Source organism: Burkholderia sp. AW33-5 (assembly GCF_053427615.1).
Genome location: NZ_JBSAXA010000001.1, coordinates 454,278 through 568,013, shown reverse-complemented (window position 1 = coordinate 568,013; position 113,736 = coordinate 454,278). Strand labels below are relative to the sequence as shown.

General features: G+C 67.1%; 103 protein-coding genes, 2 pseudogenes and 1 riboswitch (2 of these 106 running past the window's edge). Of the genes and pseudogenes, 36 read left to right on the top strand and 69 right to left on the bottom strand.

Annotated features, from left to right (window positions below; translation table 11 throughout):
• The 4 genes from ACV22V_RS02640 to ACV22V_RS02625 all read right to left on the bottom strand — a co-directional run.
• Positions 1-463, bottom strand: the 5' portion of a protein-coding gene (locus ACV22V_RS02640) for an SDR family oxidoreductase (protein ID WP_448012920.1). Its footprint begins 326 nt before the window's first position; 463 of the gene's 789 nt are visible here — the first part of the coding sequence; its start codon is at positions 461-463; the stop codon falls past the left edge of the window.
• Positions 464-888: 425 nt separating this feature from the next.
• On the bottom strand, positions 889-1,479 hold the full coding sequence (locus ACV22V_RS02635; protein WP_448012919.1) for a phosphatase PAP2 family protein: 591 nt from the start codon (positions 1,477-1,479) through the stop codon (positions 889-891).
• Positions 1,480-1,558: 79 nt separating this feature from the next.
• On the bottom strand, positions 1,559-2,875 hold the full coding sequence (locus ACV22V_RS02630; protein ID WP_448012918.1) for an Nramp family divalent metal transporter: 1,317 nt from the start codon (positions 2,873-2,875) through the stop codon (positions 1,559-1,561).
• Entirely contained in the window at positions 2,824-3,885 is a 1,062-nt protein-coding gene (locus ACV22V_RS02625; protein ID WP_175906582.1) for a helix-turn-helix domain-containing protein, read from the bottom strand. Before ACV22V_RS02625 ends, ACV22V_RS02630 begins: the two co-directional genes overlap by 52 nt.
• 467 nt (positions 3,886-4,352) lie before the next feature.
• Here ACV22V_RS02625 and ACV22V_RS02620 point away from each other — a divergent pair, with 467 nt between their 5' ends.
• Positions 4,353-5,273: a LysR family transcriptional regulator gene (locus ACV22V_RS02620; protein ID WP_448012917.1), complete on the top strand. Its 921-nt coding sequence runs from the start codon at positions 4,353-4,355 to the stop codon at positions 5,271-5,273.
• A gap of 119 nt (positions 5,274-5,392) precedes the next feature.
• Positions 5,393-5,794 carry an OsmC family protein gene (locus ACV22V_RS02615; RefSeq protein WP_448012916.1) on the top strand — a complete coding sequence of 134 codons (402 nt, stop codon included), beginning with the start codon at positions 5,393-5,395 and terminating at the stop codon, positions 5,792-5,794.
• A 100-nt stretch (positions 5,795-5,894) separates the two neighbouring features.
• On the opposite strand, the gene ACV22V_RS02610 is transcribed toward ACV22V_RS02615, so the two are convergent.
• The gene (locus tag ACV22V_RS02610; RefSeq protein ID WP_059531647.1) at positions 5,895-6,776 is read right to left on the bottom strand and encodes a Dyp-type peroxidase; all 882 of its coding nucleotides are present in this window, start codon (positions 6,774-6,776) and stop codon (positions 5,895-5,897) included.
• A gap of 487 nt (positions 6,777-7,263) precedes the next feature.
• On the opposite strand from ACV22V_RS02610, the gene ACV22V_RS02605 reads away from it, so the two are divergent.
• Together ACV22V_RS02605 and ACV22V_RS02600 are read left to right on the top strand one after the other, a co-directional pair.
• Positions 7,264-9,126, top strand: a complete 1,863-nt coding sequence (locus ACV22V_RS02605) for an ABC transporter ATP-binding protein (protein WP_448012915.1) — start codon at positions 7,264-7,266, stop codon at positions 9,124-9,126.
• Between the two features lie 115 nt (positions 9,127-9,241).
• Positions 9,242-9,955: a riboflavin synthase subunit alpha gene (locus ACV22V_RS02600; protein WP_448012914.1), complete on the top strand. Its 714-nt coding sequence runs from the start codon at positions 9,242-9,244 to the stop codon at positions 9,953-9,955.
• A gap of 88 nt (positions 9,956-10,043) precedes the next feature.
• On the opposite strand, the gene ACV22V_RS02595 is transcribed toward ACV22V_RS02600, so the two are convergent.
• From ACV22V_RS02595 to ACV22V_RS02540, 12 genes are all read right to left on the bottom strand, one after another.
• Positions 10,044-11,285, bottom strand: coding sequence for a voltage-gated chloride channel family protein (locus tag ACV22V_RS02595; RefSeq protein WP_448012913.1), 1,242 nt, complete (start codon positions 11,283-11,285; stop codon positions 10,044-10,046).
• A gap of 79 nt (positions 11,286-11,364) precedes the next feature.
• A riboswitch (Fluoride riboswitch) is annotated at positions 11,365-11,467 on the bottom strand.
• Between the two features lie 57 nt (positions 11,468-11,524).
• Positions 11,525-12,544 (bottom strand): chemotaxis response regulator protein-glutamate methylesterase, encoded by a 1,020-nt coding sequence (gene cheB / locus ACV22V_RS02590; protein WP_175906588.1) that lies wholly within the window; start codon positions 12,542-12,544, stop codon positions 11,525-11,527.
• Complete coding sequence (locus ACV22V_RS02585) at positions 12,541-14,862, bottom strand: response regulator (RefSeq protein WP_448012912.1); 2,322 nt, start codon at positions 14,860-14,862, stop codon at positions 12,541-12,543. Before ACV22V_RS02585 ends, cheB begins: the two co-directional genes overlap by 4 nt.
• The gene (locus ACV22V_RS02580; protein ID WP_059689506.1) at positions 14,859-15,563 is read right to left on the bottom strand and encodes a chemotaxis protein CheW; all 705 of its coding nucleotides are present in this window, start codon (positions 15,561-15,563) and stop codon (positions 14,859-14,861) included. The genes ACV22V_RS02585 and ACV22V_RS02580 overlap by 4 nt, the downstream gene beginning before the upstream one ends.
• A 45-nt stretch (positions 15,564-15,608) precedes the next feature.
• Positions 15,609-17,033 (bottom strand): CheR family methyltransferase, encoded by a 1,425-nt coding sequence (locus ACV22V_RS02575; RefSeq protein WP_448012911.1) that lies wholly within the window; start codon positions 17,031-17,033, stop codon positions 15,609-15,611.
• Entirely contained in the window at positions 17,030-17,542 is a 513-nt protein-coding gene (locus ACV22V_RS02570) for a chemotaxis protein CheW (RefSeq protein WP_059531672.1), read from the bottom strand. Before ACV22V_RS02570 ends, ACV22V_RS02575 begins: the two co-directional genes overlap by 4 nt.
• Positions 17,539-19,215 carry a methyl-accepting chemotaxis protein gene (locus ACV22V_RS02565; protein WP_448012910.1) on the bottom strand — a complete coding sequence of 559 codons (1,677 nt, stop codon included), beginning with the start codon at positions 19,213-19,215 and terminating at the stop codon, positions 17,539-17,541. Before ACV22V_RS02565 ends, ACV22V_RS02570 begins: the two co-directional genes overlap by 4 nt.
• Before the next feature lie 123 nt (positions 19,216-19,338).
• Positions 19,339-20,472 (bottom strand): hybrid sensor histidine kinase/response regulator, encoded by a 1,134-nt coding sequence (locus ACV22V_RS02560; protein WP_448012909.1) that lies wholly within the window; start codon positions 20,470-20,472, stop codon positions 19,339-19,341.
• A 256-nt stretch (positions 20,473-20,728) separates the two neighbouring features.
• Positions 20,729-20,944 carry a hypothetical protein gene (locus ACV22V_RS02555; RefSeq protein WP_448012908.1) on the bottom strand — a complete coding sequence of 72 codons (216 nt, stop codon included), beginning with the start codon at positions 20,942-20,944 and terminating at the stop codon, positions 20,729-20,731.
• A gap of 33 nt (positions 20,945-20,977) precedes the next feature.
• Positions 20,978-22,561, bottom strand: a complete 1,584-nt coding sequence (locus tag ACV22V_RS02550; protein ID WP_059531680.1) for a Na+/H+ antiporter — start codon at positions 22,559-22,561, stop codon at positions 20,978-20,980.
• A 227-nt stretch (positions 22,562-22,788) separates the two neighbouring features.
• Positions 22,789-24,222 (bottom strand): aldehyde dehydrogenase family protein, encoded by a 1,434-nt coding sequence (locus tag ACV22V_RS02545; RefSeq protein ID WP_059531683.1) that lies wholly within the window; start codon positions 24,220-24,222, stop codon positions 22,789-22,791.
• Between the two features lie 28 nt (positions 24,223-24,250).
• On the bottom strand, positions 24,251-25,891 hold the full coding sequence (locus ACV22V_RS02540; RefSeq protein WP_448012907.1) for an acetolactate synthase large subunit: 1,641 nt from the start codon (positions 25,889-25,891) through the stop codon (positions 24,251-24,253).
• 376 nt (positions 25,892-26,267) lie between these two features.
• On the opposite strand from ACV22V_RS02540, the gene ACV22V_RS02535 reads away from it, so the two are divergent.
• A complete protein-coding gene (locus tag ACV22V_RS02535; RefSeq protein ID WP_107938181.1) occupies positions 26,268-26,585 on the top strand; it encodes a type II toxin-antitoxin system RelE/ParE family toxin in 318 nt (105 codons plus the stop codon).
• A gap of 3 nt (positions 26,586-26,588) precedes the next feature.
• On the top strand, positions 26,589-26,888 hold the full coding sequence (locus tag ACV22V_RS02530) for an addiction module antidote protein (protein ID WP_006750245.1): 300 nt from the start codon (positions 26,589-26,591) through the stop codon (positions 26,886-26,888).
• A 75-nt stretch (positions 26,889-26,963) separates the two neighbouring features.
• On the opposite strand, the gene ACV22V_RS02525 is transcribed toward ACV22V_RS02530, so the two are convergent.
• The 5 genes from ACV22V_RS02525 to andAc all read right to left on the bottom strand — a co-directional run bounded on the left by ACV22V_RS02525 (position 26,964) and on the right by andAc (position 31,742).
• Positions 26,964-28,250: a DUF445 domain-containing protein gene (locus ACV22V_RS02525; protein ID WP_448012906.1), complete on the bottom strand. Its 1,287-nt coding sequence runs from the start codon at positions 28,248-28,250 to the stop codon at positions 26,964-26,966.
• Positions 28,251-28,414: 164 nt separating this feature from the next.
• Complete coding sequence (gene andAa, locus ACV22V_RS02520) at positions 28,415-29,635, bottom strand: anthranilate 1,2-dioxygenase system ferredoxin--NAD(+) reductase (RefSeq protein ID WP_448012905.1); 1,221 nt, start codon at positions 29,633-29,635, stop codon at positions 28,415-28,417.
• The gene (gene andAb, locus ACV22V_RS02515) at positions 29,625-29,951 is read right to left on the bottom strand and encodes an anthranilate 1,2-dioxygenase ferredoxin subunit AndAb (protein WP_039344765.1); all 327 of its coding nucleotides are present in this window, start codon (positions 29,949-29,951) and stop codon (positions 29,625-29,627) included. The genes andAa and andAb overlap by 11 nt, the downstream gene beginning before the upstream one ends.
• A gap of 16 nt (positions 29,952-29,967) precedes the next feature.
• Entirely contained in the window at positions 29,968-30,453 is a 486-nt protein-coding gene (gene andAd, locus ACV22V_RS02510; RefSeq protein WP_059531699.1) for an anthranilate 1,2-dioxygenase small subunit AndAd, read from the bottom strand.
• 17 nt (positions 30,454-30,470) lie between these two features.
• Complete coding sequence (gene andAc / locus ACV22V_RS02505; protein ID WP_448012904.1) at positions 30,471-31,742, bottom strand: anthranilate 1,2-dioxygenase large subunit AndAc; 1,272 nt, start codon at positions 31,740-31,742, stop codon at positions 30,471-30,473.
• Between the two features lie 212 nt (positions 31,743-31,954).
• Between andAc and andR the strand changes: the two genes are divergently transcribed.
• A complete protein-coding gene (gene andR, locus ACV22V_RS02500) occupies positions 31,955-32,911 on the top strand; it encodes an anthranilate 1,2-dioxygenase regulatory protein AndR (RefSeq protein WP_059531702.1) in 957 nt (318 codons plus the stop codon).
• Between the two features lie 175 nt (positions 32,912-33,086).
• On the opposite strand, the gene ACV22V_RS02495 is transcribed toward andR, so the two are convergent.
• Positions 33,087-33,977, bottom strand: coding sequence for a LysR family transcriptional regulator (locus ACV22V_RS02495; RefSeq protein WP_448012903.1), 891 nt, complete (start codon positions 33,975-33,977; stop codon positions 33,087-33,089).
• Positions 33,978-34,068: 91 nt separating this feature from the next.
• Here ACV22V_RS02495 and ACV22V_RS02490 point away from each other — a divergent pair, with 91 nt between their 5' ends.
• The 3 genes from ACV22V_RS02490 to catC are packed head-to-tail and all read left to right on the top strand — an operon-like array spanning position 34,069 to position 36,472.
• Entirely contained in the window at positions 34,069-35,202 is a 1,134-nt protein-coding gene (locus tag ACV22V_RS02490; protein WP_448012902.1) for a muconate/chloromuconate family cycloisomerase, read from the top strand.
• Positions 35,203-35,238: 36 nt separating this feature from the next.
• Entirely contained in the window at positions 35,239-36,141 is a 903-nt protein-coding gene (gene catA, locus ACV22V_RS02485; RefSeq protein WP_059531711.1) for a catechol 1,2-dioxygenase, read from the top strand.
• Positions 36,142-36,181: 40 nt separating this feature from the next.
• Positions 36,182-36,472, top strand: coding sequence for a muconolactone Delta-isomerase (gene catC, locus ACV22V_RS02480; protein WP_448012901.1), 291 nt, complete (start codon positions 36,182-36,184; stop codon positions 36,470-36,472).
• 139 nt (positions 36,473-36,611) lie between these two features.
• On the opposite strand, the gene ACV22V_RS02475 is transcribed toward catC, so the two are convergent.
• Complete coding sequence (locus ACV22V_RS02475; RefSeq protein ID WP_448012900.1) at positions 36,612-37,397, bottom strand: NAD(P)H-dependent oxidoreductase; 786 nt, start codon at positions 37,395-37,397, stop codon at positions 36,612-36,614.
• Positions 37,398-37,483: 86 nt separating this feature from the next.
• Between ACV22V_RS02475 and ACV22V_RS02470 the strand changes: the two genes are divergently transcribed.
• Both ACV22V_RS02470 and ACV22V_RS02465 read left to right on the top strand, forming a co-directional pair.
• Entirely contained in the window at positions 37,484-38,377 is an 894-nt protein-coding gene (locus tag ACV22V_RS02470) for a LysR family transcriptional regulator (protein WP_059699808.1), read from the top strand.
• 186 nt (positions 38,378-38,563) lie between these two features.
• On the top strand, positions 38,564-38,968 hold the full coding sequence (locus tag ACV22V_RS02465; protein WP_448012899.1) for a DUF2471 family protein: 405 nt from the start codon (positions 38,564-38,566) through the stop codon (positions 38,966-38,968).
• 125 nt (positions 38,969-39,093) lie between these two features.
• Here ACV22V_RS02465 and ACV22V_RS02460 read toward each other — a convergent pair whose 3' ends face one another.
• Positions 39,094-41,127: an oxidoreductase gene (locus ACV22V_RS02460; protein ID WP_448012898.1), complete on the bottom strand. Its 2,034-nt coding sequence runs from the start codon at positions 41,125-41,127 to the stop codon at positions 39,094-39,096.
• 76 nt (positions 41,128-41,203) lie between these two features.
• Here ACV22V_RS02460 and ACV22V_RS02455 point away from each other — a divergent pair, with 76 nt between their 5' ends.
• Positions 41,204-42,286 carry an AraC family transcriptional regulator gene (locus tag ACV22V_RS02455; protein ID WP_448012897.1) on the top strand — a complete coding sequence of 361 codons (1,083 nt, stop codon included), beginning with the start codon at positions 41,204-41,206 and terminating at the stop codon, positions 42,284-42,286.
• 124 nt (positions 42,287-42,410) lie between these two features.
• Here the strand turns inward: ACV22V_RS02455 and ACV22V_RS02450 are convergent, their stop codons facing one another.
• The 3 genes from ACV22V_RS02450 to ACV22V_RS02440 all read right to left on the bottom strand — a co-directional run bounded on the left by ACV22V_RS02450 (position 42,411) and on the right by ACV22V_RS02440 (position 44,596).
• The gene (locus ACV22V_RS02450; protein WP_059689495.1) at positions 42,411-42,860 is read right to left on the bottom strand and encodes an aconitase X swivel domain-containing protein; all 450 of its coding nucleotides are present in this window, start codon (positions 42,858-42,860) and stop codon (positions 42,411-42,413) included.
• Positions 42,853-44,100, bottom strand: a complete 1,248-nt coding sequence (locus tag ACV22V_RS02445; RefSeq protein ID WP_059531732.1) for an aconitase X — start codon at positions 44,098-44,100, stop codon at positions 42,853-42,855. The genes ACV22V_RS02450 and ACV22V_RS02445 overlap by 8 nt, the downstream gene beginning before the upstream one ends.
• Positions 44,101-44,167: 67 nt before the next feature.
• A complete protein-coding gene (locus tag ACV22V_RS02440) occupies positions 44,168-44,596 on the bottom strand; it encodes a MarR family winged helix-turn-helix transcriptional regulator (RefSeq protein WP_059689493.1) in 429 nt (142 codons plus the stop codon).
• Between the two features lie 110 nt (positions 44,597-44,706).
• Here ACV22V_RS02440 and ACV22V_RS02435 point away from each other — a divergent pair, with 110 nt between their 5' ends.
• From ACV22V_RS02435 to ACV22V_RS02415, 5 genes are all read left to right on the top strand, one after another.
• The gene (locus tag ACV22V_RS02435) at positions 44,707-45,627 is read left to right on the top strand and encodes a LysR family transcriptional regulator (RefSeq protein ID WP_059531738.1); all 921 of its coding nucleotides are present in this window, start codon (positions 44,707-44,709) and stop codon (positions 45,625-45,627) included.
• Positions 45,628-45,734: 107 nt separating this feature from the next.
• Positions 45,735-46,166, top strand: coding sequence for a MarR family winged helix-turn-helix transcriptional regulator (locus ACV22V_RS02430; protein WP_059531741.1), 432 nt, complete (start codon positions 45,735-45,737; stop codon positions 46,164-46,166).
• Positions 46,167-46,230: 64 nt separating this feature from the next.
• Positions 46,231-47,322, top strand: coding sequence for an HlyD family secretion protein (locus ACV22V_RS02425; RefSeq protein WP_448012896.1), 1,092 nt, complete (start codon positions 46,231-46,233; stop codon positions 47,320-47,322).
• Between the two features lie 13 nt (positions 47,323-47,335).
• Complete coding sequence (locus tag ACV22V_RS02420) at positions 47,336-48,910, top strand: DHA2 family efflux MFS transporter permease subunit (protein ID WP_448012895.1); 1,575 nt, start codon at positions 47,336-47,338, stop codon at positions 48,908-48,910.
• Positions 48,911-48,926: 16 nt separating this feature from the next.
• Positions 48,927-50,369 carry an efflux transporter outer membrane subunit gene (locus ACV22V_RS02415; protein WP_448012894.1) on the top strand — a complete coding sequence of 481 codons (1,443 nt, stop codon included), beginning with the start codon at positions 48,927-48,929 and terminating at the stop codon, positions 50,367-50,369.
• Positions 50,370-50,438: 69 nt separating this feature from the next.
• Here the strand turns inward: ACV22V_RS02415 and ACV22V_RS02410 are convergent, their stop codons facing one another.
• The 5 genes from ACV22V_RS02410 to ACV22V_RS02390 form a co-directional block, all read right to left on the bottom strand.
• On the bottom strand, positions 50,439-50,849 hold the full coding sequence (locus ACV22V_RS02410; protein WP_059532397.1) for a TIGR02594 family protein: 411 nt from the start codon (positions 50,847-50,849) through the stop codon (positions 50,439-50,441).
• Between the two features lie 390 nt (positions 50,850-51,239).
• Complete coding sequence (locus tag ACV22V_RS02405) at positions 51,240-53,687, bottom strand: heavy metal translocating P-type ATPase (RefSeq protein WP_448012893.1); 2,448 nt, start codon at positions 53,685-53,687, stop codon at positions 51,240-51,242.
• Between the two features lie 219 nt (positions 53,688-53,906).
• Positions 53,907-54,173 (bottom strand): DUF5676 family membrane protein, encoded by a 267-nt coding sequence (locus ACV22V_RS02400; protein ID WP_448012892.1) that lies wholly within the window; start codon positions 54,171-54,173, stop codon positions 53,907-53,909.
• 72 nt (positions 54,174-54,245) lie between these two features.
• Entirely contained in the window at positions 54,246-54,902 is a 657-nt protein-coding gene (locus ACV22V_RS02395) for a methyltransferase family protein (protein ID WP_448012891.1), read from the bottom strand.
• Entirely contained in the window at positions 54,886-55,140 is a 255-nt protein-coding gene (locus tag ACV22V_RS02390) for a DUF2933 domain-containing protein (RefSeq protein WP_448012890.1), read from the bottom strand. The genes ACV22V_RS02395 and ACV22V_RS02390 overlap by 17 nt, the downstream gene beginning before the upstream one ends.
• A gap of 487 nt (positions 55,141-55,627) precedes the next feature.
• Here ACV22V_RS02390 and ACV22V_RS02385 point away from each other — a divergent pair, with 487 nt between their 5' ends.
• Genes ACV22V_RS02385 through ACV22V_RS02375 form a run of 3 tightly spaced genes read left to right on the top strand, consistent with a single transcriptional unit; the run spans position 55,628 to position 57,641 of the window.
• On the top strand, positions 55,628-56,290 hold the full coding sequence (locus ACV22V_RS02385) for a LemA family protein (RefSeq protein ID WP_448012889.1): 663 nt from the start codon (positions 55,628-55,630) through the stop codon (positions 56,288-56,290).
• A 17-nt stretch (positions 56,291-56,307) separates the two neighbouring features.
• On the top strand, positions 56,308-57,141 hold the full coding sequence (locus ACV22V_RS02380) for a TPM domain-containing protein (RefSeq protein ID WP_448013013.1): 834 nt from the start codon (positions 56,308-56,310) through the stop codon (positions 57,139-57,141).
• A gap of 2 nt (positions 57,142-57,143) precedes the next feature.
• Positions 57,144-57,641: a TPM domain-containing protein gene (locus ACV22V_RS02375; protein WP_448012888.1), complete on the top strand. Its 498-nt coding sequence runs from the start codon at positions 57,144-57,146 to the stop codon at positions 57,639-57,641.
• 164 nt (positions 57,642-57,805) lie between these two features.
• On the opposite strand, the gene glmS is transcribed toward ACV22V_RS02375, so the two are convergent.
• From glmS to ACV22V_RS02340, 7 genes are all read right to left on the bottom strand, one after another.
• The gene (gene glmS / locus ACV22V_RS02370; protein ID WP_059531768.1) at positions 57,806-59,623 is read right to left on the bottom strand and encodes a glutamine--fructose-6-phosphate transaminase (isomerizing); all 1,818 of its coding nucleotides are present in this window, start codon (positions 59,621-59,623) and stop codon (positions 57,806-57,808) included.
• Between the two features lie 47 nt (positions 59,624-59,670).
• Positions 59,671-60,759: a hypothetical protein gene (locus ACV22V_RS02365; protein WP_448012887.1), complete on the bottom strand. Its 1,089-nt coding sequence runs from the start codon at positions 60,757-60,759 to the stop codon at positions 59,671-59,673.
• Between the two features lie 92 nt (positions 60,760-60,851).
• Positions 60,852-63,005 (bottom strand): polysaccharide deacetylase family protein, encoded by a 2,154-nt coding sequence (locus ACV22V_RS02360; protein WP_448012886.1) that lies wholly within the window; start codon positions 63,003-63,005, stop codon positions 60,852-60,854.
• Positions 63,006-63,302: 297 nt separating this feature from the next.
• Positions 63,303-64,073, bottom strand: a complete 771-nt coding sequence (locus tag ACV22V_RS02355; protein WP_059689481.1) for a hypothetical protein — start codon at positions 64,071-64,073, stop codon at positions 63,303-63,305.
• A 14-nt stretch (positions 64,074-64,087) separates the two neighbouring features.
• The gene (locus tag ACV22V_RS02350) at positions 64,088-65,104 is read right to left on the bottom strand and encodes a YaiO family outer membrane beta-barrel protein (RefSeq protein WP_448012885.1); all 1,017 of its coding nucleotides are present in this window, start codon (positions 65,102-65,104) and stop codon (positions 64,088-64,090) included.
• Between the two features lie 11 nt (positions 65,105-65,115).
• Complete coding sequence (locus ACV22V_RS02345) at positions 65,116-66,111, bottom strand: polymer-forming cytoskeletal protein (RefSeq protein ID WP_448012884.1); 996 nt, start codon at positions 66,109-66,111, stop codon at positions 65,116-65,118.
• Positions 66,112-66,114: 3 nt separating this feature from the next.
• Positions 66,115-67,650: a glycosyltransferase family 2 protein gene (locus ACV22V_RS02340; protein ID WP_448012883.1), complete on the bottom strand. Its 1,536-nt coding sequence runs from the start codon at positions 67,648-67,650 to the stop codon at positions 66,115-66,117.
• A 1,243-nt stretch (positions 67,651-68,893) separates the two neighbouring features.
• Here ACV22V_RS02340 and wecB point away from each other — a divergent pair.
• Positions 68,894-70,111 carry a non-hydrolyzing UDP-N-acetylglucosamine 2-epimerase gene (wecB, locus tag ACV22V_RS02335; protein WP_059531786.1) on the top strand — a complete coding sequence of 406 codons (1,218 nt, stop codon included), beginning with the start codon at positions 68,894-68,896 and terminating at the stop codon, positions 70,109-70,111.
• A 38-nt stretch (positions 70,112-70,149) separates the two neighbouring features.
• Here wecB and ACV22V_RS02330 read toward each other — a convergent pair whose 3' ends face one another.
• The 6 genes from ACV22V_RS02330 to ACV22V_RS02305 form a co-directional block, all read right to left on the bottom strand.
• Positions 70,150-70,938: a hypothetical protein gene (locus ACV22V_RS02330; protein ID WP_322039014.1), complete on the bottom strand. Its 789-nt coding sequence runs from the start codon at positions 70,936-70,938 to the stop codon at positions 70,150-70,152.
• Between the two features lie 101 nt (positions 70,939-71,039).
• On the bottom strand, positions 71,040-72,902 hold the full coding sequence (locus ACV22V_RS02325; RefSeq protein WP_223959507.1) for a methyl-accepting chemotaxis protein: 1,863 nt from the start codon (positions 72,900-72,902) through the stop codon (positions 71,040-71,042).
• Positions 72,903-73,051: 149 nt separating this feature from the next.
• A complete protein-coding gene (locus ACV22V_RS02320) occupies positions 73,052-73,729 on the bottom strand; it encodes an OmpA/MotB family protein (RefSeq protein ID WP_059689476.1) in 678 nt (225 codons plus the stop codon).
• 18 nt (positions 73,730-73,747) lie between these two features.
• The gene (locus tag ACV22V_RS02315) at positions 73,748-74,512 is read right to left on the bottom strand and encodes a flagellar motor protein (RefSeq protein ID WP_059448808.1); all 765 of its coding nucleotides are present in this window, start codon (positions 74,510-74,512) and stop codon (positions 73,748-73,750) included.
• Between the two features lie 23 nt (positions 74,513-74,535).
• Positions 74,536-75,783 (bottom strand): Crp/Fnr family transcriptional regulator, encoded by a 1,248-nt coding sequence (locus ACV22V_RS02310; RefSeq protein WP_223959503.1) that lies wholly within the window; start codon positions 75,781-75,783, stop codon positions 74,536-74,538.
• A gap of 235 nt (positions 75,784-76,018) precedes the next feature.
• A complete protein-coding gene (locus ACV22V_RS02305; RefSeq protein ID WP_448012882.1) occupies positions 76,019-76,681 on the bottom strand; it encodes a glutathione S-transferase family protein in 663 nt (220 codons plus the stop codon).
• A gap of 303 nt (positions 76,682-76,984) precedes the next feature.
• On the opposite strand from ACV22V_RS02305, the gene ACV22V_RS02300 reads away from it, so the two are divergent.
• Positions 76,985-78,343, top strand: coding sequence for a polyhydroxyalkanoate depolymerase (locus ACV22V_RS02300; RefSeq protein WP_448012881.1), 1,359 nt, complete (start codon positions 76,985-76,987; stop codon positions 78,341-78,343).
• 124 nt (positions 78,344-78,467) lie between these two features.
• Here ACV22V_RS02300 and ACV22V_RS02295 read toward each other — a convergent pair whose 3' ends face one another.
• The 7 genes from ACV22V_RS02295 to ACV22V_RS02265 form a co-directional block, all read right to left on the bottom strand.
• A complete protein-coding gene (locus tag ACV22V_RS02295; RefSeq protein WP_321848005.1) occupies positions 78,468-78,935 on the bottom strand; it encodes a hypothetical protein in 468 nt (155 codons plus the stop codon).
• 68 nt (positions 78,936-79,003) lie between these two features.
• A complete protein-coding gene (locus ACV22V_RS02290; protein ID WP_167359252.1) occupies positions 79,004-79,141 on the bottom strand; it encodes an HHHH-motif protein in 138 nt (45 codons plus the stop codon).
• A gap of 269 nt (positions 79,142-79,410) precedes the next feature.
• Entirely contained in the window at positions 79,411-79,845 is a 435-nt protein-coding gene (locus ACV22V_RS02285; RefSeq protein ID WP_448012880.1) for a cupin domain-containing protein, read from the bottom strand.
• 70 nt (positions 79,846-79,915) lie between these two features.
• Complete coding sequence (locus ACV22V_RS02280) at positions 79,916-80,683, bottom strand: ABC transporter ATP-binding protein (RefSeq protein WP_059511632.1); 768 nt, start codon at positions 80,681-80,683, stop codon at positions 79,916-79,918.
• A 33-nt stretch (positions 80,684-80,716) separates the two neighbouring features.
• The gene (locus ACV22V_RS02275) at positions 80,717-81,430 is read right to left on the bottom strand and encodes an ABC transporter permease (RefSeq protein ID WP_059466623.1); all 714 of its coding nucleotides are present in this window, start codon (positions 81,428-81,430) and stop codon (positions 80,717-80,719) included.
• The gene (locus tag ACV22V_RS02270; RefSeq protein ID WP_059531818.1) at positions 81,427-82,116 is read right to left on the bottom strand and encodes an ABC transporter permease; all 690 of its coding nucleotides are present in this window, start codon (positions 82,114-82,116) and stop codon (positions 81,427-81,429) included. The genes ACV22V_RS02275 and ACV22V_RS02270 overlap by 4 nt, the downstream gene beginning before the upstream one ends.
• Before the next feature lie 175 nt (positions 82,117-82,291).
• Complete coding sequence (locus tag ACV22V_RS02265; protein WP_059531821.1) at positions 82,292-83,065, bottom strand: ABC transporter substrate-binding protein; 774 nt, start codon at positions 83,063-83,065, stop codon at positions 82,292-82,294.
• A 495-nt stretch (positions 83,066-83,560) separates the two neighbouring features.
• Between ACV22V_RS02265 and hutC the strand changes: the two genes are divergently transcribed.
• Positions 83,561-84,256, top strand: a complete 696-nt coding sequence (gene hutC, locus ACV22V_RS02260) for a histidine utilization repressor (RefSeq protein WP_059466626.1) — start codon at positions 83,561-83,563, stop codon at positions 84,254-84,256.
• A 16-nt stretch (positions 84,257-84,272) separates the two neighbouring features.
• Here the strand turns inward: hutC and ACV22V_RS02255 are convergent, their stop codons facing one another.
• Positions 84,273-85,514 (bottom strand): glycosyltransferase, encoded by a 1,242-nt coding sequence (locus tag ACV22V_RS02255; protein ID WP_448012879.1) that lies wholly within the window; start codon positions 85,512-85,514, stop codon positions 84,273-84,275.
• Positions 85,515-85,608: 94 nt separating this feature from the next.
• Between ACV22V_RS02255 and ACV22V_RS02250 the strand changes: the two genes are divergently transcribed.
• Positions 85,609-86,229 carry a TetR/AcrR family transcriptional regulator gene (locus ACV22V_RS02250; RefSeq protein ID WP_448012878.1) on the top strand — a complete coding sequence of 207 codons (621 nt, stop codon included), beginning with the start codon at positions 85,609-85,611 and terminating at the stop codon, positions 86,227-86,229.
• 252 nt (positions 86,230-86,481) lie between these two features.
• Positions 86,482-86,835, top strand: a complete 354-nt coding sequence (locus tag ACV22V_RS02245) for a hypothetical protein (protein WP_059531827.1) — start codon at positions 86,482-86,484, stop codon at positions 86,833-86,835.
• Between the two features lie 51 nt (positions 86,836-86,886).
• Here the strand turns inward: ACV22V_RS02245 and ACV22V_RS02240 are convergent, their stop codons facing one another.
• The 4 genes from ACV22V_RS02240 to ACV22V_RS02225 all read right to left on the bottom strand — a co-directional run bounded on the left by ACV22V_RS02240 (position 86,887) and on the right by ACV22V_RS02225 (position 91,013).
• On the bottom strand, positions 86,887-87,699 hold the full coding sequence (locus ACV22V_RS02240) for an alpha/beta fold hydrolase (protein WP_448012877.1): 813 nt from the start codon (positions 87,697-87,699) through the stop codon (positions 86,887-86,889).
• A 112-nt stretch (positions 87,700-87,811) separates the two neighbouring features.
• The gene (locus ACV22V_RS02235; RefSeq protein WP_059448822.1) at positions 87,812-88,729 is read right to left on the bottom strand and encodes a LysR family transcriptional regulator; all 918 of its coding nucleotides are present in this window, start codon (positions 88,727-88,729) and stop codon (positions 87,812-87,814) included.
• Between the two features lie 239 nt (positions 88,730-88,968).
• Positions 88,969-89,214: a DUF3717 domain-containing protein gene (locus ACV22V_RS02230; RefSeq protein ID WP_006761486.1), complete on the bottom strand. Its 246-nt coding sequence runs from the start codon at positions 89,212-89,214 to the stop codon at positions 88,969-88,971.
• 263 nt (positions 89,215-89,477) lie between these two features.
• Positions 89,478-91,013 carry an amino acid permease gene (locus ACV22V_RS02225; protein WP_059531830.1) on the bottom strand — a complete coding sequence of 512 codons (1,536 nt, stop codon included), beginning with the start codon at positions 91,011-91,013 and terminating at the stop codon, positions 89,478-89,480.
• Positions 91,014-91,611: 598 nt separating this feature from the next.
• Here ACV22V_RS02225 and ACV22V_RS02220 point away from each other — a divergent pair.
• From ACV22V_RS02220 to ACV22V_RS02205, 4 genes are all read left to right on the top strand, one after another.
• A complete protein-coding gene (locus tag ACV22V_RS02220; protein ID WP_448012876.1) occupies positions 91,612-93,144 on the top strand; it encodes a diguanylate cyclase in 1,533 nt (510 codons plus the stop codon).
• A 150-nt stretch (positions 93,145-93,294) separates the two neighbouring features.
• On the top strand, positions 93,295-94,365 hold the full coding sequence (locus ACV22V_RS02215; protein ID WP_448012875.1) for an FUSC family protein: 1,071 nt from the start codon (positions 93,295-93,297) through the stop codon (positions 94,363-94,365).
• Positions 94,366-94,694: 329 nt separating this feature from the next.
• The gene (gene argG / locus ACV22V_RS02210) at positions 94,695-96,032 is read left to right on the top strand and encodes an argininosuccinate synthase (protein WP_059531840.1); all 1,338 of its coding nucleotides are present in this window, start codon (positions 94,695-94,697) and stop codon (positions 96,030-96,032) included.
• Between the two features lie 213 nt (positions 96,033-96,245).
• A complete protein-coding gene (locus tag ACV22V_RS02205) occupies positions 96,246-96,743 on the top strand; it encodes a hypothetical protein (RefSeq protein WP_059531843.1) in 498 nt (165 codons plus the stop codon).
• A gap of 57 nt (positions 96,744-96,800) precedes the next feature.
• Here ACV22V_RS02205 and ACV22V_RS02200 read toward each other — a convergent pair.
• Positions 96,801-97,017: pseudogene (locus tag ACV22V_RS02200) on the bottom strand (MFS transporter); the annotation flags it as partial.
• Between the two features lie 146 nt (positions 97,018-97,163).
• Between ACV22V_RS02200 and ACV22V_RS02195 the strand changes: the two are divergent.
• Genes ACV22V_RS02195 through ACV22V_RS02185 form a run of 3 tightly spaced genes read left to right on the top strand, consistent with a single transcriptional unit; the run spans position 97,164 to position 99,840 of the window.
• A complete protein-coding gene (locus ACV22V_RS02195; protein ID WP_448012874.1) occupies positions 97,164-97,790 on the top strand; it encodes a LysE family translocator in 627 nt (208 codons plus the stop codon).
• Between the two features lie 14 nt (positions 97,791-97,804).
• Positions 97,805-98,566 carry a class I SAM-dependent methyltransferase gene (locus ACV22V_RS02190; RefSeq protein ID WP_448012873.1) on the top strand — a complete coding sequence of 254 codons (762 nt, stop codon included), beginning with the start codon at positions 97,805-97,807 and terminating at the stop codon, positions 98,564-98,566.
• A 50-nt stretch (positions 98,567-98,616) separates the two neighbouring features.
• Positions 98,617-99,840, top strand: a complete 1,224-nt coding sequence (locus tag ACV22V_RS02185) for an RtcB family protein (RefSeq protein ID WP_448012872.1) — start codon at positions 98,617-98,619, stop codon at positions 99,838-99,840.
• A gap of 44 nt (positions 99,841-99,884) precedes the next feature.
• Here the strand turns inward: ACV22V_RS02185 and ACV22V_RS02180 are convergent.
• Positions 99,885-100,019, bottom strand: a pseudogene (locus ACV22V_RS02180) (methyltransferase); the annotation flags it as partial.
• Between the two features lie 91 nt (positions 100,020-100,110).
• On the opposite strand from ACV22V_RS02180, the gene ACV22V_RS02175 reads away from it, so the two are divergent.
• Positions 100,111-101,406, top strand: a complete 1,296-nt coding sequence (locus tag ACV22V_RS02175) for an O-acetylhomoserine aminocarboxypropyltransferase/cysteine synthase family protein (RefSeq protein ID WP_448012871.1) — start codon at positions 100,111-100,113, stop codon at positions 101,404-101,406.
• A 161-nt stretch (positions 101,407-101,567) separates the two neighbouring features.
• On the opposite strand, the gene ACV22V_RS02170 is transcribed toward ACV22V_RS02175, so the two are convergent.
• Both ACV22V_RS02170 and ACV22V_RS02165 read right to left on the bottom strand, forming a co-directional pair.
• Positions 101,568-102,065, bottom strand: coding sequence for a hypothetical protein (locus ACV22V_RS02170; protein ID WP_448012870.1), 498 nt, complete (start codon positions 102,063-102,065; stop codon positions 101,568-101,570).
• Between the two features lie 33 nt (positions 102,066-102,098).
• On the bottom strand, positions 102,099-102,443 hold the full coding sequence (locus tag ACV22V_RS02165; protein WP_236873266.1) for a DUF4148 domain-containing protein: 345 nt from the start codon (positions 102,441-102,443) through the stop codon (positions 102,099-102,101).
• 246 nt (positions 102,444-102,689) lie between these two features.
• On the opposite strand from ACV22V_RS02165, the gene ACV22V_RS02160 reads away from it, so the two are divergent.
• Positions 102,690-103,850, top strand: a complete 1,161-nt coding sequence (locus ACV22V_RS02160; RefSeq protein WP_448012869.1) for a porin — start codon at positions 102,690-102,692, stop codon at positions 103,848-103,850.
• Positions 103,851-104,054: 204 nt separating this feature from the next.
• On the opposite strand, the gene ACV22V_RS02155 is transcribed toward ACV22V_RS02160, so the two are convergent.
• Positions 104,055-104,498 (bottom strand): hypothetical protein, encoded by a 444-nt coding sequence (locus ACV22V_RS02155; protein WP_448012868.1) that lies wholly within the window; start codon positions 104,496-104,498, stop codon positions 104,055-104,057.
• Between the two features lie 99 nt (positions 104,499-104,597).
• Between ACV22V_RS02155 and ACV22V_RS02150 the strand changes: the two genes are divergently transcribed.
• Positions 104,598-104,888, top strand: a complete 291-nt coding sequence (locus ACV22V_RS02150; protein ID WP_059531872.1) for a DUF4148 domain-containing protein — start codon at positions 104,598-104,600, stop codon at positions 104,886-104,888.
• A 94-nt stretch (positions 104,889-104,982) separates the two neighbouring features.
• Here the strand turns inward: ACV22V_RS02150 and ACV22V_RS02145 are convergent, their stop codons facing one another.
• The 6 genes from ACV22V_RS02145 to ACV22V_RS02120 all read right to left on the bottom strand — a co-directional run.
• Complete coding sequence (locus ACV22V_RS02145) at positions 104,983-106,410, bottom strand: heavy metal sensor histidine kinase (protein ID WP_448012867.1); 1,428 nt, start codon at positions 106,408-106,410, stop codon at positions 104,983-104,985.
• Entirely contained in the window at positions 106,407-107,090 is a 684-nt protein-coding gene (gene irlR, locus ACV22V_RS02140) for a heavy metal response regulator transcription factor IrlR (RefSeq protein WP_059466657.1), read from the bottom strand. Before irlR ends, ACV22V_RS02145 begins: the two co-directional genes overlap by 4 nt.
• Positions 107,090-110,302, bottom strand: a complete 3,213-nt coding sequence (locus ACV22V_RS02135; RefSeq protein WP_448012866.1) for an efflux RND transporter permease subunit — start codon at positions 110,300-110,302, stop codon at positions 107,090-107,092. The genes irlR and ACV22V_RS02135 overlap by 1 nt, the downstream gene beginning before the upstream one ends.
• A 56-nt stretch (positions 110,303-110,358) precedes the next feature.
• Positions 110,359-111,828, bottom strand: a complete 1,470-nt coding sequence (locus ACV22V_RS02130; RefSeq protein ID WP_448012865.1) for an efflux RND transporter periplasmic adaptor subunit — start codon at positions 111,826-111,828, stop codon at positions 110,359-110,361.
• A 26-nt stretch (positions 111,829-111,854) separates the two neighbouring features.
• The gene (locus ACV22V_RS02125; RefSeq protein WP_448012864.1) at positions 111,855-113,159 is read right to left on the bottom strand and encodes a TolC family protein; all 1,305 of its coding nucleotides are present in this window, start codon (positions 113,157-113,159) and stop codon (positions 111,855-111,857) included.
• Between the two features lie 228 nt (positions 113,160-113,387).
• Positions 113,388-113,736 carry the end of a phosphotransferase enzyme family protein gene (locus ACV22V_RS02120; RefSeq protein WP_448012863.1) on the bottom strand. It continues 860 nt past the right edge of the window, so the window shows 349 of its 1,209 coding nt (coding positions 861-1,209); the start codon falls outside the window, past its right edge — the gene reads right to left on this strand; the stop codon is at positions 113,388-113,390.

The following is a 113,736-nucleotide window of genomic DNA, read 5'->3' as shown; positions in this document are numbered from 1 at the left end:
CCTTGAACGCGGCCACCGACGAGATGTTGATGATCGACGCCGGATGGCTCGCGCTCAGGTAGGGCAGCGCATGCTTGCAGCCGAGCACGATGCTCTCGACGTTGATCGCCATCACGCGCCGCCATTCGTCGAGCTCGATCTGCGCGGGCGCGCCGATCGACCCGACGCCGGCATTGTTGACGAGCACCGACAACCCGCCCATCGCTTCGTTCGCCTGCGCGAGCAGCGCCTGCCAGCGCGCCTCGTCGCGCACGTCCTGCGTGGCCGCGAACGCGACCGGCGCCGCGTGTCCCGCATTGAGTTCCTGCGCGAACGCGTCGAGCACCGCCGCGTCGGCGATGTCGGTCAGGAACACGCGCGCGCCCTGCTCGACCATCCGGCGCGCGATCGCGCGGCCGAGGCCGCCGGCGGCGCCCGTGATGTACGCGCACTTGCCTGCGAGGCGCGGGGAAACGACTGTCATGGGACCTGCTCCTATCGTGAATCGTCGTGGCGGACCGGTGCCGCGACGGCGGTTGCCGTGCGCCGGCCGACGGCCGCGCGGTTTGCGCGAGTATAGCGAGCCGGCCGCACCGCGTCGGACAAATCGGGCGGGCCGCCGCTGCCGGCCACGATCGAACGAACGCCAGCGTACGCGATTGCCGCCGATCGATGAAATGAATATTCGTAATGCCCGGTCATAGACCCGGCTCATGACCTTCGCCTCTCCGGGCGACGGGACGGAGCCTGCCCAGCGCGCCGGATCACCGCGAACATCGATTCAATGAACGCGGAACGCCGGATTTTGACAATGAAGAAGAAAGAATTGGATGTGACTCGGCGGGGCCGCCGCCGCGGGCGACAACATCACCTGAGACCGGGACACCGACGCCCCGGGAAAAACGCCCTTCAGAACCCGTTGCCGGACGACGTGCGCATGAAGGCACAGAACTGCGGGGAATGCGTATCGATCATCTGCTGGAACGGTGCACGATTCCCGTACGCGATGCCGGACACGAGCAGCAGGCAGACGGCCGCGATGCGCGGCGAGAACGAGCGCTTGTGCGCCCGTTCGTAGGTCCGCAGGAACACCAGCGCGACCAGCGCGCCGAGCAGCCAGCCGACAATGACTTCGGGAATCGTGTGCGAATGGTCGAACACGCGCGCGACGGCCGTCACCGCCCCGACGGCGAGGCCCGCCGCCACGCCCGGCACCTTGCCCGCACGGAAGGCCTGCCACAGCATCGACAGCGCGACGGTCCACACGGACGTCGACAGCATCGTATGGCCGCTGATCACGCGGAAGTCGAACTGCGGGATCTCGACACCGCAGCCCGCATAGAGAATCTTGGTCGCCCCGACCAGGCTCATGCCGGCCGCGAGCAGCACGATCCAGCGCACCGCGAGCCGCCAGTCGGACAGCGCGAGCCAGACCGCGCAGGTCAGCGCGACCGGCAGGGTCAGCGCGGCGTCGCCGATGTTGCTGATTTCACTCCACATAACGGACGTCGAACAGCTGGAAAACGCGCAGTTTAACGCACGCGCGCCACGCGCCTGTTTCAGCCTGTGACAGGCTGTATCAGCCCGCGACACCCGTAATCAGCAGCAGGTTCGTGCCGGTGATGACGGCGAACAGCGTCCATGCGGCGACCTGCATCCTGCGGCCGATCGCATGCTCGCCCATCACGTCGCGATCGCTGACCGACCGGATCAGCGGCCACATCGCGAACGGCAGTTGCAGGCTCAGCAGCACCTGGCTCCAGACGAGCAGTCGCCCGACCGAGTTCTCGCCGAGCCACAGCACGCCGATCAGCGCAGGCGCCAGCGCGAGCCCGCGCGTGATCAGCCGGCGCTGGTAGCACGGAATCTTCGTGTGCAGGAAGCCGTCCATGATCACCTGGCCGGCGATCGTGCCGGTCAGCGTCGAGCTTTGCCCCGAAGCGAGCAGCGCGATGCCGAACAGCAGCGCGGCCGCGCCGCCCGCGATCGGCGTGATCAGCCGGTACGCCTGTTCGATGTCGGTCACGTCGTGCTGGCCGGTCGCATGGAACGCCGCGCCCGCGACGACCAGGATCGCCGCATTGACGAGCATCGCGACGAACAGCGACACGCAGGTGTCGATCCGCACCAGCGCGAGCGTGTCGCGGATCAGGCCGCGCGCGCCGCCGACGACATGGCGCGTCTGCACGACCGACGAATGCAGATACAGGTTGTGCGGCATGATCGTCGCGCCGACGATGCCGAGCGCGAGCACGATCGCATCCTTGCGGTCATGGCCCGGATCGCCCGGCACGAGCCCCGAAGCGACCGCATGCCAGTCGGGCGGCGTGATCGCGACCTGCGCGACGAAGCAGAACGCCATCGTCGCGATCAACCCGAGCACGATCGCCTCGATCTGCCGGACGCCCTTGCCCTGCAGCCCGAGGACGATCACGGTGTCGAGCGCGGTGAGCACGATCCCCCACGCGAGCGGCACGCCGAGCAACAGCTTGAACGCCAGCGCGCAGCCGAGCACTTCGGCGATGTCGCACGCGATGATCGACACCTCGGCGGTCACCCACTGCACGATGCGGCCGAAGCGGCCATAGCGGTCGTAGCTGGCCTGCGCGAGATCCTTGCCCGCGACGAGGCCGAGCCGCGCGGCGAGCATCTGCAGGAAGATCGCGGCGAGGCTCGAGAACGCGACGACCCACAGCAGCGAATAGCCGAACTGCGAGCCGGCCTGGATGTCGGTGGCCCAGTTGCCGGGATCCATGTAGCCGATCGCGACCAGCAGGCCCGGGCCGAAGAAGCGCTTGAGCTTCATCCAGCGCGACGCGCCGGCGTCGATCGTAATGCTGCCCTTTACTTCCGACGGGCAGAAGGGGGCTGTGGCGGTAGTGGGGAGCAAGGACATGGAAACCGGGGATCGTGATCGCGACACGGTGATTTTACGGTTATCCGGCCCGTTTTCTCCCGCGCATCGGCGCGCGCGCCCCGGCTCGCCCGCTCGCCGCCGGATTTCGCGGGCCGCGGCACGAGTTGCGGATCGGCCGCGCCGGCGCCGTTCGTCAGGATCCGCTCGCGCTCGGCGACGCGAAATTCGGTCGGCGACACCCGCAGGCGCTGGCGAAACAGCTTCGCCAGACGCTCGCCGCTGCCGAAGCCCGTGCGCCGCGCGACCTTGTCGGCCGGCAGCGTCGTGTGGATCAACATGTGGCACGCGCGCTCGAGCCGCACGTGCTGCACGAACTCGGTCGGCGTCACGCCGATTTCCTTCTTGAAGCGCCGCAGGAAATTGCGCTCGCTCATCGCGGCCGTCTGCGCGACTTCCGCGATCGAAATGCGGTTCGCGCTCTGCGCGCGCAGCCGTTGCGCCGACATCCTGATCGACGGGCTCGCGCTCAGCTCGCGAAACGCCCACATCGACTGTGCATAGCGCTGCTCGACCGGCCGCATCAGGTTGCTGGCGATCTCCTGCGCGGCGCTGTCGCCGAGATCGGCGCGGAACATGTCGAGCACGGCCGAGAACACGTCGGCCTCGCCGGCCTGCAGTTCGACCGTGGCCGCCGTCCGGCGCGCGCGATCGGTTCGCGCGTGACTTCCATCCGTCTGCCGCTGCGACGCCGCGAGCGTCGACAGGTCCATCGCGTCGACGATCCATCGCGCATGCCGGCGGATGTCGCTGAGCCGACGCCGCAATGCATCGTTCCAGTTGACCGACGCGCGGTCACCATGAAGATGAAAGAACGCGAGCGCACGATGGCCGTGCTCGTCGCCGAGCGGATCGGCGGCGATCTGCACGCCCGACGACGACTGCAGCAATCCCCCGCTTTCCGATACGTACTTCAGCTGGTAATCCGCACTGAACGCGTGCAGGCGATTCGCCAGATTGAAGGCCTCGCCAAGGCGCGCGGCCTGCGCCAAGGAAAACCCCGTACTCAAATAGATTACGACCCACCTCTGATCTGCTGCTTCCACTGCCAAGCCCCCGGACTGTTTCGACTTCTTGTAATACCGTCGAACTGTCAGGCTTATATTTGGTTTGAACGCGTGCGACAGGGACGGCTATCTCGAAATATGAAGCGACGGCATCTTAGCCGAACGGGTCGTGTCTTTGGCATGAAATGGCTGACCGGGACAGTATGATGGCGGATTTCTACAGGCTGTCACCGAACGCTGGTGCTACCGCATGGAAATGCGCCTGCCGACGGGCAGGCTCGCATCGTGCGCACGATCCGCATCGCGCGTCGGATGCGCACGCTCGCATATCGGGTCGATCGTCATCGACACGCATCGAACGGCATCGATCGTCTCTCTAACGCACGCACCCGCATGCCGTTGTTCGCGCATCCATTAGAATCGCCCCACCGTCCACCACGCCGACTTCGTCCGTGCCCGCCGATCATCGTCTCGACCTGAACCTGTTCCGCGTGCTCGACGCCGTCTACGTGCACGGCGGCATCGGCGCGGCCGCCCGTGCGCTGCACCTGACGCAGCCGGCCGTCACGCATGCGCTCAACCGGCTGCGCGCGCATTTCGACGACCCGCTGTTCGTCCGCCAGGGCAACCGCGTCGTGCCGACCGAGCGCACGCGCACGATCATCGCGGACGTGCAGCTTCACCTCGCCGGCCTGCAACGCGCCGCGCGCGACCCGTCGGCATTCGACCCGGCGACGCTCGACCTGAGCATCGCGGTCGGCATTCGCGACGTGCTCGAATCGATCGCGCTGCCGCAGATCGTCGCCGCGTTCGCCGACGAAGCGCCGGGCCTGCGATTCGTGAGCCGCCGCATCGCGGTGCACGACATCGAACGCGAACTCGCGTCGGGCAATCTCGATCTGGCCGTCGATCGACGCGTGCAGACCGGCCCGCGCATCGCGACCGAACATCTGCTCGACGATTCGCTCGTCGTCGCGATGCGGCACGATCATCCGTTGACTGACGGCCCACTGCGGCGCGGCGACTATTTCGCCGCACGGCATGTCGCGGTGTCGTCGCTCGGCGAACCGCAATCGCTCGACGTGCTGCTCGGCAACGACGGGCGCTTCCGTCACATCCAGCTCGTGTGCCAGCATTACTTCGCCGCCTGCCAGATCGCCGCGGCGGGCGACCTGCTGCTGACGCTGCCGCGCACGTATGCGCTGCGCATGGCGGCGCTGCTGCCGATCGCCGTGCAGCCGCTGCCGCTGCGGCTCAAGCCGTTTCCGCTGCTCGCGTACTGGCACGAGTCGCGCGAGACCGACCGCGCGCACCAGTGGGTGCGCGAACGCATCGCCACGCTCGTGCGCCGGAGCGCCGGCGTCGCCGGCTGATTCTGGCGAGCCACGTCGACGCACGCAGCGCCCGCGATTTTCGTCGAGACGGTATGCTGACGGCTCGCACGCCGCGCATCGTCGCGGCCGCCTCTTTCCCCGCTTACCGGAGTCTTGCCATGCCGCTCATCCATGCTGCCGCCACCCTCGCCGCCGACGCGCCCGACTATGTCGTCCAGCTGCAGGCCGGCACGCACGCGCTGACCGGCGACGAAGCGCCGCGCGAAGGTGGACAGGGCCTCGGACCGGCGCCGTTCGAGTTCGTGCTGGCCGGCCTCGCGCAATGCACGGCCGCGACGCTGCGCATGTACATGCAGCGCAAGACGTGGCCGGTCGTGCGCATCGACGTACGCACCGAACTGCACGCCGATCGCGAAGGACAGCAATACGTGCGCCGCGTCGTGATGCTCGACGGCCCGCTCGACGATGCGCAGCGCCAGCGGCTCGCGGAAATCTGCGAGAAGACGCCGGTGACGCTGTTCATCAAGCGCGGCACGCGCATCGAAACGACGCTGAACTGACGGGCGGCGCAGCGCGCCGCACACGATCGCTCCGCAACAAGCAAAACGGGCGGGCCGCGCACGATGCGCGACCCGCCCGTTTGCGGATGTCGTCCGGCGCTCAGAGTCCGAGCGCGGACAGGTCCAGCTTGCCGTCCTTCACCGGCGGGCACCAGAAATACGCGCCCGTCAGCGGTCGCGTGAAACGGAACAGGCCGTCGACGATGCCGTCGTCCGCGCCGCTCATCCGGCGCATCTGCACGTCGAACGCGCGGAACGAACAGCCGAACGCGACGAAGTAGAGGCCCGCGCGACGCGCGTCGGACCACGGCGACGACCGGCGCAGCATGAACGCCTCCGGCTCGAAGCTCTCCTGCGCTGTGCGCTTCACGTGCGCGAACTCGGGCGCGTCGTCGAGTTCCTCGTTGTCCGAGCGGCGGCGGCCGACGATGTGATCCATGTCGCCGGACGCAATGCGCTCCATCTGGTCGAAGTCGTGCAGCCATTGCTGAACCGCGACGAAGCTCGAACCGTCGAGACCCGCGCCCTGCCCCGTGACGATCGCCGCGGCCAGCGCGTCGTCGCCGGTCGGGTTCTCGGTGCCGTCCTCGTAACCCGACAGGTCGCGATCGTTCGAATAGCGGAATCCGTCGACCGCGTCCTGCAGCGCGAACGCCGGCGCAAGCGCCCGCTCGATCGCCCGCGCACGCAGCACGAGCTCGCCGCGATCGTCGCCGCGCAGCCAGACCCAGATGTCGGCCGGCGTGATCGGCAGCGTGCGGTCGTTCACCGCGAACGCCGGATATTCGGTGAGGCCCGGGACCGGACGCCCGAGGTGTGCGGCCAGCGCGTGTCCGAAGCCCGCGACCGTGTCGCGCCCGTCAACGAGCTCGCGCAACGCCGTCAGCGCCGCTGCCACGTTGCCGTTGTTCGAAATCGTGAAAGTGAGGTATCGGGCCGCCGTGTCGATCGGAGCCAGGATGCCTTGCTGAACGTCGCTCATCGTTTCCTCAGGAATGTATCGGGGGGTGAATCCGCGCGGCCTCGGCGGCCGGCGCGCAACGGCAAAGTGTAATCGATGCGGCCCGCCGACCCGTGCGGCACCGCACCGCGGCACCCGCGCGAAAAAGGGCCGAAACCCCGAATACTAACCGTATCGACGCTGCAACGCCGCATTCGTCAGACGTTGCGGCGACTCCGGCACTGCTGATAAAATCCCTTCACGTCTTTTCGGCGTCCTTTCAACCGTTCACTTCAGGGAGGTGCAGATGTTCCGAATGCCAGCAGCCTTCCCGAACGTGGTCCCACGGCGCGGCTGATCCAGCCCGTCGTCCGCGCCGGCTCCCGAGTGCTCCGCTAACTCGCCGGCCCGCGCATTTTTCCGACAGTCCGTTTCGTTTCGCCCGCGCCATCCGCGCGGCCGGGCTGTTGCGTTTTCGACGTTCTCCGAACCGGAAAGTCCCGTCGCGCGATGCGCCGGGCAACGATACATGACCAGAAAAACCACCCATCTGGGCGGCCAGGCATTCCAGGCCGTCTTCGGCTTCACGTTCCGCTACTGGCGCAAGCAGCCGGTGCGCATCGCGACGATCACGACCCTGGCGCTGCTCGGCGCGCTTGCCGACGTGCTCACGCCGCTGTTCGCCGGACGCCTCGTCGATGCGCTGTCGACCGGCCTGACCGACCGCGCCGCCGCGTGGCATTCGGCCATCGTCGCGTTCGGCACGCTGGCCGCGCTCGGCATCGGCGCGACGCTGCTGCGGCAGGGCGTCTACCTGAACATCATCACGCTCACGCTGAAGATGATGAGCGAGATCGCCGCTGCGTCGTTCCATCGCGTGCAGCGGTTCTCGACCGACTGGCACGCGAACAGCTTCGCGGGATCGACCGTGCGCAAGATCACGCGCGGAATCTGGGCGCTCGACCTGTTGAACGACACCGTGCTGATCGCACTGCTGCCGTCGGTCACGATGCTCGTCGGGGCGACGGTGCTGCTCGGCACGCACTGGCCTGTCATGGGGCTCGTCGTCGGCGTGGGTTCGCTGCTGTACATCTCGGTGACGGTCGCCGTGTCGCTCGGCATCGTCGCGCCGGCCGCGCGGCTCGGCAACATGTGGGACACGCGCATGGGCGGCGCACTCGCCGACGCGGTGAGCTGCAACGCGGTCGTCAAGGCGTTCGGCGCGGAAACGCGCGAGGAAGCGCGGCTCGCGCGCGTGATCGGCAAATGGCGCCAGCGCACGCGCCGCACGTGGGTACGCGGCACGCTCAACGGCGGGCTGCAGGGTGCGATGCTCGTCGCGATGCAGGCGGCGATGATCGGCGTCGCGCTGCGGCTGTGGGCGAACGACGAAGCGAGCGTCGGCGACATCGCGTTCTCGCTGACGATGTTCTTCATGCTGCAGGGCTACCTGCGCGACGTCGGCATGCACATCCGCAACCTGCAGCGTTCGGTCAACGACATGGAAGAGCTCGTCGCGCTCGAGCGCCAGCCGCTCGGCATCGACGATCGTCCCGGCGCGCCGGCGATCCGGATCGGGCAAGGCGAGATCCGCTTCGAGCACGTGACGTTCCGCTACGGCAACCATCCGGTGCCGCTGTACGACGACTTCTCGATGCGCATCGCGCCCGGCGAGCGTGTCGGCCTCGTCGGCCATTCCGGGTCGGGCAAGACGACGTTCATCAAGCTGATCCAGCGTTTGTACGACGTGTCGGGCGGCCGCATCACGATCGACGGCCAGGATATCGCGCAGGTGCGGCAGGATTCGCTGCGCAGCCAGATCGCGATCGTCCAGCAGGAACCCGTGCTGTTCCACCGCACGCTGGCGGAGAACATCGCGTATGCGCGTCCCGACGCGAGCCGTGCGGAGATCGAGCGCGCCGCGCGTCTCGCCAGCGCGCACGACTTCATCGCCGCGCTGCCGGACGGCTATGACACGCTCGTCGGCGAGCGCGGGATCAAGCTGTCGGGCGGCGAACGCCAGCGCGTCGCGATCGCGCGCGCGTTCCTCGCGGATGCGCCGATTCTGATCCTCGACGAAGCGACGTCGAGCCTCGACAGCGAAAGCGAGGTGCTGATCCAGCAGGCGATGGAGCGGCTGATGGTCGGCCGCACGACGCTCGTCGTCGCGCACCGGCTGTCGACGGTGCGCTCGCTCGACCGACTGCTCGTGCTCGATCGCGGCAAGGTGATCGAGGAAGGCAACCACGACGCGCTGATCCGCATCGACGGCGGGATTTATCGCCGGCTGTTCGAGCGGCAGGCGCTGGAGCTGGCGAAGGGCCTGATCGATTCGCCGCGGCGCACGGTCAGCGGCGATGCCGGCCCGCGGGGAGAGCCGGCGGAGGCTTGACGGCAACCCGGTCGGGGCCGGACGTGCGGCAACTGCCGCCGCGCGTCCGGCCCCGACGACGCCCGCCGCGATCACTTATCATACCGGCCAGGCAATTTGCGACGAAAGGCGGATCATGTTTACAGGCATTGTTCAGGGTGTTGGCGTCATCAAGGCCATCAAGGATCACGGCGAACTGAGAACGTTCAGCATCGAATTCCCCGAGCGGTTCACCACCGACATCGAGATCGGCGCGAGCGTCTCGGTCGACGGCGTCTGCCTGACGGTGACGACCATCCACTCGCCGCTGCTGATCGACTTCGACGTGATGTTGCCGAGCCTCAGGATCACCACGCTGGCCGACCTCACGACCGGCGCCCGCATCAACGTGGAACGGGCCGCGAAGGACGGCGCGGAAATCGGCGGGCATCCGCTGTCCGGTCACGTCGACTTCATGGGGACCATCCTGCAAATCGCGTCGTCCGAACACAACCGGATGATCCGCATCGGCGTGCCGGCCGATTTCAAACGTTACGTGTTCGCGAAGGGTTATATCGCGATCAACGGCTGCAGCCTCACCGTGTCGGACGTCGATCGCGACGCAGGCTGGTTCGACGTCTGGCTGATTCCCGAAACGCGACGCGCGACCACCTTCGACGCCAAAGGCGTCGACGACAAGGTCAACATCGAGATCGAGCGCAGCACCCAGGTCGTCGTGGATACGATCCGCGAGTCGGTCAAGGAAACGCTCGGGGAGCTGACCGGCGTCGTGACGGCCTTGCTCGCGGAGAAAGGCATCGACATCGAGGAACTGCTCGCGCGCAACGTCGCGAAACTGCCGAAGGCGTAACGGACGCCCCCCGGTCCCGGTGATCGGCGCGATCACCGGGTCTCGGTTTCGGTCGACACACCGCGGTCGGCCGCCCCGCGCGCCGCCGTCACTCCGCCTCCACCCGCGCCCCCTTCCCCACCGCCACCCGCTGCGATCGATAAATTCCGGCGTGCCCGGAAAACAGATAGGCGACCACGCAGGCGACGATCGCATAGACGCCGACATCCGCGCCGAACAGTTCGATCGCCATGATCGTCGACGCGATCGGCGTGTTGGCCGCGCCCGCGAACACCGCGACGAAGCCGAGTCCCGCGAGCACCGGCACCGGCAGCGCGAGCACCTGGCCGAGCGCGTTGCCGAGCGTCGCGCCGATGTAGAACAGCGGCGTCACTTCGCCGCCCTTGAATCCCGACGCGAGCGTGACGACGGTAAACGCGAACTTGCCCGCGAAATCGTAAGCCGGCAGCGGCCCGTGAAACGCAGCCTCGATCGTCGGAATCCCGAGCCCGAGATACTGCGGCACGTTCAGCGCGGTGGCGGCGACCGCCACCAGCGCGCCGCCGAGCACCGGCTGCAGCGGCGCGTAGCGCACGACGCGGCGGAACCATGCGGTCAGCGCATGCGTCGTGAACGCGAACAGCCGGCCGACGACGCCGAACGCGACACCCGCGACGACCGTCGCGGCCAGCCCCGTCGCCGACACGGCCGGCACGAACGGAATCGCATACACGGTGTGATGCACGCCCCACGCGCGGCACACGACGTCCGCGACGATCGCCGACGCGACGCAGGTCAGCAGCGCGTCGTACCGTACGCGGCCGATCGCGAGCACCTCGAGCCCGAACACGGCGCCCGCGAGCGGCGTGCCGAACACCGACGAGAAGCCGGCCGCGATGCCGCCCATCAGCAGCACGCGCCGATGCTCGCGATCGAGCCGGAACAGGTGCGTGACGCGATCGGCGAGCGCGCCGCCCATCTGCACGGCCGTGCCTTCGCGGCCGGCCGACCCGCCAAACAGGTGCGTGACGACGGTCGCGACGAGCACGAGCGGCGCCATCCGCTTCGGCACGAGCGCCTTCGGGTCGTGAATTTCGTCGATCAGCAGGTTGTTGCCGCGCGCGACCGACTGGCCGAACCGGTGGTAGACCCAGCCGGTCGCGAAACCGGCGGCCGGCAGTCCCCACAACAGCCACGGATGCGCGACGCGCGTGCCGGTCGCCCAGTCGAGCGCGATCAGGAACAACGCGGAAGCCGTTCCGGCCAGCGCGCCGAGCAAGGCAGAAAGCGCGAGCCAGCGGCACACGTAGCGCACGGTCGCGAAAAAATCGGCAGAAGTCGAGAAAAACATGATTTCCAGATTCGACGGAACATCAAAACCTGGGCGGCAGAATACCGCATGGACGGCCTGCGACCTCCTGACGACCCAGGAACACGCAGGCATCATCAGCCGGGCAACCGGCGGTTGAGGGCCGAACCGCGTGCGACGCACCGGGATCGACCGCAGGGAGGCATGCCATCTCCGCAGGCGGCAATTGTACGCGACGCCGCGCGGCGCCTGCAACGCGGCCCCGCCGGGGCCGCGCGCCGTCAGTCGAGCGGCATGCGCGTCACGCGCGAGATCAGTTGCGGCGCGATCCGCTCGAGCGGCAGGATCGCCGACGCGGCGCCGATCGCCGCGGCCGCCTTCGGCATCCCGTAGACGGCGCTCGTCGCCTCATCCTGCGCGATCGTGTAGCAACCCTTTGCGCGCATCGCCTTCAGCCCCAGCGCCCCGTCGCGCCCCATTCCGGTCAGCAGCACGCCGAGCGCGTCGCCCTGCCAGCCGTCGGCGACGCTGTTGAAGAACACGTCGATCGACGGCCGGTACGGCGTCTCGGCCGGATGCCGCGTATAGCCGAGCACGCCGCGCGGCGACATGTACAAATGATCGTTGGTCGCCGCGAGCAGCACCTCGCCCGCCTGCGGCACGCTGCCCTCCCGCGCGACACGCACGGGCAGCCGCGTATAGCCGTCGAGCCACTCCGCCATGCCGACCGCGAACGCCTGGTCGACGTGCTGCACGATCACGAGCGCAGCCGGAAAATCCGCCGGCAGCGCGCGCAGCAGCGCGGTGAGCGCGGTCGGCCCGCCCGCCGACGCGCCGATCGCGATCAGCGTCGGCAGGCCGCGCGCGAGGGCTGGCCCGGGCGGCACGAGCGTCACGGTCCGGCTTTCGAGCAGCCGGCCGATCTGGTCGATCTTCGCGAGCAGCGGCTGCGGCCCCGCATCCGACGGCAGGCCGAGCGCGAGCGTCGGCGTGTCGACCGCGTCGAGCGCGCCGGCGCCCATCGCCTCGTAGACCGACGACGTGTTCGCGCTGACGCTCGCGGTCACGACCAGGATCGCGCATGGCGCGCGCGCCATGATCTGCCGCGTCGCGGCCACGCCGTCGAGCTTCGGCATCACGAGATCCATCAGCACGAGGTCGGGCGGATGCGCGACGCAGAAATCCACCGCCTCGTCGCCGTCGGTCGCCACCCACAGCACGCGATGATCGGTGCGCAGCGCGATCACGCGGCGCAGCGCCTCGACCGCGAGCGGCAGATCGTTGACGATGCCGATGTTCATCCGCGTGCGTCCCCGATCAGGTCGTGCACCGCATCGAGCAGCGCCTCGTCGTGGAAACTGCTCTTCGCGAGGTAGTAGTCGGCGCCTGCGTCGAGCCCGCGCCGGCGATCCTCGTCGCGATCCTTGTACGACACGATCATCACCGGCACGCGCTTGAGCATCGGATCGCCCTTGATCAGCGTGACGAGTTCGATCCCGTCCATGCGCGGCATGTCGACGTCGGTGACGACCAGATCGAACGCGTCGCTGCGCACCGCGTTCCAGCCGTCCATCCCGTCGACCGCCACGGTCACGTCGTAGCCGCGCTTTTCCAGCAGCTTGCGTTCGAGCTCGCGCACCGTCAGCGAATCGTCGACGACGAGCACGCGGCGGCGCCGGTCGGCGAGCGCGAGCTGCGGATCGCGCTTGAGCTTCGCGAGCTGTCCGCCGCGCACGAGCTTGTCGACGGAGCGGATCAGGTCCTCGACATCGACGATCAGCACCGGGTCGCCGTTCTCGAGCAATGCACCGGCCGCGATGTTCTGGATCTTGTTCAGGCGGCTGTCGAGCGGCTGCACGACGAGCATCCGTTCGCCGAGGAAGCGGTCCACGGCGACACCGTAGAGTTCGGGCTCGCCGCCGACGACCACGACCGCCGTGCTCGCGCGCGCGACGTTGGGTTCGCCCGCATCGAGCAGCTGATGCGCGCCGACGAGGCCCGCGCGCCGGCCGTCGAACGGAAAATGCGGCTGCCCTTCGAGCACGTCGATGTCGTCGTGGGACAGCTCGAGCGTGCGGCGCACGTGCGCGAGCGGGAACGCGTACGGCTCGCCGCCGACCTCGACCAGCAGGCTGCGGATCACCGACAGCGTGAGCGGCAGTTGCAGCACGAAGCGCATGCCCGCGCCGGGCTCGTTGAAGATGCGCACCGCGCCGCGCACGCCGCGCACCATTTCCTGCACGGCGTCGAGGCCGACGCCGCGCCCCGACACGTCGGTCACCGCATCGCGCATCGAGAAGCCCGGCAGCAGCAGGAATTCGAGCAGTTCGGGATCGGACAGCCGCGCGGCCGTCTCGTCGTCGGTCAGGCGCTGGCGCACGACCGCCGCGCGCAATGCGTCCATGTCCACGCCCGGCCCGTCGTCGATCACGCTGACGAGCAGCGAGCCGGCGCTGTGGCGCGCCTCCAGCGTGACGCTCGCCTCGGCCGGCTTGCCGCGTGCGCGACGCGCGTCGGGCGCGTCGACGCCGTGATCGATCGCGTTGCGCAGCAGATGGCCGAGCGGCGCGTCGAGCAGGTCGAGGATGTCGCGGTCGACCTGCGTGCCTTCGCCGACGATCGAGAAGCGCACCTGCTTGCCGAGCGAGCGCGCGAGATCGCGGACGATGCGCGGATACGCGCGCGTCGCGTCGCCGAACGGCCGCATCCGGCACTGCAGCGCCTCGTCGTACAGCTGCTCGGCGATGTGCGTGCTGCGCCGCTCGAAGCGGTCGAATTCGTCCATGCGCTCGGCGAGCGAGCGCTGCAGGTCGTTGAGCATGTGCCGCACTTCGTTCACCGACGCGAGCACGCCCGTGTCGAGATCGTCGGCAAACTGTTCGTACAACAGATCGAGCGAACGGGCCGCATCGCGCTGCGCACGCTTCACGCGCAGCATCGACTCCGCGAACGGCTTGAGCCAGCGCGATTCGACGAGCGACTCGCCGGACAGGCTCAGCAGCCGGTTCAGCGTATCGGCCCGCACGCGGCGCATCGCGCCCGCGCCGGCCGCGCGGCCGGCCTGGACCGGATCGGGCACGGCCGCCGACACCGCGAGCGGCGGCACCGCGGCGCCGGCCCCCACGGATTCGTTCGCGGCGCCGTCGTGCTCGCGATGCGGCACGACGGACGGCGGCGCCGGCGGCGGCGCGAAGGCCGAGGCCGAGGCCGAGACCGGCATCGCGTGCGCGCCGTCGGCGCCCGTCAGCGCCAGCGCGAACGCCTCGATCTCCGTCGACGACACGGGCTGCGCCTGCGGATCGGCGACGCGCACCAGCAGGTCGACGCCGGCGAGCAGCACGTCGACGTGCGTGGCCGTCAGCGCGATCGTGCCGGCCTGCGCGGCGACGAAGCATTCTTCCATGCGCCCCGCGATGTCGACGCCGAGCGGCACGCCGACGATGCGTGCGGCGCCCTTCAGCGAATGCGCGGCGCGCATGCACGCCTCGAGCGCGACGGAGTCGGGCTCGCCCGATTCGAGCGCGAGCAGGCGTTCGGACAGCGCCTGGGTCTGCGTGCGCGTCTCCTCGCGATACAGCTCGAGCAGGGACAGGTGGCTCAGATCGTCATCGCCGCTCATCGCATGCTCCGTGTCACGGCGTCGAACAGCCGATCGTCGTCGAGCAGGCCCACCGACTTGCCGCGCCACGACAGCACGCCGCGCGACAGGCCGGCGCTCGCGCGCCCGACCGTCGCCGGCACGGGCACCCATTCGGATGCGCTGAAGCGCAACACGCCCTCGACTTCGTCGACCGGAAACACGACCGGCTCGCCCTGGTGCGCGGCGACCAGCAGCCGCGTGAAACGGCCGTCCGCGCCGCCGTTGCCGCCCTTGCCCGCGTCGAGGCCGAGCAGCGCGCCGATCGAGATCGCGATGCGCAGCGTGCCGCGAATGTTGACCACGCCGCGCACGGCCGAATGACGGCGATACGGCAGCGAATGGATCGGACGCGTGCCGGCGATCTCGCGCAGCACGCCGATCGGCAGCGCGAGCCATTCGTCGGCGACGCGAAACGCCAGCGCCGCCTGGCGCGTATCGTCGTCGCCATGCGCGCGGGTCGCGTCGAACGCGCTGATCCGCTGCGTGGCGTCGGCCATCTCGGCGACGCCTAGCGGGCGCTCGAGCAGCTTCGCCGCGTGATACGCGTAGACCGGACAGTTCAGGCAGCGCAGGCACTCGGCCAGCCGCTCGCACGAGCGGTCGCCGTGCGTGCCGATCCGGTTCCAGCAATCGTCGACGCCGAGCGTCGTGTCGTCGGTGGCAACGGCGTCGCGGTTCATTCTTTCCTCGGTCATCCCGATGTCGGCTCCCAACCCGTATTCCCGTTATCCGGCCGAGCGTCGCGCACGCTCGAGCAGCCATCGCGCGCCGGCGCCGTCGCCGCCGACGTCGAGCAAGGTCGCGAGATGCGTCAGCGCTTCGTGATGCGTCGGCCGCAGATACAGCGCCTTCCGGTAGAAGTCGCCCGCTTCCGCGACGCGTCCGCGCGCATCCGCGATCAGCCCGTTCAGGTAGAACGCGTCGGCGTGCGGCCCGGCGTGCGCGGAGAATTGCGCGAGCACGCGCTCTGCCTCGTCGAACGCGCCCGCGTTGGCCAGCGCCTGCGCTTCCTCGAGCGTCGGTGCGGCGCTGCCGGCGACCGGTGTCGCCGGTGCGGGCGTGTCGGGCACGTTGGTCACGTTGGCCACCCGGGCCGGCGAGTCGGCGTGCAGGTCGGCCCGCGGCTCGAGCGCCGTCGGGCGCTCGGCCGGCGCGAACGCGGCGCGCGCCGACGCGGCATCGCTCCACGTCGGCGGCACGACGGCCAGCAGCGGGCGCGTCGCGGCGGGCGGCGCCACCGTGAAGCGCTCGGCGCGACGGTACGGCGCGATCGCGGGCATCGGTGCCGCGTGGCCGTCCGCCGCGGCGCCGCCGCGCACGCGATGAAACGCGAACGCCAGCGGCACGCGCGCCGAGCGCATCCCGTGCCGCATCGCGACGCCCGTTTCGGCGGGACCGACGAACAGCATCCCGTCGTCGGCGAGCGAGTTTTCCAGCGAATCGATCACGCGATCCTGTGCGTCGCGGTCGAAATAGATCAGCACGTTGCGGCAGAATACGAAGTCGTAGCGGATGCCCGTGTCGGGGCCCGGTTCGACCAGGTTCGCCTGGCGAAACTGCACGCACGCGCGCACGCGCTCGTCGAGCAGCCAGCCGTCGGCGACCGGCGTGAAGTAGCGGCCGCGGAACTCGGTCGACGTGCCGCGAAACGCATTGCGCCCGTAGCAGCCGAGCCGCGCCTGTTCGATCGCGCGCGCGCTCAGGTCGATCGCGTCGATCGTGAAGCTCGCCGGATCGAGCCCGGCGTCGAGCAGCGCCATCGCCGCCGAATACGGTTCCTCGCCGGTCGAGCACGGCGCGCTCAGCACGCGGATCACGCGCCCGGGCATCGCGGCAAGCCGCTCGGCCGCGAGCCGCGCGAGCGTGGCGAACGCCTCGCGATCGCGGAAGAACCACGTTTCCGGTACGACGAACAGTTCGATCAGCGCGCGCCGCTCGTCAGCCGACGCGTTGAGCTGCTGCCAGTAGGCGTCGAGCGCTTCCGGCGTGACGGGCGGCCGCGCCGCCGACGGCAGCCGCTCGCCGTCGCCCTGCAGCGCCTGCACGCGCTCCGTCAGCGCGCGGCTCAGGAAATCGTTGCCGAGCGAATCGGGGTCGATGCCGGTCTCGCGCAGCAGCCAGCCACGAAATCGCGAATCGGATTCTTTCATGCGGACTCCCCTCCGTGGCCCGGCAGGCCGTCGAACAGATACAGGCGCGCAACGTCGTCGATCAGGTCGGACACCGAGACCTGCTGCACGATCCCGTCCGGCGTGTTCGCGACGCGCCCGAGCCAGCGCGTGCGCGCGGTCGACACGCCGCTGGCGCGGAACGCGGTGCGGTCGATTCGCAGCGTCTGCGTCGCGCGCTCGACGATCAGGCCGACCACGCGATCGCGGTCGGGCTGCCCGACGCGATAGCGCGCCATCACCAGCCGCGTCGACCGCAGCGCATGCGCGCGCCGCCCGAGCGCCAGCATCGGCACGTCGATCACGGGCACGGGCTGACCGCCGCGCATCAGCAGCCCGGCAATCCATTCGGGCGCGCCGGGCACGGCCTTGGCGGTCGCAAGCGGCAGCACCTCGTCGATGTCGGCCGCGTCGAGCGCATAGCGCTCGCCGTCGAGCTCGAACATCAGGAACAGCGCGTGCGCGCCGCCGTGCGACTCGGCGCGCGTCACGCGTCGACCTTGAAGCGCGACACGCTGGTGCGCAACTGGTTCGCGACGAGCGTCAGGTCGTCGATCGCCTGCGACGACTGGCGCAGCGATTCGGCCGTCTGCTGCGCGGCCTCCGACAGTTGCGACAGCGCCTGCGTGATCTGCTCGGCGCCGTTCGCCTGGGTCTGCATCCCTTCGTTGACCATCTGGAAGCGCGGCGCGAGCGTCTGCACCTCGGCGATGATCTGCGACAGCTGTCCGCCGACCTGCTGCACGTCGAGCATCCCGCGGCGCACTTCCTCCGAGAACTTGTCCATCCCCATCACGCCCGCCGACACGGCCGACTGGATCTCCTTCACCGTCTGCTCGATGTCGTACGTCGCCACCGCCGTCTGGTCGGCGAGGCGGCGGATCTCGGTCGCGACGACCGCGAAGCCGCGGCCGTATTCGCCGGCCTTCTCGGCCTCGATCGCCGCGTTCAGCGACAGCAGGTTGGTCTGGTCGGCCACCTTGGTGATCGTCGCGACGACCTGGTTGATGTTCAGCGCCTTCTCGTTGAGGATCGCGAGCTTCGCGTTCACCGAACCGGCCGCGTCCATCACGCTGCGCATCGTCTCGCCCATCCGCGTGAGGCCGCTCTGGCTCACGCCGGCGAGCGTCGCCGACTGCTCGGCCACGCCGGCCACCTCGTTCATCGTGCGCAGCAGGTCGCGCGACGTCGCGAAGATCTCGCGCGAGGTCGCGCCGATCTCGGTCGTGGTCGCCGCGGTCTCGTTCGCGGTCGCCTGCTGCTCGCGCGACGTCGCCGCGATTTCGGCGACCGACGTCGTCACCTGCAGCGACGACTGCTGCGCGCGCGCGACCAGCTCGGTCAGCTCGTCGGCCATCCGGTTGAAGCCCGTCTCGAGCGTGCCGAACTCGTCGCGGCGGCGCAGGTCGAGGCGGCGCGTCAGGTTGCCGGTGCGCATCACGTCGTGCACCTCGACGAGCCGCGCCATCGGCACGGTGACGGAACGGTACAGCCCGTAGCCCAGCCCCAGCGCGGACAGCAGCACGATCGCCAGCGCGGTCGCGAGGACGATCTCGGTGTCCTGCACGGATTCGCGGATCAATTTCGCGGACTGGTCGGCGAACTTGCGGTTTTCCTGCACCAGGATATTCGCGTTGCGCACGACCTCGGCCCACGCAGGCTGCACCTTCGCATAAGCGGCGACGGCTTCCTCGCGCGACGCGCGGCTCTTCTGCACCGCGTCGTTCAGCAGCGGCAGGTAGCGGTCGAAGGCGCCGCGAAACGCCGCGAAGCGCTGACGGTCGTCATCGCGGAACGTCGTGTTCTGGTAGTCGATCGACAACGACTCGATCTCCTTGAGCGTCTCGCCGATCTTCGCGAAATCACGCTGCACGAGTTCGGGATCGGTGTCGACGAACGTCGCCTGCTGCAGCGTCGCGAACGATTCGTTGACCGCCCCGCGCAGCGACGCCGCCAGATACACGCCCGGCAGCGAATCGCGTTCGATGCTGACGGCCTCGGTGTTGATCGCACGCAGGCGCTCGTAGGACACGCCGGCCGTCACCAGCATCAGCACGAACAACACGCCGAAGCTGAACAGGATACGGTTGCCGAGCGTCAGCCGGGCGGTGCCGATCGTCGGGTGCAGGCTTTCATTGGTCGCGCGAGGCGTCACGGTGGCCATGTTCGTTATGGGCTTTCTAAAATCAGCGTTGAAAAAAACCGCGCCCGCCCGCGCGCCGGACGGCGCGCCACGAGCGCATCGGGGTCTGCGGGCGGCGCGGCACCGGCCGGCCGCGCCGCGAAATCATCGCTCCGCTTGCGCCGGCAGCCGAAGCGCGACCATGAAGCCGCGCGGCGTATTGCGCATCAGGATCTGGCCGCGATGCCGCGCGGCCGTCGCGCGGACGAACGCAAGCCCGAGGCCGAAGCCGCTGCGCGCCGCGCCATGCGCGGATTCGAGCCGCACGAACGACTCGGTCGCGGCCGTGCGCTGCTCGGGCGCGATGCCGGAGCCGGCGTCCTCGACGCCGATCAGCCACGCACCGCCGTCGTCGCTAAGCGTGCAGTGCACGTCCGTGCCGGCCGGGCCGTACTTCAGCGCGTTGTCGATCAGGTTCGCGACCGCGCGCGTGAGCATCATGCGGTCGCCCATCGTCACGCACTCGGTGCCGGGCACGTGGGCAAATACCCGGCTGCCGAATCCGGCCGCCTTCTCCCACAGCTGGTCGACGGCGTCGAGCACGATCTCGTTGAGACTCAGGACCTCGTGCGCGCGGCGTTCCGACTGCGCGCGGGTCAGGTGGATGAAGCCGTCGGCGAGCGCGAGCGCGCGCCGTGCGTGGCCGGCAATGCGCTCCATGATCGGCGGCATGTCGCCGTGCTCGGTCCGGTAGACCTCGAGCAGCGCGAGGATCGACGTCTGCGGCGAACGCATGTCGTGCGACAGGAAATCCAGCGCTTCGTCGCGCTGGCGCGACATCAGGTACGAATTCGAGTGATAGCGGATGCGCGCGGTCAGCTCCATCGCGTCCGGGAGCTTCACGAGGTAGTCGTTCGCGCCGGCGATGAACGCTTCGCGCTTGACGATCGGCTCCTCCTTCGCCGACAGCACGATGATCGGCACGCGTGCGGTGTCGGTGTCCGCGCGCCACGCGCGAACAAGGTCGAGGCCGTCGATTTCCGGCATCACGAGATCCTGCAGGATGACCGTCGGCTTCACGTCGCGCGCGACCGCCATCGCCCGATGTGCGTCCGTGCACACATGCAGGTCGATATCGTGCTCGCTGCGCAATGCGCGGCGGATCACCTCGCCGACGAACGGCTGATCGTCGACGAGGAGAACCGATAGCCCCGACTCCAGACAATCCGGCGCATTTTCACCGCTGGATTCTTTCATAAATACCGTTTCAAACGCCAAATCTCCAATTGATTCTTTCATAGGAGTTGTTTATCCGACTTGGACGCCATCTTAAAACTGGCGGCGGAGAAATCCGCCAATTGTTGCCGATCTGGCCTGTCGGCATTGCCTCGCGGGGATCCGAGCGCCGAATTCACCCCGACGACGGTCGCATTACCTCCGCGCGCTTTCTCTCAATAAAGATAACCGGCTGATTCTAAATGAAATTAGAACACAGCATCTATCTCCTTCCGGTTTAGTTTTGCCAAATATGGTGAAAGAGCGGGATTCAGATAAATCAGATCATTTCCGGATGCGAAAGACGATAACGTTTGCGAAGCCGGCACCGCGAGGTTTGCATGCGCTGCAAGGCCGTCGTGTCGAGCGCTTTGGGGCCGGATTCCGATGCGGCGGAATCGGGAGAGATGGAAGGGGGAAAATCGTGCGCCGCGCCTGGATCGGCGCGACGCGAAGGCTCGCGGCACCGCGCGACGAACACGATCGGCGCGGCCACGCGGCCGCGCGTTCATGGCGTGCGCGCCGCCCGCTACCCGCGCGCGTGCTGCGCGGACACTTCCTGCAGGTCGAGATCGCGCTCGAGCATGTGCAGCATCTCGTCGTGGATGCGGCCCGAACGATGCAGACGCAACAATTCCGCACGCCCGGCCTTGATCGCGGCCAGCACGACATCGTAGTGCGCGGTGCGTACCTCCGCCGGATAAGCAGGCTCGTTCTTCGCCCGCTCGGTCAGTTCCGCGCGATACGTGTATTGCTCCAGCAGGCGCGGGTGAATCACCTTGCCGCTCTCGTCGCGCACCAGCGGCTGGATCGCCGCGAGCTGCGCGGCCTCGATGTGCGCCCACGCCTGCGGCTCGGTCAGGTGATGCGCGGCGCGCTCCTCGCGCTGAGGCAGGCGCAGCAGCCGAATCAGCGGTCCGATCGTCGTGCCCTGCATGAGCACGGTGACGAGGATCACCGCGAACGACGCGACCAGGATCACGTCGCGGCCCGGCATCGCCTCCGGCAACGACAGCGCGATCGCCAGCGTCACGACCCCGCGCATCCCGGCCCAGCTCATGATCGTCGCGGCCTTCCAGTCGGGTGCGGCACCGCGCCGAATGATCCCGCGCACCGGCACCTTCAGCGCCTCGACCGCGTAGATCCAGACGAAGCGCGACACGATCACCGCCACCAGCACCGCGAGCACCGGCGGGACCATCGTCGCGAGCACCTGCTCGAAACCGCCGAGCCGGTGGATCGCGCCGCGCAGCGACAGCCCGATCAGCACGAACACCAGCGCTTCGAGCAGGAACACGATGACCTGCCAGAACGCGGTGCCGCGCGTGCGCACGGCCGCCGAGAACACCTCGTGCTGATGCCAGCCGACGATCATGCCGGCCGTGACCGTCGCGATCACGCCCGACACCTCGACCATCTCGCCCGCGATGTACGCGATCCAGCCGGCGATCACCGCGACGGTGATCACCAGATAGTCGTCATCGAGCAGCTTCAGGAACCACACGACGAGCTTGCCGACCAGGAAACCGACCACGACACCGCCGAGCCCGAGTTCCGCGAAGCGCACGACCGCGTGCTCGAGGCTGAACGCGCCCGTCAGCGCGGCGGCGACCGCGAAGCGGAACAGCACCAGGCCCGCCGCGTCGTTCAACAGGCTTTCCCCTTCGAGCAGCACCATCAGCCGGCGCGGCAGCGCGACGCGTTCGAGCACCGCCTTCGCGGCCACCGCGTCGGGCGGCGACACGATCGCGCCGAGCGCGAAGCACGCGGCCCACGGCAGCGACGGCACGACCCAGTGCACGGCGAAACCGACCGCGAACGTCGTGAACACCACCGCGCCGATCGCGAGCATCATGATGCCGCCGACGTTGCGCTTGAACTCCTCCCACACCGAGAAATACGCGCCGTCCATCAGCAGCGGCGGCAGGAACACGAGCAGCACGAGTTCCGGATCGAGATTGATCGGCGGCAGGCCGGGAATGAACGCGATGCCGATGCCGCCGATCAGCAGCGCGGCCGCGGGCGGCAATCGCAACCGCTTGGCGATGTATTCGAGCGCGACGATCGCGAGGAATGACAACAGAATCAGCTTGAATGCCGAGACGGGGGACATGAATCGACCTCGTGAGGAATGAATGCGCACGCCAGCCGGTGTCGTACCCCGGTTGGCCAATTCGCGCGATTACATCACGATGCGATGCAGGCAGTCGAGCGCGTTCGGCAAGCATGGCGCGCGGTGCCGCCACGATGACGCAATGGCGGGCATCGCCGCGCCCGTCGGCGTGCGCCGAGACGAAAACGGCACGCGTGCCGTCAGCCGTCAAGCCGCCGCCCGTCGCGCTAGCGGCGCCGCACGACCATCAGGCGCGGCTCGGTCATGTCCTCGATCGCGTAGCGGATCCCTTCGCGGCCGAGCCCCGAATCCTTCACGCCGCCATACGGCATGTTGTCGACGCGGAACGACGGCACGTCGTTGATCACGACACCGCCCACCTCCAACTCGTCCCACGCGCGCTGCGCATGCGCGAGCGAATCGGTGAACACGCCGGCCTGCAACCCGAAGTCGCTGTCGTTGACGCGCGCGAGCGCATCGTCGAAGCGCTCGAACTTTTCGAGGATCGCGACGGGACCGAATGCCTCCTTGCGGTACAGGTCCTGTTCGCGACCGACGTTTTCCAGCAACGTCGCCTCGAACATCGCGCCGTCGACCTTGCCACCCGCGACGATCTTCGCGCCCGCCGCGACGGCCGCGTCCATCCAGCCGGACAGCCGGCGCGATTCGGATTCGGAGATCATCGGGCCGACGAACGTCGACGGATCTTTCGGATCGCCCATCTTCAGCGAACGCGTCTTCGCGATCAGCTTGTCGCGCAGCGCGTCGTACAGATCCGCATGCACGAGGATCCGCTGCACGCCGATGCAGCTCTGGCCCGACTGGTAATACGCGCCGAACGCGAGACGCTCGACCACGTAGTCGAGCTGCTCGCGCTGGTCCGCGTCGACGATCGCCGCCGCGTTGCCGCCGAGCTCCAGCACGACCTTCTTCTTCCCGGCCTTCTCCTTGAGCGCCCAGCCCACGGCCGGCGAACCGGTGAACGACAGCAGCCTGAAGCGCTCGTCGGTCGTGAACAGGTCCGCGCCGTCGCGATGCGCGGGCAGCACCGAGAATGCCCCCTTCGGCAGGTCGGTTTCGGCGAGCACCTCGCCGATGATCAGCGCGCCGATCGGCGTGCGGCTCGCGGGTTTCAGCACGAACGGACAGCCCGCGGCCAACGCGGGTGCGACCTTGTGCGCGGCGAGGTTCAGCGGGAAGTTGAACGGCGAGATGAACGAGCACGGGCCGATCGGCACGCGCCGCGTATAGCCGGTGTAGCCTTGCGCGCGTGCCGAGATCTCGAGGTTGATCACCTCGCCGTCGATGCGCACCGACTCCTCGGACGCGACGCGGAACGTATCGATCAGCCGCGTCACTTCGCCCTTCGAATCGTTGATCGGCTTGCCGGCCTCGATGCACAACGCCTCGGCCAGCTCGTCGAATCGCTCGCGAAAGCGCGCGACGCAGTGGTCGAGCACCGCCTGACGCTTGTACGCCGGCAACTCGCGCATCGGCTTCGCGGCGTCGACCGCCGCGCCGATGGCCGCATCGATCGCCTTCGCGTCGGCCAGCGCGACGCGGGTCGCGACCTTGCCGCTGAACTTGTCGGTCACTTCCAGATCGGTGTTCGCGTAGACGGCCTCGTTGGCCAGATAGTACGGATAGGTATCCTTCAGCATGGAACGCTCCTTCCGGTGAACTGCGGATTCAGAGTTGCGCCGACAGGCGCTTGATTTCGCGGTTGAGCACGCGTTCGTTGTCCGAATAGTCGATCGGCACGTCGATCACGTGCACGCCCGGCGTCGCGAAGCAGTCGCGCAGCAGCGGCTCGAGATCGTCGGCCGCTTCGACGCGATGCCCGTGCGCGCCGTAGCTCTGCGCATACGACACGAAATCGGGGTTCTTCAACGTCATCGCGAAATCGGGGAAGTTCATGTTCTCCTGCTTCCAGCGGATCATTCCGAACGCGTCGTCGCGCAGGATCATCACGACGATGTCGAGCTTCAGCCGCACGGCCGTTTCGAGTTCCTGCGAATTCATCATGAAGCCGCCGTCGCCGCACACGGCGATCACCTTGCGCTGCGGATGCACGATCTTCGTCGCGATCGCCGACGGCAGGCCCGCGCCCATCGACGCGAGCGCGTTGTCGAGCAGCAGCGAGTTCGGTTCATGCGCACGCCAGTAGCGCGCGAACCAGATCTTGTACATCCCGTTGTCGAGACAGACGATCCCGTCGGTCGGCAGCGCGCTGTACAGGTCGTTCACGATCCGCACCGGGTACATCGGGAAGCGCGGGTCGTGCTGGCCTTTCTGCAGGTGCGCGTCGAAGTGCTCCTTGATCATCGCGAAGCGCGCGAAATCCCAATGCGGCTGCGGCGCGATCGCCTCCTTCATCTGCCACACCGCGTTCGCGATGTCGCCGACCACCTCGATCTGCGGGAAGTAGACGGGATCGACCTGCGCGCCGAGGAAGTTCACGTGGATCACGGTCTTGTCGTCCGTGCGCATGAAGAACGGCGGCTTCTCGATCACGTCGTGGCCGACGTTGATGATGCAGTCCGCATGCTCGATCGCGCGGTGCACGAAGTCGCCGTCGGACAGCGTCGCGTTGCCGAGCCACAGCGGATGCGTTTCGTCGATCACGCCCTTGCCCATCTGGGTCGTGAAGAACGGGATGCCCGTCTTGTCGACGAATTCGTGCAGCATCTTGCAGGTCGTCTTGCGATTGCCGCCCGCGCCGATCATCAACAGCGGGTGGCGCGCGGCCTGGATCGCGTCGACCGCATGCGCGACCGCCTTCTCCTCGGCCACCGGCCGCCGGCTGTAGCTGCGCGGAATCGACTTGCCGTCGCCCTCCTCGTGCGCGATGTCCTCCGGGAGCTCGAGATGCGCGGCGCCGGGGCGCTCCTCCTCCGCGCGACGGAACGCCTCGCGCACCGCCGACGGGATGTTCCCGATCGACACGATCTGTCGCGTGAACTTCGTGAGCGGCTGCATCATGCCGACGACGTCGACGATCTGGAAGTGCCCCTGCTTGCTGGACTTGATCGGCTTCTGCCCGGTGATCATCAGCATCGGCATGCCGCCGAGCTGCGCATACGCGGCAGCCGTCACGAAGTTGGTCGCGCCCGGCCCGAGCGTCGCGAGACACACGCCGGTGCGGCCCGTCAGCCGGCCGTAGGTGGCGGCCATGAATCCGGCCGCCTGCTCGTGCCGGGTCAGCACGAGCTTGATCTTCGATCGCCGCAGCGATTCGAGCAGATCGAGGTTTTCCTCGCCGGGGATGCCGAACACGTACTCGACGCCTTCGGCTTCCAGCGCCTTCACGAACAGATCCGATGCTTTCATGGGGGACTCTCGGTTGATGCCGCCTGCCCGGCTTACGAGCGCGCGACGTTCAGAACGCGCGCCGGCCTACGGCACGCGGACGCTTTACCTACTGGTGACCACGGCACTGCCCGCCGCGCAACGCACGGCGGTGCCTCCCTGTGCAGGAGGACAAACGGATCCGCCCGCGCGCGGCAAGCACGCACGGGCGGCAAGGACGTTTTTGATTGTAGACGGATTCGCGGAATTCCGACTTCGGCCGAATGGCCGGGTCCGGCGCGCGAAAGGATCGGCCTGACGGCCAATTCGCCCTCAAACGGCGCGCGCGGCCCTATTGTTGGACGCACCCCGATTCCATTCACCAAACCTGTGAACCATGGTTGACATACCGCGATCCATGTCCTACAGTGCGCCTACGTTCAGTATTCGGACTACCGACGTCTTCGACGCGTGGTTTGCCCGCCTGCAGGATCGCGTCGCCCGGCGGCGCATCCAGGCGCGCATCGACCGTCTGTCGATGGGCAACCCGGGCGACTGGAAATCCGCCGGCTCACCCGTCGTCGAAATGCGTGTCGACCACGGCCCCGGCTATCGCGTCTATTACGTCAGACGCGGAACGATATGGGTGATCCTGCTCTGCGGCGGCGACAAGTCGACGCAACAGGCGGACATCCGCGCCGCGCACGCGATGCTCGAGCGGCTCGACCTGGAGTGATCGATGGACAAGATCAAGACCCGGCCGTGGGATTCGGCCGAACACCTGAAAACCGACGACGACATGGCCGACTACTTCGAGGCCTGTCTGCAGGAAGCCGGCGACGACCCGGCCTTCATCGCGCATGCGCTCGGCGTGATCGCCCGCGCGCGCGGCATGTCGCAGGTCGCGCGCGATGCGGGCCTGTCGCGCGAAGGTCTGTACAAGGCGCTGTCGCACGACGGCAATCCGAGCTTCGGCACGATCCTGAAAGTGATCAAGGCCCTCGGCCTGCAACTGCACGGCGCGAAGGCACACGCTTGATTCAGCGGCGTACGGCGGCGCGCCACGTGCGCGACGGGCGCGACGGGCGCGACGGGCGCGACGGCCGCGCCCGCATCAATGCAACCACTCGGCCGCCCAGCGCGGCACCAGCGAGACCAGATACAGCCCGAGCCCGATCAGCCCGCCGACCAGCGTGCCGTTGATGCGGATGTACTGCAGGTCCTTGCCGATGTTCAACTCGATCTGCCGCGACATCTCGCGCGCATCCCAGTTGCGCACCGTATCGCGGATGTGACGCATCAGGAAATCCGCGAAATCCGGCGCCATCTCGTGCACGGCCTTCTCGACGTGCTCGTTCAGCGACGCACGCAGCGCCGGGCTCTCCGCGAGCCGCGCGCCGAGCCAGCCGCCGAGCGTCGCGGCCTGCCGGTGCAGCGTCGAATCGGGCCGCGCGAGATCGGCCTTCAGCCATGCGCGCAACTGGTCCCACAGATCGCGTACATAGTCGTTGAACGCGTCGCCGTCGCGGATGTAGCGCTTGATTTCGTCGCCCTTCGCGATGAACACCGGGTCATGCTTCAGCCGCTCGGTGAGCCGCACGACCGTGCGGTCGAAGCGCTGTCGCAATTCGTGCTCCGGATCGGCCGCCACGCCCTCGAGCACGCGGCTCACCGCGCTCGCCAGCATGCGCGCGCCGTTCTCGCCGAACCACTGCGTCGGCATGATCTTCTCGACCTTCGGGTATTGCGTCTTCAGCCATTCGACGATGAAGCCCGCGATCACCTCGCGGTTCTCTTCCTTGTCGAGCACGTCGACCACCTGCCCGATCGCGTCGTCGAGCAACGCCTGGTGACGGCCGTCCTTCGTCAGCGTGTCGAGGATCGCGCCCATCGACTGCGACAGGTCGATCCGGTCGATCACCGCGCGGAACGCGTCGTGGACGAACGACTGGATCCGCGCATCGTCGGTCATGTCGAGCGCGAAGCTCATCAGCTTCGTCACGTAGCCGCCGAGCGCGTCGGTGTTCGCGGGCTCGCCGAGCCATGCGCCGAGTTTCCGTGCGGGATCGTGCTGGCGAATCTGCGCGACGAGTGCGTCGGGGCCGAGGAATTTCTCGCGCACGAACACCGCGAGGTTGTCGGCGATCTTGTCCTTGTTCTTCGGGATGATTTCGGTGTGGCGCGACACGAACGGGATCGGCACGCGGCGGAACAGCGCGACGACCGCGAACCAGTCGGCGAGCGCGCCGACCATCGCGGCCTCGGCCACCGCCTTGAAACCGTCGACCCACGGGCCGCGCGGCAGCAGGATCATCGTGACGAATACCGCGACCGCGGCCAGCAGCAGCCATAGCGCGCGGCGCTTGCTGCGTTTCAGTTCGAGGGCTTTGTCTGGCGTCATGGGCGACCGGTGAAACGGCAATGCCGCTAATATGCACCGATCGCCGGCCCGCGACAAACCCGCGCGCGTGGCGCGAGCCGGAAAGGTTGCCCGGAACAGGTTTCCCTCGACGTTTCAGCGACCCGACGCGAGCACGGCCGCGCCGGCCGCGTTCGCGCACTGCCTCAGAGAAACGTCTTCAGGTTCACCGCCGGATCGGCGAGCTTCGCCGGATCGGGCACGGCGCCTGCCGCGATCAGGCGCCGCGATGCACCGATGTCGCGCCCCAGATTCGCCGCGGCCACCGCGGCGATCTTCCCGTCGCCGTCGAGCCCGAACACCGTGAACGGCCCGCTCGCGGGATCGCCACGCACGACGGTCGTTCGCTCGCCGCCGAACAGCCCGAGCATTTGCAGGTTGCAGTCGTACTGATCGGACCACAGCCACGGCAGCTCGGCATAGATTTCGTCCGCACCCAGCAGGTTCGCGGCCGCGACCGCCGGCTGATTCTCCGCGACCTGCCACGACTCGATCCGCACGTGACGCCCGAGCAGCGGATTGAAGTGCATCGTCACCTCGCCCGCCGCGAAGATCGCGCGATCGGCCGTCCGGCATCCCGCATCGACACGGATGCCGTTGTCGACCGCGAGGCCGGCTGCCTGCGCAAGTTCGACGTTGGGCACGACGCCGATGCCGATCACGACGACATCGGCCGACACGTCGCCGCGATCGGTCTCGACGATCGCGCCGCCGCCCGGTGCGTGGCGAATCGCGCGCGGCAGCGTCGCCATCTGGAAGATCACGCCGCGGGCGTCATGCAGTTGCCGCGCATACGCGCCGACGACTTCCGGCAACGCACGCTGCAGCAAGCGTTGAGCCGGGTCGATCACCGTCACGTCGCAACCGAGCTGGCGTGCCGCGGCCGCCACTTCGAGGCCGATGAAGCCGCCGCCTAGCACCGCCACGCGACGCCCCGGCGCGAGCTGCGCGCGCAACGCACGCGCGTCGGCAACGGTGCGCACGTAATGCGGGACGACGCCGTCGTCGACCGGCCCGCCGAACGCGCGCACGCGCGAACCCGTCGCGAGCACGAGCCGGGCGTACGGCAACGTCGCGCCGTCGTCGAGCCGCACGCGCTGCGCATCGCGCTCGATCGCGTCGACGCGCGTGCCGAGCCGCAGCTCGATGCGCTGCGCGTCGTACCAGGCCGCATCGCGGATGAACGCACGCTGCTCGCCGCCGTCGCCCAGCAGCGCGTCCTTCGACAGCGCGGGCCGATCGTACGGCAGCTCGCGCTCCGCGCCGATCATCACGATGCGTGCGTCGGCGTCGCGCGCGCGCAGCGCCTCGGCCGTGCGCCGCGCCGCGTGGCCGGCGCCGACGATCACGAACGGGTCAGCCGACATTGACTTCCACCTGACCGTCGACGATCCGGATCGGATACGTCCGTACCGGCTCGGTGATCGGCGCGCATTTCGGCGCACCGGTGCGAATGTCGATCAGCCCCTGGTGCAGCGGGCATTCGACGCAGCCGTCTTCCACATAGCCTTCGGACAGCCGCGCGTGACCATGCGAACAGAGGTCGTGCATCGCGAACAGTTCGTCGCCGATCCGGAACACCGCGATCGGCTTCTGGCCGGCGACGCGCGCGGCCGGTTCGTCTTCGGAGAATTCGTCGAATGCGCCCAGCGGATGCCATTCGGCGAGCGTTGCTTCGGTCATGTCGTTTCCTTCGCAGTCAGATCGGGGTGGCGAGCAGCGTCTGCACGCGCGACGTGTCGTAGATCACGCGCTTGGTCTTGTAGCGCAGCCCGTCGGGCGTGCGCACGACCGTGTCGTAGTACTTGCCGGCCTGGTACACGTTCGATTCGCCGTTGCTGCGCGTCTGCACGACCACATAGTTGCTCTCGGTGTCGATCTCGCCGTCGCGCTCCGCGACGATCGTGAGGCCCGACGTCATGTGCCGGTACGTGTGCTCTTCGAAGATGTTCGCGTGCCGCAGCGACACCACGCGGTCGCGCAGCATCCGCTGGTTCGTGCAGTGGACGATCCCGACCGGCAGCCCGAGATCCGCGTTCTCCTTCGGCACGATTTCGTACGTGCAGTCCTCGGTGAACATTTCCGGCCAGTGTTCGAGCCGGTCGTTGTCGAGGTGGCCGATGTAGCGGTTCTGGAGCATGTAAATCTCGAACCACGTCTTCATGTCTTCCGTCAGGTTTTCCATCGTTCCGCGCTCCCGCTTCAATAGCCCATCAGCTTCTGATAACCGACCCAGAACTTGCGGATCAGGCTTTCGGTGATCACCGTGTCCTGCTGGTCCGGGTTGCCGCGCGACATCTCGATCACCGACGTCGCATCCGCATCTCGCACCGTGCCGCGCTGCACCAGTTCGGTCGCCTCGGTATCCTCCATCGAGATGTAGCCGGCCGGCCCGACCAGGTTCGCCTGCTTGATGCGCAGCGCGCGCAGTTCGGGCGTGTCGTCCGCGTAGCCGAAGAAGTGGAAGATCAGTTCGAAGTTGTCCGGCCCCTTCGGCAGGATCTGGCGCGCGACCAGCGTGTTGTGGATCTGCTGGATCACGAGTTGCGGAAAGATCGGCTGGATATGGTTCGTGCAGTCCTCGTCGTATTCCGACACGAGATCGAGGATCGATTCGTCTTCCAGATGGAAGCCCTCGTCGAACGAGCGGATGTTCTGCTGCTTGTAGGCGGCCGACGTGTCGTCGCCCGTCTTCGTCACGGTGATGATGCTGTGCAGCCCGTGGTTCGCATCCGGAATCGAGCGCGCCTTCATCCCGACGCGGAAGATGTTGAAGGTCGTATGGAACAGGTGCAGCATGCTCGCGTGATACGGATCCTTCACGTTCTCCATGTACAGCTTCCAGTTCGACTTCGAATACTGGCGCGTGCAGCCGAGATACTCGATCGGCTTGTGGAAGATGCGGTCGATCCACGGACGCATCTGCTCGCCGAGATAGTCGGGCAGCGGCGCCACGTCATCGCTGAAGGTCGCGAACACGAGCCCGCGATAGCTGTCGACACGCAGCTTGCGCAGCCCGTGCTGCTTCGGGTCGAAGTCGGCCGGCATCCCGGTCATCCCCTTCTGGCCGCGCCGGAACGGCACGCCGAGCAGGTTGCCCTGGTTGTCGAAGCTCCACTGGTGGTACACGCACGTGTGCGAGCTCGCGTTGCCGCGCGACTTGCGGCACACCTGCGCGCCGCGGTGCGCGCAGCGGTTCACCCATGCGGACAGCGTGCCGTCCTCGGTGCGCGTGACGACGACCGGCGTGTCGCCGACGAACGTGCTCTTGAAGTCGCCGACGTTCGGGATTTCCGCTTCCAGCGCGACGAAGTTCCAGGTCGGCCCGCGGAAGATGCGTTCCTGCTCGCGATCGTAGACCGCGCGCGAGCTGAACACCTTGTACGGCACGCGCGAGCCGTCGTCGTGCGGAAAGCGCACATCGGACGCGTCGTCGCGCGCGGCGAATACGACGGGCGATTCTGTCTGCTCCATGTCGGACTCCTTCTGGTTCCGTTTCGTTGATTGCATGGAGCCGATTTTTGAAAAGCTAATATTCGGCGTCTATCCGGAAAGTGCGATTGCGGCGGCGCAATATCCACTTTCGGCGGATTTCTGCGCTAGCATGGCGACACACGCGACCCGCGCACGATCGCGACCCATTCGTCGGATCGAAGCGCCCGTCGTTCATACCAAGGCCGATGCCCATGTCCCCAACGTCGTTCGAGCCGCTTGCGCTGCGTGCGCACCGGCTGTTCGAATCCCGCGATCTCGACGAGACGCGCGAGCGGATCTCGCGCGTGATGCAGCCGCATGCGCTGCTGCCGAGCGGCCGCGTGCAAGGCGCGTCGCATATGGATTTCGTGCGGCTCGGCGGGCTCGGGATCGGCACCATCGCGTTCGGCGACGCGATGCGCGTGCAGGTCGACGCCGTCGACGGCTATTACCTGCTGATGTTCTGCCTGTCCGGGCAGGCGGAAGTCCACGCGATGGGGCGCCGGCTCGGCGTCGACGGGCAGACCGGCGTGCTGTGCGCGCCCGGCGAGCGCTTCGACGCGGTGCTGTCGGCCGATTGCGAGCAGTTCGTGCTGCGCATCGATGCCGCGACCGTCGGCTCGCTGACCGGCGACCCGCGCGCGATGCTCGACCCCGTGCTGCACATCAGCGATGCCGCGCTCACCGCGTGGCGCCAGCAGTTGATGCTCGTCGCCCGCTCGCCGGCGCTGCTCGAACGGGCGAACGCGAACCCGCGCGTCGCGTCGCAGCTCGAGCATCTGCTGATCGATTTGCTGATCGAAGGCCACCCGCCGTCGGCGCCGAGCGCGCGCCAGGATCCCGCGCCGGGCTTCGTGCGGCGCGCGCAGGAGTTCGTGAACGCGCACTACGCGCAACCGCTGCAGCTCGCCGATATCGTCCAGGCCGCCAACGTGCCGGAGCGGACGCTGCGCGACGCCTTCCTGCAGTTCCGCGGGATGAGCCCGATGCAATACCTGCGCGCGACGCGGCTCGAGCATGCGCGAGAGTTGCTGCGCGGGTCGGTGTCCGAGCGACGGATCGCCGATATCGCGCTCGATTGCGGGTTCACGCACCTCGGGCGATTCGCGATCGCGTATCGGGAGAAGTTCGGCGAATCGCCTTCGGAGACGCTCGACGGGAAGCGGTAGACGGTAGGCGGGCGCGGGTTCCCCGCCTTGCCGATTGCCGACCGGCGCGGCTTGCCGGCTTGCTGCCCGCCTGCATCAGCAGGCATATGACATCTGCATCACGATACCGGCTCCGTATTCGGCCTGGCCCGCCGAATTTGACCGTTAGTTGCGGTCAATACGGAAACGACCGTCGCTACATCGCCGGCGCGATCATCTCCCGCGCGATCGCGCAGAACGCGGTCGTCGCGGCGCTTTCGCCGTGCAGCCGGCGGCTCATGATGATCGGCGAGGTCGCCGTGGGTTCCGGCAGCCGCCGATAGACGACGCCCTTCACGCGCACGCCTTCCACGCTTTCCGGCACCAGCGACACGCCCACCTGCGCGGCGACGAGCCCGAGCGCCGTCTGCAGTTCGCGCACCTCGTGCACGGCCGCCGGCACGAGCGCGCCGTCGCGCAGCGCGGACAGTTGCTGGTCCGCGAAGCTCGGCCGCGGCGTGCTCGGATAGACGATCAGCGTCTCGTTCGCGATGTCCGCGAGCGTCAGCGGCCGGTCCGGATCGGCGAGCGGATGCCCGACCGGCAGCGCCGCGATGAGCTTCTCCTCGATCAGCGCCTCGCGCACGAGCTGATCGTCGTCGAAACGCAGGCGGCCGAACCCGACGTCGATCCGCCCGCCCTTCAGCGCGCCGAGCTGCTCGAGCGTGAACATTTCGATCAGCGACAGCTCGACGCCCGGATGCGCCTCGCGAAACGCGCGGATCACGTCCGGCAGCGCACCGTAGAGCGTCGACGGCACGAAGCCGATCACGATCCGCTCCGACAACTGCGCGAGCCGCCGCGTCAGCGGGCCGAGCTCGTCGGCCTGTTCGACGACGCGCGTCGCCTGCGCATAGAACACGCGGCCCGCGTCGGTCAGTTTCAGCGGCCGCGCGCCGCGCTCGAACAGCGGCAGCCCGACCTCGTCCTCGATCGCCTGAAGCTGGCGGCTCAGCGGCGGCTGCGTCATGTGCAGCCGCTCCGCGGCCCGCGTGATGTTCATTTCCTCCGCGACGGCGATGAAGTACCGAAGCTGGCGCAATTCCATTTCATGCCTCGAAGGTATGGAAGTAGTCGGAAAGAGTGTTGGACGCCGCCGGGCGGGAATTCCTACCATGTGCACCAACAGGAGGAATCGCATGATAGCAACTACCGCCACCATCGAACGCATCGAGACGCTGCTCGTCGACGTGCCGACGATCAGGCCCCACAAGCTCTCGGTCGCCACGATGAATTGCCAGACCCTCGTGCTGGTCCGCGTTCGATGCACGGACGGTATCGAAGGCGTCGGCGAGGCGACCACGATCGGCGGTCTCGCGTATGGCGAGGAAAGCCCCGAGAGCATCAAGGTCAACATCGACACCTACTTCGCGCCGCTCCTGCAGGGCATGGACGCGACGCGCCCGGGCGCCGCGATGGCGCGTGCGCGCAAGCTGTTCCAGGGCAACCGGTTCGCGAAGTGCGCGATCGAGACCGCGCTGTTCGACGCGCAGGCGCGCCGCCTCGGCGTGCCGCTGTCCGAGCTGTTCGGCGGCCGCACCACCGATGCGGTCGATGTCGCGTGGACGCTCGCGAGCGGCGACACGCAGCGCGACATCGCGGAAGCCGAGGCGATGCTCGACGCGCGCCGCCATCGCGCATTCAAGCTGAAGATCGGATCGAACGCGGTCGACGACGACGTCGCGCACGTGATCGCGATCAAGCGCGCGCTCGGCGACCGTGGCGACGTCCGCGTCGACGTGAACCAGGCATGGACCGAAACCGACGCGATCCGGGCCGGCGCACGCCTCGCGGAGGCCGGCGTGAGCCTCGTCGAGCAGCCGATCGCCGCGACCAATCGCGCGGGGCTCAAACGCCTCACGCAGCTCGCGCAGATTCCGATCATGGCCGACGAGGCGCTGCACGGCCCCGTCGATGCGTTCGCACTCGCGCAGGACCGCGCGGCCGACGTGTTCGCGGTGAAGATCGCGCAATCGGGCGGCCTGCTCGGTGCGGCGAGCGTCGCATCGATCGCGTCGGCGGCCGGCATCGACCTGTACGGCGGCACGATGCTCGAAGGCGCGGCCGGCACGATGGCGTCCGCGCAACTGTTCAGCACGTTCGGCTCGCTGAAATGGGGCACCGAGCTGTTCGGCCCGCTGCTGCTCACCGAGGAAATCCTCGTCGAGCCGCTGCGTTACCAGGATTTCAAGCTGCACCTGCCGGCGACGCCCGGCCTCGGCATCGCCTTCGACTGGGCCCGCATCGAACGGATGCGACGCAACGCCCGCTGATCCCGCATGACACGACAACCGAAACCGGAGACACAGATGAACAAGCAAGCCATCGACGCCCTGCTGAAAACCTTCGACGACGCCGCGGAAAAGCCCGGCAACCCGCGCGTGCGCGCGATCGTCAACCGGATCGTGAAGGACATCTGCTACACGATCGAGGACTTCGACGTGCAGCCGAGCGAGTTCTGGACCGCGCTCAACTACCTGAACGAAGCCGGCCGTGAATTCGGGCTGATCGCCGCGGGCCTCGGCCTCGAGCGCTTCCTCGACGTGCGGATGGACGAGGCCGAGGAGAAGGCCGGCTTCCACGGCGGCACGCCGCGCACGATCGAAGGGCCGCTGTACGTCGCGGGCGCGCCGGAATCGGTCGGCCATGCGCGTCTCGACGACGGCACCGATCCGGGCCAGACGCTGATCATGCGCGGTCAGGTGCTCGGTCAGGACGGCGCGCCGATCGCGAATGCGCTCGTCGAGGTGTGGCACGCGAACCATCTGGGCAACTATTCGTACTTCGACCAGTCGCAGCCGGCGTTCAACCTGCGCCGCTCGATCCGCACCGATGCCGAGGGCCGCTACAGCTTCCGCAGCGTGCTGCCGGTCGGCTACAGCGTGCCGCCGGGCAGCAAGACCGAGCAACTGCTCGACCAGCTCGGCCGTCACGGCCATCGTCCGGCGCACATCCACTTCTTCGTTTCCGCGGACGGATATCGTAAGCTGACGACGCAGATCAACATCGAAGGCGATCCGCACATCTGGGACGACTTCGCATTCGCGACCCGCGAGGGGCTGATCCCGAAGATCAAGCAGGCCGAGGGCGCGGAAGGCAAGCCGTATGGCGTCGACGGGCAGTTCGCGCTGATCGACTTCGATTTCTCGCTGCTCAAGGACAAGCAGGACGTGCCGGCGAGCGAAGTCGAGCGGGCGCGTGCACAGGCCTGAGCGGCCCCGTTCGACGAATCGACAACGCAAGGAGCGCAGGATGCTGTTTCATGTGGAAATGACCGTCCGTCTGCCGGCGGACATGGATCCGGTCAAGGCGGCCACGCTGAAGGCCGAAGAGAAGGCGATGTGCCAGCGGCTGATGACCGAAGGGACCTGGCGGCATCTGTGGCGGATCGCGGGGCAGTATGCGAACGTCAGTATTTTCGACGTCGAAAGCGTGCAGCAACTGCATGACGTGTTGAGTCAGCTGCCGCTGTTTCCGTATATGGAGATGGAAGTGCGGGCGCTGTGCCGGCATCCTTCTTCGGTGCGGGAGGATGATCGGTAAGCGAACGCGACGCGCGGCGTGACTGAACGGCCGCGAAGAGTACGGCTCGGGCGGCCGGCGATTTTCTCGCCGGTCGCCCGTGTCGTTTTGCAGCCGTCACGTCCAGGTATCGCCCCGCATCACGACGATGCGGCGACGATCACCGCTCCTGCGCCAGATGCGCCGCGAACCCCACCGTCCCCGGCGCGATCTCCGCCTTCAGCGTCAGCGCCGGAATATCGTAGTCGCCCGCGTTCTGCCGCCGGAACGGAATCGGCTGCGCGGTCCACAGTTCGTCGAGACGCTTGCCGAGCGCAGCACGCGTTTCGTCGAAACGCGCGTCATCCATCCGGTGCGTCTGGTAGATCACGAACGGCGGCAGCACGTCGAAGCCGGGGTAATAGAGAATCCCGTGCTGGATCGGAAACAGCACGTCGTCGATCGGCCCGTTGATGCCGCGTGCGCTGTAATGCGACTCCCAGCCGCCCGTCGTGACGACGATCATCGCCCGCTTGCCCGCAAGCGACCCTTCGCCGTAACGGTCGCCCCAGTGCAGGTCGGAGTGTTCGCCGACGCCGTATGCAAAACCATACGCATACACGCGCTCGACCCAGCCCTTCATGATCGCCGGCATCGAAAACCACCACAGCGGAAACTGCAGGATCACCGCGTCGGCCCACTTCAATTTTTCCTGTTCGCGCGCGATGTCTTCACTTTGCGTGCCCGTCGCGAACGCGTGCTTCGAGTCGAGCGACGGATCGAAACGCGCGTCGGGCATGCGATCCGTCACGTCGTTCGCGTCGAACGCGGCCTTCCAGTTCATCGCATACAGGTCCGTCACCTGCACGCTATGCCCCGCCGCTTCGAGCCGCTCGACGGCAAAGTCGCGCAGCGCGCCGTTCAGCGAACGCGGTTCCGGATGGGCATAAACGATCAGCACATTCATGTTCGTCACTCCGTTGATTGAATGACTGCAGGATGCCGTCGCCGAAGGTATATTGGAAATGAATTCCCGATATTCCAGGTATAGCCATGAACAATCTCAGACGACTGGATCTGAACCTGCTGATCACGCTCGACGTGCTGCTCGCCGAGCACAACGTCACGCGTGCAGCCGAAAAACTGAACATGTCGCAGCCGTCGGTCAGCGTGCAGTTGCAGAAACTGCGCGATTTCTTCGGCGATCCGCTGTTGCTGCCCGGACCGCGCGGCATGCGGCCGACCGCACGCGCGGAAACGCTGCGCGAGCCGCTGCGGGACGCGCTCGACGCGGTCGAACGCGCGGTGCTGACGGCCACGCCGTTCGATCCGGCAACCGCGACGAACACGTGGCGCGTGGCCGCGACCGACTACGGCGAATCGACGATCGTCCTGCCCGCGCTGAACACGCTGCGGTCGGCCGCCCCCGCGACGCGCGTCGCCGTCGTCGAGCTCGTGCCGCCGCGCATCGAGCAGGACGCGGAGCGAAACGGCATCGACCTGGCCTTCCACACGACGGAAGGTTCACCGGAAGGGATGCGGCGCCTGCCGCTGTTCGTCGAGCGCTACGTGCTCGTCGGCCGCGCCGGTCATCCGAAGCTGAAGCGGCGCCCGACGCTCGCCCAGTTCGGCGCGCTGGAACACGTGATCGTGTCGCCCGACGGCGGCGGCTTCTTCGGCGTGACCGATGAAACGCTCGCGAAAGCGGGCGCCGCGCGGCGTGTCGTGCTGTCCGTTCCGCATTTCCTGTTCGTGATGTCGGCCGTCGCCAGCACGGATCTCGTCGCGATGCTGCCCGAGCGTCTGGTGCGCGACGTGCCCGCGCTGCGCGTGGTGGAAGCGCCCGTTCACGTTCCCGGCTATGAAATGTCGATGTTGTGGCACGAGCGCGTGCACCGCGATCCCGCGCATCGGTGGTTGCGCGAGACGATCGCCGCGTCGGTGTAAGTCGTTCGCGAAGGCCGCTCGGTGCGCGCGCCGGCCACCGTCGCCACCGCGCTCGACCCGGTGCCGGCAAACGGACATGCATTCAGGACTTGAAACCGCCTCGGACACTGTATATATTTACAGTGCTTTTGCACCATTTGACCCGAATTCCGTCACCCATGACGGACGGACTTTTGTGAGGCGACCATGTTCCAGTCATCCGCATTCGATCCCGAGCAACCCGGCTTCAACCCCGCCCACTTCGAACGCGCCGCGCAGCGGGCGGTCGTCGACCTGCAGCGTGTCGTCGGCGGCCCCGCCCAACGCGCGCTCGGCCTGCGACGCCGCACCCATCCGGCCGCCGTCCGCACGATGAGCTGGCAGGCGCTGCTGAACGTCGAGGAACTCGCGTTCTCGAATACCGGTTTCCTGAGCCGCAACGATCCGACGGTCATCGACGCGTTCATCCGCCTGCGCGGCAGCCGGCTGGTCGCGGCGGATGTCGAGGAACCGGTCGACTGGCGTCGCGACGACGACGACCTGCCGGCCGTCTACCTGATCGTCAAGGCGATGCTGGAAGCGGAAGAGGAAGAGCGGGCCGAAGCGGCCTGACGCACGCCGGCCGGTCGCGAGTGGCGTTCTGCCGGAATCGCGTCGCCACGTTGCATGGCGACGCGGGAAGTCGCCAGCGCGTCGCGCGACGCTCGCCGCCGTTTCCCAACCCGGAACGACGCCCGTTACAGCCGCGCCGCGAGTCGCGATCCCTGATCGATCGCACGCTTCGCATCGAGCTCGGCCGCCAGTTCCGCGCCGCCGATCAGATGCACCGAGCGTCCGGCCGCCTGCAACGGCGCGAGCAGCGCGCGCTGCGGCTCCTGCCCCGTGCACAGCACGATCGTGTCGGCTTCGATCAGTTCATGATCGGTCCGCTGCTCGCCGTACGACACGTGCAGCCCGCGCGCGTCGATCCGTTCGTAGTTCACGCCGCCGATCATCTTCACCTGCTTCATCTTCAGCGTCGCGCGGTGAATCCAGCCGGTCGTCTTGCCGAGCCCCTTGCCGAGCGGCGCGGCCTTGCGCTGCAACAGCGTCACTTCGCGAGCCGGCGCCCCGACCTGCGCGCGCGTCACGCCGCCGCGCGTCGCGGCCGGATCGGTCACGCCCCACTCCGCTTTCCACTCTTCCAGATCGAGCGTCGGCGACTCGCCGCCCTGCACCAGATATTCGGCGACGTCGAAGCCGATGCCGCCGGCGCCGACCACCGCGACCCGCCGGCCGACCGGCTGCCCGCCGGCCAGCACGTCGATGTAGCTGAGCACGTTCGGCCCGTCCTGGCCGGGAATCTTCGGGTCGCGCGGCGCCACACCGGTCGCGAGCACGATTTCGTCGTAGCCGCCCGCGATCAGGTCGCTCGCATCGATGCGGCGGTTCAGGTGCAGGTTCACGCCGGTCAGCTCGACCTGACGGCCGAAATAACGCAGCGCTTCGTCGAACTCCTCCTTGCCCGGAATCCGCTTCGCCATGTTGAACTGACCGCCGATCTCCGCCGCCGCGTCGAACAGATCGACGTGGTGGCCGCGCTGCGCGAGCACGGTCGAGCACGCGAGCCCGGCCGGCCCCGCGCCGACCACCGCGATGCGCTTCGGCTGCTGCACGCGCGTGTAAATCAGCTCGGTCTCGTGGCATGCGCGCGGATTCAGCAGGCATGACGCGATCTGGTTCTTGAACGCGTGGTCGAGACACGCCTGGTTGCAACCGATGCAGGTGTTGATCTCGTCTGCCCGGCCCTGCGCGGCCTTGACGACGAACTCGGCATCCGCGAGCAGCGGGCGCGCCATCGACACCATGTCCGCGCAGCCGTCCGCGAGAATCTGCTCGGCCACCTCGGGCCGGTTGATCCGGTTGGTCGTCACGAGCGGGATGCCGACCTCGCCCTTCATCTTTTTCGTCACCCACGCGAACGCGCCGCGCGGCACCGACGTCGCGATCGTCGGCACGCGCGCCTCGTGCCAGCCGATCCCCGTATTGATGATGGTCGCGCCCGCGCGCTCGACGGCCTTCGCGAGCTGCACGGTCTCGCTCCAGTCGCTGCCGTCCGGAATCAGGTCGAGCATCGACAGCCGGTAGATCAGGATGAAGTCGCGCCCGACCGCCTCGCGCGTGCGCGCGACGATCTCGATCGGCAGCCGGATCCGGTTCTCGTACGAACCGCCCCACTGGTCGCCGCGCTTGTTCGTATGCATCGAGATGAACTGGTTGATCAGGTAGCCCTCGGAGCCCATGATCTCGACGCCGTCGTAGCCGGCCTCGCGCGCAAGCTGCGCGCAACGGACGAACGCGCGGATCTGCCGCTCGACGCCGCGCGCGCTGAGTTCGTGCGGCGCGAACGGCGAGATCGGCGACTTGATCTTCGACGGCGCGACCGCGAACGGGTGGTAGCCGTAGCGGCCGGTATGCAGGATCTGCAGCGCGATCTTGCCGTCGTCCGCATGCACGGCGTCGGTGATCACGCGATGGCGCCGCGCGCCGGCCGACGTCATCAGCGTGCCGCCGAACGGCTTGGTCCAGCCGGCCACGTTCGGCGCGAAGCCGCCGGTCACGATCAGGCCGACGCCGCCGCGCGCGCGTTCGGCGAAATAGTCGGCGAGCCGCGGCAGCGTCTTGCGGCTGTCCTCGAGGCCCGTGTGCATCGAGCCCATCAGCACGCGGTTCTTCAGCGTGGTGAAGCCGAGATCGAGCGGCGCGAGCAGGTGGGGAAAGGAAGTCGTCATGGTGAGTCTGCCGATAAGCGATACGTGCCATCGTAGGCTGCGCGCCGCCTTGAACGTGAGGGGGCAAACAGCCATAATGCTTGTCATTTCCGGCCAAATCGACATGACCTCCCCGTCACGCAAGGACCACCTCGGGCTACGCCGGCCGACGATTCCGGTCGCCTACACGCGCCTGCTGCTGCAGGCGCTGGCCGCGCGCGGCGTCGATCCGGCCGCCGTGCGCGCGGGCACCGGGCTGCGCGATGCAGTATTGGCCGAACCGGACGCGCGCGTCGCGCCGTCGCAATGGGGCCGGCTCGTGCTCAACGCGATCGAGATCGGCGGCGATCCGGGCATCGGGCTCGCGTTCGGGCTGCTGCTGAAGCCGACCGTGCACGGCTTCCTCGGTTATGCGACGCTGACCGCGCGGGACATCCGCGAAGCACTGATCGTCACGCAGCGCTACTTCCGGATGCGCAACCGCCAATATCGGCTGACCTACGCGGAGGACGACGACGGCGCGACGCTCGAACTGCACGGCGTGCAGGCGAGCCCGGTGCTGCAGCATCACGTGATGTTCGAGTTCGTGCTGACGGGGCTCGCGCAGAACATCTCGCAGTGGTCCGGGCGCGCGTCGCCGCCGATCGCGCTGCGCTTCGCATGGCCGGAGCCCGATTACTTCGCACGCTATCGCGACCAGTTGCCGCCGGTCGAATTCGGCTGCGCGGCGAACGCGCTGTGGATCGCGCACGACGTGCTGGACTGGCCGCTGCCGCTCGCCGACGAAGTCGCGCACCGGCAAGCGCTCGTGCAGGTCGAGCGCGAGTATGCGCAGGTGCGTCAGGAGGAAGGCGATCTGGTCGAGCGCGTGCGCGCGGAACTGGCGCGAACCGCCGGCAACTATTCCAGTCCGGAGGCGCTCGCCGACGCGCTGCTCGTGTCGACGCGCACGTTGCGGCGCCGGCTCGAGGAAGCGGGGTCGAGCTATCGGCAACTGCTCGACGAAGCGCGCTTTCGCGATGCGAAGCTATTGCTGTCGGCGTCGGATCTCGACCTGAAGACGATCGCCGAGCGGCTGCAGTTCACCGACCCGGCGAATTTCACGCGCGCATTCCGGCGCTGGGCCGGGCAGACGCCGAGCGCCTATCGGGAAGCGGCCGCCGGAGCCACGCACGAATGACCGGAGAACGCGGGCGGCGCCACGCGCCCCGTTGATATTTCATCGTTCGGTCGAACGGCGATCGGCCGCTTCGTGCAAGTACGCCGCACACCCGCTTCCTCCGAGCCGGCGAGCGCGTGACGCGTCAGCCGCCGACGTCGATCCGCGCGCCGCCGTCGCCCTCGCCTGCGTCGATTCGCACGTCGCCCGTCGCGGCGACGATCGCGTCGTACACCGCATCGGTCACGCACACCACCGGCACCGCAATCGCATACAGCTCGGCGGCGACGATCGCGCCGATCGAGATGATCAGGTCGCGCTCCTTCAGCACGATCCCGACCGGCCCCGTGCCGTTGCGCACCGCTTCCGCGAGCACGCTGCTGCTCGAACTCGAGCCCTTCGCATGCGGCATCACCATGATCCGGCCGGCCAGGCTCGCGCCCGCCTGCGGATGCCCGCGATCGACGATCCGCCCCGCGCCCGAGTCGTAGCCGCCCCAGAAGCTGAGCGGCTTGTCGAGCACGATCGTCGTCGCGCATGCGCTGCCCGGCACGAGCGTGTCGCCCGTCAGTTTCCGAATGCTTGCTTCAGTCATCGAATCGCACCTTTCCTTCGAACGCGGAACGCACGCACTCGCGCATGCTGCCGTACGCGACCGTGACGCCGATGTTCGCGGGCGCATACGACGCCCATTTCCCCGAGTTCGTCATCACCAGGCCCGACAGCTGTTTCATCACCGGCGTGATGTACGTGCAGGTGTCGACGACGATCTGGATGCCGCGCGCGTCGAACTTGCCGGCAAGCCCGAGCTCGCCCAGTTCCCACAGGATGAAGCGGCTCGTGTTCACGTAGAAATCGCACTTCGGCTTGCCGTCGAACTGGTCGAGCAGCGCGTCGAGCGTGCGGAATTCGGCCAGCGAGAAGTGCGGCGTGCCGAGCGCGACCGCGACGAGCGCATCGCCGGCCGCGCCGTGGTTCAGCGTGCGGCGGATCTCGTCGAGATCGGCCATCGCGACATCGACCGTTCGCTGCGCCGCCTGCCCGTGCAGCGCGGCGTCGAGCGTCGGCGCCTCGGGCGTGACGCCCACCGCATGGAACAGCGCGACCGCGCCGCTCGATGCGGCGGCCGCGCCGAGCGCCTTGAGTTCATCCTCGGTGGTGTCCGCCGGCAGCCCGACGATCGCCGGCACGGTCGCGCCGGCGATCCGGCCGATCAGCAAGCCGAGCGCCGCGAAATAGATGTCGCGCGACGGCCGGTGGCCGAAGTCCGGGGCGTTGAACACGATCCGCGCCGCGCGATTCGATTCGACGTGCAGCCCCGCGTACGGTGCGCGTCCGGTGATCGCGGCGGCCAGATCGAGAAAGTCGCCATAGCGGCTGGTGCGTGCGCCGAGCACCGAGTTGGCGAACACGATCGCATTGGATTCGGCCCACGCGATCTGCTCGCCCAGGCGCGGACGATTCTTCAGCTGATACGGCGCGCACGTGAAGCTCGACTCGCAGCCGAGCTGGAGATGCGCGTCCATCAGGCGTTGCGCGTCGCGCTGGATCGTGCGGTCGCCGCGATACAGCTCGGGATGGATCAGGTCGAGCGACCCGACGTTCAGCGTGGTCGGCACCGCGACCTGCGCGCCGGTGTCGACGAAATATTCGACGAAGTCGAGGCTGGTCTGGCCGTGGTAAAGACAGCCGTCGATATGCGCGGACGTGATGTCGATCAGGCGCGGCGCCGACATGACCTCGGCCGTGCGCGCGACGATCCGCATCGCGCGCGCGACGCCGTCGCCGAATGCGCCGCGCAACATCGCGTCGTCGCGCTCGCTCAACTGCAGCATGGGGGGCTCCTCTTGTCTCGTCCGGTGGATCCGGATCGCTTTTGTAATACTACCGCGCGCGTCGCGCCTATCGCTGCGCCGTCAGGCTGAACAGCTCGTCGCGCAGCGCCTTGGCGCGGCCGCGGCCGAACTGCGTCTCGAACTCGTCCTGCGCGGCCTGCCACGCGACTTTCGCCTGCGCGTAGGTGCGTTCGCCGAGCTTCGTCAGGCTGAGCGCATGCGCGCGCGCGTCATGCTCGGACGCGGCCGCGGCGACGAAGCCGTCGCGCTGCAGCGGCTTCAGCGCGCGCAACAGCGTCGTGCGATCCATCACCAGCGTGTCGGCGAGTTCGCTCATCACCAGGCCGGGCCGGTGCGACAGGTTCACCATGATCGAGAACTGCGCGGGCGTGACACCGACCGGGGCCAGATGCCGCTCGTAAAGTTGCGTGACGAAGCGCGCCGCCTGACGCAGCGCGAGGCAATTACACGCGTGGGCCATCTGGATATCGTTCATGACCGGCAATTTATATGTGCATATGCATAAAGTCAATGTACACTCCGCCGTAACATGGCCGGGCCGGCCGCGTGCATCAGGCGCCCCGCCATCGCCTCGAGGAGACGGACATGGACTACATCGACAAGCTGCGGATTTTCCGGTCGGTGGTGGAAATGCGCAGCTTCACGCGCGCCGCCGACATGCACGGCCTCGCGCGGCCGGTCGTGTCGCGGGCGGTCGCGGATCTGGAGGCGCGCTTCGGCAGCCGCCTGCTGCACCGGACCACGCGCCAGGTCTCGCTGACCGAAACCGCCGAGCGCATCTACGAACGCTGCGCGGCCGTGCTCGACGAACTCGACTCGCTGGAAGCGCAAGCGCAGTCGCACACGCGCGAGCCCGAGGGGCTGCTGCGCCTCGTCGCGCACACGACGGCCGCGCTGAACCGGCTCGTGCCGCTGATCGCCGGCTTCAAGGCCGCGCATCCGAAGGTGCGCCTCGACGTCACGCTGACCGAGCGCCCGGTCGACCTCGTCGGCGAAGGCTACGACATCGGCATCGTCGTGCCGTACATGCTGACGAGCGAGACGACCATCGTGCGGCTGGTCGAACGCATTCCGGTGGTGATCGTCGCGACGCCCGCGTATCTGCGCACGCATCCGCGTCCCGAAACGCCGGCCGACCTCGCCGGTCATGCGTTCGTGCCGCTGTCGCCGTCGCTGCGCCGGCCCGCGCTGTCGTTCCGCGTCGACGGCGACACGCTGACCGTGCCGTTGAGCTTCGACATCTCGTCGAACAGCCCCGTCTTCAACCGCGAAATGGTGATGCACGACTTCGGCATCGGCGTCGTGCCGAAAACGCTCGTCGAAGCCGAGCTCGCGTCGGGCGCGCTCGTGCAGTTGCTCGACGGCGCCGACCTCGTCGACGCGTTCGTCGAAATCAAGCTCGCGTACGCGAATCGCGCGCTGCTGCCGGCGAAGGTCAAGGCGTTCATCGACTACACGGCCGCGTACTGCGACCGCGAAGGCGGGATTGTTCCGGCCGCCGCCTGATCCGGCACGAAAACGCGCCGTTCCACCGTCGATTGGTACAGCCACGGCACCAATCTGATCCTGGCTCGCCGCTCGCTTCAGGCCGCCGCGCCACCTAACATGTGCACATGCACAAGTCCACGCTTACCGATGACGATTGCTTCGCGGTCCGGCAAGCCGCCCGGCGGATCTCGCAGTTCTACGAGCGCTACCTGTCGCAGGCGGGCGTCACGCCGTCGCAGTACAGCATTCTCGCGCTGCTGCGGGAGCGCCCGGGCCTGACGATGGCGACGCTGTCGGCGGTACTGGTGATCGAACGCACGGCGCTGCTGCGCGCGCTCAAGCCGCTGATCGGCGCGACGCTGGTCGCGGGCCGGATCGAGCCGCGTTGCCGCCGCCAGACGTTCGCGCTGACCGCGCACGGCGAAACGAAGATCGCCGACGCGCAGGTGCACTGGCTCGCCGCGCAGGAGGCGTTCGAGCAGCGGTTCGGGTCGGCGCAAGCTGCCCGCCTCAGAGACGAATTGTTCCGGATCACGCACAACCTCCCGGAACGCTGACCCCTTCCCCGATCGGCGACGCGTCGTCGGTCGTTTCAATTAGTGCATATACATAGGTGAATCGATGGACACGACCCAAGCCGCTGCCTCCCGCGAGGCAGCCACAACCGACCGGCCGGCAAGGCAGCAACGCCGCGTGCCGTGGATGCGGATCGCGGTGGCCGCCGTCGTCGTCGCGGTCGCGGCCGCGGCGCTCGACTGGCTGTTCGTGCTGCGCTTCCAGGAAAGCACCGACGATGCGTATGTCGGCGGCGACGTCACGGTGCTCGCGCCGAAGGTGAACGGTTTCGTCGACAAGATACTCGTGACCGACAACCAGCGCGTGAAGGCCGGCGACGTGCTCGTGCGGCTCGATGCGCGCGACTACGACGCGAAGCTCGCGCAGGCGACCGCCGAAGTCGACAGCGCGCGCGCCGCGGTGACCGAACTCGAGGCGAAGCAGCAGCTTCAATACGCGGTGATCGGCCAGCATGCGGCGGACAGGAATGCGTCGTCGGCCGAGCTCACGCGTGCGTCGTCCGACCGCGTACGCTACCGCGAGCTCGTGAAATCCGATGCGGTGTCGAACCAGATCGTCGAACGCGCGGACGCCGATTATTCGAAGGCGGATGCGGCCGTCGCGCGCAGCGACGCCGCGCTGCTCGCATCGAAGCGGCAGCTCGACGTGCTCGGCGCGCAGCTCGCCGATGCGCGGGCCCGCGTGAATACCGCGCTCGCCGCGCAACGCGTCGCGGCGCTCAACGTCGAGTACACGACGATCCGCTCGCCGGTCGACGGTTACATCGGCAACCGCACGGGCCGCGTCGGGATGCTCGCGAACGTCGGCGTGCCGCTGCTGACGGTCGTGCCCGTGTCCGGGCTGTGGATCGACGCGAACTTCAAGGAAGACCAGCTGCGCAAGATGCGCCCGGGCGATCGCGTCGACGTCGCGCTCGATGCGTCGAGCACGCGCCTGCACGGCCGCGTCGACAGCCTGGCGCCCGCGACCGGTGCGACCTTCAGCGTGCTGCCGCCCGAGAACGCGACCGGCAACTTCACGAAGATCGTCCAGCGCGTGCCGGTGCGCGTGCATCTCGATCCGCAGCCGGGCATCGAGCATGTGCTGCGTCCCGGCCTCTCCGCGGTCGTGACCGTGCATACCGACCACACGAACTGAACGGGAGCCTGCGATGACCACCGCGTTTCCCGGCGACCCCGCGTCGCAACCGACGAAGCAGCGCGTGTTCGCGTTCGCGCTGATGTGCGTCGGCTTCTTCATGGCGACGCTCGACATCCAGATCGTCGCGTCGTCGCTGCGCGACATCGGCGGCGGCCTGTCCGCGAGCCAGGACGAGTTGTCCTGGGTGCAGACGGCCTACCTGATCGCCGAGATCATCGTGATCCCGATGTCGGGCTGGCTGTCGAGGGTGATGTCGACACGCTGGCTGTTCGTCGCGTCGGCCGTCGGCTTCACGATCACGAGCATGCTGTGCGGGCTCGCGTGGGACATCAACTCGATGATCCTGTTCCGCGGGCTGCAGGGCGCGCTCGGCGCCGCGATGATTCCGACGGTGTTCACGACCGCGTTCGTGCTGTTTCCGGGCAAGCAGCGGCTGATTGCGTCGACGACGATCGGTGCGCTCGCGTCGCTCGCGCCGGCGATCGGGCCGGTGATCGGCGGCTGGATCACCGATCAATGGTCGTGGCACTGGCTGTTCTACCTGAACCTCCTGCCGGGCATCGCGGTGGCCGCGCTGGTGCCGCGCTACGTGCATATCGACGCACCCGATCTCAGCCTCATCAAGCGCGGCGACTATCGCGGCATCGCGCTGATGTCGGGCTTCCTCGGCTGCCTCGAATACGTGCTGGAAGAAGGCCCGCGCAAGAACTGGTTCAGCGACGATGCGATCGTCATCTGTGCGTGGATCTCCGGCATCTGCGGCTTCCTGTTCATCGTGCACGCACTGACCGCGGAAGACCCGATCGTCGATCTGCGCGCGCTCGCCGTGCGCAACTTCGGGATCGGCAGCCTGCTGTCGTTCGTCACGGGCATCGGGATCTTCGTGACCGTGTTCCTGACGCCGCTGTTCCTCGCGCAGGTGCGTGCGTTCAGTTCGCTGCAGATCGGCATCGCGCTGCTGTCGGTCGGTGTGTTCCAGCTGCTCGCGCTCTGCGCGTATGCGTTCGCCACACGCTACTTCAGCATGCGCACGCTGCTGGTGTTCGGGCTCGTCTGCTTCGGCCTCGGCTGCTACATGTATACGCCGATCACGCACGACTGGGGCTGGCGGGAACTGCTGCTGCCGCAGGCGCTGCGCGGCATCGGCCAGCAGTTCAGCGTGCCGCCGATCGTGACGATGGCACTGGGTTCGCTGCCGCAGTCGCGGCTGAAATCGGCGAGCGGCCTGTTCAACCTGATGCGCAACCTCGGCGGCGCGATCGGCATCGCGGTGAGCGCGACGATGCTCAACGACCGGCTCAACTTCCACTACCTGCGCCTGAACGAACACGTGAGCGCCGGCGAGCCGCAGGTCGCGTCGCTGCTCGATCGCCAGGCCGCGTACTGGACCTCGGTGGCCGGCAACACGCTCGATACCGCGCAGGCGGGCCTCGCGAACCTGCACCGCCTGATCTATCGCGAAGCGCTGACGCTCACCTACGCCGATGCGTACTACGCGCTGTCGCTGTGCTTCGTGGTCGCGCTGCTTGCCGTCGCGTTTTCCCGTCCCATCACCCTGAACGCGCCGCCGCCGGACGCGCACTGAAGCCAAGGTCGTCATCATGAAAAAGCTACTCGTCGCGCTGGCCGTCAGCGCCTTCGCCGCAGGGTGTGCGGTGCAGCCCGCGCAGCATCCCGCGCTGCACGATTCCGTTCAATCCCTCGCGCCCGCCGCATGGGACACCGACGTGCCGCGCGCGGACATCGACGCCGCCGCGTGGTGGGCGCAGTTCAACGACCCCGTGCTCGACCGGCTGATCGCGACCGTGCTCGACGGCAACCTCGATCTGCAGGCCGCCGCCGAACGCGTGAAGCAGGCGCAGGCGCTGACCGTGCAGAAGCGCGCGGTGCTGCTGCCCGAACTCGACGCGACCGCACGTGCGTCCGACGCGCGCCAGAACACGCCGCCGCCGCTCGGCTACGTGCGGCAGGCCGGCGCGGGACTCGCGCTGAGCTGGTCGCCGGACGTGTTCGGCGGCGAACGGCTCGACCTGCTGGCCGCGCAGGCCGAGCTGGTCGGGCAAAAGCACGCGGAAGACGCGATGCGGCTCGCGCTCGCGGCCGATGCGGCCTCGGCCTATGTGGATCTGCGCTGGGCGCAGCAGGAACTGAAGATCCTGCAGGACAACGCGGCGATCCGCCGGCATGCGCTCGAACTCACGCGCAAGCGGCAGGCGTTCGGGTTGTCGACGGAGCTCGACGTCACGCGCGCGCTGAACCAGCTCGATGCGCTCGAAGCGCGGATTCCGCCAACGCAGGCGCAGATCGCGCATCAGCTCAATCTGATCGCCGTGTATTCGGGCCGCACGCCCGAGTCGGTCGACCGGCTCGTGCTCGCGCAGGCCGGCGCGATTCCGGCGCCGCCTGCCGGGTCGCCCGCCACGCTGCCGTCGCAGGCGCTGCTGCGCCGGCCGGACGTGCTCACCGCGTACGCCCAGGTCGAGCGGCGCGCGGCGCAGGTCGGCGTCGCGAAGGCCGAGCGGTATCCGAAGTTCTCGCTGAACCTGACCGACGGGATTCTGGCCGCGTCGTATCTCGGGTTGCCGACGCTGACCGACAACCTGTTCAGCGCGGCGCTGAGCGCGACGAGCCCGATCTTCAACGCGGGGCGAATCACCGCCGACATCACGCAAAGCGAAAGCCGGATGCGCGAGTCGGAACTCGGGTTGCGGCAGACGATGCTGCAGGCGCTGCGGGAAGTCGAGGACGCGCGTGCGAACCTCGTCAGCAGCGATGAAGCGACGCGGCGCCTCGATAGCGCGCTGTCGGCGTCGGACAAGGCGCTCGGGCTGGCGAACCAGCTCTACAAGGGCGGCGCGACGGATTTTCTGGACGTGCTGTCGGCGCAGGAGGTGTATCTGCGGGATTCGGATGCACTCAATCAGGTCAGGCGCGAGCATGCGCTGGCGGCGGTCACGTTGTATCGGTCGCTCGGCGGCGGGTGGAGCCGGAACGATGCGGCGGGTGAAGCGCAGGCCGTGGCCGCCACCGCCGCGCAGGATTGACCGCGGCCGCCATGCGACGCCGGCGCCCGCGCCGTCGTCCGTGCACGGGAGGCCGGGCGTGCGGCGCGGTCAGCCAGCGTCCGGCCACCGGTATCCGATCACCTCGCTCACCGGATACGCAAGCTCGCGCACTTCCTCCAGCTGATTGCCGCCGAACAGGTGCACACGCTCGTCGTCGTGACGCAGGTAGAACCCGACGTGCCCCTTCCAGCTCACGGGGTCGTCGCGCGTCAGGATCGCGATGCAGCCGTACACCGGACGCTCCAGCGGCCGCCCCCATTCGAGCCACGAACGCGCGAGCGCCGACCCTGTGCCGCGGATGCCCGCATGCGTCATGCACCAGTTGACGAACGACGAGCACCACGAAATCTTGTCGTCGTAGCCGACGAGATTCGTGTGGTTGTTGTATTCGACGATGCGCGGATTGATGCTGCCGGGCGGGAAGCGGCGAATGCCCAGCTCGGCCAGTGCGACGGCCATCCACGGCGGATGGCCGGCTGGCGGGTTGCCCTCGGGGTTCGATCGGATCACGACGGTCTCGATGGAATGCGGGTGGAGTGTCGCTCGATCTTCGCATGAATGCGGCGGTATGGTGGTGTCGATTCGGCCGCCTCGGGTGAACCGGTCGAGCATTCGGGTTCCGCCGTTACAACTGATGCCGTCGTCTTTCCGGATTGCCGACACAGAAGAAAACAATCGGCCGGATTCTTTTGCCTTCGTGCGGAGAACCCTGACTCCGGTGCGAGCCGTTCCACCAGATTACGCGCCACCCGAGGTTCTGGTCACGCCAGAGCCTTCCCGGCCGTCAATGACTCGTCTGGCCGGCCCCACGACGTCAAATCGTACGGACGTTTGCGTGCCGATCGCTGCTCAAATTCTGGCGTTACGCAACCTTAGCGCGTTCGAAATGACCGAAGCGGAGCTTAGACTCATTGCAAGTGCCGCAATCATCGGCGAGAGCAGCAAACCGGTGAATGGATAAAGTACCCCTGCCGCCAGCGGAACGCCAAGCGCGTTGTAGATGAACGCGAAGCCGAGATTCTGCTTCATGTTCGCAACGGTTGCCTCGGACAGCACTCGAGCACGCGCGATACCGCGCAAGTCGCCCTTGACGAGCGTCACCTGAGCGCTACTCATTGCCACATCCGTGCCTGTTCCCATGGCCACGCCGACATCGGCCTTGGCAAGCGCGGGGGCGTCGTTTATCCCGTCTCCAGCCATCGCGACGACATGCCGGGCTTGCTGAAGCCGTGATACCAGATTGAGCTTATCGGCAGGCTTCACCTCGCCATGGAATTCGTCGATGCCGAGCTTCTCGGCCACCGCCTTCGCGGTGACCACACCATCACCGGTCGCCATTACGACTCGAATACCGTTCTCCCTCAATGTCGAAAGCGCTTCCGGCGTCGTCGCCTTTATCGGGTCGGCGACCGCAAGCAGCCCGGCCAAACCGCCATCGGCAGCCAGGTACATGACGCTGGCGCCTTGCCCACGCAGGCCGTTCGCCTCCTTGGCCAGCGATTCGACGGATATGGCGTCAGCCTGCATCAGCGCGGTGTTGCCAAGCGCAAGTCTCCTGCCGGCGACCCTTCCTCTCACGCCGATGCCCGTCGCGGATTCGAAATTTTCCGTGCGTTCCAAAGTCAACTTCTTCTCACGGGCTGCCGCAACGATGGCTGCTGCAAGCGGATGCTCGCTACCCTGGTCGAGGCTCGCCGCCAGACGAAGCACTTCGTCGGCCGTGTATCCGGTTGTGCCCACGGCTTGCTCGAATGCTGGACGCCCCTCGGTCAGCGTCCCGGTCTTGTCGACGATGAGCACGTCGACCTTCCGAAAATTCTCAATCGCAGCCGCATCGCGAAAGAGGATCCCCGTTGTGGCTCCTTTTCCGCTCGCGACCATGATGGACATTGGCGTCGCGAGGCCCAGCGCGCAGGGACATGCAATGATGAGCACCGCCACCGCATTGATGAGACCGAACACCCAGCTGGGCTCGGGGCCAACGATGCCCCACACGAAGAACGTCAGAAGAGCGACGCTGACGACCCCGACGACAAACACGCCGGCCACCTTGTCAGCCATACGTTGCATGGGGGCACGGGACCGCTGCGCCTGCGCGACCATCTGCACGATTTGCGACAGGACGGTTTGGGAGCCGACCTTTTCCGAGCGGATGACGAGACTGCCCGTCGCGTTCATCGTTGCGCCAATGACGTGGTCGCCAACACGCTTCGTGACGGGAATGGGCTCGCCGGTAATCATGGACTCGTCGAGCGAACTCGTGCCGTCCGTCACTACGCCATCCACGGGAACTTTCTCGCCCGGCCGCACGCGAAGCAGGTCTCCCCCATGTACATGGGATAACTGAATATCTTCTTCGGTGCCATCCGGGTTGATGCGTCGCGCAGTCTTGGGTGCGAGCCCGAGTAGTGCCTTGATGGCGGCGGACGTTTGCGAGCGCGCCTTCAGTTCGAGCATCTGCCCGAGAAGCGTCAGCGAAATGATGACTGCCGCCGCCTCGAAATACACGCTGACTCGGCCGTGCGCGCTGTACGTTTCCGGAAACACGCCGGGGAAGATGGTCGCGATGACACTGTAGATGTAAGCGGCGCCTGTCCCAAGCCCAATGAGGGTCCACATGTTGGGACTGCGATTCATGAATGAGCGCACGCATCGCGCGAAAAACGGCAGGCCTGCCCACAGGACGACCGGCGTAGAGATAATGAACTCGACCCAGCTCTCCGTGTCGACGTCCACCGATCCGAAGCGATGGCCGAACATCGCAAGGACGAAGACCACGACGGTCAGTGGCAACGTCCACCAGAATCGGCGCTGGAAATCGACCAGTTCCGGGTTATCGCCTTCGTCAACGCCGGGCAGAATCGGTTCCAGGGTCATGCCGCACTTCGGACATTGTCCAGGATGGTCCTGGCGAATTTCCGGGTGCATCGGACACGTGTAGATGGTGCCCTCGGGCACGGCTTGTGGCTGCTCGCTGGTCGGGAGCTCAACGTACTTGGACGGCGCAGCCTGGAATTTCGTCAAGCAAGCCTGGCTGCAGAACGCATACCACTTGCCATTGTGTTCGCCGTGGAAGCGGGACTCATCGGGCACCGTCATTCCGCAGACGGGGTCGCGAAGCGAATCCGTGGAACGAACGTGCTCGGCCCGGCCCTCACGATGATGCGCATGCGCGTCGTGTCCGTGCCCGGCGGAAGGCGCGTGCTTGTCCGCCTCACGAGCGTGATGTTCGCCCGATGACACCTGCCCGGAAATCCGTTGATGATGAAGCTTGTCTTCGCCGGGTCGGCCGCTCATTTGACGCTCCCTTGTTCACCCGTTCCGCTTCCATTGAGGCTCGTCGCCCTGCGCATCAGAGGGCGCCACCGACGACGTGTCGGTGTGTCGAGCGCTAGCACAGGAGCAACGATCATTCCGTGCTTTCCCGTTCAACCCGTTATCTCACTCTCCTGATTTCCGGAGACGGACACGGGCAACGTGTGGTCCGGGAGAGAGGTACGGGCGTACGGAATTGCGTCAGTTCGGTCCACTCAGGCGGTTGTGCAACCACGCGAAGAAGGCGCCAGCTGCAAAGAACCAGACCGCGAACACACCTGCCGGGTAGACGACGAACCACCACGACAGTGACTCGCCCGTCTGAAGGCGCCGAAAATCGAGTCCGTGAAAAAGCGTGTTCATGAAGTTCATGAACGGTTCAGGAAGTGCCATCCACACGAGCGTGCACAGGACATAGAAGAGCACAACCGTGGCTGAAAGCGTCACGCCAGTCTTGAAGGGCTTCATGGCAGCCTCCTCATCCCGGAAGATTGCGATTGAGTTCGGCAGCAGTGCCAGCTATCGGTGAGCCGCCTGAAATCAATGTATTTGGGCCGGGCGTTTTCCAAAAACGTTGGGTACAAAGCGCGGCGTATGTGCCGCGTATTCACGCCACGCCGCGCCGAACTGCGCCTCCGAATCGCGTTCCTCTTGTATCGCTAGTCGAACGTACATGAAAACCAGAATGGGAAACATTTCCAAGGTCACCAGCGTGGGCCATTGAAGCAGGAAACCCAGCATGATGACGACGAACCCGACGTACTGAGGATGTCGGATTTTCGCGTAGGGTCCGGTGGTGGCCAACTCCTTGCTACGCTGAGCTTCATACAGTACGTGCCACGCCGTGGACAGCAAGTAGAAGCCGCCCAATATCAAGAAGAAGCTGAGAAGATGCGGAAGTCCGCCATGCGGGTCGCCGTGCCTGCCGGTCAAGGTCCACCACAGGTGCCCTGCATCGTGCGACAGCAGATTTGTTTGCGGAAAGCGCGCCTGCAACCAACCCGACAGCAAATAGATGGTGAGCGGAAACCCGTACATTTCTGCGAATAGCGCGACGATGAAGGCAGAGAATCCACCGAACGTTCGCCAGTCCCGCTTTGTCGCCGGCTTGAAGAAGCTGAACGCGAAGATGATGAAGACAAGTGAATTGATCGCTGCGAGGCTCCATAACCCGTAACCGTCATCGATGCTGGTCATGACCCTCTCCCGAATCAGGACGCCCCTCGGTCGATTTCGCTCCATGGTTCACGTGCCCATGGTGCATGAACAGATGCATCAGCGGGCACGAGAGCAACAGCAGATAGGGCAACACCCCAAGGAAGTGGGCTCGGTGTTCGGAAAGCAGGAGAAACAGTGCTATTGCAGCGAACGCGACGAGTGCAATGGCCGACCGTGATTTCCAGAACGGCCGAGCACCATGTGAGTTGTCATTCACCGCTGCCTCCCATTTCGTACCGTTTCACTTCCCGGCCGGATGCTGCCGCGCAGTTTGCCTTGCTCGGCGCTTTTGCGGTCGCCGTATTGGGATGATGGCGATCGCGAGCTGCATTGTCGGTGGCCGCCCGCGGACCGGCGATTGCAGCGCCATGACCATGCCGAGCGCCGCAACTGCGATTGCCGGTTTTTTCGGCAATGCCATCGCGTTCTACGCGAGCATGGCTCCGGATAGCCGGTCGAGCCCTGAAATCACTCTATGCTGACACCCCTTCGATGGCTTGACGTGGCTCAACGAATCGCGAATCGAACGCTTCATACGTAGCACAGCCGCGGGGCGGACAAGCGACCGGGACGGGGTATCGCTCCGGGCACGCTCGACAATGCAGCATTGACATGAATCAACTCTGCGACCGCGCTGCCACTTACGATAAGCAATGCACACGCGAGCGGCGGAATGCCGAGGAATATCGGACAGAGGCGCGTCCATGTCGACAAATCCTGCAGCAATCTCTGCGCGGCGCAGTCTGGCCCGCGCACTTCTGATAGCCGCATCGGCGGCGAGTCTGCTTGCTCTCTCCGGGTGCGGTTATAACGCCATCCAGAGCGAAGACGAGCAGGTAAAGGCCAGTTGGTCAGAAGTTCTAAATCAGTATCAACGGCGTGCCGACCTCGTTCCCAACCTCGTCAACACAGTGAAGGGGTACGCGAACCAGGAAAAGGAAGTGCTCGTCCGCGTGACTGAGGCCCGGGCGCAAGTCGGCTCGATTCGCGCCACGCCCGAACTCATTGCCGACCCGCAGGCGTTCGCAAAGTTCGAAGCGGCGCAGGGACAGCTCACGTCGTCTCTGTCACGCCTGCTCGTGGTATCGGAGAACTATCCGCAATTGAAGTCGGACGCGAACTTCCGGGACCTGCAGGCGCAGCTCGAAGGCACGGAAAATCGCATTGCCGTAGCCCGCAACCGATACATTCGCTCCGTCCAGACGTACAACACGACGATACGTTCGTTCCCGAACAATTTGACTGCGAAGGCATTCGGCTATCGGGAGCGCCCGAACTTCTCGGTGAGCAACGAGGCCGAAATTTCCAAACCGCCTCGGGTCGACTTCGGCTCGACGCCGGCATCTGCAGGCAAGGCCTCCAATTGAACACGTTCCGACTGGCGATGGTCGTCGTCTTTGCCTTCTTTGTCCTGGGGGTAGCACACGCGCGCGCGGACGCCGCCATCCCGCCACTGACGTCCAGAGTGACCGATGAGACCGGAACCCTGACCAGCGACCAGACGGCCAGCCTTGAGAAGACGTTGAGAGAGTTTGAGGCGAAACGAGGAACGCAGCTTTCGGTTCTCATTGTCCCGACCACGGAGCCCGAAACCATCGAACAGTATTCGATGCGAGTCGTCGAGCAATGGAAGCTTGGGCGCAAGAATGTCGACGACGGCGCGCTCCTGGTCGTCGCCAAAAACGACCGGGCACTTCGAATCGAGGTCGGGTACGGCCTCGAAGGTGTGCTCACCGACGCAACGAGCAATCGCATCATCAACGAAGCGATAGTCCCGCGATTCCGAAACGGGGACTTCTACGGCGGCATCACCGCCGGCCTCGACGGCATCATGCGCGTCACCAGCGGCGAGCCGTTACCTCCGCCGCAGCGACCACCTCGGGCCAGCGACGGCGCCGGACGGTTGCTTCCCGTTCTTTTCCTCCTGACGGTCATGGCCGGCGGGCTGCTGCGCGCCATGTTCGGGCGTCTGCCAGGAGCCGTCGTTACCGGCGGCGTCGTTGGGGTACTCGCGTGGATTTTATCGCAGGCGCTTTTCGTCGCCATCGCGGCGGGAATGATGGCGCTGCTCTTCACATTGCTGGGTGGCGGGATGCGAGCCGCTGGCGGGCGCTTCATTGGCGGTAGCGACGCACGTTTCGGTCGTGATTCGAATCGCGACATCTTTCGCGGAGGCGGTGGGGGCTTCGGCGGCGGTGGCGCATCGGGACGGTGGTGAGCATGGACCTGAAACGCCTCTTCCGGCATCTTTTCACGACCCACTGGCAGGTCAACAGCGTATTTTCACGGCGGGCGCTTGACGCTATCGACGAGGCTGTACGTACTAGTCATCGCGCGCACGTGGGTCAAGTCAGGTTTGCTGTGGAGGGGGCGCTGCACATTGGCGCCCTGCTGAAGGGCACGACTGCGAGGGATCGTGCCATCGAGGTGTTCTCGGACCTCAGGGTTTGGGACACGGAGCAAAACAACGGCATTCTCATCTATCTTCTTCTTGCGGACCGCGACGTCGAAATCGTTGCGGACCGAGGCATACACGCCAAGGTGGACAGCCGCGAATGGGAGGCGATTTGCCAGGCCATGGAGGCTCATTTCCGGCAAGGCGATTATCGGTCCGGTGTCCTGCGAGGTGTCGAGCAAGTGACCGAACTGTTGCAAAAACACTTTCCGGTTCACGGTCCGCAGCGCGATGACCTTTCGAGTTCGTCCATCGTGATATGAGCTCCGGAGCTTGAGAGCGATCCTCTCCGCGGGCGGCAAGCCGCCGATTCGTTACAGGAGATCGTCTGGACGAGACCGCGGACGGTTACTTCGTCGGCAAAGCGAGCGTCAGCAAGAAAAGGGAGGGGAGCTAAAAAAGCTTTAGCCCCCCTTCGCACCTCCCGTCACTCCACCGTCACCGATTTCGCGAGGTTCCTCGGCTTGTCGATATCCGCGCCGCGCAGGCAAGCCGCGTGATACGCGAGCAGCTGAAGCGGCACGACGTGCAGGATCGGCGACAGCAGCCCGTAGTAATCCGGCATGCGCAGCACCGACACGCCTTCGCCGTTGTCGATCCGCGTATCGGCATCGGCGAACACGTAAAGCTGCCCGCCCCGCGCCCGCACTTCCTGCATGTTCGACTTGAGCTTTTCGAGCAACGCGTCGTTCGGCGCAATCGTCGCGACCGGCATCGCGTGCGTCACGAGCGCAAGCGGCCCGTGCTTCAGTTCGCCGGCCGGATACGCTTCCGCGTGGATATACGAAATCTCCTTCAGCTTCAGCGCCCCTTCGAGCGCGATCGGGTAATGCAGCCCGCGCCCGAGGAACAGCGCGTTCTCGTGCCGCGAGAATTCCGCGGCCCAGCGCTCGATCTGCTGTTCGAGCGCGAGCACGTCCTCGAGCGCGTTCGGCAGCCGTCGCAACTGCGTCGTATAACGCGCGAGCTGCGCATCGTCGACGTAGCCGCGCAGCCGGCCGAGCGTCACCGCGAGTATGAACAGCGCGACGAGCTGCGTCGTGAACGCCTTGGTCGACGCGACGCCGATTTCCGGGCCGGCGCGCGTCAGGAACCGCAAGCCGGTCTGGCGCATCATCGCGCTGGTCGGCACGTTGCAGATCGCCAGCGTATCGATGTGGCCGAGCGCCTGCGCATACTTGAGCGCGGCGAGCGTATCGGCGGTCTCGCCGGATTGCGACACGCTGACCACCAGCGTATTCGGCAGCGCGAGCGCGTCGCTGTAACGGTATTCGCTCGCGATCTCGACCTGCGCGGGCAGGCGCGCGATCGTCTCGAGCCAGCGGCGCGCGGTGAGGCCGGAATAGTGACTCGTGCCGCACGCGAGAATCAGCACGTTGTCGATCTGTTCGAACGCGCGTGCGGCATCCGGGCCGAATATCGCCGGATCGAACAGCCCCGCATCGGGAATCGTCGCGGCGACGGCCTGCGGCTGCTCGAAAATTTCCTTCTGCATGAAATGCCGATACGGCCCGAGCTCGACCGCGGCCTGCGCCGACGAGACGGTCTGGATCGGGCGATCGACCGGCGTGCCGCCACGCTCGAGGATTCGCACGCCGCCCGGCGTCAATTCGACGATGTCGCCTTCCTCGAGAAAGATGAAGCGATCGGTGATGCCGGCGAGCGCGAGCGCGTCGGATGCGAGAAAACATTCGTCGTCCTTCAGGCCGACGACGAGCGGCGATCCGACCCGTGCGCCGATCAGCCGCTGCGGCTCATGCTTGCTGAACACCGCGATCGCGTATGCGCCGTGCAGTTGCGACGTCGCATCGCGCACGGCGGCGAGCAGATCGCCGCGATACTTGCTGTGAATCAGATGGGCGACGACCTCGGTGTCGGTCTGGCCATCGAACTGGTAGTGCTCGTCAGACAGTTGCCTGCGCAACGTTTCATGATTCTCGATGATGCCGTTGTGCACGAGCGCGATTTCGTCTCGCGAGAAGATCGGATGCGCATTGCAGGTTGCGGGCGCGCCATGCGTCGCCCATCGCGTATGCGCGATGCCGGTGCTGCCGGACAGCCCGGCGCTGCGCACGTGCGCGTCGAGATCGGCGACCCGCGACACACTGCGCTCTCGTCGCGCCTGGCCGTCGACGACGGTCGCCACGCCGCATGAATCGTAGCCGCGATATTCGAGGCGGCGCAAACCTTCAATCAGAATCGGAACGATGTTCCGTTGCGCGACCGCGCCGACGATGCCACACATGACACGTCTCCTTCCCTGTTTCCGTTCATCGACCGTGCGCCGTCGTGTCAGCGCGATCCGGTCACCGTTATCTCCGCCGTCGTGAACCCGCATTTGGCGGGCGCGAGCGGGTCGGCCATCCGGCTTTCGAATGCCAGATACAGCGCCTCCTCCAGTACGTTCCAGTGCGAGCCATGACGGTACGGGCCCGAGCGCGCATACCAGCAGGCGACGGTGCTCCAGTCGTTCATCTTGAATGCGACCAGCGCGATCAGCCCCCACGGAAAATCGGAGCCGGCCAGTTGCATCCAGGTCTTGCCGTACTTCTGCATCCACTGCGCATAGATCGTCTCGTTCGACTGGTCGGGCACCTGGATGCCGGACAGGATCGGGAAGATCTGCGCGACTTTCGCCGGATAGAAGCTCGTGTCGCTGATCTTCTGCGTGCTCGCTCGAAAGCCGGATTGCGTGCCGCGCCAGAACACCTTCACGATCGCCGACGACAGCCGGTCGGCACGCTGGCTCCACGGCCCCGCGTGCGCGTAGTCGGCGCGGCGCACGTAATACGCGGCGAGCGCCTGGAACGCGCTGTGCACCTCGACGTTATCCATCAGCAGCGCGACATGCAGCGACGACGAGATCTGATAGACGCCGCTCGCCTTGTCGAGCAGCGTGTCCAGGTGCGCGCCCGCGCGGTTCAGGCTGAGTTCCCAGGCAGCCGGCATCCCGTCGGGAGGCGCAAAGCGCGCGAGCAGTTCGATCCAGGTCGCCATCATCGCGTCGTCCGCGTCGGCTTCCGCGCACGGGCCGACCTGTCCGCTCTTCACGCAGAAGCGGTCGAATCCGCCGTCCAGCCGCTGGCGCGGCAACACCCACGCGATCCACGCGAGTGCGGCCTGATGGGCATCCATATGGGTGTCGGCGGCGGCGAGCAGCGCCTTCGCCGCGAAATAAGGATCGATGCCGGCGCCGTTCAGGCGCACGGTGATCGCGCCGTCCGGGCGTTGATACAGCCCGTTCAGCTGAAGTTCGGCGGCGCCCGCGTGCAGCACGGAGCAGCACGCGGCGACGCAACAGGCAACGCGCCACGCATGGCACGGCCTGACAAGGGCCGCCACGCACGCGCGTGCGGCCGGGAAAAGCGCGGGCCGTTTCATGATCGGGGGCTCCTGCGCGGTAGTTCTGCGCAATTCGCGCCGGGCGCGGCGTTGGCCGCGTCGCGCGCCGGCGGGTATATCGACGTTGCGGCTCAGTGCACCTTGGCGCTGGTGAACTGGAGACTGGTGCCGCTATTCGCGGTCACGAGCCAGTACGTCGAGTCGGTGATGCCCACGCTGCCGCTGCCTTGCGTGATGATCGGCAACGCATACGCAGCCTTCGGCAACAGCCACGTCATGTTCGTCAGGCTGGTCGGGTGGCTGGCGGAGAATGTCCAGCCGCTACCCGTGTCGGTGGCCGACCACGTGACGTTCAGGCGCGCCCGGTCGAAGACCGTGATATCGGTCATCGTGTACCACCGGAACTGCCCGGTCAGCTTCAGCAAATTGGCTTGAGTGAAGATCGAGGACAGCGTCGACGTATAGGACGACGCGCCGAGCGGGTGCGCGTAGATCAGGCGGCTCGTGTGGTTCGCGACGACGAAGTTCATCAGCGCGGCGTACCAGTTGTTCACGTCGGTCGTCGGCACCGCGTATTGCTGGAACTCCTCGAACGTCGCGTACTTGCCGAACGGCATCACGGGGTAAGCCCACAGGCCCGGGTTCAGCAGCGCACCGTTGCGGTATGCGCGGGTCGGCGCCGAGCCGGTGTGGCCGGTGAAGTAGTACCCGTTGAAGCCATTGCTTTCGAGCCAGTTCACCGACCAGGTCGGCGTGTTGCCTTCCGGCGCCGCATACTCGATGTCGGGCAGGCCCGTCGCGGCCTGCACGGCCTGGTGGTTCATCACGAGGTACTGCGTGAACGTGCTCGCGTTCGTCTCGCTCGCATTCGCCCCCCAGTAATCATGGATCCAGCCGCCGTGACTGCCGACGCGATGCCCCCTGCCGATGAAGTATTTGAGGAGATTCTGCGCCGTCGGGTTATTGGCGAGATTGATGCCGCCGCCGTCACCGAAGGTCGCTTCGTCGGGACCGGCAGTGACCACGACGGAGAACGGTCCGTTGTTCCACACGCCGAGGCTCTTCAGATAAAGCGCCGGCTGGATCTGGTCGCCCGCGCAGAAGTGCCAGTTGAACACGAGCCCGGCCTGCGCTTTCGGCAGCGGCGACAGCGACGGCAGGTTCAGCATCTGCGTGCCGAAATAATGCAGGTAGCCGTGAATCAGCATGCCGTCGGTCTGGCCGTCGAGGTAGGCCAGCGGCAGGTTGACGAACAGCACGCCGCCGTTGCCGTACGGGTTGTAGCCCGACACCAGCCCGAACGTCGGCGAGGTCAGGATCGTCGTGCCGGAATACGTGCCCTGCGTGACGAAGCTCGGATAGGTCAGGAAGCCGTATACGTAGCCGGAGATGCCTTCGAGCGTGTCGGTGGTGGTGGTCAGCGTGGACGCAAGCGTGTTTGCCGTCTTGCCGGTCGAGGTGCTCAGCAGCGAACCGGCACTATACGTCGTGGTCTTCTTCAGTTTGCCGGTCACGGTGCCGGTCAGCTTCGGGAGCGTCTGGCTCAGCACGCCGCTGCCCGTGGGGGGCGTCGTGTACTGGAACCACGCATTGTGGTTGTAGTTCGCGAGGCCGCCCGGGTTCGACGGGCTGGCGGCCAGGAACAGCGCGCTGCCGGACGTCGATGCCGACGTCTTCGACGAGCCGGAGCTGCTCGTCGACGCGAACGAAGTCGTGGGGCTGGCGGCCGTGGTCGCCGAAGTCGTCGTCGTCCATGCCATCGACTTGCCGGGGGGCACTTGCAGCGTGCGCAGCCAGCTGCTCATGCCGGTCACGTTGCCGAGGCCGATCATGTTGCCGCCGTATTGGTCATACAACACGTAGTCGACGCCGGCCATGTTGCTGAAACGAGACTTCGGGCTCACATAGAAGCCTGCCGAATTCAGTACGCCGAAATCATAGACGAGCATCACCTTGCCGCCGTTCAGCGCGTAGTTCTGGATCGCCGTCACGAGCGCGTCGGCGGCCGTCGTATGCACCTGGTCCGGCAGGATCAGGCCCGGATACTGCGACAGCGACGAGCCGGCGGCCATGAACTGGCTGTCGGTCATGACGGTGATCTGCAACCCTTCTTCCTGCGCGGTATCGAGCCACGCGGACACGCGAGAATCAGGCAGCGTCAGCGTGTCGGGCACCAACAGGAGAAGCTGGTTGGTGGCCGCCCGAACGCCGCCCGGACTGAATGCGAACGCCAGCGCGAATAGCGCGAACAGTATCCGCAAGAACTTGCCTGACTTTGCCAACATGGTGTGCTCCTCGCTTAAGGAATGGGTGGCGCCACAGCAGCGATGAGCGTGCCGCCAGCTCGGCCCACCTTGCCCGGTAGATGTGTGCGGCTGCCCAGTTCGTCGAGCATCGAACGACGTCGGCCATCGGCGGCCGGCCCGTCTTCTCCGTTGGAAAAGAATCGATGCGACGCAGGGAGAGAAGCGAACAACGTGCCATTGGCTCCGGAAGCCCTGTCGTGCTCGCTCGGTGCGTCGCGTGCCGTGCGGTGCGGCGAAAAACGCGGCCGAATCGTTTCATCACTGATACGGCGGCGTTTAGCACGAATCGTCGGACGGATTCGTCAGCGAGCCGGGCCAGCTCGCGCAGTAGGTATAGAGCGTGACGAGCAGGCCGATCAGGAGCGGGCCGCCGAGCAGGAAATAGCAGAACGGCAGGAACAGCAGCGAGCCATGATGGATGACGACCGCGTGCAGCAGCATCACGAACGGCAGCGCGAACACGAAGTAGCCGACCACGAGAAGCGATGCGGCGATCTTCTGCAGCGGCGTGAAATCGAGCGGGTAGTAAAGCGCCGCCATCACCAGCGGAATCAGCGCGATCGCCGCGCCGTGCAGTACGAACATGTCACGCAGATGCAGCATCGGCACATATGGGAACGCGCCCGGTGCGAGCCAGAAATACGCGCAGATCAGCAGCTGCGTGAAGCTCGCGATACGTAACAGATATGCAACGGGCAACCAGTTTGCACGCCGGAAGAACGACGCGCCGAAGCCGATCGCGCATAGCACCGCGGTCACGGCAAGCTGCGTCCCGCTCGGCATTCGCGCGGCGAGATCGATCGACAGCAGCGGGACGCGCGGCGCATCGGGCGGGTAGCCGATCACGATCACGTGCAGTGCCGGATCGATCTCGTGCGCCCCCCACGCCATGACCGCGCGCCAGTAGCGCCACGCGAGCGGCAGGCCGAGCCACAGCAACGCATATAGCGTCGGGGTCAGCAGCACGATCGACATCAGCCAGCGCTGTGGATGCGGGTGGATCCGCAGCGAACGGTCGACGGGAGGACGGACGGGATGCGTCTGCATGGCGCCCGTTCCCGTTACCAGCGATAGAACACGCTCAGCTCGCCGCCGATCCGTGAATAGTAAGGGTTATGGTAGTAGTCGAATTCGAGTTGCGTACCCCACTTGCGCGTGAACCAGTAGCGCCATTTCGCGATCACTTCGTGACTGCGGAAATCGGCGATCTGCGAACCGGATCCGGTGACCTGATACGCCTCGCGGCCGAACCCGCCACGCAGCACGATCACGCTTTTCCCGACCTCGCCGTAGGTGACGGCGCCGTAGTATTGCGGCGCCTTCACCGACCCCGGCGAATCGACCGTGTAGTTCGTCCCCGCCTCGAAGATCCACTTCGGCAGCGCATACCAGATCACGCCCGCGTGATACAGCTGATCCCGGTGGCCGCTGCGATTCCATGCATAGCCGGCGCCCAGCGACACGATCAGCGACCGGTTGGACAACAGCTTGCGGTTGATCGAGAGGTCGACGCGCGCGCTCGGCAGGATCGTCCCGGACGTCGTGCCGGAAAAACCGATGCCACCGAACCAGTCCGGTCCCATGTCCTGCACGTACGTCAGTGCGCCGAGCTGCGTGCTCTCGCCGAAGCGATGCAGCTGCGCCAGCTCGCCGAGTATCGTGCGGCCGCCGTCCTGATAGACGCCGCGCACGTGCACGCCGTACCAGTCGCCATACCCGTGCGTCAGGTGTGCGCTGGACACGCCGAGCGACATCTCGGCATGCCGCTCGCTCGGCGCCTGCACGTGCGCGATCACGGCGTCGGGCAACGGCGGCCGGTTCGTATCGTCAGGCGAGAATTCGGCGAGCGGCGTGCCGTCCGGCAGGCCGTCGGCGGACACGCGCACGAACGTGGGCGCGTCGAGCGTGCGCGGCACGATGACGGGCGCGGCGGCGGCGGGCGACTGCGCGGGTGCCGGCGCACCGGCGTCATCCGGCTGCGCCGCGAGCACCGGGAGCGGGCCGACGGCAACGCCGCACAGCACCGCCAGAGCGGCGACCGGCGCGCGCGAGCCGCGACGGCGGGAACGATCGGACATGGAGGCGCTCCTTAACGGGATGCGTGGAACCAGCCGCTGCGGCATGCGACGAGGTCGCCGTGCACGCATGCATGGCCGACGACCGAAACGTCGCGCGCACAGGCGCTGACAGGATGACCGGCCACGCCGATGCGCGCGCCGGTCAGGCGCAGCAGGCCGCCGGCCGACACGACGCCGTCGATGCAGCTGCCGCTGGCGAGCAGCACGTCGTCCCGCGCGAACACCGAGCCGTGCAGCAACGCGTGGCGCTCGAGCTCGACGCGATGCGCCTTGACGCCGCCGCGCAGCACGCAACCGTCGCCGAGCACCAGCGTGCCGTCCACGACGAGGTTCCCCTGCACGACCGTATGCGCGGGCAGACGCACGTCGCAGGGCAGCAGGTAGCGGCCGTGCACGTAGCGATGCGGCAGCGTCGAGAAGTGGCGGGTCAGCGAGATCGCACGGCGCGGCGCGACGGCCGTATCGTCGGTCGGCACCGTCGGTGCCTTGCCGAACACGATCGGCTCGCCGTACAGGCACGCGAAGCCGCCGGCGCCATGCAGGTATACCGTCCCGCCCACCACGACGCCGCGCAGCACCGCGCTGTCGACATCGATCTGCGGCGCGTGCGCGAGCATGCCGATCGTCGCGCCGGCACGAACGTCGATGCGCTGCTCGGCGAACGCATACGTGGCCCGCGCGCCGCCGTCGAGCGTGATCGCACGATCGGCGTACAGCACGTCCTCGCAATGCTCGTCGTGCACGACGCGGATCTCGTCGTCATGCCGCACCAGGAGCCCGAGCGCGTGCCACGGCGGCATCGCGGACGCATCGGCCGGCCGCGCACCGCCCGCATGCGCGCGCAGCGCATCGCGCCAGCGCGCGGCGAGCAGCGCCTGGTCGACGAACGGCCCGTCGCCGATCGGCAGTGCCGCCACGTCGCTGCGCCGGATCAGCTCGTGCAGCAGCGGCAGGAACGGCAGGCTCAGCACGCCCGCCACCGGCACCATCACGTTGAAGGTCGTCATCGTTCACCGCCCCGGTTTCAGTTGCCGGCGAAAACGCTCGGTCTTGTCCCATTTCAGTTCGCGGCGCAACGCGGCGTCGAGCACGAGCCCCCAGAGCGCGGACACCACGGCCGCGATCGTCACGCAAAAACCGACCACGTTGACCGGCACGAGCCGCAGGCGCGTCGCGCGACCGTCGAGCCGCGCGGCGACGACGATCTCGAAGAACACGCCGAAGTTGCCGAAGGTGCTGAACGCGAACAGCGCGAACAGCGACACGAGCAGGCCGAGCGCCGTCGAGTTGACGCCATTGAGCAGATAAAGCGTGATCGCGGTGCCCCACGCGATCGCGAGCAGCGCGGGCATCAGGAACACGCCGAGCAGCAGCGCGCCGTCCAGCCGGCAGCGCCGCGAGATCAGCGGATTGCGCAACACCGGACCGAGATAGCGCAGCAGCGTCTGGTTGTGCCCCTTCGCCCAGCGCGTCAGCTGCCGCGCGCGCACGGCCCAGCGCTCGGGCACTTCCTCGTAGCATTCGGCGTGATTCAGGTAGACCGTGCGCCAGTCGCTCAGCAGCAGGCGATAGGTCATGTCGGTATCCTCGGCGAGCATGTCGTCGCACCATCCGCCGACCGCATCGAGCGCGCCCTTTCGGATACCGCCGACCGTGCCGCCGTATTGCGGCACCAGGTTCAGGTTGTTGCGCGCCTGCTGGTTGACCTGATAACCGCCCGCGCGCTCGAGATCGAGGAGCCGCGCGAGCAGATTGCTGTCGGCGTTCTGCGGCACGACGCGGCCCATCACCGCGCCGACTTCCGGATCGAAGAACGGCGCGACGAGTTCCTTCAACAGCCCGGGACGCGGCAGATAGTCGGCATCGAACACCACCATGATGTCGCCGCGGATGAAGCGCAGCGCGTCCTTCAGCGCGGCCGCCTTGCCCGGCTTGCCGCTCTCGCGATGAAACGGCTTGATGAGCTCGGGCGCCAGCGCGCGCACCTCGTCGATCAGCGCGCGCGTGTTGTCGGTCGAACGGTCGTTGACCGGAATGATCGTCAGCCGGTCGTGCGGATAGGTCGTCGCGAGCAGCGCCATCAGGCAATCGACGACGACGGCTTCTTCGTTGTGCGCGGCGACGAACACCGTGAGCCGCGGCCATTCGCCGTGGGTCACCGCCCGATAAGGCGCGTGCTGCGGCTTGAACAGACGGTCGAGACTGAACACGTAATGCCGCGCCGCATAGACGCAGGTCAGTAGCGTGAACAGCCACAGGTAGGCGACACAGGGAATCAACAGCACGTCGGGATCGAACGTGACCTGCGCGGTACGGGCCGACGCCGGTCCGAGCAACGCGTCCGCGTCGGTCGACGCGCGCACCGCGAGCGGCGCGGCACCGGCATAGGCGGCGCTGCGCTCCGCCGCGCCGGCTGCGGGCATGCCGATGCGCACAGCGTCGGCGAACGGCCGCAACGCGGTGTCGTGCACGATCTGCGAGCAGGCCAGCACGATCAACAGCAGGATGCCCTCGACGCAGAGCGACACCGTCCGACGGTTCTTCATGTCCTGCCCCCGTGCCGGCGACGGCGGCAGCCGAGCGCTTGCGCCCGGGCCGTGCATCGCGCGGATGTCAATGGGAAGCGGCCGCACGTTCGTCGCGCAAGCGCGGGCGTCTTCCGCGCCGGACGAACGTGTCCTGCCGCTTTCCGGATTCGTTGCTTTGGCGTCCCTGCCCGTCTGCTGTCGTTGGAACACGTCGGAACGCACCTGTCCGCCCAGAACAAGCAAGCGGCGAGCCATCGACCGCCGCGCCCCGTGCGGCAAGGACCCACGATCAGGCGGCGGGCGCGGCCGGAGCCGCGGCCGAGTGTTTTTGATTCACCGGCGAATCAGCTTTTGGCACGGCATGTGCGGTCGGCAGCCCGATCCGTTCGCGTTGCGCGGCGAATCGTCTGTTCATCGCACGTATGTCGCCTCGCGCGCTTCGGCTTCGAGACGCGATCCGTCGCGAATCGCCATCGCACGGGCCATGACCGGAAAACGTCCGCGCCGACGCTGCCGCGCGCGCCGGAAGGCCGTCATGCGTGCATACCCGCCGCATTCCGGCCGCGCGTTACAGATACGCAACATTTCGCGCCTGTCGGCTCGGGCAGCGCGCGCGATGCGGCACGACGGGCAAATCATTTCTCCGTGACCCGATCCGGACAATCGGCGACACGCCTTTCATTGCCCAGACAAAATTCGCATGTCGAAGCGATTCAATGCGCTTCGAACGATGGATGCCGTTCGAGCGGTAGTCGACGCTCGATCCGCGCCGCCGAGCTTCGCATGACGCGACCACGCCGCTCGTACGAATGGGCGCCCGTTTATCTGCATCGCACCCTTGCGCCGATCCGGCGTCCGTAGCAGTTGTGAAACGTTCCGTAACGAAGCGCGCGTGCCGCGCGAATCGGACCCGGACGCAGGGGCCGCTGGTTTGAATATTGCTGTATGGAAAGCGGGATCGCCTTCCCGGTGCGCCGGCGCGCAGCGACACGAATCGTGTGACGGAAGGACGTTTCGATCGACACAATGAGGAACGCTAATGACGTGATTGACGAGATGCAAGGGGACGTCCGTAGTCCGACGATTGCGCGGCGGAGACCGCGCGGACAAGAACGGTGCGCTCGCCCCGCCGCGCCGCTGAATGTCGTGCGGCCGACGCCGGCCGGCGTCGGCCGCATGCGGAACGGGACGAGTCGCCTGCAACCAGGTTTGGCGCCAGGTGCCGGGTCTTCCGGCGCGAAGATGCTCAACGAGGATAACGATGAAGAAGATCTTGCTTGTATTCGGGACTCGGCCGGAAGCCATCAAGATGGCGCCGCTCGTCCGCGCACTGAAGTCGCGCAAGGATATCGACGCCCGCGTATGCGTGACCGCCCAGCATCGGGAGATGCTGGATCAGGTCCTCACGTTGTTCGACATCAAGCCAGACTACGATCTCAATCTGATGCGCCAGAGCCAGACGCTGACCGACGTGACGACCGGCATTCTTCAGGCGATCGGGATCGTCTTCGACGACTTCCGCCCCGACGTCGTCCTGGTGCACGGCGACACGACGACGACGCTGGCCGTCAGTCTCGCCGCGTTCTACCGTTATCTGCCGGTCGGGCATGTGGAGGCGGGCCTGCGCAGCGGCGATATCTGGTCGCCGTGGCCGGAGGAGCTGAATCGCCGCGTGACCGATGCGGTGTCGTCATGGCATTTCGCGCCGACGGGCCAGGCGCGCGACAACCTGTTCAGCGAAGGCGTGCCGGTTGGCGCGGTCGTGATGACGGGCAACACCGTGATCGATGCGCTGCACGACGTCAAACGCATGCTCGACCACGATACCGTGCTCAACGACAAGATCGCCGCGCACTTTCCTTTTCTCGATCCGTCCCGCCGCGTCGTGCTGATCACCGGCCATCGCCGCGAAAGCTTCGGCGAGCCGTTCCGGCATTTCTGCGAGGCGCTCTGCACGCTCGCGAACCGCTATCGCGATGCGCAGTTCGTCTATCCGCTGCACCTGAATCCGAACGTGCGCGAGCCGGCGCGCGCGCTGCTCGGCAGCGTGCCGAACATTTACCTGATCGATCCCCAGGAATATCTTTCGTTCGTATTCCTGATGTCGCGCTCGCATTTCATCATCACCGATTCGGGCGGCATCCAGGAGGAAGGGCCCGCGCTCGGCAAGCCGGTGCTCGTCACGCGCGAGACGACCGAGCGGCCCGAGGCGATCCAGGCCGGCACCGCGCGGCTCGTCGGCACGGACCGGGAACGAATCGTCTGGGAGGCGTCGCGGCTGTTCGACAGCGAGAGCGCGTACGAGGAAATGGCGCGCGCGAGCAATCCGTATGGCGACGGCCATGCGAGCGAGCGGATCGTTCACGCGCTGATGCATTCGCCGGGGGCGACCGCGAGTGCGACGAGCTTTTCGCTGGGCGCCGCGGAGATGCCGTTCAACGCGCTCACGCTGGGGCTGCAGGCGTTGCGGTCGCCTTGAATCCGGTCGGCGGGCGACAGGCCGACGGCTACCGTCCGCTACCGGACCACGGCATCGGCCATCGATTGCGCCTGCGCGATCAGCCGCGGGTAGATCCGCTGCGACACCACCTGCGTGGCGAAACACGCCTGTCGCGCGTCCTCGGGCACGCGCCCCGCGCCGCACGCCAGGATCGGGCGCAGCGTCACGCTCTTCCACTGGATATAAACCCGTTCGCCCTGCCGGACCGACACGGCCAGCGTGTTCGGCCCGTCCGGCACGCCGTCCTGGCTTTCGCCCAGCAGCCACGCCTTCACCACGCCGTCGGCCGGCTGCCGCTTGACGGGCAACTCGGCGAAGCGAAACGCCGCGGCGTCGTCGCCGAATACGTCCGTGTAAAGTGTTTCATTGTCGAGAATCGCGGCCACGTCGTCCGTCGGCTTGATACCCGCATCCGCCGTGCTCGCCCACGCCTTCAGCAGCGGGACCGTCGTCACGACGAGATTCGTCTTGCCGTCGGCCGACTTGAAGGCCAGCCCGTCCGGCCCCGGCGGCATCCCGTCGACGGGGCCGACGCTCTGCACCGTTCCCGCCGCCTTCGCGGCAAACCCTTTCGCCCGGACCGTGCCGATGAGCCTCGCGAGCCGCGCATTCACGTCGGCCGTGTACTGCTGGTCGACACTCGGTCGATCTTCCGTTCGCGCCGCGGCCACGGCCGCCGCTGCCTTCTTCCGATACGCAAGATACGAATCTGCCGGCGATGCGATCACCTTCGCCCCAACCGCGCCGAGCACCGCCGCGACCACCACCGCCCCTACCCCGACCTTCAGTCTTGAAATGCGCTTCATTTTTATGACGTTGACGAATCCCGCGCCGACCGCGAAAACGTCCGCCGCGATCCCGCGGCCGACGCCCCTCAGAAGCGCATCATTCTAACGTCGCGCGCGCTTCATTCATCCACCTTGAATGCCGATACCAGCTGCGTCAGTTCCGCCGCCTGCTGCTTCAGGCTTTCCGCCGCCGCCGCGCTTTCCTCCACCAGCGCCGCATTCTGCTGCGTCATCTGATCGAGCGACTGCACCGCGTCGCCGATCTGGTCGATGCCGGCGCTCTGTTCCAGGCTCGCTTCGGCGATCTCGCTCATCATCGCGCTCACGCCCTGCACCTGCGATACGACGTCGCTCATCACCTTCCCGGCCTCGCTGACGAGCCGCGACCCGGCGTCCACCGTCCCCGCGCTGTGTTCGATCAATGCCTTGATTTCCTTCGCCGCCTGCGCGCTGCGCTGCGCGAGATTGCGCACTTCCGACGCGACGACCGCGAACCCTCGGCCCTGCTCGCCGGCGCGTGCGGCCTCGACCGCCGCGTTCAGCGCGAGGATGTTCGTCTGGAACGAAATGCTGTCGATCATCACGATGATCTCGGAGATGCGCTGCGACGCATCGCTGATCTGCTCCATCGTCGTCACGACTTCGCCCACGACGTGTCCGCCACGCATCGCCGTATCGGATGCGCCCGTGATCAGCTTCGCGGCCGTCGTCGCGGTTTCGGTGTTGTTGCGCACGACCGCCGTGATTTCCTCCATCGACGAAGCCGTCCGCTCGAGGTTGCTCGACTGCCCTTCGGTCCGCTCGCTGAGGTCCGCATTGCCCGACGCGATCTGCGCGGACCCGGTCGCGATCGACGCGGACGCCGCGCGAATCCGGTGAACGAGCGTCGACAACGACGACACGAAGCGGTTGAACGCGTCCGACAGCTGGCCGATCTCGTCCTCGCTCTCGACCGTCATCCGGCGCGTCAGGTCGCCCTGGCCGCTCGCGATCTCCGACAGCAGCGTCGCCGCGCGGCGGATCGGCGCGGCGATCGCGCGCCCGACCAGCCAGATCACGACCAGCGCGACGCCGAGGCCCGCGACCGCGGCGACCAGCGCCGCGCTGCGAATCGCACGCGTCACCGGGCCGAGCAGTTCGGCCTGCGGCACTTCGACGACCACGTACGCATTCAGCTCCGGAATGAACGACGTCGCGATGAAGCGCGCACCGCCGTCGCCGTCGTAGCTCAGGTACGCATACGGCTGGCCGGCCAGCAACGTCGACGATGCATCGCCGGGCAGCCCCGGTTCATCCTTCAGGAAGTGCTTGCCGTCGATCAGCGACGTATCGCGATGCATCATGATCGCGCCGTCGGGCCGCACAAGGTATGCGAACCCGGTATCGCCGATCCGGTACGCGGCGATCCCCTTCGCGAGTGCGTCGACGGACAGGCTCATGCCGGTCGCGCCGACCGGCGTGCCGTCGAGTTCCACGCGGCTGTTGATGAACATCATGTAGCCGCCGGCCGTGACCTCGCGATCCATGTTCACGTCGTAGGTCTTGCCCGATGCGAGGAAGGTCGCGAGCCACCGATCGTTCTCGGTGACCTTCCGCTGCAGGCCGGCCTCGTTGTAGTAGTTGCCGCTCTTCACCGACACCCACTGCACGGACGCCGCCTTCTGCTCGTCCTTCACGTTCCTCGCCAGCTGGATCCAGTTGCGCGTGCCGGCGTCGGGCTCGCCGTCGGCTTCCCATTGCAGCAGGAACGCATCGCGCGCAAGGACGCGCGATGCGGCGATCGGCCCGGCCAGCTGCCGCTGCACGTCGGCGCGGATGCCGCTCACGGCCGTCGGCAGCCCTTCGCGGACGACACGCTCGCGCACGGCGTTGCCGATCAGACGGACACTCAACCCGCTCGAGATCGCGACGAACACGAGCAGGCAGCTCGTCATGCTGAGAATCAGCTTGTTCTGAATGGACAGCTTGCGCCAGAAATGCATGGGGAACCCTCGATAACCGCTCGGTCTGAGCCAGCTTGGGTTATCGGCAGGCGCGCGCGGAATCGCATCGCCGGGTTCACATGTTCGTCATGCGAGATCGGATATGTCGTTGGCGGGTAACCGTCGCGCGCCTGGCGAGGTTCGCACGCTCAATACGCGACGAAGATGGTCACGCGTCGGTTGCGCGCCCTGGCGGCCGCATCGTCGCCCGCGACGAGCGGCTGCGTATCGGCCCGCCCGATCGCGGCGAGCCGGTGCGGTGCGACGCCGCGATCGGCCAGATAGCGCACGACGCTGCCCGCCCGCGCGGACGACAGCTCCCAGTTCGATTCGTATTTCGCATTCGCGATCGGCACGCTGTCGGTATGCCCTTCGACGAGAATGTCGCCGGTCGCATGTTCGCTCAGCGCCTGCGCGATCTGGCCGAGCACCGGTGTCGCATCGGGTAGCAAGCGTGCATCGCCGACGTTGAACAGAACCTTCGCGTCGATGCCGATCTCGATGCCATGCCGCGCGCGCACGAGCGAGATGCGGCCGCTCGACTTCAGCGCGTCGAGCGATGCCAGCCAGGCGGGTGCACGCTCGGGCATCGCCGCGCCGGGCGCGCTGGCGGTCCCGCTGTCGTGCCGCGCGAGCGTCTGATAGCGCGCGTCGAGCGCGTTGTATTTCGCGAGCTGCAGCACGTATAGCGCGAGAAACAGCACCATCAGCGTCGTGATGAGATCCGCGTAGGAAATCAGCCAGCGTCCGGATTGCGTGCCTTCGCCTTCGTCGTCGCGATCGGCGGCGAGCGAGCCCGCCCGCGCGCCGTCAGTTCGAGCGGTCATGTCGAAGCTCCCGGTGCGTCATGCGAGGGACTCCGCCGCGCGGCCGCGCACGTCGCCGGTCAACCGCGTCTCGATCGTATGCGGCGACTCCTTGCGCGAAATCGCGAGCAGGCCGTCGAGATACAGCTTGCGGAAACGCAACTCGCTGTCGATCTGCGCGCGCAGCTTGCCGTAGAGCGGCAGAAACACGAGGTTCGCGAACGCGAGGCCGTAGAGCGTCGCGATGAACGCGACCGCGATGCCCGGTCCGAGCTGCGCCGGTTCGAGAATGTGGCTCGTCACCTGGACCAGCCCGAGCACCGAGCCGAGAATGCCGAACGTCGGCGCATAGCCGCCGGCCTGCTGCCACACGCGCGCGGCCGCGAGCCGGCTGCGCTCGTATGCGTCGAGCTCGCGGTGCAGCGCATCCTCGAGCACGGCGGTCGACACGCCGTTCGCGAGCAGTTCGAGCCCGCGCCGCGCGAACGGATGGATACCGCTCACGTCCATCGATTCGAAGGCGAGCAACCCGTCGAGCTTCGCGCGATCGCCCCACTCCAGCAGGTCGGTCAGGTGCTTGCGGTCGACTTCCTGCGCACGCACGAACGCGAGCCGCAACTGTTTCACCGCATCGAAGAACCGCGCCCACGTGTTCTGGATCATCACCGCGCCGAGCGTACCGCCGAGCACGATCACGAGCGCCTCGAACTGGAACAGCATCGAAAAATGTCCGCCTTCCAGTGCGAAGCCGAACACGATGGCCGCGCCGCCGAGCAGCACGCCGGCCAGGGTCAACAAGTCCATGGATGTCTCCGTCGGATTGCGCGTCACGCGTCGGATGAAGCCAGCGGCATCGGTGCCGCTCCTGCCGCAGGCGCCTTGGCCGCGCGCACGGCATCGAGCACGCGCCGTTCGATCTCCTCGATCTCGATCGGGTCGAGCTTCAGCTCGCGGCGCATCACCCACGACACCTCGTTGCGCCGCGCTTCCGTCATCACGGAGAACAGCTTGTCGGCCACCGCGCGATCGTCGAGGCTCGCGATCAGCTTCGCGAGATCGTACGTATCGAATGCGCTGATCACGTCGAACAGCGTGCGCTGGTCGACCCACACGATATCCTCGAGCGCGCGCACGTCGCCGCCGGCGCGCGGGCTGCGCCGCGAGAAATACGCGACGCCCTTCTGCTCGACGTAACCGAGCACCTTCGACTTGCGGAACGCGAACACCTCGTCGGCGATCTCGCCGTGCGACAGCTTGTTGAGCAGCAGCTTCCGGTCGACGCCGATCAGCGCTTCGAGATCGGCCAGCTCGATCAGTTCCAGCTCGCTGTTGATCGACAGGTCGAGATCGTGATCGGCGACCTGCTGCGCGCGATCGACCACGCGCGCGGCATCGAACGTGACGACCTGGCGCGCATCCGATGACGCCGTGTAATCGGCCGCGCCCCCGGCGTGGTCCGCCTGCGCGGCTTCGATCGTGACGAGATTGAGCTTCTCCATGCGGCGCAGCATCGCAAGCACGTGCGGACGCGAATGGCCGGCGATCGCGCGACAGCGGCGAATCACGTCGGCGAGCGGCACCGATGCCTCGGCCGCCTGCGCCTGCATCGGCCGCCGCGACCACGCGTCGTCCGATCCGCGCGTGTCGGCGCCCGCCATCAGCGACAGCACATGCGCATACGACAGCACGCCCGGCATGAAATCCGCGTGCGTATAGGTCGCGAGCTGGTCGTCCTTGCGCTTCACGCGTCGGATCATCGTGCGCACGACATGACGGAGCAGCGCGGACACGTGCTCGATTTCCTCGTCGAGCAGCGTGGCCGGCACGACCGTGAGCTGACAGAACGACAGCGCCTTCGCCGTATGCGCGCGCGGCTCGGAAGCGAGCAACGCGGATTCGCCGAAGAACTCGCCGCGCCCGAGCGTCGCGACGACGACACGCTTGTCTTCGCAGCGCGTCGACAGCTCGACCTTGCCGTCGGCGATCAGAAAGATGACGGGCTCGCCGGCGAAGCCCTCCGAGTAGATGATCTCGCCGGGCGCGGCCGTACGCGTCCAAGATTGCTGACGGTTCAAGTTGGTTCCCCTGCTGCGCTGGTTGTTGCGGACTGCGCGTCGCATGTCGCATGCATGCGATCGACAGTCGTCCCCGTGCCCGTTTAACGTCATCGGCGCCGGCATCCTTTAGGGAATTCGTCCTCGTTTCCAGCGAAAATCAACGTAAAACGTTTGCGAGTTGCGCAGTTGCGGCGGCGGTTCGTTTCGATGGACGTGCCGGCGTCCGATTCAACGCACGAAGGTGCGTCGCGCGTCAGAACTCCATGTCCAGTTCGTCGATGTCTTCGTGCTCCGCTTTCGCGGCATCGATCCACTCCGCGACGAACGGATGCGCGAGGATGCGCATGCAGTACTCGGCGATATCGGGTTCGAGTTTCACGTCGTAGGTCAGGAATCGCGTGACGACCGGCGCGTACATCGCATCGGCGACGCCGATCCGCTCGCCGAACAGCCAGGGGCCGCCGTACGCGTCCAGGCAATCGCGCCAGATCGTCACGATGCGCTCGATGTCGTGCTGCGCACGCGACCAGGTCCGGAAACCGGGGAAGTGCGCGCGCAGGTTCATCGGCAGCGCGGAGCGCAGTGCGCTGAAACCGGAATGCATCTCGCCGCAGATCGACCGGCAATGCGCGCGCGCATGCCGGTCGTCCGGCAACAGCCGCGCTTGCGGCCGGATTTCGTTCAGGTATTCGGCGATCGCGAGCGTGTCCCACACCGTGCTGCCATCGTGCGTCAGGCACGGCACGAGGATCGACGGCGACAGCAGCAGCAACTCCGCGCGCGATGCCGCGTCGATCGGCACGCTGACGGTCTCGAACGCGAGCCCGCTCAGTCTCGCGAGCAGCCAGCCGCGCATCGACCACGACGAGTAGTTGCGGCTGCTGATGGTCAACGTCGTCCGCCCGGTAGCTTCCATGTCGCTCTCCCGCTGATTGCCGTTCGCGCCCCTGCACCGAAAGCGCACGCCGCGCCACGCGAACCGCACCACGCCAGTGCGGCGCGTTCGCCGAAGTGGCGCATCGCCGCCTGGTGCAGAGGCACGGCCGTTACCCCGAACCGCAGCGGCAGCGCGCGGCGTTCGGGCGCCCGGCTGCACGGGGACCGCATGTATCGCCGTGTCCGTCGCCGCGTTCGAGAACCGCGTGCAACGCGCGTGCCAGCCGCATGCTGGCACACGGCTTGCCTCGCTCCATGCAACGTGACGCAACGAGCGACGGACATGAACCTGCTTGCCTATCCGTACTACCAATGGTCTGCGGAATGCCTGCGCCCGGCGCGCGCATGGGCGGCCGTCACGCGCGCGACGATGTCGCAGTGGCCGGCCGCCACGTCGACGCCGACGGGCCGCATGGTCGACGCGCTGTGCGAACTGCTCGAATGCTGCGCGTTCTCGCACCGGCGCCCGCCGTTCGGCATCGCGTCGGTCGTCGTCGACGGCGAATCGGTGCCGATCGTCGAGGAAGCCACGGCGGCCACGCCGTTCGGCACGCTGCTGCATTTCCGCAAGGCGCGGCCGATTGCGCGCCAGCCGCGCGTGCTGATCGTCGCGCCGATGTCCGGGCATTTCGCGACGCTGCTGCGTGGTACGGTCGCCACGATGCTGGCCGATCACGACGTGTACATCACCGACTGGCACAACCCGCGCGACATCCCGCTTTCGGCCGGGCGATTCGGTTTCGACGAATACGTCTGGCACGTGATCGATTTCATTCACCAGATCGGCCCGGACGCGCACGTGCTCGCGATCTGCCAGCCGACCGTCGCCGCGTTGTCGGCGGTCGCGCTGATGGCCGCCGCCGGCGATCCGACCCAACCCGCGAGCCTGACGCTGATGGCGGGGCCGATCGACTGCCGCGTGAATCCGACGAAAGTCAACGCGCTCGCCACGAGCCGGCCGATCGAATGGTTCGCGCGCAACCTGATCAGCGTCGTGCCGGCCGGCTTCGTCGGCGCGCAGCGCTGCGTGTATCCGGGCTTCGTGCAGGTGGGCGCGTTCATGTCGATGAATCCCGACCGCCATGCCGCTTCGTTTGCCGACCTGTACTACGAGCGTGCGAAAGGCGACCCCGCGAAAGCCGACACGCTGCGCCACTTCTACGACGAATACTTCGCGACGGCCGATCTCACCGCGGAGTTCTATCTGGAAACGGTCGAGAAAGTATTCCAGCAATACGCGCTCGCGCGCGGCGAGCTGCTGGTCGGCGACCGGTTGGTGGAACCGGCCGCGATCCACCGCACCGCGCTGCTGACGATCGAGGGCGAGAAGGACGACATCTGCGCCGTGGGCCAGACGATGGCCGCGCAGGAGCTGTGTTCGGGATTGCCGCCGTACCTGAAAACGCACCACGTGCAGACGGGCGTGGGCCACTATGGCGTGTTCAACGGCAGCCGTTGGGAAACGCAGATCTATCCGATCGTGCGGGCGACGATCCATGACAACGAGCCGTACGATCGCACCGCCGATACGGACGGCGGCGCGAGCGGCGCGCACTACGTGACGCTGCGGTCATTGCTCGACGCGCGCGCGGCCGATCGCGATGCGGCGGCGACCTCGCCGCAATCCGATCGCGTGCACTGAACCCGCGCGGTACGGCAGCGATCGGCTGCGGCACGTCGGCGTTGAAAACGAAGCGCCCCGCACGGATGGCGGGGCGCGATGCCGGTCAGTGCGCGAGCGGCAACGCTCGCGCATGTCGTCGATATTACGAACAGGCCTTGCCGTGCGACGCGTGGTAGCCCTTCGCCTTCGCATCGGCTTCCGACATGTAGCTGCCGTGCTTCGTCTTGCCGTAGAACTTGTCGGTCGAGCAGTGGTAGACCTTCGTGCTGTCGTTGGCCCACACCTTGCCCGCGCCGCCGCCGGGCGCCGCTGCCGCGGTCGTCGCGGGCGCGCTCTTCGCCGGTGCGGCGGCCGATGCGGCGGAAGCGGAAGCCGCAGTCGCGGGAGCTGCGGCCGGTGCGCTGGCCGCGGCTGCCGACGATGCGCCGTACCACGTCTTCACGCCCTTGTGACCGGCGCATGCGCCCTTCTTCGACGCGCCCGAGTAGAACGAGCCATCCTTGCACAGCCCGGTCGTGCCGGCCGGCGCGCTGGCCGGAACCTGTGCGAACGCACCGATCGACATGCCCATGCCCGCGACGAGCGCGGCGATCAACATCGTCTTTTTCATAGTCCTCTCCTGATTTGCCTGAATGGGAAAAACGTCCCGACGCGATGCCGGGAATACCGCGCCACGGGTCAACGGACCCAGCGGCACACGCGGTGATGGTGGTGATCGAAATGGCACACGCGGTGCGAATGGGCTTCGGCCAGCGCCGGGACGAGAGCGGCGCACGCGACGGCCGTCACGGTCAGGATCTTCGCGATGCGGGTCATGACATTCTCCTGGGTAAGCCAGCCGGTGATCCGGCTGTTATCCCCTTAACGCCAGCCCCCGATGTGCCGTGCACCGCACCCGCATCGAATTGACGATCTTTGACGGCGTGTAACGAAACGTCACGCGAGGCTGACAAACGCCTGTCCGTCATTTCTAATTCCTTACATGGCGAACGCTTCGGATGTCGAATGACTGAAGGCCAATAAAAAACCGCCCGAAGGCGGTCTTTCCCAGGTACGTGGATGCCTCGCATGCGAAACGACGGCGGCTACGCGCCCGCGTCGCCCCACGGCGTCGGCGCAGGCACTTCGCACGGCCCGTCGACGTCGATCGACTTGAAATCGGCCGGCCCGACGATCTCCAGATACTCCATGTCGGGCGAATAGTCGAACAGGTAGTGCACGATTCCCGGTGCCTGGTGCACGCAGTCGCCGGCGTTCACCAGCGTCTCGCGCTCGCCGTACATGAAGCGCGCCCAGCCCTTCAGCATGATCACGATGTGGAACTCGGCCTCGTGACGGTGCCAGCCGGTGCCCGCCGTCGGTGCATGATTCGCCCTGACGAGTTGCGCGACGACCTTGCCGTTCGTCGCGGCCGCGATGCCGAGATCGCGATACAGGAAGAAGTCGCGCAGGCCTTCGCCTTGATACGCGGTGTCCTGCGGCCTCACGTGGGAAAACGCGGTAGGGGTCGGCGTGCTCATCGCGGCGCTCCTCGATCGAAAGAGTCATCCGGGACAAGCATTTAGCGTTCCAGGCCGCGGCAGCGTCCGCTTACTTGAGCCGCCCCGACAGGAACTGCCCGAGCCGCTCGCTCTTCGGATTGACGAGAATCTCCCGCGGATCGCCCTCTTCCTCGATCTTCCCCTGGTGCAGGAAGATCACGTGGTTCGACACGTTGCGCGCGAAGCCCATCTCGTGCGTGACGACGACCATCGTGCGGCCTTCCTCGGCGAGCTTCTGCATCACCTTCAGCACTTCGCCGACGAGTTCCGGGTCGAGCGCCGACGTCGGTTCGTCGAACAGCATCACCTCCGGTTCCATCGCGAGCGCACGCGCGATCGCGACGCGTTGCTGCTGGCCGCCCGACAGGTGCGACGGATACATGCCTTCGACGCGCGGCGCGAGGCCGACCTTCTCCAGATACTTGCGCGCCCGCGCGACGGCCTCTTCCTTGCCGATCCCGAGCACGGCCATCGGCGCCTCGATCACGTTCTCGAGCACCGTCATGTGCGCCCACAGGTTGAAGTGCTGGAACACCATCGACAGCTTCGTGCGCATGCGCTGCAACTGCTTCTGGTCGGCCACGCGCAGCGACCCGTTGCGGTCGCGCGTGGTCTCGATCGGCTCGCTGCCGATCGTGATCTGCCCCGAGCACGGCTGCTCGAGGAAGTTGATGCAGCGCAGGAACGTGCTCTTGCCGGAGCCGCTCGAGCCGATGATGCTGATCACGTCGCCGGCCTTCGCCTTCATCGACACGCCCTTCAACACCTCGTTGTCGCCGAATTTCTTGTGCAGGTTGTCAACGGTGAGCTTGTACATGCTTGGTCCTTCCTTGCGAATCTTGCGAATGCGTTAATGGCCGCGCGGCGACAGGTACGCGAGCCAGCGCGTCTCGAGCTTGCGGAACGCCCAGATGAGCGCGAACACGACGATGGCGTACAGCACGGCCGCGATGCCGTATGCCTGGAACGACATGTACGTGGCGGAGTTGACGTCGCGCGTGACCTTCAGGATGTCGGGTACGGTCGCGGTGAACGCGAGCGTCGTCGCGTGCAGCATCAGGATCACTTCGTTGCTGTAGCTCGGCAGCGAGCGGCGCAGCGCGGACGGCAGGATGATGCGCGTATAGAGCTTGAAGCGCGACATCCCGTAGGCCATCCCGGCCTCGATCTCGCCGGCCGACGTCGCCTTGATCGCGCCCGCGAAGATCTCGGTCGCATACGCGCATTCGTTCAGCACGAACGCGAGCAGCGTGCAGTTCATCGCGTTGCGGAAGAACGTGTCGAGCAGCACGTGGTTGTGCACGACCTGCAGGCTGTAGATGCCGGTGTAGCACATCAGCAGCTGCACGTAGAGCGGCGTGCCGCGGAACACGTACGTATAGAGCCACACGGGGCCGGAGATCCAGCGGTTCGACGACGCGCGCGCGATCGCGAGCGGCACGGCCAGCGCGAAGCCGAGCGCGATCGACACGACCAGCAGCCACAGCGTGATCGCGAGGCCGCTGAAGCGGTAGCCGTCGGTGTAGAGATAGCTTTGCCAGTATTGGCTGACGAGTTCGATCACAGTGCAAGCCTCCGGACGCCCGCGGAATAACGCTTCTCGAGGTGGTGCAGCACGACGTTCGACACCGTCGTGATCGCGAGGTAGATCGCGCCCGCCGCGAGCGTGAAGAAGAAGAAATCGAGCGTGCTCTTGCCGGCGTCCTGCGACGCCTTCACGACATCGGCGAGGCCGATGATCGATACCAGCGCCGTGGCCTTCACGAGCACCTGCCAGTTGTTGCCGATGCCCGGCAGCGCGAAGCGCATCATTTGCGGGAACAGGATCCGGTGGAACACGCGCCAGCCGCTCATTCCGTATGCGAAGCCCGCTTCGAGCTGGCCGCGCGGCACCGCGAGAAACGCGCCGCGGAACGTCTCGGTGAAGTACGCGCCGTAGATGAAGCCGAGCGTCACGACGCCGGCCACGAACGGGTCTATGTCGATCTGATCCCAGCCGAGCAGGTCGGTCGCGTCGTTCAGCAGGATCTGGATCCCGTAGAACAGCAGCAGCATCAGCACGAGATCGGGCACCGCGCGGATCAGCGTCGTGTAGAACGTGCCGACCGACTTCAGCGCGCGGTTGGTCGACAGTTTCGCGCCCGCGCCCGCGAGGCCCAGTATGAGCGACGCGGCGAGCGACAGCACCGCGAGCTTCACGGTCTCGACCGTGCCGGCCCACAACAGCGGGCCAAATCCTTGGAAGATCATATAAGGGATCCAGAACGAAGTGGCTGGATTGTCAATAGCCATTAACGGCGCATCAAACGATATCTGCGCACTACCTGATGCGACTTGCTCATCAAGCCGGACGCATCATGCGAAGCGGGTTGCACGCGCCAACCGACGCGGCGCGCGCCACAGCCGACGCGCGCCGCATGGACGATCAGCCGCCGTAGACGTCGAATGCGAAGTACTTCTTCTCGAGCTTCTTGTACGTGCCGTCCTTGATCATGTCGGCGATCGCATGGTCGATTTTCGCCTTCAGGTCGGCGTCGTCCTTGCGCATCCCGATGCCGGCGCCGTTGCCGAGCGTCTTCGGATCGTCGATGTCCTTGCCGGCGAATTCGAAGTTCGCGCCGCGCGGCGTCTTCAGGAAGCCGAGGTCGGCCTGCACCGCGTCCTGCAGCGCGGCGTCGAGGCGGCCGGACATCAGGTCCTGGTACACGCCGTCCTGGTTCTGGTAAGGCACGACCTGCACGCCCTTCGGCGCCCAGTAGGCCTTCGCGTAGGTCTCCTGAATCGTGCCCTGCTCGACGCCGACCGACTTGCCCTTCAGCGATTCGGCCGTCGGCTGCAGGTTCGCGCCTTTCTTCGCGACCAGGCGCGTCGGCGTGTTGAACAGCTTGTCGGAGAACGCGATCTGCTCGGCGCGCGCCGGCGTCATCGACATCGACGACAGCACGCCGTCGAACTTCTTCGCCTTCAGCGCCGGGATCATCCCGTCGAAGTCGTTCTCGATCCACACGCATTTCGCCTTCAGCCGTGCGCAGATCTCGTTGCCGAGATCGACGTCGAAGCCGACGACCTTGCCGCTTGCGTCCTTCGATTCGAACGGCGGATAGCTGGCGTCGACGCCGAACCGGATCGTCGACCAATCCTTGGCGTGGGCACCGACCGCGAGGCAGGCAAGGGCAATACTGAGCGCGAGTTTCTTCATGGCGTTCCTGTCTTAGGCGAACTGGGCACGGGTCCCGTCGGCGTCGCCGCCGCGAACCCTTCCAACCCGGGAGCCGCCCGTCTGTCGACTTCCGAAGTTGTACATACAACTTTGCCTTTTTCAGGTCACTGCCAGCAATCCGTGTTTATCTCTAATTGTCGGTTGATTGTTTCCATGAGCGAATTTCCCTTATATTTCAATTCGCTACAGATTACATGCAGATGAAATCCAGCTTTCTGTGCGGATTCCGTCCGTCGTCGGCGCGCCCACATTTGTCTATACTTTTTCGCCTGTCGCGCTCGCCGACGCGGCGACCAAGGTCCGTATGGCCCTCGCGGCCCCCTCGACCGGCGCGCCGGACGCAGGCCGGAATTACCCGAATCCCGGGCCCACAGTCGGGCCCGCACCGCGTCGAACCCGGTACACTCCGCCCGGACACCGCACGAAGGCCGGCCTGCGACGGCACGCGGCCGCCGTCTCTTGAACAGCAATGCAATGACCACACCGATCTATCAGGAAATCAAGGACTTCATCCTCGCGCGCATTCATGCGGGCGAGTGGGCGGAAGGCGACCAGGTGCCGTCGGAGAACGAGCTCGCGCGCGAATTCAACGTCGCGCGGATGACGGTCAACCGCGCGCTGCGCGAGCTGACGGCCGAACAGGTGCTCACGCGCACGCGCGGCTCGGGTACGTACGTCGCGTCGCCGAAATACGAATCGACGCTGGTCGCGATCCGCAGCATCTCGGATGAAGTCGCCGCGCGCGGCCATGCGTATCGTGCGCAGGTGCTGGAGGTCGGCGCGGCCGTCGCCGACGCGAAGCTCGCCGACGAGCTGCAGCTCGACACCGGCAGCCCGATCTTCCATTCGCGCGTGCTGCACTTCGAGAACGACACGCCCGTGCAGCTCGAGGAGCGCTGGGTCAACCCGGCTTGCGCGCCCGAATATGCGTTGCAGGACTTCACGACGACGACGCCGAACCAGTACCTGACGCGCGTCGCACCGCTGCAGCGGGTCGAATACCGGATCGAGGCCGCGATGCCCGACGCGGCAACGCGCCGCCACCTGACGACGGACGAACGCGAGCCGTGCCTGCTGCTGCATCGGCGCACGTGGTCGCAAGGGATGGTCGCGTCGGTGGCCAATCTGTGGCATCCGGGCAGCCGCTACCGGTTCACCGGGCATTTCTGACGCGGGGCGGACGCGTTCAGCGCACGCCGGGGCGCCCCCAGCGCTCGATCGCGCCGACCGCCAGCCGCACCCCGTCCTCCCTCGCGATCCGCGCACCGAGTTCGGCGGCACGCGCTTGCGTGTCGGCGCGTGCCGCGAACGCGATCGCGCGTGCGAGCGCCGCGGCGTCCACACGGCGCCCCGCCACCGGCCCATCGGCCACGCCGAGGCGTTGCAGCCGGCTCGCCCAGAAGAACTGATCGCCCGCGAACGGCACGACGACCGACGCAATCCCCGCCCGCGCGGCCGAATGCGTGGTACCCGATCCGCCGTGATGGATCGCCATCGATACATGCGGAAACAACCAGTCGTGCGGCGTCTCGCCGATCACGCACACGTGCGCCGGCAGCATCGACGCATCGATGCCGCTCCAGCCCGGATGGAACAGCGCGCGCCGGCCGTCGAGCGCCTGCAGCAGCGCATCGACCATCGCGGCCCGGTCGAACCCGGCCATGCTGCCGAAGCCGATATACACGGGTCGATCGCCCGCGTCGAGGAAGCTCGACAGCGCGGGCGGCGGCGTCCACGCCGGCGCGTCGACGCGCCACTGACCGCATGCCAGCACATGCGACGGCCAGTCGGCCGGATCGGCCAGCAGCGCGGGCGACACGCCGTACAGCATCGGATGATCGGTCCATACGCGCCGGCGCGGCGGCAGTCCGCACACGCTGGCGCGCGCCGCATTGGTCGCCTTCCTGAACGCATGCCACAGCAGCGCGTTCACGAACCTGTGGCTCGCGCGATTCAGCCAGCGCGGCACCTTGCCGGGCGGCAGAAACGGCGACGCGAACGCCGCGGTCGGCGTGATCGGGATCATCCCCGTGCCGATTGCCGGCACGCCGCGATACTCGGCGATCGACAGCCCGACGAACGACGCCAGCCCCGACACCAGGATCGCATCGCAACCGGCCGACGCGGCCGCGACTTCGCGCATCCACGCCGCCGTATTCGCATTCGCGATCGCGGCGAGCGCCTTCGACGTGTCGTTGAAACCGCCGCGCCCGCGCACCGCGTCGGACAACGCGCCATCCGGCGCGATCGCCGCGCGGATGTCGCCGGACAGCGGCGCGCAAGGCACGCCGAGCGCGGCGGCCGAACCGAGCGTCGCGGCGTCGGCCAGCAACCGGACCTCATGGCCGGCATCCAGCAGCGCGCGGCCGAGCGCCGCGAGCGGGCGCGTGTCGCCTTCGGTGCCGTAGGTGGCGATGACGAGCTTCATGCGTGGTTCCTCCTGCACGATGCAGGCGAGTGGATTCATAAAAATGCACGTCGTATACTAATGCAATTCGTGCACTTTAAGTCGATACCGAACCATGCCGACGACGACCGACGATCCGGGCCGCCGCGCACGCAAGCGCATCCAGATGCTCGCGCATCTCGCCGACACCGGCGCACGCCTGTTCGATGCGCACGGCTACGATGCCGTGACGATGGAACAGATCGCCGCGCAGGCCGATGTCGCGAAACGTACGCTGTACAACCACTTTCCGACGAAGGAGGCCGTGCTCGCGCACTGGCTCGAAGGCGAACTCGCGCGCGACCTCGCGCACCTGCAGCGTGACGTCGCGCGACGGCGGACCTTTGCGTCGCGGATCGCCTGCGTGCTCGACGCGTCGGCCGCATGGTGCGAGCAGCATCCGGTGTATCTGCTCGCATACCTGCGGCATCGGTTCCTGAGCATCGGCGTGGTGGAAGCGGACAGCGGGAAGGACGGCGGCGGCGACATCGCGCTCGTGTGGCAGCAACTGATCGCGGCCGGACAGCAGGCGGGCGAACTGAACCCCGCGCTGGCGGCCGACCAGCTCGCCACGTGGTTTCATCACCTCTATCTCGCGGCGATGCTGCGCTGGCTGACGGTGCCCGGGTTGTCGCTGAAGCGGGAATTCCGGTCGGTCGCGAAGCTGTTCGTCGAAGGCGCGCACGCGAAAGCGTGAGCGGCCGCGCAGGCGACGCCCGGTCAGGAACGTGCGTCCGCGTCGAACGCGCACCGCGCGCGACGGCCGTTGAGCGCATCGCATGATGCGGAGGGGTTTTTACAACGATCGCACGGACGGGATGCCAAATTTCCCGCGCAGCAGTATGCTGGTGCCGTACGACCGCGCACGATGCCTCGGGCAATCCCTTAGTCCGCACGTCGTCGCGCCGCCGTCGCGACCGCAATCATGCGTTGCAAGGAGGGCTTCTTGATGGCTACCACGCATCAGCACTTCCACCTCGAACTACGGCACGCCACCGCGCCGACGTATTTCATCAGCTACCTGTTTCCCGCCTTGCTGTTCGTCTACGAATTGCTGCGCGTCGGCCAATGGATCCGCGATCACGGGATGCAATTCGCCGCGTACAAGCAGATGGGTTACGAATATCTGCTGATGCTGCTGTTCGTCGGACTGCAGATCGTCGTCGAGGCGATCTTCCTGCTCGGTGCCGCGATGCGCCGCGACAATCGCGACTTCGAACACCGGCTGCCGAACGTGGTTCTCGGCATCGGCTGCTCGATCGCGATTCTCGCGATCGACCTCGCAATCCAGCTGTCGTTCTGAGCCCCGGCGGGCCCGGCCCGCCGGTCGCATCGCACGCCGGCGCGCTGGCGTTCAGGCGAGCGCGTCGCGCAGGAACGTCGCCACGGCCGCGAGAACGTCGTCGGTCCGCTCGCGATGCGGCATGTGTCCGCATCGATCGAGCAGCAGGAACGACGACGGCCCCGCGACGCGCGCGGCGATCCGTTTCGGATGCACGTCGGACCCGTATTCGTCCTGCTCGCCGTGAATCGCGAGCGTCGCGCAACGCACGCGCGGCAGGTCGTCGTCGAGACACCAGTCGCGAAACGCCGGCGACAGCCACGTATCGACCCACGCACGCAGCACCCATTCAGCCTTGTCGCCGTGATAACGCGCGAGCCGGTCGAGCTGGCCGGGCGCGTCGAACTGCTGCGCCGCCTCGCGAATGCCGTCGCGCGTGCGATCCTCGACGAACGCCTGCGCGGAGACCGTCACCAGTGCGCGGCAACGCGCCGGATACGCGGCCGCGCATCCGACGGCCATCCCGCCGCCGACGCTGTGCCCGAACGCCACGAACGCATCGATGCGGAACCGCTCGAGCAGCGCATGGAATCCGTGGTCGGCCTCGTCGCGCACGAACGTCATGCCGAGTTGCCCCGGATGACGATCGGACCGGCCGAAGCCCAGCCGGTCATATGCGATCACGTCGCGCCGCGTGGCGCGCGCGAGTTGCGCGGGGAAGTCGCGCCAAAGCTCGACGCAGCCGAGCGAATCGTGCAGCAGCACGATCGGCGCGGCCGGCGCAGGCGCGGCCGGTGCCTGCGCGGGCTCACAGCGCCAGCGCTTCGCGAAGAGCCGCCCTTGCGGCGTCTCGACCCAGGTCTCCTCGGTCACGATGTCAGTCATGTGTGTCGTCGTCTGCATGAAGGCGGCCGCACGCGGGCGGGCCGCATCGAATGCCGACGATGGTGGCCCGGCGACGCGCGCGGCGTCAAGCAAGCCCCCACCGCCCGCACGCTCATTCGGGCTGCGGCGGCAGATACTCCATCTGCGACTCGTCGTACAGCCGGTAGATCAGCGCCTGCATCGCGCGGATGTCCTCCGATTCGTCGAGCATCCGCATGCTCATGATGATCGGCGACACGAGGTTCGGATCGTCGAGCGGCTTGTAGCTGATGTCGTCGCGCTTCAGGCCGTACACGCTGTGCGGCACGACCGACACGCCCTCGCCCATCGCGACGAGTCCGAGCGCGATCTGCAGTTCGCGCGTCTCGTAGATCTTGCGCGGCTGCAACGCGCGATCGTGAAAGGCGGCGAGCACCTGGTCCGCGTAGCTCGGCCGCGGCGCCTTCGGGAAGATGATCAGCGTGTCGTTCACGAGATCGTGCAGCGACAGCACGGGCTTCGCGCCGTCGAGCACGTGACCGACCGGCAGCGCGACGATCATCCGCTCCTCGCGCAGCACGACGCGCCGCACGCTCGGGTCCTCGTGACGGATGCGCCCGAACCCGACGTCGATGCGCCCTTCCTTCAGCGCCTTGATCTGGTCCATCGTCGACATCTCGTGCAGGCTCAGCTCGACGGCCGGATATTCGCTGCGAAAGCGCCGGATGATCTTCGGCAACATCCCGTACAGCGTCGAGCCGACGAACCCGACCGACATGCTGCGCTCGATCTTGCCGACGCGCTTCGTCATCGATTCGAGTTCGGTGGTCTGCGCGAGCAGCTGCACCGCGTGCGAATAGAAGAACCGCCCCGCGTCGGTCAGCTTCAGCGGCCGCGCGTTGCGCTCGAACAGCGGCACGCCGAGCGCCTCCTCGAGCTGCTGGATCTGCCGGCTGAGCGGCGGCTGCGCGATGTGCAGGCGCTCGGCCGCGCGCGTGAAATTCCGCTCCTCGGCAACCGCGACGAAGTAGCGGAGGTGTCTCAACTCCATGTTCGATCCCTCCCGGACCGGCAACGGACGTTCATTCGGCCCCGCGCGCATGCGTGCCGCGCCGGTCGTCCCGTGATCGCCTGATCCCGATGCCATGACGATACCTCAGCCCGCGCCGATACCGGCGCGAGCAGCGCGGCGCCGCCCCGGCGTCCGGCACCGCGCAAAGCAAAACGGGAAGCCGTCAGGCTTCCCGTTGCTTCATCGACGCCGCGTCGCGGCGGCGTCTCGACCGCGCGTCACGCCTCGGTCGCGTACAGCGCATCGCGCTGCGCGTCGCTCAGCGAGTCGAGCGGCACGTCCGGCAGCCGATAGCAGATCATCGCGCCGTACAGCTCGGCCAGGCAGTTGCTGCCGGCGTCGAGCGCGTAGCCGTCCTCGCCGTCCGGCGCCGGCGGATACACTTCGCGCCACGCGTTGATCGCGGCTTCGATTCGCACGATGGAAACGGGTCCGGCCTTCCGCTCGGCGGGTGATGCGCTCATGGATTCCTCTGGGTTGCGCGCTCCGCAGGCCGTGCCGGCCGCGGCGGAGCGATGAAAACGCCGGGCGCCGCCGGCCGCCGCGACAGGCGCGCGCCGGATGCCCGATCCGCGCCGCGCTCGTCGCGCCGGCCGGGCCGTGGCCCGGTAGGGTCGGGCAATATAACCGGCTTTGACCCCGTGCAGGGAAAAGCGGACAAAAAAAACGGGAAGCGCGCGGCTTCCCGTTTCGTTGCGCCATCGCGCGGCCGCATGCCGCGCCGGCATCAGCCCACGGTTTCGCGGTTCTCCACGCGCTGCAGCTGCGCGCCGCGGTTCGCGGCGACCCACGGTGCGATCTCCATGTCCTCGTAGCGCACGAAGCGGCTCTTGTTCAGGAACCGGTAGCCGAGCCACACGACGAGGAACAGCGGAATGCCGACGTAGGTCGCGGCCACGCCCGCCCAGTCGATCCGGTTCGCGAGGAACGCCTGATAGTCCTGGCCGAGCGCGATCACGAGACACAGGACGAATGCAAACAGCGGACCGAACGGAAACCACTTCGACTGGTACGGCAGCTGGTCGAGCGCGTAGCCTTGCGTCACGTAGCCCTTGCGGAACCGGTAGTGGCTGATCGCGATGCCGAGCCACGCGATGAAACCCGTCATCCCCGACGTGTTCAGCAGCCACAGGTACACCGTCTTGTCGCCGTACAGCGACGTGAAGAAGCACAGCGCGCCGACGGCGGTCGTCGCATACAGCGCATTGCGCGGCACGCCGCCCGGCGACAGCTTCGCGAACAGCTTCGGCGCGCGGCCTTCCGTCGCGAGGTTGTAGAGCATCCGCGTCGACGCGTACATGCCCGAGTTGCCGGCCGACAGCACGGCCGTCAGGATCACCGCGTTCATCACGCCGGCCGCGAACGCGAGGCCCGCGTGGCGGAATACGAGCGTAAACGGGCTCACGCCGATGTCGGTCACGTCGCTCTTCAGCAGGTTCGGATCGGTATAGGGAATCAGCACGCCGATCACGAAGATCGCCAGCACGTAGAACAGCAGGATCCGCCAGAACACCTGACGCACCGCGCGCGGGATCGTCGTGCGCGGGTTCTCCGATTCGCCGGCCGCGACGCCGATCAGCTCGGTGCCCTGGAACGAGAAGCCCGCGATCATCGCGACGCCCATCAGCGCCGGCAGGCCGCCCGCGAACGGCGCGTCGCCGATCGTCAGGTTGCCCCAGCCGTTGCCCGGCGCGCCTTTCAGAATGCCGAAGATCATCAGCAGGCCGACGCCGATGAACGCGACCACGGTGACGACCTTGATCAGCGCGAACCAGTATTCGGCTTCGCCGAAGCCGCGCACGGTCAGCGCGTTGAGCAGGAACATCACGCCGAGGAACGCGGCGCTCCACCAGACGCCCGGCACGTCCGGGAACCAGTAGTGCATCACGAGCTGCGCGGCGACGAGTTCGACCGCGATCGTCACGGCCCAGTTGTACCAGTAGTTCCAGCCGAGCGCGAAGCCGAAGCCTTCGTCGACGTATTTCGCGCCGTAGGTCGCGAACGAGCCCGACACCGGCATGAACGCGGCCATTTCGCCGAGGCTCGTCATCAGGAAGTAGACCATCAGGCCGATCAGCATGTACGCGACCATCGCGCCGCCGGGGCCGGCCTGCGAGATCGACGCGCCGGACGCGACGAACAGGCCCGTGCCGATCGAGCCGCCGATGGCGATCATCGTCAGATGGCGCGCCTTCAGCGCGCGATGAAGCTTGGGTGGGTTCGCGGACGAACCGGGTTGGTCGGAATTCGGAAGTGCGGACATAAACGAGACGAACGTTGAGCGGGCCGGCATCCGGAGCCGGCGCATGCGGAATCGGGGCGCGGCGCGCCGCCTGCGGCGTTGCATTCGATGCGGCCCCGATACGCGTTGCGCGCCGGGCGCCTGCGGCGAAGCGCGGATTCTACCTGATTCGCCGCCCGGACAGCTGAGCGCCGGCCGCCCCGCCGCCGCATGCAGACGCAGCAGAATCAACAAGTTGGATGCGGCGCGGCGACGAGACGACGGCACGGCCGCGGGTGGCGCGGCACAGGTCGCGCCATTCGGTGGCCATCCGCGATGGCGCACCGTGCAATGCGTAATTGCGCCTGCGCAATCGTCGGATCCTGTATTAAACCGACAAATCGAACGGCATTCATCGCCAATAATCAGACAAAATATCGGCCACCCGTGAATTGATTCAAATCAGTTTGGGCACCTGGTTCACGGTAATGACATGTAATCGTTCCAAATCGTGAACGATGCATGCATGTTTTGCATCGCGCGACGAAATTCGGGAATTCGCGAGATAATCCCGATTAATGCGAATTAATCAGTGCGCGGAATCGTCGACGACGCAAATTTCCGCCCCCCGCTCCCTAGGATGAAGCCACACACGCCGCTCGCTGCGCTGCGCGGTCATACCGCGTCGGCCGTGGCACGCATTCTGTCGCCCCGCGGCGTGCTCGTCGCGGGCATCGTGCTGCTGCTGTTCAGCTGGGGGCTCTCGACGTCGCTTTTAATCGAGGCACGCCACGACGCATACGACCATGCGGTCGAAAATGCGCGCAACCTGATGCTGCTGATCGAGCGCGATATTTCCCGCAATATCGAACTGTATGATCTGTCGCTGCAAAACGTCGTCGACGGCCTCGCCGATCCGGAACTGATGGCATTGCCGCCGCACCAGCGTCACCGGCTGCTGTTCGACCGCGCTGCGAGCGGCGCGTATCTCGGCGCCATTTTCGTGATGGATCCGCACGGCAATATCGTGATCGATTCGGCCGCATCGCCGCCGCGGCAAGGCAATTTCGCCGACCGCGAATATTTCGCCGTGCATCGCGACCGGCTCGCGCAGGGCCTCTACATCAGCCGGCCCTATGCGTCCCGCCTGCGCGGCGGTGCGCTGACGATCGCGCTCAGCCGACGGATCACGCTGGCCGACGGCCGCTTCGGCGGGATCGTCGTCGGCACGCTCAGCATCGACTACTTCCGCGCGCTGCTCGACGGTCTCGCGGTCGGCAAGCACGGCAGCGCGGCGATCGTCGAGGACAACGGCGTGCTCGTATCCCGCCTGCCGTTCGATGCGCGCGTGGTCGGCCTCGACCTTCACGACTCCCCGCTCTTCATCGAGGCGCAGCGCAGGAGCGAAGGCGCGCTGACCGGCGTCGGCGCGATCGACGGCGTGCGGCGCATCTATGTTTACAAGCATCTCGCGAATCTGCCGCTGATCGTCGACGTCGCGCCCGCCGAGATCGACATCTACGCGTCGTGGCGCCATCGCACGATCTGGACCGCCGTGCTGATGGGCCTGTTTACCGTGTTCATCGCGTGGGGCTCGCTCGCGCTGTCGCGCGAACTCAGGCGCCGGCAGATCGCCGAGTCAAAGCTGTACCGGCTCGCGCACACCGATTCACTGACCGGGCTCGACAACCGCGGCACGTTCGACACGGTGCTCGCGAAGGAAGCGCAGCGCGCGTCGCGCAGCGGCCGCCCGCTGTCGGTGCTGTTCGTCGACGTCGATCATTTCAAGGCGTTCAACGACTATTACGGCCACCTCGCCGGCGACGACGTGCTGCGCCGCGTCGCGCAATCGGCGTCGCGCTGCCTGCGCCGCGACAGCGACCACGTCGCGCGCTACGGCGGCGAGGAATTCGTCGTCACGCTGCCCGACACCGATGCGCGGGGCGCGGCGACCGTCGCCGAAGGGATCCGCCGCGCGATCGCCGGGCTCGACATCGCGCACGACCGCAGCCCGTACGGGCACGTGACGGCGAGCATCGGCGCCGCGACCGCTACCGGCGGGCGCGTCAACGCCGCGACGCTGCTGCGGCAGGCCGACGAGGCGCTGTACCGCGCGAAGTCCGGCGGACGCAATCGCGTGTCGCACGCCGAGGCAAGCACGGCCGACGCGTGACGCCGCCGCCGGGGCACCCGCGCCGCGCCGCCGTGGACAGCCCGCGCGCGTTCGGCTAGCGTTACGTCAGCTGCGCGTGCGGCGCGGCGCCGGCCCGCGCTGGCCGCCCGCGCGTATTCCGGCCACCCCGCCGGCCACCCCCGCACCGTCATGACCGCCCAGCTCCCTGCCCGACTGCCGCCGCTCCTGCGCCACGCCCTCCGTCCCCTGCTGGACCCTTACCGCCGCTACCGGCACGCGAAGCTGATCCATGCGGCGCGCGTCGCGCTCGCGATCCTCGTGTCGATCGCGTTGTCCACCGGGCTGCGCGTGCCGCACGGCGAATGGTCGACGATCACCGTGCTGATCGTCGTCGGCGGGCTGCAGCACCACGGCAACATCCGCAAGAAGGCGGCCGAGCGCGCGCTCGGCACGTCGATCGGCGCGCTCGCGGGGCTCGGGCTGATCCTGCTCTACTCCGTCCTGCACGCGCCGCTCGCGATCTACCTGCTGATGGCGATCGCGTGCGGGGTCTGCGCCTATCACGCGATCGGCAAGGCCGGCTACATCGCGCTGCTGTCGGCGATCACGATGGTGATCGTCGCCGGGCACGGCGACAACGAGATCGTCGACGGCCTGTGGCGCGCGGTGAACGTGCTGGCCGGCATCGCGATCGCGCTGGCGTTCTCGTTCGCGCTGCCGCTCTACGCGACCTACTCGTGGCGCTACAAGCTCGCCGACGCGCTGCGCGCGTGCGCGGCCGTGCATACGCGCCTCGCGGGCGACCGCCACGTGAGCGACGACGCGCACCTGAAGGAAATGGCCGCGCTGAGCGCGCTGCTGGTGCAGCTGCGTTCGCTGATGCCGTCGGTGTCGAAGGAATGCGAGATCTCGGTCACGCACCTCGAGGCGATCCAGCGCAGCCTGCGCCTGTGCATCGGCTACCTGGAAATCCTGTCGAGCATGGTGCCGGCCCGCGACGACCTGGCTGCCCGCGAATACATGCGCAACGACATGAAGGCCGTGAACCGGCGCATCCGCGATACGCTCGTCGGCGCGAGCCGCGCGCTCAAGTTCGGCACGCCGAGCCGGCTCGCGGCTCGCCGCCGGCCGGCCGAGCCGCCGCACGACCTGCCTCCGCCGCAGTTGTCGGGCTACGTGTCGATCACGGCCAAGCTGGCCGGCGAAGTGGATCAGTTGCGCGAGAAACTGCTCGATACCGCGCAGGCGTGGAATATCTGAAGACCGGCGGATGGCGGGAAACGCCGGCAATACTTTCAAATATCTTTCATGAAGACGGACCGGCATCCTGTCGACGGCGACCGTGCCGGTCGGCCGATCCGGCCCCGGAAACCGGGCCTGCGCGCCGCCGCGTTTCCGCCGGTTTCGACAGCCGCCCGCGGCCGGTTCCCGCCGGATTCTCCGGCCGGTTAACCGCCCGCCGGGCCCGCCGCGACAGGCCCGACGACGTATTGGCGCGAAAATCAGGTCTTGCCCCAACTTCCCGGACAGCCGATACTCGCATATTCCGCGAAATACGATCCCACCGGCTTCAATCCACGGTAATTCCTATGAGCACGATTCTCGAAAGCCTCCCGACCGGCCAGAAGGTCGGTATCGCCTTCTCCGGCGGCCTGGACACCAGCGCCGCGCTGCACTGGATGAAACTGAAGGGCGCCGTCCCGTACGCATATACGGCGAACCTCGGCCAGCCCGACGAAGACGATTACGACGCGATCCCGAAACGCGCGATCGAATACGGCGCAGCCGGCGCCCGCCTGATCGACTGCCGCGCGCAGCTCGTCGCCGAAGGCATCGCCGCGCTGCAAAGCGGCGCGTTCCACATCACGACGGCCGGCGTCACGTATTTCAACACGACGCCGATCGGCCGCGCCGTGACGGGCACGATGCTCGTCGCCGCGATGAAGGAAGACGGCGTCAACATCTGGGGCGACGGCAGCACGTACAAGGGCAACGACATCGAGCGCTTCTACCGCTACGGCCTGCTCGTGAACCCGGATCTGAAGATCTACAAGCCGTGGCTCGACCAGACGTTCATCGACGAACTCGGCGGCCGTGCCGAAATGTCCGAGTTCATGAACCAGGCCGGCTTCGCATACAAGATGTCGGCCGAGAAGGCGTATTCGACGGACTCGAACCTGCTCGGCGCGACGCACGAGGCGAAGGATCTGGAAAGCCTCGAAAGCGGCATCAAGATCGTGAACCCGATCATGGGCGTCGCGTTCTGGCGCGACGACGTGAAGATCGCCGCCGAGGAAGTGACGGTGCGCTTCGAAGCGGGCCAGCCGGTCGCGCTGAACGGCGTCGAGTTCAAGGACCAGGTCGAGCTGCTGCTCGAGGCGAACCGCATCGGCGGCCGCCACGGCCTCGGCATGAGCGACCAGATCGAGAACCGCATCATCGAGGCGAAGAGCCGCGGCATCTATGAAGCCCCGGGCCTCGCGCTGCTGTACATCGCGTACGAGCGTCTCGTCACCGGCATCCACAACGAAGACACGATCGAGCAGTACCGCGAGAACGGCCGCCGTCTTGGCCGCCTGCTGTATCAGGGCCGCTGGTTCGACCCGCAGGCGATCATGCTGCGCGAAACGGCACAGCGCTGGGTCGCGCGCGCGATCACCGGCGAAGTGAAGATCGAACTGCGCCGCGGCAACGACTACTCGATCCTGAGCACGAAGTCGCCGAACCTCACGTATCAGCCGGAACGCCTGTCGATGGAGAAGGTGGCATCGACGTTCTCGCCGCGCGACCGGATCGGCCAGCTGACGATGCGCAACCTCGACATCACCGATACGCGCGACAAGCTGCGCGTGTATTCGCAAGTCGGCCTGCTGACGCCGGGTGAGGCTTCGGCGCTGCCGCAGATCAAGAGCGACAGCGGCGAGTAAGCCGCCTCGTTCGACGCCGGGCGCGTAGCCGATACGCGCCCCGGCGGGGCAAGCCGCGTATGCGTCGTCGCATGCGCGGCATGCCGTTTCCCTTCCGCCTCTCCCCTTCCTGCATTTCCCGCTATCGCATCACGTTCGCGTCGCCCGCCAACGGCGCTGCAACGCTGCTGCGTTCATGGCAAGCTGAGAGTCGTTCGAATTCAGACTCGGCTCATGACCTCCCTCATCGTCATTCACCTGAACGGCCCGATCAACAGCGGCAAGACGACGATCGGTCGCGCACTCGCACGCCTGCTGCCCGATGCACGCTTCATCGACGGCGACGATCACGACGCGCCCGGGGACGCCCCGTTCGACGTGCAGTGGGCGATCGCGCTGACGCGTCTCGTCACGCAGGTCGCGCAGGCCAATGAACGCCACCTGGTGACCGCTTACCCGATCGGCGAGGCGGAATTCGAACGCCTGCGCGCGGCCTGCGATGCACGCGATGCGCGGCTGTTCGTCGTGACGCTCGCGCCACCGGAGGCGATCGCGTCGTCGGATCGCGGCACGCGGGCGCTGACGGACTGGGAGCGGCAACGTATCGCCGAGATGTATCGGGAAGGCTATGCGGCACGTGCGTTCAGCGATTGCGTGATCGATACGTCGAAGGCGTCGGCCGATGCATGTGCGTTGGAGATCGTGCAAAACGTCCGCGCATCGGGCGCATAGCGGAACCTTCGACCGCTGCGTCCGGCAAGTCCTGCCTTCAACGATGCTGTCACCTCCCGACACGGCGTGCTCGCGCGCACCCTTGCGACTCAGCAACCGAGCGTGCCCGCCACCACGTAAAGCCTTGCGGCATACCCACCCGTCACATGCATGAGCCAGCCGATCGCGAACGACCCGATGAAACCGCGCAAGTTGCCGATCGAATTGATCATCGCGATCCCGCGGCCGCGTCGGCGCCAGATACGGGCGTTCGTGGATTTTCTGGCGGGGGAGCCGGGCGGGTGACGGATGACGGGCGGCGACCGGAGCAAGCATCGATGCCCGAAACGCTGATATTCTGGCGAATCGAGCAGTGAATGATCGGAACATTCGCGCCGCCGCGTCATCCCCCGCCGCTGCGCCAACCTTGCCGGAGCCGCCATGTTCGACCTGACCACGCTGACCACCTTCACCGCCGTCGTCCTGGGTCTGTTCCTGATTCCCGGCCCCGCCGTGCTGCTCGTGCTGAGCCGCACCGTGCAGGGCGGCCGCAAGACCGGCATCCTGACCGGGCTCGGCGTCGCGAGCGGCGACTTCGTGCACACGCTGTTCGCGGCGGTCGGGCTGTCGGCGCTGCTGATGACGTCGGCGCTCGCGTTCAACGTCGTGAAGCTGGTCGGCGCCGCGTACCTGATCTACCTCGGCGTGCGCGCGCTGCTCGACAGGCCGTCCGATCCGTCGCTGCCGAAAGTGTCGCCCGTCACGCCGCTGAAGGCATACCTGCAGGCGATCCCCGCCGAAGTGCTGAACCCGAAGACCGCACTGTTCTTCCTCGCGTTCATGCCGCAATTCGTGCATCCGGAACGCGGCTCGACGTTCGTGCAGTTCGCGGTGCTCGGGCTGATCTTCGTCGTGCTCAGCTCGCTCTACACGACGCTGATCGCGTGCTCGATCCGCCCGCTCGGCCGCCTCGTGAAGCGGCTTGCGTGGCTCACGCGCTGGCAGGGGAAGATCATCGGTTCGATCTTCATCGCGCTCGGGCTGCGCGTCGCGGTCCAGCACCGCTGACGCGCGCGTTTCGCATGACGTCCGACGCGGCAACCGCCGGCGAAATCCTCTATACCGACCCGCGCCTCGTCGCGGTCTACGACCAGTTCAACGCAGGCGATCGCGACTTCGCGTTCTACGCATCGCGCATCGGCGCCACGCGGCAACGGATTCTCGATCTCGGCTGCGGCACCGGCACGTTCGCGCGCCGGCTCGCGGCGGCCGGGCACGACGTCGTCGCGATCGATCCCGCGCCCGCGATGATCGACCATGCGCGACGCCAGCCCGGCGCCGGCGCGGTCGGCTGGCTCGCGTGCGATCTCGGCGGCCTGCCGCCCGGCGCGCCGTTCGATGCCGTCGTGATGACCGGACACGCGTTCCAGTGCCTGCTGACCGACGCGGACATCGACGCGACGCTGCACGGCGTGCGGCGCGTGCTGGCCGACGGCGGCCGCTTCCTGTTCGACACCCGCAACCCGCGTGTCGAGCCGTGGCGTGGCTGGACGCCGCAGTCATCCGCGTCCCGCATCGATTCGCCCGGGTTCGGCAGCGTCGAGCTGCACCATGCGGTAACCGCGGTCGAGGGCCCGATCGTGTCGTTCGACACGGTCTACCACTTTCAGCGCGACAATACGCGGATGAAGAACGCGAGCCGGCTGCGCTTCATCGCGCAGCCCGACCTGCGGGCGCGCGTGGCGGCGGCCGGGTTCACGTCGGCGGAATGGTGCGGCGACTGGCACGGCGCGCCGTTCGACGACGCGGCCAGCGCGGAGATCATCGCGATCTGCCACGCGTGAGCGGTTGAATGCCGCGCCGGACGCGAATAGTGGAATGAAGGGTGAGGCAAATGGGTAGCGACGAATTCCAGGTGATGGAATTGTCGAACGGCAAACCGGTGAAGATGTGGACGCAAGGCGTCGCGGTCGAGGACGATGCGCGCGCGCAGTTGCGCAACACCGCGCAGATGCCGTTCATCTTCAGGCACGTCGCGGTGATGCCGGACGTCCACCTCGGCAAGGGCTCGACGATCGGCAGCGTGATTCCGACGAAAGGCGCGATCATTCCGGCCGCGGTCGGCGTCGATATCGGCTGCGGGATGATGGCGGCGCGCACGACGCTCACGGCAGCGGACCTGCCGGACTCGCTCGGCGGGCTGCGCGGCGCGATCGAACGCGCGGTGCCGCACGGCCGCGTGCCGGGGCGCCGCGATCCCGGAGCATGGGGCGATCGCACGCCGCCCGCCGTGACCGAATCGTGGAAGTCGCTGCTGCCGGGCTTTCAGCGGATCGTCGACAAGTATCCGAAGCTGGAGAAGACGAACCACCGTGCGCATCTGGGTACGCTCGGCACGGGCAACCATTTCATCGAGGTGTGCATCGACGAGGCCGGACGCGTGTGGTTCATGCTGCACAGCGGCTCGCGCGGCGTCGGCAACGCGATCGGCAGCGTGTTCATCGAGCTCGCGCAGGCCGACATGCGGCAGCACATCGCGAACCTGCCGGATCGCAATCTGGCGTATTTCACCGAGGGCAGCCGCCACTTCGACGATTACGTCGAGGCGGTCGGCTGGGCACAGGACTATGCACGCCGCAACCGGCAGGCGATGATGGACGCGGTGATCGGCGCGGCGCGCGGCGTGATCGCGAAACCGTTCGCGCTCGACGAGCACGCGGTGAACTGCCACCACAACTACGTGCAGCGCGAACGCCACTTCGGCGAGGACGTGCTCGTGACCCGCAAGGGCGCGGTGTCCGCGCAGAAAGGGCAGCTCGGGATCATTCCGGGCTCGATGGGCGCGAAGAGCTTCATCGTGCGCGGGCTCGGCAATCCGGAGAGTTTCTGTTCGTGCAGCCACGGCGCCGGACGCTCGATGAGCCGAACCGAGGCGAAGCGCCGCTTCACGGTCGACGACCAGGTGAGCGCGACGCGCGGCGTCGAATGCCGGAAAGACGCGGGTGTCATCGACGAGATCCCGATGGCCTACAAGGACATCGACGCGGTGATGGCGGCGCAGCGCAGCCTCGTCGAAGTGGTGCACACGCTGCGTCAGGTGGTGTGCGTGAAAGGATAGCGCGGCGCGCGTCACGCGCCGACGATCGAGATCGAAAACCCGTCCCAGCCGCCGAGCGTGCCGACTTCGAGGATGCGCCGTGCGCCGCGAATCGTCGCCAGCAGTTGCAGCAGCTTGCCCTGGTTCGCCGCGACGTTGATCGCGGGCAGCCCGGCCGCGTCGCTCGCCGCAAGCGCGGCGGCCGCATAAGCAACCAACCATTCGTTCTAAAGGCGGCCGCGCACCTGCTCCTATAATCGCTCGACCACGACAACAACAGACGGAGCACCCATGACCGATCAGGCCACTTCGAACTGGCGACTCGAAACCATCGCCGTGCACGGCGGCTATCGTCCCGACCCGACCACGCGCGCGGTCGCGGTGCCGATCTACCAGACCGTTGCGTACGCATTCGACGACACGCAGCACGGCGCGGACCTGTTCGACCTGAAGGTCCAGGGCAACATCTACACGCGAATCATGAACCCGACGACGGACGTGCTCGAGCAGCGGATCGCCGCGCTCGAGGGCGGCATCGGCGCGCTCGCGCTGGCGTCGGGCCAGGCGGCCGTCACGTACGCGATCCAGACGATCGCCGAAGCCGGCGACAACATCGTGTCCGCCAGTTCGCTGTACGGCGGCACCTACAACCTGTTCGCGCATACGCTGCCGCAATACGGCATCACGACGCGCTTCGCCGATCCGCGCGACCCGGCATCGTTCGAGCCGCTGATCGACGCACGCACGAAGGCGATCTTCGCGGAATCGGTCGGCAACCCGCTCGGCAACGTGACCGACATCGCCGCGCTCGCGGAAGTCGCGCATCGTCACGGGATCCCGCTGATCGTCGACAACACGGTGCCGTCGCCGTATCTGCTGCGCCCGTTCGAACACGGCGCGGATATCGTCGTGCATTCGCTGACGAAGTATCTCGGCGGCCACGGCACGAGCCTCGGCGGCGCGATCGTCGATTCGGGCAAGTTCGCCTGGGCGCAGCACGCGGACCGCTTCAAGCGGCTCAACGAACCCGACGTCAGCTATCACGGCGTCGTGTACACCGAAGCGTTCGGGCCGGCCGCCTATATCGGGCGCGCGCGGGTCGTGCCGCTGCGCAACATGGGCGCGGCGATCTCGCCGTTCAACGCGTTCCAGATCCTGCAGGGCATCGAGACGCTCGCGCTGCGCGTCGAGCGCATCAGCGACAACGCGCTGAAAATCGCGCAGCATCTCGCGCGCCACGAACACGTCGAGTGGGTGAACTACGCCGGGCTGCCCGATCACCCGGATCATCCGCTCGTCGCGCGCTACCTGTCGGGCCGCGCGCCCGGCATCCTGACGTTCGGCGTGAAGGGCGGCCGCGACGGCGGCGCGAAGTTCCAGGACGCGCTGAAGCTGTTCACGCGGCTCGTCAACATCGGCGACACCAAATCGCTCGCGACGCATCCGGCCTCGACGACGCACCGCCAACTGTCGCCGGCCGAACTCGCGAAGGCCGGCGTGAAGGAGGAAACGGTGCGGCTGTCGATCGGCATCGAGCACATCGACGACCTCCTCGCCGATCTCGACCAGGCGCTCGCGCAAGTGTGACCTGGCGCAGGCGTGCACACGCCCGCTTCAAGGTGTTCAATCCCCGCTTGATGCCGGAGCGACGCCCGGCGCGAAACCGTCGTGCGTCATCCGGCATTTCATCGGCTTCATCGTGTTCTTCCTGATCGAAGGTTCGGTGAAGGCCGGCTGAAACGCGAGCATCACCACGTCGTCGCAGCGGTCGGATACGTCTCGACGATGCGTGTGCCGTTGACGGGCGTCACGCCCTCGTTGCGCAATGCGGCCCACAGGTCGATCGCATGCTCGCGCGACTTGCGGCTGCCGTCGTCGGTCAGCACGTTCAGCGCGATCACTTCGTCGCGCGTGGTCAGTTGCAGTTGCTCCTTCAATTTGCGCGACTGATGCGACGCGGTACGGACCTCGCGAAGCACGATCCGCTGCTCGGCGAGCGGCGCCGGCGCGGCGCCCGCCTCGGCGGGCAGGAACGTGAGCCGCCCGTTCCCGACTTCGCATTGCCCGCGCGTGAACGTCGCGCTCCACTCGCCCGCCGGCACCGCCGCGAACTCGCAGCGCATCCGTTCGCTCGCGCGGCGGCCGACGTCGTGTTCCGGCGCATGCGACAGCGCGCGCTCCGGCCAGCCGGCCGCCGTTGCGGCCGTCGCCGTCAGGCACGCAGCCAGTACGATCGCTTTCATCATGTTGCGCATCGTCCGCTCCTCCTCGAAAAAATATCAACGCACGGCCAAGCCGTTGTCATGCGCATCGACGACCGGCGCGGATTCGCCGCGATGCACCGTCGCGCGATGGATTTCCTGATTGCGGGCGATGGTGGCCGGGCTCGGCGGATAGTCGTGCTTCGGACTCGGGATCACGCCGTCGTGACGGGCGCGCAGCAGTTCCTGGCGCACTTCCTGCCGAGTCCTGGACTGCGCGGTGGCCGACTGCGAGAAAGCGGCGATCGACAGCGCGGCAACGGCGATCGAAATCAGGGGTCGTCGAATGTTCATGAGCTTCGCTCCTTGTCCGGAATGGGTAACGTGAGTTCCAAGATTGATCCGGCGGCGGTGCGCGATCATGAACACGGGATGACGATTTCGTCATCGCATGCCACGCCCTGAATCGCAGTGCGAAGCAAATCGACGAGATGCTTCGACTCACATGACGCGCGGATGACATTTTTCTCATTTGTCCCTCACCGTCGCGATTCGAATGGTTCCCAGAATCGCCTGCACGTTCGCCATATTCGTCGCCCGCACGCGGAACGCGCCGCGGCACGATCGACGGACGCACGAAACGATCAACTTGAACCTCAGGGACCCAACATGAACACTCCATCTCGGCTCGTCATGCTGTCCGGTGCGCTGCTCACGACCGCCCACGCGGTTCACGCGTCGGAAGTCAGCCTCTACGGCCTGTTCGATACGTCGCTGACGTACGTCTGGAATGCCAATGCGGACGGCAAGAATCTCGTCGGCCTGGGCAACGGCAACCTGCTCGGGAACCGCTTCGGCGTGAAAGGCGCGGAAGACCTCGGCGGCGGGCTGAAGGCGATCTTCACGCTGGAGAACGGCTTCAATCCGAATACCGGCGCACTCGGGCAAGGCAACCGGATGTTCGGCCGGCAGGCGTTCGTCGGTCTCGACAGCTCGCGCTGGGGCACGCTGACGATCGGCCGCCAGTACGACGCGCTTGCCGATGTCGCATGGCCGATTACCGGCGATTTCTACTTCGGCAGCGTGTATGCGACGCCCGGCGACGTCGACAACTACGACACGTCGTCGCGAACCGACAACGCGGTGAAGTACACGTCCCCCGTGATCGCCGGGTTCCAGTTCGTCGGCATGGTTGCGCTCGGCGGCGTGGCCGGCAAGACGGGCGCGGGACAAACCTGGTCGGCCGGGCTTTCGTACGGCAACGGCCCGGTCGATGTCGCGGGCGGCTACTACTACGCGGCCAACAAGTCGCCGCTTGCCGACGGCATCCGGACCGGCTGGAACGGCACCTCCGACGGCACGTTCGACGGATCGCTGGTCAACGGCGGCTACATCTCCGCGAAGTCGATCGGCATTGCACGCGGCGCGTTGCGCTACAGCTTCGCGCCCTTCGCGGTCGGCATCGACTACAGCAACGCGCAGTACAAGGCCGATGCGATGTCGGCATTTCGCAACACGCAGAAATACGATACCGTGCGCGGCTTCTTCAACTATCAGGCGAGCGCGAGCCTGCTCGTCGGCGTCGGCTACAGCTACACGAAAGCCCGCGGCGATACGCGCGCGACCTACCATCAGGTGTCGGCCGGCGCGGACTACGTGCTGTCGAAACGCACCGATCTCTATGCGGTCGGCGCGTGGCAACGCGCGAATGGCGAGCAACGCACGCTCGACGGCGGCACGCAGACGGCGCAGGCGTCGATCGGCTCCTATGGCTACGGCGGCACGCGCACGCAAGGGATCGTCAATCTCGGGCTGCGCCATCGTTTCTGATCGGGGCAGCGGCAACGCGCGGGCACGCGCATGACGAAAATTTCATCTTCCGATCAGGTTCGCGATGCATCGTGTCGCTACCATCGAATGCGTGACGGGCGATGCCCGTTGCAATCCACGCAAGCGGATCGCTGTCGCACGGCACGATCACGCGTTCGGCCCGGACACCGTGAGTGCCGGGCTTTTTTTCGTCAGTACGACAGATCAAGGCGTGACGTTGCGCTTCGGGAACAGGCACGGATGCGTCTTCACGTGGAAGTTTGGATTGCCGCAGCGATGTCCCGCATAGTCGATCTGCTCGCCGGGCGTCAGGCCGGCGGGCACCGCATTGCGCACGGCCTTCGGCGCGGACGATCCGACCGTTCCTGCATCGGGACGGGACGACGCGCAACCGGCGACCAACGGTGCAATCAGCAACGCAAGCAACGACAGGCGAATGGCGGGACGATCCACTGTTTGGTCCGGAATGAAAGTCGAAACGAAGCCGGCCGCCTTCCATGCCGGCGCGGCGAACGGCGCGCATGCCGACGACACCATCGGCCGTCGGCAAGCGACATGCTCCGCTTTCCGTTCATCGCACGCATGACCCGAACATGACGATCGCGTCATGTCGGCCAGGGCCCGCACGTTGGACACGCCGCCGCGCAATCTGACGGATTTTTCATCTGCCGATCACGGTCACGCTCGGCTGCTTTCGCATACTGGTTCCATGGATCGCCACCCGGCGGCCTCATCAAGGAGAGCTCCATGAAAACGGTAAAACTCGCTGCCCTGTTCGTCACCGCGACGCTGTCTCTCGGCATCGCCACGCAAGCCGCATTCGCACAAACGCAAACACAAATGCAGGGCAAGACCCGCGCGGAAGTCATCAACGAACTGAAGCAGGCGCAGCATGATGGCGTGGTGCCGACGAGCAAGACCCAGTACCCGCCGACCGGCGAGATCGTCGCGCGCAACAAGGAGCTTCACGGGATTTCGGTGCATGCCGGCGAGAAGGCGCCGCAGGCCGACAATCACGACAGCCTCGCGACCCGCTGATGCCGGTCAGGCGCGGGCGCTGCCGCGCGATCGCGGGCAGCGTGCCGCGCGCCGACGTATCGCGGCGAACGCGCGGCCGTGCCGGCGTGCGATCTCAAGCATGGGCCGCCGGCATCGTCTTCGGCGCACCCGGCGGCCGCTGCGGAAAGCGCAGCCAGAATGTCGTGCGCCGGCCGGGAACGCTGTCGACGCCGCATTCGCCGCCATGGTTGTCCATGATCGACCGGACGATCGCGAGGCCGAGGCCCGTCCCCGACGCCGAATTGTGCCGCGACGGATCGACGCGATAGAAGCGCTCGAAAATCCGCGCGACGTGCTGCGCATCGATGCCCGGCCCCGTATCCGATACGGCGATCGTCGTCGCGCCGGCCTGTTCCGAACAATCGATCGTCACGACACTGCCGCGCGGCGCATACGCCAGCGCATTGGACAGCAGGTTGCTCAACGCGCGCTGATACAGCGTGAGATCCGCGTCGACCCATGCGTAGCCGTCGACCTTCACCGACACACCCGCGTCCTCCGCGAGCGGCTCGTAGTAGCCGGCGACTCGCGAGGCCTCCTCGGCCGCATCGAGCCGCCGCACGTCGATCGACGTGCCGGCCTGCTCCGAGCGCGCGAGGAACAGCATGTCCTCGATCATCCTCGACAGCCGCTGATACTCGTCAATGCTCGACTCGATCACGCTGCGATATTCGTCCGCGCCGCGCGGCTGCGACAGCACGACCTGCGCGGCCGCCTGCAGGTTCGTGAGCGGCGTGCGCATGTCGTGCGCGAGATTCGACGAGAACTGGCTCAACCGCGTAAACGATTCGTTCAGGCGCGCGAGCATCCCGTTGAACGCATGCTCCAGTTCCTTCAGTTCGCCTGACGTTTCGAGTTCCGGCAGCGGATGGGCCAGCCGGCTCGTCGACATCTGCTCGGCCCGCGCCGCGAAGCGCCGCAGCGGGCTCAGCCCGAGCGCCGCGATGCCGTATGCGATCGCGGCCGCCAGCACGACGCCGAACACCTCGATCACGACGATCGTATAAGCATGCGTGCGCAGCAGCAGCACGTCGGCGCTGCGGTCGTACTGCACCGCGACGCGCACGACGGGCGCGCCCGCGCCGGCGAGCGGCACGGTCATCACCAGATACTGATGCCGCGCGCCGGGCGGCGCGACGAATACCGGAATACGGCCCGCGTCCGTCGACAGCAGCGGCGCGTAGGTCCGGAATCCGGGCGTGCCGACGATGCGCGTGCCGGCCGCATCGTAGATCGCCAGGTCCATGTTCGGATGCCCATGCAACTGGTCGATCCAGATATCGGGGTTGCGCGCGACGTCGGCCGTCGAACGCGCGTCCGCCAGATGCGTGCCCAGCGCGGTCGAAATACCGGCCATCTGCTCGGCCGCCGTCGTCTCGATGCGATTGCTCAACGCCTCGTACAGCGCGACGCCGCTCGAGGCGAGGATCACCGACGTCGACAGGATGATCAGCGCGGTCAGGCGTCCGCGCAGCGTGCGCGGCAGCAGGCGCGCGATCATTTGGCCGCGCCGTCGCGCACTTCGAGCACGTAGCCCATCCCGCGCACGGTGTGGATCAGCTTCGGTTCGTAGGCGTCGTCGATCTTCGAGCGCAGTCGCCGGATCGCGGAATCCACGACGTTCGTATCGCTGTTGAAGTTCATGTCCCACACCTGCGACGCGATCGTCGCGCGCGGCAGGATCTCGCCTTCGCGACGCATCAGCAGCCACAGCAGCGCGAATTCCTTCGCGGTCAGCAGGATCGTGTCGCGCTGCCGCGTGGCCTTGCGGCGCGTCAGGTCGAGTTCGAGATCGGCCACCCGCAGCGTGTTCGAATCGCGCGGCTGGCCACGCCGCAAAATCGACTTGATGCGCGCGGTGAGTTCGACGAAGTCGAACGGCTTGGCCAGATAATCGTCGGCGCCGAGTTCGAGCCCCTTCACGCGGTCGCCGACGTCGTCGCGCGCGGTGAGGAACAGCACAGGCGTCGACTTGCTGCGACGCAGGTTCTGCAGCAGCGTCCAGCCGTCCTGCCCCGGCAGCATCACGTCGAGCACGAGCAGATCGTACTCCTCGGTCTCGGCCTGATGCTGGCCCGTGATGCCGTCCTCCACCCAGTCGACGACATAGCCGGCTTCGGTCAGGCCCTTGCGCAGATAGGCGCCGGTTTTCGGTTCATCCTCGACAATCAGAATTCGCATCACGCATTACCCTTGAAGAAACCCAGCCGGCGCAGCACGCCCGCGCCGAACCCGCCGCGCAATACCGCGCGCCACGACACCGCGTGGCTCACGCGGTACAGCACCGGCAGCACCAGCAGCGTCAGCGCCGTGGACGACAGGATACCGCCGATCACGACCGTCGCGAGCGGGCGCTGCACCTCGGCGCCGGTGCCGGTCGCGAATGCCATCGGCAGGAAGCCCAGCGACGCGACGAGCGCGGTCATCAGCACGGGCCGCAGCCGCGTGAGCGCGCCTTCGCGCACGGCCGCGTCGAGCGGCATCCCGTCGTCGCGCAGGTTGCGGATGAACGAGATCATCACGAGACCGTTGAGCACCGCGACGCCGGACAGCGCGATGAAGCCGACCGCCGCGGTGATCGACAGCGGAATCCCGCGCAGCCACAGTGACACCACGCCGCCGCTCAGCGCGAACGGAATGCCGGTGAAGACCAGCAGCCCGTCCTTCACGTTGTTAAACATCACGAACAGCAGCACGAACACCATGAACAGCGCGAGCGGCACGACGAGCTTCAGCCGCTCGCTCGCGCTCTGCAACTGCTCGAACTGGCCGCCCCACGACACCCAGTAGCCGGCCGGCACGCGCACGTCCTGTTGCAATTGCTCGCGCGCATCGGCGACGAACGAGCCGACGTCGCGGCCGCGCACGTTCGCGCTGACGACGACGCGCCGCTTGCCGTCCTCGCGGCTGATCTGGTTCGGGCCCGGCGCGACCTCGATGGTCGCGAGTTCCGCGAGCGGCACGTACGGCGCCTGCGCGAGCGGCGCGCTGGCACCCGCGGCCGGCGCGGGCAGCGCGATCGGCAGACGCTTGATCGCCTCGATGTCGGAGCGCAGCTCGTCCGGCAGCCGCACGACGATGTCGAAGCGGCGATCGCCCTGGAACAGCGTCCCCGCCTTCTGCCCGCCGACGGCCGCGGCCACCGTATCCTGCAGGTCGGCGACCGTCACGCCGTAACGCGCGAGCTTGTCGCGGTCGAGGTTGACGGTCAGCACGGGCAGGCCGGTGGTCTGCTCGACCTTCACTTCGGATGCGCCCGGCACCTTCTGCAACGCGGCCGCGATCTGCTCGCCGGTCTGGTTCAGCACGGTCATGTCGTCGCCGAAGATCTTCACCGCGACGTCGCTGCGCACGCCCGAGATCAGCTCGTTGAAGCGCAGCTGGATCGGCTGCGAGAACTCGTACGCGTTGCCCGGCAGTTCCGCGAGCGCCGCCTCGATCTCGCGCACGAGCTGATCGCGCGGCTTGTTCGGATCGGGCCACTTGTCGGACGGCTTCAGCATGATGTAGCCGTCCGACAGGTTCGGCGGCATCGGATCGGCCGCGATCTCGGCCGTGCCGGTGCGCGCGAACACGCGCTCGATTTCCGGGAAGCGCGCCTTCAGCGTCTTCTCGATCGACTTCTGCATCTCGACCGATTGCGACAGGCTCGTGCCGGGAATGCGCAGCGCGGCGACCGCGAGATCGCCCTCGTTCAGGCTCGGGATGAACTCGCTGCCGAGCCGCGTCGCGAGCCCGAGCGTGGCCAGCACGATCGCGCCGGCGCCGAGCATCACGCGCGCGGGGCGCGTCATGAATGCGGCGAGCACGGGTTCGTATGCACGCCGCGCCCACCCCATCAGGCGGTTTTCCTTTTCCTCGACGCGCTCGCCGATGAACAGCGCCACCGCTGCCGGAATGAACGTGACGGTCAGCACCATCGCCGCCGCGAGCGCCATCACCACGGTGACGGCCATCGGATGGAACATCTTCCCTTCGACGCCCGTGAGCGCGAAGATCGGCAGGTACACGACCATGATGATCAGTTGCCCGAAGATCAGCGCGCGGCGCGCCTCCTGCGATGCGCCGAATACTTCCGCGAAACGCTCGTCGCGCGTCAGCGGCCGGCCGGCGACGGCCTGCGCATGCGCGAGCCGTCGCACGCAGTTCTCGACGATCACGACCGCGCCGTCGACGATGATCCCGAAGTCGAGCGCGCCGAGGCTCATCAGGTTCGCGCTGACCTTCGCGTTGACCATCCCGGTGAACGTCATCAGCATCGACAGCGGGATCACGAGCGCGGTGATCAGCGCCGCGCGGATGTTGCCGAGAAACAGGAACAGCACCGCGATCACGAGGATCGCGCCCTCGAGCAGGTTTTTCTTCACGGTCGCGACGGCCTTCTCGACGAGCACGGTGCGGTCGTAGACGGGGATCGCCTTCACGCCGGCCGGCAGCGTGCGGTTCACATCCGCCATCTTCGCGGCGACGGCTTTCGCGACCGAGCGGCTGTTCTCGCCCATCAGCATGAACACCGTGCCGAGCACGACCTCCTCGCCGTTCGACGTCGCGGCGCCGGTGCGCAACTCCCGGCCGATGTCGACCTGACCGACCTCCTTCATCCGCACCGGCACGCCGCCGACGTTGGTCAGCACGATGTTCGCGATGTCGTCGACGGTGCGCGCCTGGCCCGGCACGCGCACCAGGTACTGCTCGCCGCGCTTCTCGATGTAACCCGCGCCGACGTTGTCGTTGTTGCGTTCGAGCGCGCGCACGACGTCGGCGAGCGTCAGCCCGTACGACATCAGCTTCGCCGGGTTCGGCGCGACGCGGTATTCCTTCACGTAGCCGCCGATCGAATTCACCTCGGTCACGCCGCGCACGTTTCGCAGTTGCGGCCGGACGACCCAGTCCTGCAGCTCGCGCAGGTCGGCCGCCGTGTAGCGCGTGCCGTCGGGCTTGCGCGCGGCCGCGTCGGCCTCGACGGTCCACAGGTAGATCTCGCCGAGGCCGGTCGACGTCGGCCCCATCGCGGGCGCGATGCCGGCGGGCAGCTTGTCCTTCGCTTCCTGGATACGTTCGTTGACGAGCTGCCGCGCAAAGTAGATGTCGGTGCCGTCCTTGAAGATCACGGTGACCTGCGACAGACCGTAGCGCGAAATCGAACGCGTCTGCTCGAGGCCCGGCAGGCCGGCCATCACGGTTTCGACCGGATACGTGATGCGCTGCTCCGCCTCCAGTGGCGAGTAACCGGGCGCGGCCGTGTTGATCTGGACCTGCACGTTCGTGATGTCGGGCACCGCGTCGATCGGCAGCTTCTGGTAGCTGAACACGCCCAGCGCGGCCACGGCCGCGATCGCCAGCATCACGAGCCAGCGGTGCGCGATCGCAAAGCGGATCAGGCGCTCAAACATGGCGGGATTCCTTGAGGCAGGGAACGTCCACTGCGTGGGCCTTCGATACGTGACGCTCATTCATGTTCCGCGCTCCCCTTGCCGAGTTCGGCCTTCAGCACGAAGCTGTTCGCGGCCACATATTCCTGGCCCGGCTTGAGCCCCTTCAGCACTTCGGTCGCACGGTCGTCGCGCCGCCCCGTCTCGACGGCCTGTGCGACGAAGCCCTTCGGCGAGCGCACGAATACCGACGGCACGCCGTCGACGTCCTGCAGCGCGTCGCTCGCGACGGCGAGCGGCACGGCCTGCTTGCCCGCGTCGACCGACACGTTCACGAACATCCCCGGCCGCCACACGCCGTCCGGATTCGGCAGCACGACGCGCGCGGGCGCGGTGCGCGTCTGTTCGCCGAGCAGCGAGCCGACGTAAGCGATCGGGCCGCTCGAGCGCGATTCGAACGCGGTCGCGCTGACCGTCGCGTCGCGGCCGACGCGCACGTCGTTCAGCCGCTGCGCGGGCACGGCCATCTCGGCCCACACCGTCGACAGGTCGGAGATCACGAACATGCTCGCGTCGGCGGCGATCGCTTCGCCGGGCGTCGCATGCTTCTCGACGATCGTGCCCGCGAACGGCGCGCGCAATTCGTAGCGGTTCAGCGCGCCCGCGCCGGCCGGCGCGTTCAGCGCGGCCAGTTTCTGCCGCGCGTTCTGCACGGCGATCTCGGCCTCGCGCAACTGAACCTGCGCCTGCTGGTAATCCTGTTCCGCCGAGATGCGCTCCTGCCACAGCGTGCGTTCGCGTTCATAGGTCGCGCGCGCGCCCGACAACCGGCGTTCGGCGGTCAGCAGTTCGCTGCGACGATCCGCGAGATCGGTGCTCGCGATCACGGCCAGCACCTGCCCCTTCGCGATGTTCTGCCCGAGCGACACCGACACCTGTTCGACGATGCCGGCCACGCGCGGCACGACGTGCGCGGTGCGATCCTCGTTGAATTTGATCTCGCCCGGCAGCTGGAACGGCGTGGCGATCTGCGCGGGGCCGGCCTTCGCGAGCGCGATCTTCGACGTCTTCAACTGCTCATCGGTCAGCGCGATCGCGCCGTCCGCGCGCGCGAACGGAAACGACGCGGCCTCGTTGCCCGCCTTGACGTCGATCGTCGCGTCGAACACGTGCGGCTTCGCGATCGATTGCGTCGACACGAACTTCTGGCCCGCGACGTCGAAACGCATGGGTTCGTGCGAGCGGTCGTACCGCACCAGCGTGCCGGACACGGCGACGCCCCTGGTCGCAGGCTTGCCGTCGACGAACGGATAGACGACGAGCCGCGCGTCGCCGGGTTTTTCCGTCATCACGATCTCGACGGACAATGTGCCGCGCGTGAGCACGACGCCGCCGTGCGAGCCGGTGCCGACGCCGTCGGCCGCCTGCGCGGCTTCGGTGCCCGCGGGCACGGACGCGCCGCCTCGCGTGACGGCGAGCGCGCCGAGCACGATCCCGACGCCGCCGAGCACGGCCGCCGCAATGATGAAGATTCTGCTGCGTGACATGATGATCCTTCAGGTAAGAAGCGCGGCTATTGCGCAACGGCCGCGAGCGGCGTGCCGACGAGCCGGCCGATGTCGGCGCGGGCCGCATGCGCGTCGGCGAGCGCGCGCACGTATTGCGATTGCCCCTGGAACAGCGTGCGCTGCGCGTCGAGCACGTCGAGGAAGCTGAACTTGCCGAGCTCGTAGCCGCGCGACATCGCATCGAGCGCGAGCCGCGCGCCGGGCAGGATGTCGGTCTTCAGCCGCCGCGCTTCCTGCGCAGCCGCGTCGAAATTCGCGTACGCCTGCGTGAGTTCGAGCCGCAGCCGCGTGCGCTCGCGGTCGAGATCGGCATTCGCGCGCTCGGCCTTGTGCGTCGCTTCGAGCAGCGCGCCCCGGTTCGTGTCGAACAGCGGAATCGGAATCGACACGCCGACCACCGCCTGGTTGTCGGGCACGCCGCCCGTCGTCACCCGCTTCATGCCCGCGCTGACCGTCACGTCGGGAATGCGCCGCGCGCGTTCGAGCGACACGGCCGCGTTCGAGCGCAGCATCTGCGCACGCGCGACGCGGGCGAGCGGCGCATCGTCGAGCTGCGCGGTCAGCGCGGACAGCGGCTCGACCGCCGGCACCACTTCCAGATCGCCGAGCGCGACGCGCCGGTCGCTGCGCGCTTCACCCATCACCGCATTCAGCTTCTCGCGCGCGACGTCGACACGGCCGCGCGCGGTCGCCACCTCGATCTGGACGCCGGCCGCCGCCACCTGCGCCTTGGTCGCCTCGACCGGCGACACCTTGCCGGCCTGCGCGCGGCGGCCCGCGAGGTCCGCCGAGCGCGCGGCGATCGCGGCCGACTCTTCGGTGACCTGAAGTTGCCGCTGCGCGGCAAGCAATCCGTAGAACGCCGCGATCACATCGGCGCGCACGGCGGCGCCCTGCTCGTCGAGCGACGCGTTCGCGGCCTCGCGGCCGTACGACGCGACATCGAGCCGCGCGCGGCGCTTGCCCCCGAGTTCGATGGTCTGGTTGATCAGCGCGGTCGACGTGCGCTCCGCACGGCTGAAGCCTTCCTGCAGGAACGACACTTCCGGATTGGGACGCGCGCCGGCCTGCATCAGCGCGCCGGCCGATGCGTCGACGTCCGCTCGCGCGCCGCGCAACGCCGGGTTGTTGCGGGCCGCGGCCGCGAGCGCGTCGGACAACGTCAGCGATGGGGAAGAAGCGGCGTCGGACGGCGGTGCAACAGCGGAAGCCGTCGAGGCCAAGGCCGGGGCCGCGACCTGCAGCGATTGCGCATGGGCCGTCGCGGCCGTCGCGAAGACGACGGCCACGGCGAGGGTGAGCTTGAGCATGTTCGGTTCTGCGATAACGGTTCGCACCGATGCTACGGATCGGGTGCAGTGCGAAGATGAGCCGAAGATGACATTTCCGTCATGTTGGATGCGACGGCGTGCGGACGTGCGGTGTCCTGCGGGAGCAGGATCCGCTTCGTGGATCGGATGATTTCAGTGAATGTGCGGTGCGATCGCCGCACGGAAGGAAAACAACATTGCCGGCTCGACGACGGCCGGCGCGCAGCTTTACACGCTGCCCCGCTTCGCGCGCCGGCGTTGCACCAGCCAGCCGAGCAGTTGTCGTCCGTCGCGTTCGCCGAACCAGCGTGCGTGTCCGAGCAGGTAGCCGTCGTACGCGACGTCGACGATCGCCGGGGCCTCGATGATGCACCCGAAATACGCGACTTCCGACAGCGCGAACTCCGTATGCACGATCGGCAGCATTGCGACCAGCGCGGCATACGCATCGTCGCTCAGCGGTTCGAGCGATTCGTAGCCGTCGAGCAGCGCATCGATGTGCGCGTATTCGATGCGGCGCGCATCGGCCGGCGCCATCCAGTCGATCGTATTGCGCTCGATCGCCAGCGCGACGTCC

Coding starts and splice junctions, on each gene's coding strand:
- ACV22V_RS02635 (WP_448012919.1), bottom strand. CDS start 1,479: ATGTGGAGTGAAATCAGCAACATCGGCGACGCCGCGCTGACCCTGCCG.
- ACV22V_RS02630 (WP_448012918.1), bottom strand. CDS start 2,875: ATGTCCTTGCTCCCCACTACCGCCACAGCCCCCTTCTGCCCGTCGGAA.
- ACV22V_RS02615 (WP_448012916.1), top strand. CDS start 5,393: ATGCCGCTCATCCATGCTGCCGCCACCCTCGCCGCCGACGCGCCCGAC.
- ACV22V_RS02610 (WP_059531647.1), bottom strand. CDS start 6,776: ATGAGCGACGTTCAGCAAGGCATCCTGGCTCCGATCGACACGGCGGCC.
- ACV22V_RS02605 (WP_448012915.1), top strand. CDS start 7,264: ATGACCAGAAAAACCACCCATCTGGGCGGCCAGGCATTCCAGGCCGTC.
- ACV22V_RS02600 (WP_448012914.1), top strand. CDS start 9,242: ATGTTTACAGGCATTGTTCAGGGTGTTGGCGTCATCAAGGCCATCAAG.
- ACV22V_RS02595 (WP_448012913.1), bottom strand. CDS start 11,285: ATGTTTTTCTCGACTTCTGCCGATTTTTTCGCGACCGTGCGCTACGTG.
- cheB (WP_175906588.1), bottom strand. CDS start 12,544: ATGAACATCGGCATCGTCAACGATCTGCCGCTCGCGGTCGAGGCGCTG.
- ACV22V_RS02585 (WP_448012912.1), bottom strand. CDS start 14,862: ATGAGCGGCGATGACGATCTGAGCCACCTGTCCCTGCTCGAGCTGTAT.
- ACV22V_RS02580 (WP_059689506.1), bottom strand. CDS start 15,563: ATGAACCGCGACGCCGTTGCCACCGACGACACGACGCTCGGCGTCGAC.
- ACV22V_RS02575 (WP_448012911.1), bottom strand. CDS start 17,033: ATGAAAGAATCCGATTCGCGATTTCGTGGCTGGCTGCTGCGCGAGACC.
- ACV22V_RS02565 (WP_448012910.1), bottom strand. CDS start 19,215: ATGGCCACCGTGACGCCTCGCGCGACCAATGAAAGCCTGCACCCGACG.
- ACV22V_RS02560 (WP_448012909.1), bottom strand. CDS start 20,472: ATGAAAGAATCAATTGGAGATTTGGCGTTTGAAACGGTATTTATGAAA.
- ACV22V_RS02550 (WP_059531680.1), bottom strand. CDS start 22,561: ATGTCCCCCGTCTCGGCATTCAAGCTGATTCTGTTGTCATTCCTCGCG.
- ACV22V_RS02545 (WP_059531683.1), bottom strand. CDS start 24,222: ATGCTGAAGGATACCTATCCGTACTATCTGGCCAACGAGGCCGTCTAC.
- ACV22V_RS02540 (WP_448012907.1), bottom strand. CDS start 25,891: ATGAAAGCATCGGATCTGTTCGTGAAGGCGCTGGAAGCCGAAGGCGTC.
- ACV22V_RS02535 (WP_107938181.1), top strand. CDS start 26,268: ATGTCCTACAGTGCGCCTACGTTCAGTATTCGGACTACCGACGTCTTC.
- ACV22V_RS02530 (WP_006750245.1), top strand. CDS start 26,589: ATGGACAAGATCAAGACCCGGCCGTGGGATTCGGCCGAACACCTGAAA.
- ACV22V_RS02525 (WP_448012906.1), bottom strand. CDS start 28,250: ATGACGCCAGACAAAGCCCTCGAACTGAAACGCAGCAAGCGCCGCGCG.
- andAa (WP_448012905.1), bottom strand. CDS start 29,635: ATGTCGGCTGACCCGTTCGTGATCGTCGGCGCCGGCCACGCGGCGCGG.
- andAb (WP_039344765.1), bottom strand. CDS start 29,951: ATGACCGAAGCAACGCTCGCCGAATGGCATCCGCTGGGCGCATTCGAC.
- andAd (WP_059531699.1), bottom strand. CDS start 30,453: ATGGAAAACCTGACGGAAGACATGAAGACGTGGTTCGAGATTTACATG.
- andAc (WP_448012904.1), bottom strand. CDS start 31,742: ATGGAGCAGACAGAATCGCCCGTCGTATTCGCCGCGCGCGACGACGCG.
- andR (WP_059531702.1), top strand. CDS start 31,955: ATGTCCCCAACGTCGTTCGAGCCGCTTGCGCTGCGTGCGCACCGGCTG.
- ACV22V_RS02495 (WP_448012903.1), bottom strand. CDS start 33,977: ATGGAATTGCGCCAGCTTCGGTACTTCATCGCCGTCGCGGAGGAAATG.
- ACV22V_RS02490 (WP_448012902.1), top strand. CDS start 34,069: ATGATAGCAACTACCGCCACCATCGAACGCATCGAGACGCTGCTCGTC.
- catA (WP_059531711.1), top strand. CDS start 35,239: ATGAACAAGCAAGCCATCGACGCCCTGCTGAAAACCTTCGACGACGCC.
- catC (WP_448012901.1), top strand. CDS start 36,182: ATGCTGTTTCATGTGGAAATGACCGTCCGTCTGCCGGCGGACATGGAT.
- ACV22V_RS02475 (WP_448012900.1), bottom strand. CDS start 37,397: ATGAATGTGCTGATCGTTTATGCCCATCCGGAACCGCGTTCGCTGAAC.
- ACV22V_RS02470 (WP_059699808.1), top strand. CDS start 37,484: ATGAACAATCTCAGACGACTGGATCTGAACCTGCTGATCACGCTCGAC.
- ACV22V_RS02465 (WP_448012899.1), top strand. CDS start 38,564: ATGTTCCAGTCATCCGCATTCGATCCCGAGCAACCCGGCTTCAACCCC.
- ACV22V_RS02460 (WP_448012898.1), bottom strand. CDS start 41,127: ATGACGACTTCCTTTCCCCACCTGCTCGCGCCGCTCGATCTCGGCTTC.
- ACV22V_RS02455 (WP_448012897.1), top strand. CDS start 41,204: ATGCTTGTCATTTCCGGCCAAATCGACATGACCTCCCCGTCACGCAAG.
- ACV22V_RS02450 (WP_059689495.1), bottom strand. CDS start 42,860: ATGACTGAAGCAAGCATTCGGAAACTGACGGGCGACACGCTCGTGCCG.
- ACV22V_RS02445 (WP_059531732.1), bottom strand. CDS start 44,100: ATGCTGCAGTTGAGCGAGCGCGACGACGCGATGTTGCGCGGCGCATTC.
- ACV22V_RS02440 (WP_059689493.1), bottom strand. CDS start 44,596: ATGAACGATATCCAGATGGCCCACGCGTGTAATTGCCTCGCGCTGCGT.
- ACV22V_RS02435 (WP_059531738.1), top strand. CDS start 44,707: ATGGACTACATCGACAAGCTGCGGATTTTCCGGTCGGTGGTGGAAATG.
- ACV22V_RS02430 (WP_059531741.1), top strand. CDS start 45,735: ATGCACAAGTCCACGCTTACCGATGACGATTGCTTCGCGGTCCGGCAA.
- ACV22V_RS02425 (WP_448012896.1), top strand. CDS start 46,231: ATGGACACGACCCAAGCCGCTGCCTCCCGCGAGGCAGCCACAACCGAC.
- ACV22V_RS02420 (WP_448012895.1), top strand. CDS start 47,336: ATGACCACCGCGTTTCCCGGCGACCCCGCGTCGCAACCGACGAAGCAG.
- ACV22V_RS02415 (WP_448012894.1), top strand. CDS start 48,927: ATGAAAAAGCTACTCGTCGCGCTGGCCGTCAGCGCCTTCGCCGCAGGG.
- ACV22V_RS02410 (WP_059532397.1), bottom strand. CDS start 50,849: ATGGCCGTCGCACTGGCCGAGCTGGGCATTCGCCGCTTCCCGCCCGGC.
- ACV22V_RS02405 (WP_448012893.1), bottom strand. CDS start 53,687: ATGAGCGGCCGACCCGGCGAAGACAAGCTTCATCATCAACGGATTTCC.
- ACV22V_RS02400 (WP_448012892.1), bottom strand. CDS start 54,173: ATGAAGCCCTTCAAGACTGGCGTGACGCTTTCAGCCACGGTTGTGCTC.
- ACV22V_RS02395 (WP_448012891.1), bottom strand. CDS start 54,902: ATGACCAGCATCGATGACGGTTACGGGTTATGGAGCCTCGCAGCGATC.
- ACV22V_RS02385 (WP_448012889.1), top strand. CDS start 55,628: ATGTCGACAAATCCTGCAGCAATCTCTGCGCGGCGCAGTCTGGCCCGC.
- ACV22V_RS02380 (WP_448013013.1), top strand. CDS start 56,308: ATGGTCGTCGTCTTTGCCTTCTTTGTCCTGGGGGTAGCACACGCGCGC.
- ACV22V_RS02375 (WP_448012888.1), top strand. CDS start 57,144: ATGGACCTGAAACGCCTCTTCCGGCATCTTTTCACGACCCACTGGCAG.
- glmS (WP_059531768.1), bottom strand. CDS start 59,623: ATGTGTGGCATCGTCGGCGCGGTCGCGCAACGGAACATCGTTCCGATT.
- ACV22V_RS02365 (WP_448012887.1), bottom strand. CDS start 60,759: ATGAAACGGCCCGCGCTTTTCCCGGCCGCACGCGCGTGCGTGGCGGCC.
- ACV22V_RS02360 (WP_448012886.1), bottom strand. CDS start 63,005: ATGTTGGCAAAGTCAGGCAAGTTCTTGCGGATACTGTTCGCGCTATTC.
- ACV22V_RS02355 (WP_059689481.1), bottom strand. CDS start 64,073: ATGCAGACGCATCCCGTCCGTCCTCCCGTCGACCGTTCGCTGCGGATC.
- ACV22V_RS02350 (WP_448012885.1), bottom strand. CDS start 65,104: ATGTCCGATCGTTCCCGCCGTCGCGGCTCGCGCGCGCCGGTCGCCGCT.
- ACV22V_RS02345 (WP_448012884.1), bottom strand. CDS start 66,111: ATGACGACCTTCAACGTGATGGTGCCGGTGGCGGGCGTGCTGAGCCTG.
- ACV22V_RS02340 (WP_448012883.1), bottom strand. CDS start 67,650: ATGAAGAACCGTCGGACGGTGTCGCTCTGCGTCGAGGGCATCCTGCTG.
- wecB (WP_059531786.1), top strand. CDS start 68,894: ATGAAGAAGATCTTGCTTGTATTCGGGACTCGGCCGGAAGCCATCAAG.
- ACV22V_RS02330 (WP_322039014.1), bottom strand. CDS start 70,938: ATGAAGCGCATTTCAAGACTGAAGGTCGGGGTAGGGGCGGTGGTGGTC.
- ACV22V_RS02325 (WP_223959507.1), bottom strand. CDS start 72,902: ATGCATTTCTGGCGCAAGCTGTCCATTCAGAACAAGCTGATTCTCAGC.
- ACV22V_RS02320 (WP_059689476.1), bottom strand. CDS start 73,729: ATGACCGCTCGAACTGACGGCGCGCGGGCGGGCTCGCTCGCCGCCGAT.
- ACV22V_RS02315 (WP_059448808.1), bottom strand. CDS start 74,512: ATGGACTTGTTGACCCTGGCCGGCGTGCTGCTCGGCGGCGCGGCCATC.
- ACV22V_RS02305 (WP_448012882.1), bottom strand. CDS start 76,681: ATGGAAGCTACCGGGCGGACGACGTTGACCATCAGCAGCCGCAACTAC.
- ACV22V_RS02300 (WP_448012881.1), top strand. CDS start 76,985: ATGAACCTGCTTGCCTATCCGTACTACCAATGGTCTGCGGAATGCCTG.
- ACV22V_RS02295 (WP_321848005.1), bottom strand. CDS start 78,935: ATGAAAAAGACGATGTTGATCGCCGCGCTCGTCGCGGGCATGGGCATG.
- ACV22V_RS02290 (WP_167359252.1), bottom strand. CDS start 79,141: ATGACCCGCATCGCGAAGATCCTGACCGTGACGGCCGTCGCGTGCGCC.
- ACV22V_RS02285 (WP_448012880.1), bottom strand. CDS start 79,845: ATGAGCACGCCGACCCCTACCGCGTTTTCCCACGTGAGGCCGCAGGAC.
- ACV22V_RS02280 (WP_059511632.1), bottom strand. CDS start 80,683: ATGTACAAGCTCACCGTTGACAACCTGCACAAGAAATTCGGCGACAAC.
- ACV22V_RS02270 (WP_059531818.1), bottom strand. CDS start 82,116: ATGATCTTCCAAGGATTTGGCCCGCTGTTGTGGGCCGGCACGGTCGAG.
- ACV22V_RS02265 (WP_059531821.1), bottom strand. CDS start 83,065: ATGAAGAAACTCGCGCTCAGTATTGCCCTTGCCTGCCTCGCGGTCGGT.
- hutC (WP_059466626.1), top strand. CDS start 83,561: ATGACCACACCGATCTATCAGGAAATCAAGGACTTCATCCTCGCGCGC.
- ACV22V_RS02255 (WP_448012879.1), bottom strand. CDS start 85,514: ATGAAGCTCGTCATCGCCACCTACGGCACCGAAGGCGACACGCGCCCG.
- ACV22V_RS02250 (WP_448012878.1), top strand. CDS start 85,609: ATGCCGACGACGACCGACGATCCGGGCCGCCGCGCACGCAAGCGCATC.
- ACV22V_RS02245 (WP_059531827.1), top strand. CDS start 86,482: ATGGCTACCACGCATCAGCACTTCCACCTCGAACTACGGCACGCCACC.
- ACV22V_RS02240 (WP_448012877.1), bottom strand. CDS start 87,699: ATGACTGACATCGTGACCGAGGAGACCTGGGTCGAGACGCCGCAAGGG.
- ACV22V_RS02235 (WP_059448822.1), bottom strand. CDS start 88,729: ATGGAGTTGAGACACCTCCGCTACTTCGTCGCGGTTGCCGAGGAGCGG.
- ACV22V_RS02230 (WP_006761486.1), bottom strand. CDS start 89,214: ATGAGCGCATCACCCGCCGAGCGGAAGGCCGGACCCGTTTCCATCGTG.
- ACV22V_RS02225 (WP_059531830.1), bottom strand. CDS start 91,013: ATGTCCGCACTTCCGAATTCCGACCAACCCGGTTCGTCCGCGAACCCA.
- ACV22V_RS02220 (WP_448012876.1), top strand. CDS start 91,612: ATGAAGCCACACACGCCGCTCGCTGCGCTGCGCGGTCATACCGCGTCG.
- ACV22V_RS02215 (WP_448012875.1), top strand. CDS start 93,295: ATGACCGCCCAGCTCCCTGCCCGACTGCCGCCGCTCCTGCGCCACGCC.
- argG (WP_059531840.1), top strand. CDS start 94,695: ATGAGCACGATTCTCGAAAGCCTCCCGACCGGCCAGAAGGTCGGTATC.
- ACV22V_RS02205 (WP_059531843.1), top strand. CDS start 96,246: ATGACCTCCCTCATCGTCATTCACCTGAACGGCCCGATCAACAGCGGC.
- ACV22V_RS02195 (WP_448012874.1), top strand. CDS start 97,164: ATGTTCGACCTGACCACGCTGACCACCTTCACCGCCGTCGTCCTGGGT.
- ACV22V_RS02190 (WP_448012873.1), top strand. CDS start 97,805: ATGACGTCCGACGCGGCAACCGCCGGCGAAATCCTCTATACCGACCCG.
- ACV22V_RS02185 (WP_448012872.1), top strand. CDS start 98,617: ATGGGTAGCGACGAATTCCAGGTGATGGAATTGTCGAACGGCAAACCG.
- ACV22V_RS02175 (WP_448012871.1), top strand. CDS start 100,111: ATGACCGATCAGGCCACTTCGAACTGGCGACTCGAAACCATCGCCGTG.
- ACV22V_RS02170 (WP_448012870.1), bottom strand. CDS start 102,065: ATGATGAAAGCGATCGTACTGGCTGCGTGCCTGACGGCGACGGCCGCA.
- ACV22V_RS02165 (WP_236873266.1), bottom strand. CDS start 102,443: ATGATCGCGCACCGCCGCCGGATCAATCTTGGAACTCACGTTACCCAT.
- ACV22V_RS02160 (WP_448012869.1), top strand. CDS start 102,690: ATGAACACTCCATCTCGGCTCGTCATGCTGTCCGGTGCGCTGCTCACG.
- ACV22V_RS02150 (WP_059531872.1), top strand. CDS start 104,598: ATGAAAACGGTAAAACTCGCTGCCCTGTTCGTCACCGCGACGCTGTCT.
- ACV22V_RS02145 (WP_448012867.1), bottom strand. CDS start 106,410: ATGATCGCGCGCCTGCTGCCGCGCACGCTGCGCGGACGCCTGACCGCG.
- irlR (WP_059466657.1), bottom strand. CDS start 107,090: ATGCGAATTCTGATTGTCGAGGATGAACCGAAAACCGGCGCCTATCTG.
- ACV22V_RS02135 (WP_448012866.1), bottom strand. CDS start 110,302: ATGTTTGAGCGCCTGATCCGCTTTGCGATCGCGCACCGCTGGCTCGTG.
- ACV22V_RS02130 (WP_448012865.1), bottom strand. CDS start 111,828: ATGTCACGCAGCAGAATCTTCATCATTGCGGCGGCCGTGCTCGGCGGC.
- ACV22V_RS02125 (WP_448012864.1), bottom strand. CDS start 113,159: ATGCTCAAGCTCACCCTCGCCGTGGCCGTCGTCTTCGCGACGGCCGCG.